The 115,343-nt window shown below is 43.3% G+C and carries 107 protein-coding genes and 4 pseudogenes (2 of these 111 running past the window's edge); 86 read left to right on the top strand and 25 right to left on the bottom strand.

Annotation, left to right across the window (positions count from 1 at the left end; translation table 11 throughout):
- The 3 genes in view from NYE35_RS20965 to NYE35_RS20955 are tightly spaced (each overlapping or abutting the next) and all read left to right on the top strand, a layout consistent with a single transcriptional unit that may run on beyond the window.
- Positions 1-871 carry the 3' end of a sensor histidine kinase gene (locus NYE35_RS20965; RefSeq protein WP_036685760.1) on the top strand. Its footprint begins 875 nt before the window's first position, so 871 of the gene's 1,746 nt are visible here — the last part of the coding sequence; its start codon lies off the left edge, out of view; the stop codon is at positions 869-871.
- Positions 864-2,270 (top strand): response regulator transcription factor, encoded by a 1,407-nt coding sequence (locus NYE35_RS20960; RefSeq protein WP_036685762.1) that lies wholly within the window; start codon positions 864-866, stop codon positions 2,268-2,270. The genes NYE35_RS20965 and NYE35_RS20960 overlap by 8 nt, the downstream gene beginning before the upstream one ends.
- Entirely contained in the window at positions 2,267-3,934 is a 1,668-nt protein-coding gene (locus tag NYE35_RS20955) for an extracellular solute-binding protein (RefSeq protein ID WP_341122009.1), read from the top strand. The genes NYE35_RS20960 and NYE35_RS20955 overlap by 4 nt, the downstream gene beginning before the upstream one ends.
- A gap of 58 nt (positions 3,935-3,992) precedes the next feature.
- On the opposite strand, the gene NYE35_RS20950 is transcribed toward NYE35_RS20955, so the two are convergent.
- A complete protein-coding gene (locus NYE35_RS20950; protein ID WP_036685765.1) occupies positions 3,993-4,412 on the bottom strand; it encodes a MarR family winged helix-turn-helix transcriptional regulator in 420 nt (139 codons plus the stop codon).
- Between the two features lie 164 nt (positions 4,413-4,576).
- On the opposite strand from NYE35_RS20950, the gene NYE35_RS20945 reads away from it, so the two are divergent.
- Complete coding sequence (locus NYE35_RS20945; protein WP_036685766.1) at positions 4,577-6,037, top strand: MFS transporter; 1,461 nt, start codon at positions 4,577-4,579, stop codon at positions 6,035-6,037.
- A 33-nt stretch (positions 6,038-6,070) separates the two neighbouring features.
- Here the strand turns inward: NYE35_RS20945 and NYE35_RS20940 are convergent, their stop codons facing one another.
- Positions 6,071-7,138 carry a glycosyltransferase WbsX family protein gene (locus NYE35_RS20940; RefSeq protein WP_036685768.1) on the bottom strand — a complete coding sequence of 356 codons (1,068 nt, stop codon included), beginning with the start codon at positions 7,136-7,138 and terminating at the stop codon, positions 6,071-6,073.
- Between the two features lie 13 nt (positions 7,139-7,151).
- Positions 7,152-8,189, bottom strand: a complete 1,038-nt coding sequence (locus NYE35_RS20935; RefSeq protein WP_052097164.1) for a glycosyltransferase family protein — start codon at positions 8,187-8,189, stop codon at positions 7,152-7,154.
- 207 nt (positions 8,190-8,396) lie between these two features.
- Here NYE35_RS20935 and NYE35_RS20930 point away from each other — a divergent pair, with 207 nt between their 5' ends.
- The gene (locus NYE35_RS20930; RefSeq protein ID WP_232061415.1) at positions 8,397-8,807 is read left to right on the top strand and encodes a hypothetical protein; all 411 of its coding nucleotides are present in this window, start codon (positions 8,397-8,399) and stop codon (positions 8,805-8,807) included.
- Positions 8,808-8,896: 89 nt separating this feature from the next.
- Here NYE35_RS20930 and NYE35_RS20925 read toward each other — a convergent pair whose 3' ends face one another.
- Positions 8,897-10,252, bottom strand: a complete 1,356-nt coding sequence (locus NYE35_RS20925; RefSeq protein ID WP_244886527.1) for a PFL family protein — start codon at positions 10,250-10,252, stop codon at positions 8,897-8,899.
- A gap of 17 nt (positions 10,253-10,269) precedes the next feature.
- Positions 10,270-10,539, bottom strand: coding sequence for an ACT domain-containing protein (locus NYE35_RS20920; protein ID WP_036685776.1), 270 nt, complete (start codon positions 10,537-10,539; stop codon positions 10,270-10,272).
- Between the two features lie 217 nt (positions 10,540-10,756).
- Here NYE35_RS20920 and NYE35_RS20915 point away from each other — a divergent pair, with 217 nt between their 5' ends.
- The 5 genes from NYE35_RS20915 to cysI all read left to right on the top strand — a co-directional run bounded on the left by NYE35_RS20915 (position 10,757) and on the right by cysI (position 19,930).
- The gene (locus NYE35_RS20915; RefSeq protein ID WP_076142304.1) at positions 10,757-12,388 is read left to right on the top strand and encodes a diguanylate cyclase; all 1,632 of its coding nucleotides are present in this window, start codon (positions 10,757-10,759) and stop codon (positions 12,386-12,388) included.
- Positions 12,389-12,449: 61 nt separating this feature from the next.
- Positions 12,450-12,830 carry a response regulator gene (locus NYE35_RS20910; RefSeq protein WP_036685780.1) on the top strand — a complete coding sequence of 127 codons (381 nt, stop codon included), beginning with the start codon at positions 12,450-12,452 and terminating at the stop codon, positions 12,828-12,830.
- Complete coding sequence (locus NYE35_RS20905) at positions 12,808-16,068, top strand: ATP-binding protein (RefSeq protein ID WP_076100126.1); 3,261 nt, start codon at positions 12,808-12,810, stop codon at positions 16,066-16,068. The genes NYE35_RS20910 and NYE35_RS20905 overlap by 23 nt, the downstream gene beginning before the upstream one ends.
- 234 nt (positions 16,069-16,302) lie before the next feature.
- Complete coding sequence (locus NYE35_RS20900) at positions 16,303-18,159, top strand: assimilatory sulfite reductase (NADPH) flavoprotein subunit (protein ID WP_076147891.1); 1,857 nt, start codon at positions 16,303-16,305, stop codon at positions 18,157-18,159.
- A 46-nt stretch (positions 18,160-18,205) separates the two neighbouring features.
- A complete protein-coding gene (cysI, locus tag NYE35_RS20895; protein WP_326047767.1) occupies positions 18,206-19,930 on the top strand; it encodes an assimilatory sulfite reductase (NADPH) hemoprotein subunit in 1,725 nt (574 codons plus the stop codon).
- An 874-nt stretch (positions 19,931-20,804) separates the two neighbouring features.
- Here cysI and NYE35_RS20890 read toward each other — a convergent pair.
- A complete protein-coding gene (locus NYE35_RS20890) occupies positions 20,805-22,484 on the bottom strand; it encodes a cellulase family glycosylhydrolase (protein WP_341122008.1) in 1,680 nt (559 codons plus the stop codon).
- A 399-nt stretch (positions 22,485-22,883) separates the two neighbouring features.
- Here NYE35_RS20890 and map point away from each other — a divergent pair, with 399 nt between their 5' ends.
- Positions 22,884-23,630, top strand: a complete 747-nt coding sequence (map, locus tag NYE35_RS20885) for a type I methionyl aminopeptidase (RefSeq protein WP_036685786.1) — start codon at positions 22,884-22,886, stop codon at positions 23,628-23,630.
- A gap of 54 nt (positions 23,631-23,684) precedes the next feature.
- On the opposite strand, the gene NYE35_RS20880 is transcribed toward map, so the two are convergent.
- Positions 23,685-24,089 (bottom strand): CBS domain-containing protein, encoded by a 405-nt coding sequence (locus NYE35_RS20880; RefSeq protein WP_038572361.1) that lies wholly within the window; start codon positions 24,087-24,089, stop codon positions 23,685-23,687.
- A 176-nt stretch (positions 24,090-24,265) separates the two neighbouring features.
- On the opposite strand from NYE35_RS20880, the gene NYE35_RS20875 reads away from it, so the two are divergent.
- From NYE35_RS20875 to NYE35_RS20850, 6 genes are all read left to right on the top strand, one after another.
- The gene (locus NYE35_RS20875; protein WP_052097158.1) at positions 24,266-26,374 is read left to right on the top strand and encodes a methyl-accepting chemotaxis protein; all 2,109 of its coding nucleotides are present in this window, start codon (positions 24,266-24,268) and stop codon (positions 26,372-26,374) included.
- 684 nt (positions 26,375-27,058) lie between these two features.
- Entirely contained in the window at positions 27,059-27,259 is a 201-nt protein-coding gene (locus NYE35_RS20870; RefSeq protein ID WP_036685790.1) for a cold-shock protein, read from the top strand.
- A gap of 64 nt (positions 27,260-27,323) precedes the next feature.
- Positions 27,324-27,551 (top strand): hypothetical protein, encoded by a 228-nt coding sequence (locus NYE35_RS20865; protein ID WP_036685795.1) that lies wholly within the window; start codon positions 27,324-27,326, stop codon positions 27,549-27,551.
- 207 nt (positions 27,552-27,758) lie between these two features.
- On the top strand, positions 27,759-28,568 hold the full coding sequence (locus NYE35_RS20860; RefSeq protein ID WP_036685798.1) for a GNAT family N-acetyltransferase: 810 nt from the start codon (positions 27,759-27,761) through the stop codon (positions 28,566-28,568).
- 8 nt (positions 28,569-28,576) lie between these two features.
- Positions 28,577-29,680 carry an LCP family protein gene (locus tag NYE35_RS20855; protein WP_051491411.1) on the top strand — a complete coding sequence of 368 codons (1,104 nt, stop codon included), beginning with the start codon at positions 28,577-28,579 and terminating at the stop codon, positions 29,678-29,680.
- Positions 29,681-29,717: 37 nt separating this feature from the next.
- Entirely contained in the window at positions 29,718-30,200 is a 483-nt protein-coding gene (locus NYE35_RS20850; protein ID WP_341122007.1) for a DinB family protein, read from the top strand.
- On the opposite strand, the gene NYE35_RS20845 is transcribed toward NYE35_RS20850, so the two are convergent.
- Entirely contained in the window at positions 30,197-30,406 is a 210-nt protein-coding gene (locus NYE35_RS20845; protein WP_036685800.1) for a hypothetical protein, read from the bottom strand. The genes NYE35_RS20850 and NYE35_RS20845 overlap by 4 nt on opposite strands.
- Positions 30,407-30,685: 279 nt before the next feature.
- Here NYE35_RS20845 and NYE35_RS20840 point away from each other — a divergent pair, with 279 nt between their 5' ends.
- A complete protein-coding gene (locus NYE35_RS20840; RefSeq protein ID WP_036685802.1) occupies positions 30,686-31,045 on the top strand; it encodes a hypothetical protein in 360 nt (119 codons plus the stop codon).
- Positions 31,046-31,085: 40 nt separating this feature from the next.
- On the opposite strand, the gene NYE35_RS20835 is transcribed toward NYE35_RS20840, so the two are convergent.
- The gene (locus NYE35_RS20835) at positions 31,086-32,357 is read right to left on the bottom strand and encodes a serine hydrolase domain-containing protein (RefSeq protein ID WP_076142308.1); all 1,272 of its coding nucleotides are present in this window, start codon (positions 32,355-32,357) and stop codon (positions 31,086-31,088) included.
- A gap of 66 nt (positions 32,358-32,423) precedes the next feature.
- Here NYE35_RS20835 and NYE35_RS20830 point away from each other — a divergent pair, with 66 nt between their 5' ends.
- The 4 genes from NYE35_RS20830 to NYE35_RS20815 all read left to right on the top strand — a co-directional run bounded on the left by NYE35_RS20830 (position 32,424) and on the right by NYE35_RS20815 (position 37,663).
- The gene (locus NYE35_RS20830; protein ID WP_038572354.1) at positions 32,424-33,107 is read left to right on the top strand and encodes a response regulator transcription factor; all 684 of its coding nucleotides are present in this window, start codon (positions 32,424-32,426) and stop codon (positions 33,105-33,107) included.
- Positions 33,108-33,109: 2 nt separating this feature from the next.
- Entirely contained in the window at positions 33,110-34,384 is a 1,275-nt protein-coding gene (locus NYE35_RS20825; protein WP_341122006.1) for a HAMP domain-containing sensor histidine kinase, read from the top strand.
- A gap of 160 nt (positions 34,385-34,544) precedes the next feature.
- A complete protein-coding gene (locus tag NYE35_RS20820; RefSeq protein ID WP_036685808.1) occupies positions 34,545-35,318 on the top strand; it encodes an ABC transporter ATP-binding protein in 774 nt (257 codons plus the stop codon).
- 2 nt (positions 35,319-35,320) lie between these two features.
- Positions 35,321-37,663, top strand: coding sequence for an ABC transporter permease (locus NYE35_RS20815; protein ID WP_341122005.1), 2,343 nt, complete (start codon positions 35,321-35,323; stop codon positions 37,661-37,663).
- Positions 37,664-37,720: 57 nt separating this feature from the next.
- On the opposite strand, the gene NYE35_RS20810 is transcribed toward NYE35_RS20815, so the two are convergent.
- Complete coding sequence (locus tag NYE35_RS20810) at positions 37,721-38,149, bottom strand: VOC family protein (protein WP_036685812.1); 429 nt, start codon at positions 38,147-38,149, stop codon at positions 37,721-37,723.
- Between the two features lie 410 nt (positions 38,150-38,559).
- Between NYE35_RS20810 and NYE35_RS20805 the strand changes: the two genes are divergently transcribed.
- Complete coding sequence (locus NYE35_RS20805) at positions 38,560-41,253, top strand: glycoside hydrolase family 6 protein (RefSeq protein ID WP_445321959.1); 2,694 nt, start codon at positions 38,560-38,562, stop codon at positions 41,251-41,253.
- A gap of 58 nt (positions 41,254-41,311) precedes the next feature.
- On the opposite strand, the gene NYE35_RS20800 is transcribed toward NYE35_RS20805, so the two are convergent.
- Positions 41,312-41,707: a DUF2871 domain-containing protein gene (locus NYE35_RS20800; protein ID WP_036689034.1), complete on the bottom strand. Its 396-nt coding sequence runs from the start codon at positions 41,705-41,707 to the stop codon at positions 41,312-41,314.
- A 185-nt stretch (positions 41,708-41,892) separates the two neighbouring features.
- On the opposite strand from NYE35_RS20800, the gene NYE35_RS20795 reads away from it, so the two are divergent.
- The 13 genes from NYE35_RS20795 (at position 41,893) to NYE35_RS20735 (ending at position 56,128) form a co-directional block, all read left to right on the top strand.
- On the top strand, positions 41,893-42,447 hold the full coding sequence (locus NYE35_RS20795; RefSeq protein WP_341122004.1) for a GNAT family N-acetyltransferase: 555 nt from the start codon (positions 41,893-41,895) through the stop codon (positions 42,445-42,447).
- A gap of 146 nt (positions 42,448-42,593) precedes the next feature.
- A complete protein-coding gene (locus NYE35_RS20790) occupies positions 42,594-43,256 on the top strand; it encodes an MgtC/SapB family protein (RefSeq protein WP_094903188.1) in 663 nt (220 codons plus the stop codon).
- 466 nt (positions 43,257-43,722) lie between these two features.
- Positions 43,723-44,880, top strand: coding sequence for an ROK family transcriptional regulator (locus NYE35_RS20785; protein WP_076225085.1), 1,158 nt, complete (start codon positions 43,723-43,725; stop codon positions 44,878-44,880).
- Between the two features lie 28 nt (positions 44,881-44,908).
- Entirely contained in the window at positions 44,909-45,913 is a 1,005-nt protein-coding gene (locus NYE35_RS20780; protein WP_076225084.1) for an asparaginase, read from the top strand.
- A gap of 89 nt (positions 45,914-46,002) precedes the next feature.
- Positions 46,003-47,607, top strand: a complete 1,605-nt coding sequence (locus NYE35_RS20775; RefSeq protein WP_036689025.1) for a glutathione ABC transporter substrate-binding protein — start codon at positions 46,003-46,005, stop codon at positions 47,605-47,607.
- Between the two features lie 112 nt (positions 47,608-47,719).
- Positions 47,720-48,643: an ABC transporter permease subunit gene (locus tag NYE35_RS20770; RefSeq protein WP_036689023.1), complete on the top strand. Its 924-nt coding sequence runs from the start codon at positions 47,720-47,722 to the stop codon at positions 48,641-48,643.
- A gap of 147 nt (positions 48,644-48,790) precedes the next feature.
- Positions 48,791-49,621 carry an ABC transporter permease gene (locus NYE35_RS20765; RefSeq protein ID WP_370510566.1) on the top strand — a complete coding sequence of 277 codons (831 nt, stop codon included), beginning with the start codon at positions 48,791-48,793 and terminating at the stop codon, positions 49,619-49,621.
- Between the two features lie 13 nt (positions 49,622-49,634).
- Positions 49,635-50,636, top strand: a complete 1,002-nt coding sequence (locus NYE35_RS20760; protein WP_038572340.1) for an ABC transporter ATP-binding protein — start codon at positions 49,635-49,637, stop codon at positions 50,634-50,636.
- Positions 50,633-51,625: an ABC transporter ATP-binding protein gene (locus NYE35_RS20755; protein ID WP_094903192.1), complete on the top strand. Its 993-nt coding sequence runs from the start codon at positions 50,633-50,635 to the stop codon at positions 51,623-51,625. Before NYE35_RS20760 ends, NYE35_RS20755 begins: the two co-directional genes overlap by 4 nt.
- A gap of 41 nt (positions 51,626-51,666) precedes the next feature.
- Positions 51,667-53,106, top strand: a complete 1,440-nt coding sequence (locus tag NYE35_RS20750) for a leucyl aminopeptidase family protein (protein WP_341122003.1) — start codon at positions 51,667-51,669, stop codon at positions 53,104-53,106.
- 24 nt (positions 53,107-53,130) lie between these two features.
- A complete protein-coding gene (locus NYE35_RS20745; protein ID WP_038572334.1) occupies positions 53,131-53,823 on the top strand; it encodes a copper homeostasis protein CutC in 693 nt (230 codons plus the stop codon).
- A gap of 28 nt (positions 53,824-53,851) precedes the next feature.
- Positions 53,852-54,802, top strand: coding sequence for an ROK family protein (locus tag NYE35_RS20740; RefSeq protein WP_036689009.1), 951 nt, complete (start codon positions 53,852-53,854; stop codon positions 54,800-54,802).
- Between the two features lie 48 nt (positions 54,803-54,850).
- A complete protein-coding gene (locus NYE35_RS20735) occupies positions 54,851-56,128 on the top strand; it encodes an alpha-L-fucosidase (protein WP_036689007.1) in 1,278 nt (425 codons plus the stop codon).
- A 401-nt stretch (positions 56,129-56,529) separates the two neighbouring features.
- On the opposite strand, the gene NYE35_RS20730 is transcribed toward NYE35_RS20735, so the two are convergent.
- Positions 56,530-57,525, bottom strand: coding sequence for an HAAS signaling domain-containing protein (locus tag NYE35_RS20730; RefSeq protein WP_038572325.1), 996 nt, complete (start codon positions 57,523-57,525; stop codon positions 56,530-56,532).
- The gene (locus tag NYE35_RS20725) at positions 57,512-57,859 is read right to left on the bottom strand and encodes a PadR family transcriptional regulator (RefSeq protein ID WP_036689003.1); all 348 of its coding nucleotides are present in this window, start codon (positions 57,857-57,859) and stop codon (positions 57,512-57,514) included. Before NYE35_RS20725 ends, NYE35_RS20730 begins: the two co-directional genes overlap by 14 nt.
- Positions 57,860-58,140: 281 nt before the next feature.
- On the opposite strand from NYE35_RS20725, the pseudogene NYE35_RS20720 reads away from it, so the two are divergent.
- The 7 genes and pseudogenes from NYE35_RS20720 to NYE35_RS20690 all read left to right on the top strand — a co-directional run.
- Positions 58,141-58,463, top strand: a pseudogene (locus NYE35_RS20720) (aminoglycoside phosphotransferase family protein); the annotation flags it as partial.
- 79 nt (positions 58,464-58,542) lie between these two features.
- Positions 58,543-59,238: a response regulator transcription factor gene (locus tag NYE35_RS20715; protein WP_038572324.1), complete on the top strand. Its 696-nt coding sequence runs from the start codon at positions 58,543-58,545 to the stop codon at positions 59,236-59,238.
- A gap of 1 nt (position 59,239) precedes the next feature.
- Positions 59,240-60,580 carry a sensor histidine kinase gene (locus NYE35_RS20710; RefSeq protein WP_341122002.1) on the top strand — a complete coding sequence of 447 codons (1,341 nt, stop codon included), beginning with the start codon at positions 59,240-59,242 and terminating at the stop codon, positions 60,578-60,580.
- Positions 60,581-60,678: 98 nt separating this feature from the next.
- Positions 60,679-61,392: a CPBP family intramembrane glutamic endopeptidase gene (locus tag NYE35_RS20705; protein WP_341122000.1), complete on the top strand. Its 714-nt coding sequence runs from the start codon at positions 60,679-60,681 to the stop codon at positions 61,390-61,392.
- Positions 61,393-61,472: 80 nt separating this feature from the next.
- Positions 61,473-61,940 (top strand): MarR family winged helix-turn-helix transcriptional regulator, encoded by a 468-nt coding sequence (locus NYE35_RS20700; RefSeq protein ID WP_339210327.1) that lies wholly within the window; start codon positions 61,473-61,475, stop codon positions 61,938-61,940.
- An 87-nt stretch (positions 61,941-62,027) separates the two neighbouring features.
- Complete coding sequence (locus NYE35_RS20695) at positions 62,028-62,999, top strand: ring-cleaving dioxygenase (protein ID WP_076225075.1); 972 nt, start codon at positions 62,028-62,030, stop codon at positions 62,997-62,999.
- A 106-nt stretch (positions 63,000-63,105) separates the two neighbouring features.
- Positions 63,106-64,200 (top strand): winged helix DNA-binding domain-containing protein, encoded by a 1,095-nt coding sequence (locus NYE35_RS20690; protein WP_341121999.1) that lies wholly within the window; start codon positions 63,106-63,108, stop codon positions 64,198-64,200.
- Between the two features lie 390 nt (positions 64,201-64,590).
- Here NYE35_RS20690 and baiCD read toward each other — a convergent pair whose 3' ends face one another.
- Positions 64,591-66,516: a bile acid Fe-S flavoenzyme BaiCD gene (gene baiCD, locus NYE35_RS20685; protein WP_052097144.1), complete on the bottom strand. Its 1,926-nt coding sequence runs from the start codon at positions 66,514-66,516 to the stop codon at positions 64,591-64,593.
- A gap of 181 nt (positions 66,517-66,697) precedes the next feature.
- On the opposite strand from baiCD, the gene NYE35_RS20680 reads away from it, so the two are divergent.
- Positions 66,698-67,219, top strand: coding sequence for a PadR family transcriptional regulator (locus NYE35_RS20680; RefSeq protein ID WP_036688994.1), 522 nt, complete (start codon positions 66,698-66,700; stop codon positions 67,217-67,219).
- Between the two features lie 68 nt (positions 67,220-67,287).
- Positions 67,288-67,488 carry a hypothetical protein gene (locus NYE35_RS20675; protein WP_076105246.1) on the top strand — a complete coding sequence of 67 codons (201 nt, stop codon included), beginning with the start codon at positions 67,288-67,290 and terminating at the stop codon, positions 67,486-67,488.
- A gap of 69 nt (positions 67,489-67,557) precedes the next feature.
- Here the strand turns inward: NYE35_RS20675 and NYE35_RS20670 are convergent, their stop codons facing one another.
- Both NYE35_RS20670 and NYE35_RS20665 read right to left on the bottom strand, forming a co-directional pair.
- Complete coding sequence (locus NYE35_RS20670) at positions 67,558-68,826, bottom strand: alkaline phosphatase (protein WP_076105247.1); 1,269 nt, start codon at positions 68,824-68,826, stop codon at positions 67,558-67,560.
- 128 nt (positions 68,827-68,954) lie between these two features.
- The gene (locus NYE35_RS20665) at positions 68,955-69,563 is read right to left on the bottom strand and encodes a methyltransferase family protein (RefSeq protein ID WP_076141080.1); all 609 of its coding nucleotides are present in this window, start codon (positions 69,561-69,563) and stop codon (positions 68,955-68,957) included.
- A 107-nt stretch (positions 69,564-69,670) separates the two neighbouring features.
- Here NYE35_RS20665 and NYE35_RS20660 point away from each other — a divergent pair, with 107 nt between their 5' ends.
- Positions 69,671-70,201: a hypothetical protein gene (locus NYE35_RS20660; protein WP_341121998.1), complete on the top strand. Its 531-nt coding sequence runs from the start codon at positions 69,671-69,673 to the stop codon at positions 70,199-70,201.
- Here NYE35_RS20660 and NYE35_RS20655 read toward each other — a convergent pair.
- Entirely contained in the window at positions 70,171-70,701 is a 531-nt protein-coding gene (locus NYE35_RS20655; RefSeq protein ID WP_341121997.1) for a MepB family protein, read from the bottom strand. The two genes, NYE35_RS20660 and NYE35_RS20655, sit on opposite strands and share 31 nt — an antisense overlap.
- Before the next feature lie 69 nt (positions 70,702-70,770).
- On the opposite strand from NYE35_RS20655, the gene NYE35_RS20650 reads away from it, so the two are divergent.
- From NYE35_RS20650 to NYE35_RS20635, 4 genes and pseudogenes are all read left to right on the top strand, one after another.
- A complete protein-coding gene (locus NYE35_RS20650) occupies positions 70,771-70,932 on the top strand; it encodes a hypothetical protein (protein WP_341121995.1) in 162 nt (53 codons plus the stop codon).
- A 12-nt stretch (positions 70,933-70,944) separates the two neighbouring features.
- Positions 70,945-71,433, top strand: coding sequence for a hypothetical protein (locus tag NYE35_RS20645; protein ID WP_141240335.1), 489 nt, complete (start codon positions 70,945-70,947; stop codon positions 71,431-71,433).
- A 66-nt stretch (positions 71,434-71,499) separates the two neighbouring features.
- Positions 71,500-71,631 carry a ParA family protein gene (locus NYE35_RS20640; RefSeq protein WP_080742533.1) on the top strand — a complete coding sequence of 44 codons (132 nt, stop codon included), beginning with the start codon at positions 71,500-71,502 and terminating at the stop codon, positions 71,629-71,631.
- Between the two features lie 23 nt (positions 71,632-71,654).
- Positions 71,655-72,414, top strand: a pseudogene (locus NYE35_RS20635) (IS5 family transposase).
- A 611-nt stretch (positions 72,415-73,025) separates the two neighbouring features.
- Here NYE35_RS20635 and NYE35_RS20630 read toward each other — a convergent pair.
- Positions 73,026-73,235, bottom strand: a complete 210-nt coding sequence (locus tag NYE35_RS20630) for a hypothetical protein (protein WP_076273775.1) — start codon at positions 73,233-73,235, stop codon at positions 73,026-73,028.
- A 223-nt stretch (positions 73,236-73,458) separates the two neighbouring features.
- Positions 73,459-73,746, bottom strand: coding sequence for a hypothetical protein (locus tag NYE35_RS20625; RefSeq protein WP_341121993.1), 288 nt, complete (start codon positions 73,744-73,746; stop codon positions 73,459-73,461).
- Positions 73,747-73,943: 197 nt separating this feature from the next.
- Here NYE35_RS20625 and NYE35_RS20620 point away from each other — a divergent pair, with 197 nt between their 5' ends.
- The 8 genes from NYE35_RS20620 (at position 73,944) to NYE35_RS20585 (ending at position 84,208) form a co-directional block, all read left to right on the top strand.
- Positions 73,944-75,752: a cache domain-containing sensor histidine kinase gene (locus NYE35_RS20620; protein ID WP_076105251.1), complete on the top strand. Its 1,809-nt coding sequence runs from the start codon at positions 73,944-73,946 to the stop codon at positions 75,750-75,752.
- 3 nt (positions 75,753-75,755) lie between these two features.
- Positions 75,756-77,387 carry a response regulator gene (locus tag NYE35_RS20615; RefSeq protein ID WP_038572292.1) on the top strand — a complete coding sequence of 544 codons (1,632 nt, stop codon included), beginning with the start codon at positions 75,756-75,758 and terminating at the stop codon, positions 77,385-77,387.
- Between the two features lie 172 nt (positions 77,388-77,559).
- Positions 77,560-78,942 carry an ABC transporter substrate-binding protein gene (locus tag NYE35_RS20610; protein ID WP_038572290.1) on the top strand — a complete coding sequence of 461 codons (1,383 nt, stop codon included), beginning with the start codon at positions 77,560-77,562 and terminating at the stop codon, positions 78,940-78,942.
- 104 nt (positions 78,943-79,046) lie between these two features.
- Positions 79,047-79,949, top strand: coding sequence for a carbohydrate ABC transporter permease (locus NYE35_RS20605; RefSeq protein WP_076105253.1), 903 nt, complete (start codon positions 79,047-79,049; stop codon positions 79,947-79,949).
- A gap of 14 nt (positions 79,950-79,963) precedes the next feature.
- Positions 79,964-80,800: a carbohydrate ABC transporter permease gene (locus tag NYE35_RS20600; protein WP_038572285.1), complete on the top strand. Its 837-nt coding sequence runs from the start codon at positions 79,964-79,966 to the stop codon at positions 80,798-80,800.
- A 56-nt stretch (positions 80,801-80,856) separates the two neighbouring features.
- A complete protein-coding gene (locus NYE35_RS20595; RefSeq protein ID WP_076100167.1) occupies positions 80,857-81,867 on the top strand; it encodes a glycoside hydrolase family 130 protein in 1,011 nt (336 codons plus the stop codon).
- Positions 81,868-82,007: 140 nt separating this feature from the next.
- Entirely contained in the window at positions 82,008-82,166 is a 159-nt protein-coding gene (locus NYE35_RS20590; protein WP_178420331.1) for a hypothetical protein, read from the top strand.
- Positions 82,167-82,249: 83 nt separating this feature from the next.
- On the top strand, positions 82,250-84,208 hold the full coding sequence (locus NYE35_RS20585) for a carbohydrate-binding protein (RefSeq protein WP_341121992.1): 1,959 nt from the start codon (positions 82,250-82,252) through the stop codon (positions 84,206-84,208).
- 166 nt (positions 84,209-84,374) lie between these two features.
- Here the strand turns inward: NYE35_RS20585 and NYE35_RS20580 are convergent.
- Both NYE35_RS20580 and NYE35_RS31475 read right to left on the bottom strand, forming a co-directional pair.
- Positions 84,375-84,651 (bottom strand): annotated as a pseudogene (locus NYE35_RS20580) (DUF711 family protein); the annotation flags it as partial.
- A 152-nt stretch (positions 84,652-84,803) separates the two neighbouring features.
- Complete coding sequence (locus NYE35_RS31475; RefSeq protein WP_162636765.1) at positions 84,804-84,962, bottom strand: transposase; 159 nt, start codon at positions 84,960-84,962, stop codon at positions 84,804-84,806.
- A 424-nt stretch (positions 84,963-85,386) separates the two neighbouring features.
- On the opposite strand from NYE35_RS31475, the gene NYE35_RS20575 reads away from it, so the two are divergent.
- The 16 genes and pseudogenes from NYE35_RS20575 to NYE35_RS20510 all read left to right on the top strand — a co-directional run bounded on the left by NYE35_RS20575 (position 85,387) and on the right by NYE35_RS20510 (position 98,826).
- Positions 85,387-85,701 carry a DEAD/DEAH box helicase gene (locus NYE35_RS20575; protein WP_341121990.1) on the top strand — a complete coding sequence of 105 codons (315 nt, stop codon included), beginning with the start codon at positions 85,387-85,389 and terminating at the stop codon, positions 85,699-85,701.
- A gap of 241 nt (positions 85,702-85,942) precedes the next feature.
- Positions 85,943-86,221, top strand: coding sequence for a hypothetical protein (locus NYE35_RS20570; RefSeq protein WP_339809791.1), 279 nt, complete (start codon positions 85,943-85,945; stop codon positions 86,219-86,221).
- 39 nt (positions 86,222-86,260) lie between these two features.
- Positions 86,261-86,419, top strand: a complete 159-nt coding sequence (locus NYE35_RS31470; RefSeq protein ID WP_370510952.1) for a helicase C-terminal domain-containing protein — start codon at positions 86,261-86,263, stop codon at positions 86,417-86,419.
- A 19-nt stretch (positions 86,420-86,438) separates the two neighbouring features.
- A complete protein-coding gene (locus NYE35_RS20565; RefSeq protein ID WP_341121989.1) occupies positions 86,439-86,657 on the top strand; it encodes a hypothetical protein in 219 nt (72 codons plus the stop codon).
- Positions 86,658-86,697: 40 nt separating this feature from the next.
- Positions 86,698-86,958 carry a hypothetical protein gene (locus tag NYE35_RS20560; RefSeq protein ID WP_141240325.1) on the top strand — a complete coding sequence of 87 codons (261 nt, stop codon included), beginning with the start codon at positions 86,698-86,700 and terminating at the stop codon, positions 86,956-86,958.
- A 12-nt stretch (positions 86,959-86,970) separates the two neighbouring features.
- A pseudogene (locus NYE35_RS31465) lies at positions 86,971-87,414 on the top strand (hypothetical protein); the annotation flags it as partial.
- Positions 87,415-87,750: a hypothetical protein gene (locus NYE35_RS20555; protein WP_254924619.1), complete on the top strand. Its 336-nt coding sequence runs from the start codon at positions 87,415-87,417 to the stop codon at positions 87,748-87,750.
- 535 nt (positions 87,751-88,285) lie between these two features.
- Positions 88,286-88,477, top strand: coding sequence for a cysteine-rich CWC family protein (locus tag NYE35_RS20550; protein ID WP_076141099.1), 192 nt, complete (start codon positions 88,286-88,288; stop codon positions 88,475-88,477).
- An 85-nt stretch (positions 88,478-88,562) separates the two neighbouring features.
- Positions 88,563-89,132 carry a 5' nucleotidase, NT5C type gene (locus NYE35_RS20545; protein ID WP_076201434.1) on the top strand — a complete coding sequence of 190 codons (570 nt, stop codon included), beginning with the start codon at positions 88,563-88,565 and terminating at the stop codon, positions 89,130-89,132.
- 218 nt (positions 89,133-89,350) lie between these two features.
- Positions 89,351-91,051 carry a molecular chaperone HscC gene (locus NYE35_RS20540; RefSeq protein ID WP_076272012.1) on the top strand — a complete coding sequence of 567 codons (1,701 nt, stop codon included), beginning with the start codon at positions 89,351-89,353 and terminating at the stop codon, positions 91,049-91,051.
- The gene (locus NYE35_RS20535) at positions 91,048-92,532 is read left to right on the top strand and encodes a J domain-containing protein (protein ID WP_341121988.1); all 1,485 of its coding nucleotides are present in this window, start codon (positions 91,048-91,050) and stop codon (positions 92,530-92,532) included. The genes NYE35_RS20540 and NYE35_RS20535 overlap by 4 nt, the downstream gene beginning before the upstream one ends.
- 16 nt (positions 92,533-92,548) lie before the next feature.
- Entirely contained in the window at positions 92,549-93,226 is a 678-nt protein-coding gene (locus NYE35_RS20530; RefSeq protein WP_341121987.1) for a DUF1266 domain-containing protein, read from the top strand.
- Between the two features lie 533 nt (positions 93,227-93,759).
- On the top strand, positions 93,760-94,383 hold the full coding sequence (locus NYE35_RS20525; protein ID WP_038572259.1) for a TetR/AcrR family transcriptional regulator: 624 nt from the start codon (positions 93,760-93,762) through the stop codon (positions 94,381-94,383).
- Between the two features lie 42 nt (positions 94,384-94,425).
- Positions 94,426-95,673 (top strand): MFS transporter, encoded by a 1,248-nt coding sequence (locus NYE35_RS20520; RefSeq protein ID WP_341121986.1) that lies wholly within the window; start codon positions 94,426-94,428, stop codon positions 95,671-95,673.
- 34 nt (positions 95,674-95,707) lie between these two features.
- Complete coding sequence (locus NYE35_RS20515) at positions 95,708-98,047, top strand: ABC transporter permease (RefSeq protein WP_341121985.1); 2,340 nt, start codon at positions 95,708-95,710, stop codon at positions 98,045-98,047.
- A gap of 14 nt (positions 98,048-98,061) precedes the next feature.
- Positions 98,062-98,826, top strand: a complete 765-nt coding sequence (locus NYE35_RS20510; protein ID WP_341121984.1) for an ABC transporter ATP-binding protein — start codon at positions 98,062-98,064, stop codon at positions 98,824-98,826.
- 237 nt (positions 98,827-99,063) lie between these two features.
- Here the strand turns inward: NYE35_RS20510 and NYE35_RS20505 are convergent, their stop codons facing one another.
- Positions 99,064-100,926 (bottom strand): rhamnogalacturonan lyase, encoded by a 1,863-nt coding sequence (locus NYE35_RS20505; RefSeq protein WP_176462642.1) that lies wholly within the window; start codon positions 100,924-100,926, stop codon positions 99,064-99,066.
- 156 nt (positions 100,927-101,082) lie between these two features.
- On the opposite strand from NYE35_RS20505, the gene NYE35_RS20500 reads away from it, so the two are divergent.
- Both NYE35_RS20500 and NYE35_RS20495 read left to right on the top strand, forming a co-directional pair.
- Positions 101,083-102,132, top strand: coding sequence for a phosphotransferase (locus NYE35_RS20500; protein ID WP_341121983.1), 1,050 nt, complete (start codon positions 101,083-101,085; stop codon positions 102,130-102,132).
- Between the two features lie 242 nt (positions 102,133-102,374).
- On the top strand, positions 102,375-102,902 hold the full coding sequence (locus NYE35_RS20495; RefSeq protein ID WP_341121982.1) for a hypothetical protein: 528 nt from the start codon (positions 102,375-102,377) through the stop codon (positions 102,900-102,902).
- A 23-nt stretch (positions 102,903-102,925) separates the two neighbouring features.
- On the opposite strand, the gene NYE35_RS20490 is transcribed toward NYE35_RS20495, so the two are convergent.
- Entirely contained in the window at positions 102,926-104,191 is a 1,266-nt protein-coding gene (locus NYE35_RS20490; RefSeq protein WP_036688957.1) for an MFS transporter, read from the bottom strand.
- A gap of 48 nt (positions 104,192-104,239) precedes the next feature.
- Positions 104,240-105,151: a LacI family DNA-binding transcriptional regulator gene (locus tag NYE35_RS20485; protein ID WP_341121981.1), complete on the bottom strand. Its 912-nt coding sequence runs from the start codon at positions 105,149-105,151 to the stop codon at positions 104,240-104,242.
- Positions 105,152-105,352: 201 nt separating this feature from the next.
- On the opposite strand from NYE35_RS20485, the gene NYE35_RS20480 reads away from it, so the two are divergent.
- The 3 genes from NYE35_RS20480 (at position 105,353) to NYE35_RS20470 (ending at position 108,600) form a co-directional block, all read left to right on the top strand.
- Positions 105,353-106,942: a peptide ABC transporter substrate-binding protein gene (locus tag NYE35_RS20480; RefSeq protein WP_051491588.1), complete on the top strand. Its 1,590-nt coding sequence runs from the start codon at positions 105,353-105,355 to the stop codon at positions 106,940-106,942.
- Between the two features lie 186 nt (positions 106,943-107,128).
- Complete coding sequence (locus NYE35_RS20475) at positions 107,129-107,680, top strand: polymer-forming cytoskeletal protein (RefSeq protein ID WP_076100192.1); 552 nt, start codon at positions 107,129-107,131, stop codon at positions 107,678-107,680.
- Between the two features lie 674 nt (positions 107,681-108,354).
- A complete protein-coding gene (locus tag NYE35_RS20470) occupies positions 108,355-108,600 on the top strand; it encodes a hypothetical protein (RefSeq protein WP_036688955.1) in 246 nt (81 codons plus the stop codon).
- 63 nt (positions 108,601-108,663) lie between these two features.
- Here NYE35_RS20470 and NYE35_RS20465 read toward each other — a convergent pair whose 3' ends face one another.
- Positions 108,664-109,281 (bottom strand): histidine phosphatase family protein, encoded by a 618-nt coding sequence (locus NYE35_RS20465; RefSeq protein WP_341121980.1) that lies wholly within the window; start codon positions 109,279-109,281, stop codon positions 108,664-108,666.
- A 158-nt stretch (positions 109,282-109,439) separates the two neighbouring features.
- Here NYE35_RS20465 and NYE35_RS20460 point away from each other — a divergent pair, with 158 nt between their 5' ends.
- From NYE35_RS20460 to NYE35_RS20430, 7 genes are all read left to right on the top strand, one after another.
- Positions 109,440-110,345, top strand: a complete 906-nt coding sequence (locus tag NYE35_RS20460) for a LysR family transcriptional regulator (RefSeq protein ID WP_081384084.1) — start codon at positions 109,440-109,442, stop codon at positions 110,343-110,345.
- A 60-nt stretch (positions 110,346-110,405) separates the two neighbouring features.
- Entirely contained in the window at positions 110,406-110,873 is a 468-nt protein-coding gene (locus NYE35_RS20455; RefSeq protein WP_076147540.1) for a DinB family protein, read from the top strand.
- 147 nt (positions 110,874-111,020) lie between these two features.
- On the top strand, positions 111,021-112,001 hold the full coding sequence (locus NYE35_RS20450; protein WP_341121979.1) for a LacI family DNA-binding transcriptional regulator: 981 nt from the start codon (positions 111,021-111,023) through the stop codon (positions 111,999-112,001).
- A 27-nt stretch (positions 112,002-112,028) separates the two neighbouring features.
- Entirely contained in the window at positions 112,029-112,907 is an 879-nt protein-coding gene (gene rbsK / locus NYE35_RS20445) for a ribokinase (RefSeq protein ID WP_036689135.1), read from the top strand.
- 2 nt (positions 112,908-112,909) lie between these two features.
- Complete coding sequence (rbsD, locus tag NYE35_RS20440) at positions 112,910-113,305, top strand: D-ribose pyranase (protein ID WP_036688943.1); 396 nt, start codon at positions 112,910-112,912, stop codon at positions 113,303-113,305.
- 21 nt (positions 113,306-113,326) lie between these two features.
- Positions 113,327-114,808: a sugar ABC transporter ATP-binding protein gene (locus NYE35_RS20435; RefSeq protein WP_036688940.1), complete on the top strand. Its 1,482-nt coding sequence runs from the start codon at positions 113,327-113,329 to the stop codon at positions 114,806-114,808.
- Positions 114,809-114,810: 2 nt separating this feature from the next.
- Positions 114,811-115,343, top strand: the 5' portion of a protein-coding gene (locus NYE35_RS20430) for an ABC transporter permease subunit (protein ID WP_036688938.1). 436 nt of this gene lie beyond the right edge of the window; only the first 533 of its 969 coding nucleotides appear in the window; the start codon lies at positions 114,811-114,813; the stop codon falls past the right edge of the window.

The following is a 115,343-nucleotide window of genomic DNA, read 5'->3' as shown; positions in this document are numbered from 1 at the left end:
GATCTTACTTGCCTTCTCCACCCTTCTTTTTGCCGGATTTCTGGCTTGGATCATCTGGAGGAAAATTTATGGTCCGTTGCGTAAGGTCAACCTTGAAATCAACCGAATGGCGGAAAATGTTACCGCTCCGGTAGCCTATACGAATGTGGAAGAATTTGATTTTGTGCTTACCAACTTTCAGCAGATGAAAAAACAGGTGAATGAGCTGATTGTTGCGGTTGCCCATAATGAGAAGCAGAAAAGCCAATTTGAGATTGAGAAGTTGCTCAGCCAGATCAATCCTCATTTTTTGCATAATACCTTAAATACGGTACAGTGGATGGCCCGGTTAAACGGCCAGAAGGAGATCGACAAGCTGGTCACTCTTCTTGTAAAGGTGCTGCATTATAATCTGGGCAAGCAAAGCATCATTGTTACCATTGGCGAGGAAATTGAAGCGATTCGAAATTATATGGAGCTGCAGCGTATTCGTTATGATTATGAATTTGAATTTAACGTTGAAGCTGATGAGGATGTATTGTCTGTGGCTGTCCCGAGATTTTTGCTTCAGCCTCTGGTGGAGAACTCGATTTATCATGGATTAAGCGATAATGGCAAGGTAGATGTTGAGATAATGAAACATGGTGAAGGAGAAGTTCAGTTATGTGTAAAAGATAACGGAGCTGGGATGGATGCAGATACATTAGATCAGCTGTTGTCTGATGATGGAGCGAAAAAACGGGGACTTGGAATTGGTTTTTCATATGTGAACCGGATGCTTAGAACCTATTATGGAGAACAAATGAAGCTAGAGATGTTCAGTAAGCCAGGAGAAGGTACGGTTGTATCCATTGTGATTCCGAGGAAAGGTAAGGAGGACTTCGATGATTAAGGCTGTAGTTGTCGATGACGAGAGACTCGTGCGAAAAGGCTTCATATCCCTGATTGATTGGTCATCCTTAGGGATTGTTATAGTTGGGGAGGCAGGTGATGGTAAATCTGCTTTGGAGCTGCTTCAACAGCAGGAAGTAGATTTATTATTTGTGGATTTGACCATGCCTGGCATTTCAGGCTTCGAGCTTATTAAAATGGTTAGACAACGGTTCGCAGGTATTCGCTGTGTTGTCCTTACTTGTCATCATGAATTTGACTATGTTCAGGAGGCTATGCGTTTAGGTGCCGTTGACTATATTGTAAAAACACTGCTTGAGATGGAAAATGCGGATGAAACTATCAGACGTCTTGTCGATCGTATTAAATGGGAGGACAATACGCGGGATGCTCTGGTTCGTGGGGAGAGTAAACGTATGGCTGCTGATAAGGCTCTGCTATATTTGCCATTAAATCATCAATGCAATGAAGAAGAATTATTTCAGCTGTCCAGTGTGAAAAATAATCCGCTTATTACTTTTCATGAGATGTGGATGTCGCCCTTATTGCATCGTTTCTCAATAGATGAGAGCAAGCGTGAACTAAAGATCCAGCTATCCGGACGATGGCAGACCGCACTGATCAGTGGATTGAGAGATCAACCGTTGCAGGAACTGGAGGAACAGCTCACTGCGAAATTACGCCGTATTCTATTTTATCATCCTGAACCTGAGGATTTGACCTCATTGAAATATGAAGACATAAAGAAGGAACCAGGGGCTCCCTATTCAAAACAAGAGGCGGATAATTTGCTGGAGCAAGCACAGAATTTGAAGTGGACAATTGATGGAAATGAGTGGGAGAAATTTGTAGCAAACATACTTCAGCAGAAACCCCGTTCTGATCAGTTTCTGGCGTTTGCACACTCTCTAATACAAAGTTGGAGTTCTTTACTTTTAAAGCCTGAAGATGCTGCTCAACTGGAAAAGGACATTTCCCATAATCTGAACTGGTGTCATTGGAAGAACTGGCTGCGGCGATTTTCTGATCATGTGGGACGAAGAATGCTGGAGCTTGGATTAACTAAAGAGGTTATGTCCTGTCTTATTCGCGCAGTTCGTTATATGCAGTGCCATGCAGGTGACAAAATCAATCAGAGCGACGTAGCAGCCGTCATTAATATGAGCCGTGGTTATTTCAGCCAGTGTTTCGCTCGTTTTGCCGGAGAGACATTTGGTGAATGTTTACGGGGAATGCGGCTGGAGCTTGCCAAATCACTGCTGCTGGAGACTACACTTCCCGTCTGTGAGATTGCTTCGCGGTCCGGTTTTGAGGATGATCGTTATTTCAGCAGATTGTTTAGAGAACGTATTGGTAAATTACCAAGTGAATTCCGTGCGGAGGGGAAAAACCAAATATGAAATTTTGGAAATCTATCCTCCTAGTGTTTATGGTCATTGGAATGACATCATGTCGTGACAATATCGGTACAGTAGATTCAGTTGCAAGCCCTCAGGCAGGGGATGAAGATACTTCTATCGCTTATAGTAAATATGAGGATCCGATTGTGATCCGGGTGGGATTTAAGGTTCCCGACTCGCGACTTAATACAGGTGACAGCAACGATAACAATCCAATCACCCGTTATTTAGAGAGCATTACGAATATCAAAGTGGTTCACTCCTGGGAAGCGAAGGGTGAGGATGCTTTTACGCAAAAGGTGCAGCTTGCCATTGATAGCAACGATTTGCCTGATGCCATGGTTGTGGATCGGGATCAATTGAAGAAATTAATTGATAATGACATGATTGAAGATTTGACAGAGACATATAAAATATATGGATCTGAACTTATCAAGGATATGTACAATTCTACAAAGGGAGAGGCATTAGAGGACGCTTCCCGCGACGGTAAATTATATGGATTGCCGAATGTAGCTATTGATGCAGACTCTCCCGTGCTGCTCTGGGTACGTCAGGATTGGCTGGAGAAGCTGGAGCTGCGACCTCCACAAACTTTTGAAGACATCGAGAAAATTGCCAAAGCTTTTATTGAAAAAGACCCTGACGGGAATGGAAAAAGAGATACCGTCGGTCTAAGCGGCTACAAAAATATCGTATATGGAACTAAACCATTAGTTAATGGTCTGGATGCTGTTTTTAGTGCATTTCATGCTTTCCCCACGAATTGGATTAAGGATAAAAACGGAAATATCGTGTATGGCTCCATTACACCAGAAACCAAACAAGCGCTTGCTAAACTTGCTGATTGGTATAAACACGGGTTGCTGGATCCGGACTTTGCACTATATAAGGAAACTCAGGAGCCTATTATTACAGGTAAATCAGGGATGTTTTTTGGTCCTTGGTGGATGCCTTATTATCCTTTGTCAGAGGCAGTGGCTTTGGATACGAAGGCAGAATGGAGAGCATATGCAGCTCCAGTTGATGATTCCGGTAAGTTTGTCGCTCATTTGGCTCCGGTAACAGATCGATATCTTGTTGTGCGTAAAGGGTTTGAACATCCAGAGGCTGTAATCAAGCAATTGAACGTGTTTACAAGACTCGAAAGAAGACAAGATCCTAATCAAGAGGAGGTAAAAAAGCTGGGTGATTTCTCTGCGCAGACAGGCATTCAGCTGCGTGCTTATTATCCGTTCGATCTTTTGATAGATTATAGGGATGCGATTGAGAAACATTATGCTGATATCCAGCAGGCTTTGCACGGAAAGATAGACCCGGATACATTAAATTCTGATACCCGGCTCATTTATGATCAATGGGTAGCGGAAACAGAGCAGCCCAAAAAAGATCTTGAAGGCTGGAAAGCAGCGAATGCGTATAAATATGGAGTAGCTGTGTTAACCTCAACTGCTATAGAGGGAGTGCGTGGGGTCTTTTATGGGAACACCCGACTTATGAAGACCAAGTGGCCGGAACTGCAGAATCTGGAGAATGAGACGTTCTTAAATATTATTGTGGGTGATTCACCGCTTAGTGATTTTGATGTGTTTGTAGCTAAATGGAAGAGTATGGGCGGGGAAGAGATTACGGAAGAAGTTGCTGAAATTGTAAAGCAAAAGTAAACGTAAAAGTGGGATGCCTCAACAGCCGAGTGGCTTTGGGACATCCTTTTCTTATGTTCTATTCTTCGTTTGTACTGATTTTTTGCAGCAGGAAATGTAGTTGCTCTACTTCTTCATCGGTTAAATGGCCCACAAGGCTTTTATTAAATTCATCTAAGATGGACTGTAAAACTGGGAAGAAATCGATGGCTTTCGGGGTAGGATATAGAAGGTGGGAGCGTCGATCATTAGGATCGTCTTTGCGCTCGATATACCCCGAATTCTCTAATTGCTTCACAGAACGTGCTGTAGTTGCTTTATCGAACTTCAATTCGGCAGTTAACTGATCCTGAGTAATGCCTGGCCGAGAAAGAATCAATTTAAGAAAGCTATGCTGTCCACCACTACCGATTCCATAAGGGACAAACTGCTTAACCAGTTTCTTTTGATTTTGACGGTGAAGATGGGAAATTAGCTTCCCGATAGGCTCTCTTGCCAATATAGACACCTCTTTGGGTTATAAGTTCGCTCATTTTTTGCCTTGAAATAAAGTGTACAATAAAGTCGTTGCGCACGCAACTAAATTGTTGTACACTGGGTATGGCGAGTTTGGTTGCGTGCGCAACTAAACGGTGATTATTAATATTTAATGAGGTGTTAGTTATGAGTTCTGTAAGTGCAACCTACCAGGAGGATAAAGAAATTCAGAAGAAGCGCTGGATGATTTTAATTGTTCTGAATATATTTACGTTTATGTCCACCCTTGATGGTAGTATTGTCAATATTGCTCTGCCTGAGCTATCCAAACAACTGAAGTTGCCCATGGCGCAAATCGAATGGGTAACTACAGGTTATTTAATGGCGATCTGTGCAGCGATACTTTTCTTCGGCAAGCTTGGAGATATCGTAGGAAAGATTCGAATCTTTAAGATTGGCACCATTATATTTGTTATTGGATCTATGCTGTGTGGGCTTAGTGTAAGTTTACCAGCCTTGATCGCTTCACGTGTTATTCAAGCCTTGGGTGCTTCGATGACCATGGCGAACAGTCAGGGAATTGTTACGGATATCTTTCCTGCCACGGAGCGTGGTAAAGCCCTTGGTTTCATTGGTACATTCGTGTCTCTGGGAAGTATAGCTGGTCCAAGTTTAGGCGGGATTATGGTTTCCACCTTAGGCTGGGAGTATATCTTTTGGGTTAACGTGCCTATTGGTCTGATCGCTATATTTTTTGGCTGGAAGGTATTGCCTAAGGATTTAACGAGAGTGAAATCTTCGATTGATGTGCCGGGCAGTTTACTGTTCGCTGTTTTTATTATTACTTTGTTCGCAGGATTATTACTAGGACAACAGCTAGGGTATGGTAACAGCTTAATTGTTACATCAATAATTGTTGCTGTCGTCAGCTTCATTGCTTTCATATGGACGGAGCTTCGTAGAAAAGAACCGTTGTTGCAGCTGTCATTATTTAAGAATCCGTTGTTTTCTTTAAGTATATTATGTGGTTTTCTCGTATTTACAGCGAATTTCTGCTTCAATATTATCGCGCCGTTTTATGCACAGAACATGCTTAATTTATCGCCATTCTATGCAGGCTTCTTGTTAATGCTGTTGCCGATATGTATGGTAGTCGTGGCTCCAATGAGTGGTGCGCTATCGGATAAAATAGGCTCTGAATTTTTGACTTTTGCGGGGCTGGTGGTCATGGTTATTGCACAGTTCGGATTAGCACAGCTTCATGTAGGAAGTTCTGTTGTGCTGGTAGGTGTGTGGATCGCTATGCTGGGTATAGGAAGTGGCCTGTTTCAATCGCCGAACAACTCGCTTGTTATGTCTAAGGTACCAAGAACACAGCTTGGTTCTGCGGGTAGTGTCAATTCGTTAGTTCGTAATGTCGGTATGGTTGTCGGCATTACAATTGCTACTACAATTCTTTTTCAAGTGATGAGCAGTGAAGCCGGCTATAGAGTGACAGGGTTAGTTCCCGGCCGGCCAGAGTTATTTATCGAGGGTATGCATGTAGTGTTTGTAACCTCGGCATCCATATGTCTAGTGGCTGCTTTATTAACTGGCTGGAGATTGGTGAGTGCAAGAAGCGCCAGAGTGCAGTCATCGGAAAGATAACATAAAATGAAAAAGATCCTTCTGGCGCTACGGCTAAGAAGGATCTTCTTTGTGATGAAATTGTAGGGCTTCCTTAACGGCTTGCAAGTATTGATATTGATAACGCTCATCCGGTTCCAGATAGGCGCCTTCAGCCCATTCATTCCAGGCGTTGATATAAATATATTCACTTTTGAACATTTTTTTGGCGCGCTCAATTTGTCGTGAAAGGTATTGGCCGAATTTTTGAGGATTAGCACCTAAGGTGCTTTGTCCGGCAGGGCCTTTCCGTGGTGTGTTATCCCAGTTGACAAAGGCTCCCGGATATATGATTTCTCCGTCCCTATGGGGTGTCCGCTCCAACATGGATTCCCATAACTCATCATAATCAATTACGATATGCCTCTGATCCTCCACCTGCTTTGAGCTCCATAAATGCTTAACCCCGCCATGTGCGAATGTGTAATGCGGCTCAAATTCCAGACTGGCATCGAATCCTTGCTCTTTCTGTAGGGGGAAACCGCCTAGTGTCCGGACCAGATGAAGTCCTTTAAGTCCGTTCTGCAGAGCCAATTCGCGCCAATATTGAAGCATTTCTTCACAGCGCGGGATACTAGCAGATCTATAAATGATAAAGACAGGCTTATCTTCTACCCGGATATAACGATCATCTTTGAAGGCTTCCAGCAACGCAAAAAAGTGCATTCGCCAATCCCGTTCTTCTCCGTATTCCTGTGGCATCAGTACATCCTCTTCGGTGCCATCCCAGCTACGTGTCCATGGTTCGTTAGCCCAAGAAAGGCAAAAGGGGAAGTCAGGCTCTTTGCTCGCAAGAATCTGCTGAACCGGTTGTTCCAGTAGTCGCCTGCCATTAAACCAATAGTGATAATAACAAAAACCGTAAATGCCATGAGCCCTTGCAGTCTCTGCCTGCCATTGTTTCACTTTAGGATCCGTTAAATCATAGTAGTTATTATTTAATGGCTTCTTGGGCTGATCATGTTCAGGATAAAGGGCTGCAGCCTTCCTGACATTTGTCCATTCTGTAAAACCCTCACCCCACCAGGAATCGTTCTCTGTGATCTGATGAAACTGAGGCAATACAAAAGCAATGCATCTCAAGTCATGCCACCCCCTATGGTTCCTTGAATATTTTTCTCAGCAGTAACTTTCCTTGCTGGATATAAGAATGGTTATATTTAAGTTCCTTTAGAGCACGAGAGGCAGAAATTCTCCTTTCTTCACTGTGTGAAAAATAGTGCTTAAAGCTTTCGGAGAGCTCTTTGAAGTTCTGGAAACGAATGAGATCTTCTTCTGCAATTCGGTAATTATGAAGATGGGGATGATCCTCCACTAACTGAAATACACCGCAAGCGGTGACCTCCATAATCTGCTGCATAGAACCAGTGCAATTGATGACGATTTTTGCTCCATTATAATAACTGGACATATCTTTACTATGGGTGATATCCAGGAAATTTCTGGGGGGGTCCCAACCACGCCCGGCGATCATTACCTTAAGGCCTTGAAGCAGGTCTGAATACGCCAACGTGTAAAGCACACTATCGATTTGAAAATCGCCGAGAATGAGTACGTCACTCTGATAACAGTCCTCCACACGTCTTGGATAATAGAGATCCGTATCCGCAGCATATGGGAGATAACTGGAATGTTTGCCCCATAAACCCTGATAATAGATCAGATTAGCTATGTTCTGTGTGAAAATATAATCGAATAACAATGCCAGATTACGTTCTGTTGGAGTAAGACAAGCTGCATCTGCCATCCATACCGCTTTGGGAACGTTGGAAGTTTTCAGAGCAGGGAGGTTCTCCTCCGGAAATAGGGTCTCCGATCCTAGAGCTAATATTAGATCAGGTTGAAAATGGGCTAAATATTCCTCCAGATTATGCTGGAATTTAATAGCAAGTACTTCTTTGACCAAATGCCTTAGTTGATCTTTAAAAAGTCGTACATTAGGCATTTTATCGCTGGCCTCTGTAGGAACCAGCAGCAATATTCTTAATTGCTTGAGTTCCCGTTGCAGCGGCTCTGCTCTATAAGAGTTCATCTCAAGGATGAGGTTATGGTGTTGCGATGGATTAACTTGGCTGATGGTGACTTCGTGACTTGAAGGCCTTTCAGGAGTGAGCCTATTAGCTGTCTTCTTCATAATTCCTCCTGTATTCTGTGGAGCCAGTCGTCCGCTCTAGCACCGAGTCTTGCTAATCATTATATGTGTAGGGGGTTATTTTGACTTTAGGTATAAGACCATTAATCAGAGCCCTGAAGATAAAAAGCGGATTTAGTGAAAGCTGTATATCTATCTATGACAGGGCTGGCTTGTTTAACATAAGATATGCTATAAAACCTGAAAGGGATGATCGCCTTGCCAACCTTCGATAACGTTCTAGTTACAGGAAGTCAGACCATTCAAAATGATCTGCACGTTAATGGAAATGAGACTATCGATTCGAATCTTCATTTGAATGGTAGTCAGACCATAATGGGAAGCCTAAATGTGAACGGCAGTGAATCCATACTTGGTCATCTGGGGGTAACCGGTGAAATTAGCGGGGCAGGCACCATTAGAGCTGCAACCCGGTTGATCGCTACGAACCAAGCAACATTGCCACCAGGCGCTCCTACCAGCCTGCAACAAGTTCGATACTTTTCTGTAGGTGCTGTAGGTCAGACTGGTCTCGTGCTGAAGGGCACAGATGGAAATGATTATGTATTATTTATCGATTTGACTGGCGGAACACCTAATATTGGCATCCAACGGGCTTAATCAAGGTAAACTAACATTCTCAGCATCAGATTAATAAAAAACAGCAAGTCTCCTAAGTACAAATAGGGACTTGCTGTTTGAGGTTTCTATTAATTCTTAAAGCTATGAATTGGAGCTGGGATTCGTCCGCCACGATTAATGAAGTTCGCGCAGTTGAAGCCGTTCACTGCCATGACTGGTGCATATCCGAGCAGGCCGCCAAATTCGACCATTTCACCTACGTCCTTGCCGATTACTGGAATCACGCGAACCGCAGTGGTTTTGTTATTCACCATGCCAATTGCAGCTTCATCCGCGATGATACCGGAAATGGTCTCCTTGGTGGTGCTTCCTGGGATAGCTATCATATCCAGTCCCACGGAACAAACACAGGTCATAGCTTCCAGTTTCTCTAGTGTAAGGGCACCCCGCTGAACGGCTTGAATCATGCCGTGATCTTCACTGACTGGAATAAAGGCTCCACTAAGGCCACCTACATAGGAGGAGGCCATCACGCCACCTTTTTTAACATTGTCATTTAGGATCGCCAGAGCAGCGGTTGTTCCCGGTGCGCCAGCTTCCTCCAGACCCATGACTTGAAAGATTTCGGCAATGGAATCTCCGATTTCTGGAGTAGGGGCTAAGGATAGATCGATAATCCCAAAAGGAACATTCATCCGTTTGGAAGCCTCTTGAGCAACTAGCTGACCGACACGTGTGACTTTGAAGGCTGTCCGTTTAATGGTTTCACATAAGGTTTCAAAATCCTGCCCTCGAACCTCTTCAAGCGCACGTTTGATTACACCAGGACCGCTGACGCCAACGTTGATGACACATTCCCGCTCCCCAACCCCGTGAAATGCTCCGGCCATAAAAGGGTTGTCCTCGACTGCATTACAGAAGACTACCAGCTTGGCGCAGCCGATGGAATCCCGATCCTTGGTGCGTTCTGCAGTTTGGATAATAATGTCGCCCATTAATTTCACAGCATCCATGTTGATTCCACTTCTGGAGGAACCGACATTGACCGAGGAGCAGACTCTTTCAGTGACTGCCAATGCTTCAGGAATACTGTCGATCAGAATACGATCGCCTTTGGTGCAACCTTTTTGTACAAGTGCAGAGAAGCCGCCAATAAAGTTAACGCCTACCTCTTTTGCAGCCTTGTCCAGGATTTCAGCAACAGGTACATAGGTATCTGTCTTCACCGCACCAGCGGCAATAGCGATGGGTGTGACAGAAATCCGTTTGTTAACGATAGGAACCCCAAATTGTCTTTCCAGATCTTCACCCGTCTTTACGAGCTTTTCAGCGGATCTGGTGATTTTGTCATATACATTTTGATTAAAGGTGCGCATATCCGTGTGGGCACAATCCATGAGGCTGATCCCCATTGTTATGGTACGCACATCCAGATTCATTTCACGAATCATCTTATTCGTTTCTTGTACTTCCACTAGTGATATCATGGTCAGCCATCCTCCTAGATTCGGTGCATAATATTAAAAATATCCTCATGCTGAAGCTTGATTTCCACGCCAATCGATTCGCCAAGCAAATGTAATTCCTCTACGATATTCTCAAAAGCTTTAGTTGAGCTAGAAATGTCTACAATCATCATCATGTTAAAATAATCCTGAACGATCGTCTGCGAAATATCCAGAATGTTCAAATTGTGTTCGGCTAGATATGTACATACTTTAGCAATAATCCCTACTTTATCTTTTCCCAATACAGTAATAATTCCCTTCATGAATACAGCCTCCCTTTGTATTTATTGATTTCACCGTGTATACGGAATGAACCATTCCAACTATTATTGCAAATGATGAAACAAGCTTCAACCAAAGGTTTTTTGTCAGTTTGATTAAATATTTATTTTGACAGCTGAAATTATAGAAAATTCATTTGACAGCCTATAAAAAATGTGATGAACTGAGAGTTTGATATGATAGTCTGAAGGAGTAAATATGACTACACAAAAATATAAAGACATGGTTGAGCAAAGAACGAAGATGACCCTCCAGGAATGGACGGAACAGGCGGAAGTGAAGGAAAAGGACATTTATCGTTTTTTGCATAATTTAAAAGGCACTGCTGGAACTGTCGGATTACCAGATGTCGAACAATTTGCCGAGGATACGCTGCCCTATTTCATGGAAAGCAGTCTTAAGAGTTGGTCGGTTGAGGAATGGGGGGATTATTTATATCCACTGATTCCATTGTTTAATGTCCATTCATTGGCAGCTTCAAGCTCTGTTAAAGCATTGGATAAAAAGGGACCTGCTGAGACGCTCACGCAGAATGATATTCTTCTTATCGACGACGATGTAGAGTTAGTTGCTTATCTGAAAGAGTCATTGGAGAAGCAGAATTACTATGTAAGCATAGCCTTATCTGCTGAACGGGGACTCAAAATCTTTTATGAAACGAAACCAGATCTCATTCTGCTGGATATTCTTTTACCGGATAAAAGTGGGATTGAGGTGTTGAACCAAATTATCGGCAAGGCTAAAAAAGAACGAATTCCCATTATCATTATAAGTGGGGAGTACTCCAAAGCGACGCAAATGCATGCGTATTCGCTGGGGGTGATGGATTTTTTACCGAAGCCTGTAGATATTGATTTATTTCTGGTATTGATCAAAAATCGCTTTCAGCTTAAGAGAGAATGGCAGGAGTCCATCATCGTGGATGATTTGACCGGCGCATTCAATCGCAAACACTTTAATCAAGTCATGAAGCAGTTGATTGGTGATTTTAAGCGGACTAACCGCGTATTTTCGTTAGCGCTGATTGATTTGGATTATTTTAAAAACGTTAATGATACATATGGTCACCTAATTGGAGACGAAGTTCTGCAGGGCTTTTCCGAGCTTGTGAAGAATTCCATCCGTCTGGAGGATACCTTTTGCCGTTATGGGGGAGAAGAGTTTGCAGTGTTCTTACCTCACACGGATGCGGAATCTGCAATGTTGGTTATACAGCGTATTCAAGAGCGGTTTGCGGCTACTGACTTTTTTGCGAAAAATGAAATCTTTCATGTGACCATCTCTAGCGGGATTTCTGAGGTAACAGATGCCGAGAATATAGCCGATAAATTGATTGAGGAAGCAGATCAGGCTCTTTATGCCAGTAAGCATGCTGGAAGGAATCAGACAACGCTTTATTCGGACCATTTATCCACTACTAAAAAGCATTCGGTTCTGAATGTGATTGTTGTAGATGATGATACGCTAATTCGTAGAATTGTGACCAGTCAGTTCGCCATTTGGGAGCCGGATAATATTGCTGAGGTGAAGGTTAGCAGCTATGCGAATGGGCTTGATTTTCTGCAATCGGATTGGTATGCCGTGGATGAGAAGTATATTATTTTGCTGGATGGTGTGATGCCTGATCTGGATGGAGTAGAAGTTCTGGAAAGAATCCGCAAAACGTATCCGGAAGTAAATATATTAGTGATCATGCTGACGGGAAGAAATAATCAGGCGGATATTGTACATGCCCTGCAGATGGGTGCCGATGATTATGTAGTGAAACCGGTCCATATGCCTGAGTTATTGTCGAGAATAGAGCGGTTGGCTCATAGATTTTTGTTCTAATTGGGTTCTGAAAATGTTGTGAGCAGCAGGAGAGATCTAAAGCGGAGGGAATTAGGCAGCTATGCAAAAGGTAATGGTAGTGGATGATGAAGAAGTATTACGGATGTTAATTGTAGACACCTTAGAAGATTTGGAAGACGTGGAGATCCATACTGCCGAGAACGGATTAGAGGCGCTTTCAAAATTGTCACAGGATCATTATGATTTGGTGATATTGGATTATATGATGCCTGAAATGACAGGGATTGAAGTCCTAGGCCAACTGGATGATGAGAAAAAGAAGGCTACAGCTATTTTAATGTTAACAGCCAAAGCCCAAGATGTAGATCGTCTTCGAGCGGTAGATGCAGGCGCACGTTATTTTATGCCGAAACCTTTTAGTCCGATGGAACTCTTGCAGATTGTGGAGGGGATCCTAAGTGACAAAGGGAAGCAGCTCTAATCACAGTATTAAAAATAGATATTTTCGTATCATTGCCTTGGTTTTTTCGTTAATCATTATTATGGGATCTGTATTTTTATTTTTCATAAATAATGAGCAGAACAAATTAAGTAGAGACCGTGAAGTTCTGCAGAATAAGGCGGACACGATTAACGAATTGGCGACTGCATTAAATGAGGTTTTTTTCCGAGCGAGGGGATTCAGCGCACTTAAGAGTGCCAATGAATTAGATCTCCTAAACTTAGGACTTGTTAACTTTGATAAGATTCTGGATACCTATTCTAATCTCAATTTATCTCCGGAAGAAGCCTTGTTTAGAGATGGTTTGAAAGCATTTTATGTTCAGTACAAAACTAAAGTTTTACCTGAAGCGATTCGGTTTGTCGAGGCAGATGATTATGTGTCTTTGAGAGCTCTATCCGCAGATGGGAACACGAAATCAGTGAATGATTTTTTAATGTATACAAAAGAGTACAAGCAACGATCCGATGCCGCATTAAATACTATGGCTATGGATTACATCAAACGTGCCAATGAATTTACCTTTATCGCATTCTTTTTCAGCACGATTATTCTGCTAATCTTCACCTTTATGATCTGGCGGATTCTGAAGAACCTTATAGATCCTATTCTGAAGCTGGAAGGGGCAACCCATTCCCTGGCTGCAGGAGAAGAAATTCTTCTGGGCAAGCTTAAGAATCAAGATGAAATTGGCCGACTTTATGATGCTTTTCTTAATATGGCTAGAAGTATTCAAGATAAAGAAGAAGAATTGATGATGCAGAATGAAGAGCTGCATGCGCAGCAGGATGAACTTCAGGATCAGCAATATAGGCTGCAACGCTCGCTTAGTGAAATTGAAAGTATGATGAAAGCTTTGGATCAATCGTCTGCGGTCGGGATCCTTACTGCTAAAGGTGTCTTTACCTACGCGAATGATAATTTAAGTGGATATACCCGCTATAAAAAGTCTGAGATTATCGGTTACACCTATAAGTTATTTGAACTTTATAATATCTCTGACGAGGGTTATCAGAAAATTTTTAACAAATTAAATACAGGCGGAGTGTGGAACAATGAGCTGCAGATTCTAGCCAAAGACGGATTGCCCATCTGGCTGCAACTAACGATTGTGCCGTACCTGAATGAAGAGGGTGTGATTTATCAATACATCCTTATTGCGAACGATATCACCTCAATGAAGAGCGTGCAGCAGGAGCTAGCCGAAACGTTAAAAAATACAGAACAGACCAAGATGATGCTTGAGCTTAATAATCAGCTGAATCATGATATTACTTATACCTTGGATAAGCATGAATTTGCCGATAAGTTTATTGAGTTTATGCATCGCCTGTATGCCTTTGATTCGAGTTTCTTCCTGCTTGTGAAAGATAATATCGCGGCTGTGAAAGGCATTCCGCAGGAGAATGTGGAGCGTTATCTTGATCATGAGAACAATGAGATGTTATATCGCTTGCAAGCGGAAAAAACGTACCTAATCAAGCGTTTGGCCACACAACCAGAGCAAGGTATTTCTGCGAGTGAGGTCTATGTTTACGACTTCTACACTACTGTTGTGAACGCAGAGGATGAGATTCTTGCAGTGTTCTGTGGCAGCCGGATTGGTCATTCCTTCAGCAAAGAAGAGATTAATGAGGTTCAGGGGATGATGAACCGCGTAGCGCTGGCGATTGAACGTTTATTCATGTATGAAGAGATTGAACATGGACGAAAGCTGAATCGGGACATCGTAAATAATGTGAACGAGGGCATACAATTTGTGAATACAGAAGGTATGCTCCTGCAGATGAATAAAGCGTTGAGCAACATTTTTAATTATGAGTGGACAGAAGGAACTTTGATTCCCCGACAGAAATGGATGGATTATTTCATCGAGCACTCGAATGAGAACCATGAACTTCGGATGTTTTTTGAAAAAGCGATTGCTGAGGATGCTCTGGAATCCAGCAGCATGCAATACTCCATTGGAACTGAATCGATGAAGCATATTGATGTGTATGCGATCCCTGTATTCCGTCGCGAGCTGCGTATTGGTACATTGTTTGTCTACAGAGATATCACTAGAGAATATGAGCTGGACCTTATGAAATCTGATCTTGTCAGTACGGTAAGTCATGAGCTAAGAACACCGCTATCGAGTGTGCTTGGTTTCACAGAACTGCTATTGTCTAAGACCATGAAGCCTGAGAAGCAGCTTAAATATCTGGAGACGATTCATAAAGAAGCTAAACGACTGACGGAGCTCATAAATGATTTTCTTGATTTGCAGAGAATGGAGTCAGGTAAGCAGCAATATATCACGGAGCATTTGAATCTCAGTGAAATTGTATTAGGCGTAATTGATCAATATAAACTGAGCAGTACCCATCATGTGCTCCTAGTGGATGAGGCTTTGAATGCGGATGTTGATGTGGACAAGGATAAGATTGTCCAAGTTCTGACGAATCTGTTAAGTAATGCGATTAAGTTCTCGCCTGATAACAATGAAGTTAAAGTACTGCTGCATAACGAGTCGGATAGGATTATTGTACGTATCCAGGATAATGGTCTTGGCATTCCTAAGGATCAAATAGGACAGCTATTCCAAAAATTCAGAAGAGTGGATAATAGCGCCTCTAAAAGAATTGGAGGAACAGGACTTGGACTTGCTATCTGTAAGGAGATCATTGAGAAGCAAAAGGGAAATATCGGTATAGATTCCGTAGAAGGAGAAGGCACTACCGTCTGGTTTAGCCTCCCTATCCTCCATGCGGAAGCGAGCCGGCAACAGGATGAGCTTAATAAATGGAGCACCGATAAAGAGCTCAAGCCTAATGTAATGATCGTTGAAGATGATTACAGTCTTTCGTTGCTTTTATCAGAAGAGCTTAAAGGGAAGGGCTTCCGTGTTACCCATCATTACCATCCACAGCAAGCTTTTGATCAGGCCTTGAAAACACCATTTGTGGCGATAGTGGTAGATTTGATGTTGGGTGAAGAGCTGGATGGCTGGGATTTGATCCGCATGCTTAAAGAAGATCCAAGAACTGAAAATATCCCTATCGTTATTTCTTCTGCTCTGGATCAATCGGATAAGAATCAATTAAACGATGTAATTCAAAAATATTTAACTAAACCTTATCCGCCCGGCGAGCTATCGAATACGCTTGAGGAGATAGTGAAGATTAAGACGGGGATCGGCGAGGTGTTATTTCCCGAAAGTAAGCAAAAATTATAGCTTTTATTTATCACAATATTTTATAAATAGTATCACTTTTTATAATGAAACCGATCAAAACAGGTTAAATCATACTGTTTTGATCGGTTTTTACGTACTATATAGATACTTTTTCAATAAATTACAATTATTAGGTTAAATCGACATCATTGATCGTTTACAATTATTGTGATAGCCTGATTTCATGAGGTACGGATCATCAGAAGATTTCATGTTTAGGAGAGGTGGATATTGTTGCAACTACAGGTAACGAACAGTCCTTTTAACGAGAGCCAAGTGGAGCTACTCAATCGTCTTCTACCATCCTTAACGGAGACACAGCAAATATGGCTTAGCGGTTATTTGTCGGCCATGGGCCTTACTACTGCACCATCGGCAGGTGCCGGGGTTCAAGCAGTGCAATCAAATGCGATAGGAAATGCGGAAGGTAGTGCAGTTAGTCAACCTGTAGCTTCACGTGAAGTGACCGTGTTGTTTGGGTCCCAGACAGGGAATTGCCAACGGCTGGCTGGGAGCTTGTCCCGCAAGCTGGAGGAGCAAGGGTTTCAGGTCACGCTCACTGCGATGAACAGCTTTAAGCCCAATGCACTTAAGAAGGTTGAGAACCTCCTATTGCTGGTCAGTACTCACGGTGAAGGCGAGCCGCCAGATAATGCACGGATGTTCCATGAATTTCTCTATAGCAAAAGAGCCCCTCAATTAGAGAATCTGAAGTTCTCAGTGTTGGCACTGGGGGATACCTCTTACGAATTCTTTTGTCAGACCGGCAAAGACTTCGATCAGCGGCTTGAGGAACTTGGTGGCAAGCGGTTAAGTCCGCGTGTGGATTGTGATCTTGATTATGATGATTCGGTTACCGAATGGTTTGAAGGCGTGATTGGTGCCTTAAATGCACATTTAAATGCTCCGGCCATTGCGGCAAAAGCGGTTCAAGCTGCGGAAGACACAGATTCTCAGGAGCCTTTGTATACCCGCAACAATCCTTTTAAAGCGGAAGTATTAGAAAATCTAAATCTGAACGGACGCGGTTCCGACCGGGAGACCCGCCATTTGGAGCTATCACTAGAAGGCTCTAACATACAATTTGAGCCAGGGGATGCGCTGGGTGTCTACCCGGAGAATCATCCTGAATTGGTAGACGCTATTATTCATACTATGGGCTGGAATCCTAATGATATTGTTCCATTTAATAAAAAAGGGGAAGAAGGTTCCTTACGTGAGGCACTTCTTCACCACTATGAAATCACTGTATTAACCAAACCGTTGCTTGAGCAAGCGGCGAAGTTATCTTCTTCTAACAAACTAAAGGATTTATTGGCGCCAGAACGTGCGCAACAGCTTAAGGAATATATTCAAGGCCGCGATCTGCTCGATTTGGTTCAGGATTTCTCTCCATGGGAAGGCTCAGCCAGTAACTTTGTGACTATTTTGCGCAAGCTTCCAGCACGACTCTATTCAATTGCTAGCAGCTATAAAGCTAATCCAGATGAGGTTCATTTAACGGTTAGAGCTGTACGTTATGAGGCACATGGCCGTGAGCGTTATGGGGTCTGCTCGGTACATTGTGCTGAAAGAGTCCAGCCGGGAGATACGTTGCCCATCTACATTCAACATAATCCTAACTTTAAGCTTCCAACAAATCCTGATGCGCCGATCATTATGATTGGACCGGGGACAGGCGTTGCACCCTTCCGCTCTTTCTTGGAGGAACGTGGCGAGCTTGGGGCGGAAGGTAAATCATGGCTGTTCTACGGAGATCGGCATTTCGTGACGGACTTCCTCTATCAGACAGACTGGCAGAGAATGCTAAAAGACGGCTTGTTAACTAAGCTGGATGTTGCTTTCTCCCGTGATACCGAAGAGAAAGTATATGTTCAGCATCGCATTCTGGAAAAGAGCCGCGAGGTCTACGAATGGCTGCAAGCGGGAGCTCATATTTACATTTGCGGTGACGAGAAGCATATGGCACATGATGTTCATTCTGCTCTGATTACTGTCATCCAGCATGAGGGTGGGCTGAGTCCTGAAGAAGCAGCAGCTTATTTGGATAATATGCAGCAGGCGCAGCGCTACCAACGTGATGTTTACTAATGGATAGAGGAAAGTTATCGAATGACTTCGGGGGGAGATAACAACAATGGCAAACAATGAAAAGGTTAAGCCGATCGGCGGGCCTCCAAGTGATGTTGAGCACATTAAGCAAGAGAGTAACTATCTGCGGGGCGCGCTTGTTGAGACATTAAGCAATCCGATTACCGGAGGTTTGCCGGAAGATGATAATCGGCTGCTGAAATTTCACGGAAGTTATATGCAGGACGATCGGGATTTACGCAATGAGCGTGAACGGCAAAAGCTGGAGCCTGCATTTCAGTTCATGCTTCGTGTAGTTGCCCCAGGCGGGGTAGCGACACCAGAGCAGTGGCTAGTGATGGATGATTTGGCACAAAAATACGGTAATGGGACCTTACGTCTGACTACCAGACAGGCGTTTCAAATGCATGGGGTACTCAAATGGAATCTTAAGAAAACCATTCGCAGCATTAATGATACGCTGATGACGACGCTGGCAGCTTGCGGCGATGTTAACCGTAACGTAATGAGTAATCCGAATCCTTACCAGTCAGAGGTGCATGCAGAGGTCTATGAATGGGCGCGCAAAGTGAGTGATCACTTATCCCCACGTACTCCCGCCTACCATGAGATTTGGCTAGACGGTGAAAAGGTAGTAGATAGCTTAGGCGAACGTGCGGAAGTAGAACCAATCTATGGTCCGGTATATTTACCGCGTAAATTCAAGATTGGCTTAGCGGTGCCACCTTCTAATGATGTGGATGTATTCTCGCAAGATCTGGGTTTTATCGCTATTCTGGAAAATGAGAAGCTAGTCGGCTTTAACGTTTCTGTAGGCGGCGGTATGGGGATGACTCATGGCGATACCAGTACTTATCCTCAGTTGGGACGTATTATTGGTTTTTGCCGTCCCGAACAGTTGATTGATGTGGCAGAAAAGACCGTAACGATCCAGCGGGATTATGGCAATCGCTCTGTCCGCAAAAATGCACGGTTCAAATATACGATTGACCGCCACGGTCTGGAATGGTTCGTTGACGAACTGCATGAAAGACTCGGATGGCAGCTTGAAGCGGCACATGATTATCATTTTGATCACAACGGAGACCGTTACGGCTGGGTGAAGGGTATCAATGGAAAATGGAATCTGACACTTTATATCCAAAGCGGACGGATTCATGACCAAGAAGGATACACCTTGATGACTGGCTTGCGGGAGATTGCTAAAATCCATACTGGAGATTTCCGGCTAACGCCGAATCAGAATCTAACGATTGCCAACGTCACTACTGCCAAAAAACGAAAAGTAGCTGAGCTGGCTAAACAGCATGGACTTACAGATGGAGCACATCTTTCTGCATTGCGGCGCAGCTCCATGTCCTGTGTAGCACTGCCAACCTGCGGACTTGCGATGGCTGAAGCGGAACGTTATCTGCCTTCGTTGATAGATAAGCTGGAGCTTGTTATAGATAAAGCTGGTTTGCGCGACGAGGAAATTGTAATCCGGATGACCGGCTGCCCTAATGGATGTGCTAGACCGGCGCTGGGTGAAATCTCGTTTATCGGCAAGGCTCCAGGCAGATATAATATGTATTTAGGAGCAGGCTTTACGGGTGATCGCCTGAATAAAATGTATAAAGAAAACATAGATGAGAAGGAGATCCTAGAGACGCTTGAACCTATTCTTCACCGATATGCCAAAGAACGTCAACAAGGCGAGCATTTTGGAGATTTTGTGATCCGTGCAGATTATGTTAAAGCCGTTACCTCTGGACTTAATTTCCATGACTAAATGAAAGTAGATTTAAAAATGTCCCGGGGCCAGTTGATGGCTGCCGGGGTATTTTTTGTGGTTTGGGCGTAGTTAGATGCGCGGGGTGTCGTGTCGTACACAAAATGCTCTAGAGGTAAAGACGGTAGACAAGAGTAAATGAGCAGCAGATAAGCAGCAGATAAGCGCATACGAGTAGTAGATGAGTAGCAGATAAGCGCATACGAGTAGTAGATGAGTAGCAGATAAGCAGTAGATGTTCGATAGTAGAGCGGCAGTAGACTAACAAGGTGACGGACTCAGGAGCCCTTATTTCCTGAAATCTTGCCTAATTGCAGAGTATTCGGACCCCAGCGCCGTTATGGGGATGAAAAGAGGCAGGAACAGGCCTTTTTCAGAAGAATAGCGTCTCTCCAGTCCGAAAGTTGCTCAAAACGGCTTAAATCGCACAAATAGCGTCATCTGAGTCCGAAAACCACAACCGAGTGTTCAAAAAGTAAAGAACGGCAGATGAGCAGCAGATGAACGGCAGATGAGCGATAGTAGATTAACGTCAGAGTAATGAAAGAGTCGAATTAGATAGTGTGAAAGAGTGAAATCAGATCAGTAGGAGCAACAGTAGAGTAGTACGCAGAATAGCCAAACAAAAGAGCAGCAATCGACTAGCGGAACAATAGACGAGCAATAGTAAACTAACATCAAAGTAGTAACAGTCCAGCAGCAGACTAATCCAGCAGTAGACTAACAGCAGTAAATCACTGTTGACTGACAAATCTAACAACAGTCATCTTTTGAGCTACTATAAGTAAGCATTATCCTAACATCTGCGCTACAACAGATCTAATTTTAAAAACCAGCAAGTCTCCAATCTTGGGAGGCTCGCTGGTTTATGTTTTTAAGGAGCGATGCCGGAGATCAGTACATCGTTTTGATACAAGGTTACTTTGTTCCAAGTGCTGAAGGAAACTTTGGTTGGGTCGAACGAATAGTCATTTGCTTCATTGAAGTTAGACCAGTCGCTTTTATGCACTCGTAATTGGATTTCTCCTGACTGTCCACCAGCAGGTATGGAGCCCGCGCTAGCGTTGAAAGTAAGCTCAACGTAAGAGTCGGCGTTCGTTCCACTAGTGGACCCAAGGGCAACCGATATATTAGAAGCACCGATCTGCGCCCAATCGATCACACCATTGAGGGAGGCGCTTCCATCTTTAGTAAAGTAATAACGAATTTTCAGTCCATTTAGATTGACTGCCGTTGTTCCGTTGTTATAAATGTTGAAGTAAGGTTTGATTGAGTTATCTGTAGCATTGGTATCTGCTGCACGGTAGTAAAGTGCCAGATTACTGGATGGCGAGCCGGTAGGAGTGGCTGTAGGTGTTACTGTTGCTGTTGGCGTAGCTGTTGGCGTTGGCGTTGGCGTTGGCGTAGCTGTTGGCGTTGGTGTTGGTGTTGGTGTAGGTGTAGGTGTAGGTGTAGGTGTAGGTGTAGGTGTAGGTGTAGGTGTAGGTGTAGGTGTAGGTGTAGGTGTAGGAGTTGTGCCACCATCCGGCACAGGTTGGTAACCAGGCGTTGTATAAATTTTATTAAGCACGGAGGTTGCTAAGGTTCCGTTTGCTCCATTAACGACTGTATTTCCCCAGTTGCTGAGTGTTCCTGCTGGACCGCTGGCTAGATCCAGATATTCGACGCCTCCGCCATTACCATACCAGGACCAGGCGAGCCATCCTACCTTTTTTTCCTTAGTGTAGCTCATAATGGTGGCTTCATCGACATCTCCACCCGTGTGCTTGTCACCGAATTCGCCGATAATCACGGGGGCTCCAATGGCCAAGGCACTGTCGATATTGCTCTTAACGGTAGCAGCATTACCTCCGGCATATTCGTACATATGAATCGAGAAAATAGTATTTTTTAAGGTATCTGAATTATATACAGCCTGACCACTAGTGAAAATGGATTGTGGGTATTGACCCCATCCCGCTGCATCTACAACTAAAGTGTTCTTAATACCCGCATTTCTTAACGCCGGAATTGCCGCTTGGTAACCACTGGCCCATGTTGCAGTGTTCCAAGAACCGTACCATTCATTAGCAATATTCACAATGACACGATCTTCTTTACCAATCAAAGCATCCTTGATGCTGATCCAATAGTTGACTGCAGCGTTAAGATCAGATGTGTTGTCTGAGCCAGTAGCATCATGCACTTCCAGCATGGCAATCAATTTATACTGATCACAAAGCTTAAGAATATTTTGGACATCCGCCAAGGTATCGAGAGACCACTTGCTGCCATTAGAAAGTACAATTCTGACGGTATTGGAGCCAGTGGCTGCAATGGCCGGTATTGCAGTAGCCAGATCGTTTTTGTACCAAGTGTGTGCATGATTAACCCCACGCATTACAAAAGGACTGCCGGTGGCATCATACAAAGTGGTACCGCTTACATAAAAGCCCTTAACAGAAGTGTTTGCTGCCGCTGCCTGCTGTTGAGGTAAAGAAATAGAAAGAGTAAGGATACTAATTAATACTAACAAACTGATTTTCCGGAACGAAAAATGCTTACTGAATTTCATCAACATTTCCTCCTTAATCAAATAGGGTTGCTTCTTAGATTATGCGTATCCTTCAGGTGGTTGCAGTAAATGCACTCAATTACAGGCATGTATCACCTCCTCAGTTATTTTGAATATAACATATAAAGGAATTTTTAGGAATAATAAATAATTTAACGATAACAATAATTTTATGTTTTATTAGAAAATAAGACGAAGTGCTGATCAGGCACTCGTCTTTCATCTAACATTATCATAAAAAAATGATGTTATTTTTAGATTCAGGAAGGAAAATATAATTTTTTTTGACTAATGATTTGGATTTCTCGCGATTTTCTTTCATAATATAAAGGGTAAACTAAATACAAAAGAAGAACCGTTGCCCGAGAGCGATGAGTTCTGTACAGAAGAGGCGATATTATGATTATCATGAAAACGATGGAAGAGATCGAAAAAATGCGTGCGGCGGGAAAAATTCTCGCTGAATGTCATCGTCAAATTGCGCAAATTTTGCAGCCTGGTATTACGACCTGGGAAATTGATGAATTTGCAGAAAAATTTATATTGTCTCAAGGAGCTACTCCTGAGCAAAAAGGATATAATGGGTACCCGTACGCAACCTGTGCATCTGTAAATGATGTAATATGCCACGGATTCCCGAAAAAAGAGCCGCTAAAAGACGGGGATATCGTAACCATTGACATGGTTGTTAACTTAAACGGCTGGTTGGCAGATTCGGCCTGGTCTTACGGCATTGGCAATATTAGTGAACAGGCGACCAAACTTCTAGACACTACTAAGGAATCGTTATTCCGTGGAATCGAGCAGGCGGTTGCAGGCAACCGTATCGGGGATGTTGCGCATGCCATCCAAGTTTATGCAGAGTCTAACGGATTTTCTGTAGTACGTGATTTTATTGGCCACGGGATCGGTTCAGAAATGCATGAAGCTCCGGAAGTGCCTCACTATGGTCCAGCAGGGAGAGGGCCTCGTCTTAAAGAGGGGATGGTATTTACCATTGAGCCCATGCTGAACACAGGCAGTTACAGAACAAAAATTGATGCGGATGGTTGGACTGCGCGTACCATTGACGGCGGATTGTCAGCACAATATGAGCATACTTTAGCGATTACCCCACAAGGAACGATTATCCTGACTGAACTGTAATTTTGATGAAAAATAAAATGACCAGTCTCCGTAATGGAGATTGGTCATTTTTTATTAATCCGTAATGTTGCGAGTGTAATATTCAATGATATCTTTTCTCCTAATAATTCCAACAAATACACCCTCATTATCAATCACAGGAACGAAATTCTGATCCGCAGCGAGCGTCAGCATATCTTCCATTTCTGCATTAATGAGAACACTTTCGTTATGAACATGCTTTTGGATGTCGCTTACTGGAACTTCCCCTATATTGTCAAAGGTTAAGTCTGCTGTGTTTTTCAGCTTCCACAATAGATCACCCTCCGAAAGTGTTCCTACATATTTTCCTTCATTATCAATAATAGGGATAGCCGTGTAATGGTGCTGTTCTAATTGTTCTAAGGCTTCCAGCATGGATAGTGAGTTAGTGATATAGGCAACTTGATCTTTTGGCAACAAAAAAGAGGATATTTCCATCGGCATGAACTCCTTTGTATTATGTTTTTTTGATTAGGCTACTTTTATTTAAACATACTTTTGGAATGGATAGAATTTTAAATTTTCATCCCTTGAATTATAGGTAATAAGTCCTATTGAATAGAGGTCGTATTTTGTCGATTAAAGATATATTATCCTAGAGTGGAGTTGTTCAGATGGCATTGTATCGAAGGCTTTCTTTAACGTTTAAGTTTGTTATGGTGGTAAGTTTAGTAATTATTGTGATCTTTTTCTTTAGTTTAGTCGCAAACCTGGCTAATCTGCGTAGTGTGAGCATATCCAACGGTGAACTTCAGGCAGAGATCGCAGGGAAAAGTTATGCGGAGACCATTCAGAATAGAATGATAGACATTCAGTCGACGGGTGAAGCGCTCGCTGAGGTACTGATTGAATCAAGAGAACGTCAAACCTTGGACCGTGAAGATGTTGTTTCTACAATGAAAACTATGCTTGAGCACAGACCAGAAATTTTTGGGATGAGCATATTATGGGAACCCAATGCTTTTGATCAGAACGATCAGGCTAATATAAATAAGATGCCATATGATGATGGTACGGGGCGTTTTATTCCTTATGTCTTTAGAAATCAAGGTGCAATTAAGGTTGAACCCTTAAAAAATTACGATGTAGAAGGTGCAGGTGATTATTACCTTTTACCTAAAAAAGAGAAAAAACCGGTCTATATTGAACCCTATTCCTATGAGACGACTGGTGGAGCAATAGAGATGATTTCGGTCATGCTGCCGATTTTGGATAAAACGGGTGCATTTCTTGGGACTGTAGGGTTCGATGTTTCGTTAACCCAATTGCAGGAAGAAGCTGTTAACTATAAACCTCTGGGAGGTTATGTTTCTTTAATCACTGGTAATGGCAAATATGCAGCCAATCCAAATGATCCTCAAAGTGTACTCAAAGAGTTCGGTGATACAGAAGATAAAACATTACTGTGGAAGCGTGTGAAGAATGGGGAGGCCACACTGGGATACACGATAAATTCCAAGGGAGAAGACGTGCTGCGGACTTTTGTTCCGATACCAATGCCTGGAAGTGACCAGGTCTGGTACACACAGACAGCGATTTCTAAGGATGTTATCATGGCTGATTATGAACAAGCCAAAACAGAATTTTTTATCATTATGATTATTGGTATTTTGATTTTAGCTGTTATTGTTGGTCTTCAGCTATGGTTGATGGTAGTTAAACCGCTTCGCTTGTTATCTGATAAATTGCAGCTGATGTCTCAGGGTGATTTGACTCAAACCCTGCAGGTTCGAAATGATGATGAATTCGGCAAGATGGCTACACATTTTAATCATATGACCCATAAGCTTCGAGAAATGTTTGGACTTGTCGCTGATTTATCAATGTCTGTGGGAGCTACCTCTGAAGAGCTGACAGCTAACGCTGAGCAGACTGGGAAAGCTGCTGAACAAATTGCTGTGGCAATTGGACGAGTAGCCGAAGGAGCGCAGCTGCAGAGTGATTATGCGGGTGATTCTTCAATGGCGATGAGCGAGCTGAATGTTGGAGTGCAACGGATCGCTGACTCTTCGTCATCGGTGTCTGCGTCTGCAGATGAAGTTACCGATCAGACGAAAAAGGGCAGTGCGCAGCTTCAAATGGCAGTGAACCAAATGTCAGAGTTAAAGCTGTCTGTGGATGAGACGAGTCTGGCAATCGAACGTTTAGGCGAACGATCTGCTCAGATCAGCGGGATTATAGGCCTGATTTCGAACATAAGTAAACAGACCAATCTGTTGGCACTAAATGCGGCTATTGAGGCGTCCAGAGTGGGTGAACATGGCCGAGGTTTTGCTGTAGTGGCCTCAGAAATTCGTATGCTGGCAGATCAGACTAAAAAAGCTGCCGAACAAGTTACTGCTTTGGTTGAAGATGTGGTGCAAGATACTAATCAAGCTTCACAAGCAATGGCTGTCGGCAATGAAAAAGTAATTCTTGGTGTGCAAAGTGTATCTGATAGTGATCTTTTATTTACTTCGATTCTGACAGAGATGACGCAGGTGACTGATCAAATCCAAGAGGTGTCAGCAGCTGCACAGCAGATGACCGCGGGTACGGAGCAAATTTCAGTTACAGTTAAACAATTAGCCGATCTTGCTTCGGAAGCTTCATCTGACTCCCAAAGTGTGGCAGCAGCCTCAGAGGAGCAGCTTGCTTCTATGGAAGAGATCTCAGCTTCGTCGGAGTCACTTAGCTCAATGGTGCAAGACCTGTTGGATAAATTGTCCTATTTTAAAATTTAAATTCCCTTTTCAAATTTTAGAAAAAGGGCTATCCCCTAAGCTATGAAAATGACTGCTGTGTCGAAAGCACATGCTTAGTCACTGGAAAATACGCTTAGTAACCTGCTAAGGGACACAGTGGTCCTTAAACGTAGGATTATCCGATATTTGGAATGTTATCGGACTCCAGTGTAGCTATTGGCCCAAAAAATGCTTAATATGAGCCTCTTTCCAAGGAATAACGTCGCTGGTGTCCGAATTCTAGCTGTAAAGGATAAAAACATGTAAATAACGTCAACTGAGTCCGAAAGCCCCGCAGGATAATGAAAGTGTAGTTGAAGCAGACCGCGAATGACCAAAAAACGCCGAACAGCGATTCTTCGAGAACAGAAGAATCGCTGTTTTGTTGATTTTAAGATTTTGAAAGTGAGGAGGTCAGTCTCCACTCGTAGAATCACTTATGACACAGCTCCTTCTTTCTTCCCATTTTGTTCATAATGCAGAAGAGTATCTATTTGGTGTTAGCTGTGCTATAATCAATCTATCGAAAGTATTTACCTGGCGAATTCACATAGCGTAGAGGGTTATTCTTTAGACGTTAATAACCTTGTACCATATGTGAATTTTTATTTTTTTAGAGATTTTGTAAGAGATTTTTTGAGGATAAGAATAACATGTAAATAAAAATAAGGTGGTAATTATATTATGCAAACAGGAACAGTGAAATGGTTTAACGCAGACAAAGGTTTTGGTTTTATCGAGGTTGAAGGTGGAGAAGATGTATTCGTACATTTCAGTGCAATTACTGGTGACGGATTTAAGTCCCTGGATGAAGGACAACGTGTAGAATTTAACGTAGTTCAAGGCAATCGTGGTCAACAAGCTGAGAATGTTGTAAAACTGTAAGTAGTAAAATGAATCCCCAAACGTATCGTTTGGGGATTTTTTTATAGAAAGGTGGCGGATGTAAATGCAGGTGTTTGAAGACTGGAATTTAAAAGTTAAGAAAACCTTTAACGCTACAAGTAACAAGGAAGTATTGACGGTATCTGAAGCGGGAAGCTTGCTTGGGCTGTCTAAAGATCAAATGAAAAGTTATGTAGATCAGCATAAGTTGACTAAAGTTCCGATCATGAGAAGTGTCGTCAGATATCTTTTACTGAAGAGCGAGATCGATATGATTGTGAAAAAAATCTAAGATCAGCATTAATAAATAGGGTAGACCAATCCTTGATAGGATATGGTCTTTTTTTGTCTCACAAATTTCTTATAAATAGAAACTTATCGACCCGAAGATCGTCTATAATAATGGGATATTTTAGGTAACAGTGTCATCCAGCAAAAAATATCCTCACATACTGGTGGTTATCTATCAAAACATTACGTGATATCTAAGGAGAAAATTATGAAACGACTAGAGAGTAAAGATTATTACAAAGCTATTGAGCCTTTAGGAAAAGTGAAAATAAATACGATGTTCGCTGAGTCAGTGGTGAAGCAAGTCATACCTGGCAGCTTATATGTTGACGATATCGTTAACCCGCGTGCTTTTTACATTGCACACCCTTGTGGAATGTCTTTATTAATTGGTGAGTCGGATAATGAAGAGTTTAAGCGCGACCTTTTTGATTACATAACCAATAAAAATATGATTCGGCATCATCAAGAGTTGCTGCAGGCTGATCCAGCGGGAGGTTGGCCGGAAGTTATCGCTCATTGGAGTGAACAGGAAATGCTCCATAGAAATACAAGGGTCAACTTCAGCTTTAACCGCGAGAGATATCTGAACCAGAAAGCTTCTTATCTTAACCAAGACCTTGAAGTGGTGCGAATGAACAAAGAACGGTTTATGGCGGCAACAGGAGGTGTCAATCCTAAGGATTTTTGGAGGAATGAAGAGCAATTTCTTGCTGAGGGGCTGGGCTTCAATATTCTTGATGCTGGGGAAATTGCCTCTACGGCATTTTCGGGTTTTGTTAATGAGTATCAACTGGAAATTGGCATAGAAACCTCAGAAGCACATCGGGGGAAGGGCTATGCCTACGCTGTCTGTTCAGCCTTAATCGAATACTGTCTAGAACATCAGCTTGAGCCGGTGTGGGCGTGTCGTCTGGATAACGAAGGTTCTTTCAACTTAGCGCATAGATTAGGCTTTGAGACAACCTACATGATTCCCTATTACCGGCTGGTAGAATCCGTCATCAGGAAGGGTTAAGGATCCGAATGAAAAATAAACAGATTACCCATTCAGCTTCTTCTTTTTCTTTAAGTAGAATTGAGAAAAAGAAGGTGAAGAAGAAAACTAAGACCAGCAGGAAAAAAAAGATCTGGCTATTTATGCTTGCTATCGTACTTATTGCTGGGCTAGGATCTTATGTTTTTCGTAAAGAACTGCTGATTTTCGGATTTAATAATGTTGTGGCTCCAACTATAGAACACACGCTTGATGGGTCATACGTTCCTTTAAAAAATAATGAAAATGCTGAAGCTCCTGGATTCCAACCCACGACGGATAATAAGGATCGTCCATTTTCTATCCTCCTATTGGGTACTGATCAGCGGGGAAAAGAGAACGGGCTTTCTGATTCGATTATATATACTGTGATTCGGCCAGTTGATCATAAAGTATTGTTCGTGTCGATCCCTCGTGATTCCTATGCAGAAATTATCGGAGCGGAAAATGTTAAAGGAGCTAGGAAAGAAACCAAGATTAATGCAGCACATTCCTATGGCGGTCCTCAGATGAGTGTAGACACCGTTAAAAATTTATTAAACGCGCCTATCGAATATTACGCTACTATTAATTTCAACGGTCTTGTGGGCGTTACAGATGCTCTAGGGGGTGTTGAACTTCCGATTACCAAGGTGATTGAGAACAAGAGCCCGGATCATGAGAAATTAAGAATTGAACCGAACAAACCGATTTATTCTGGCGCTGAAGCATTAATGTATGTAAGATACCGTGAGGATTCTGATTTTAAACGAACGGAGCGGCAGCGGATCTTTTTGAAATCTGCGCTTGAACGGATGAAGAGAGTAGATAATATCCTTAATATACAGAAAATCATCGAAATAGCAGGCAGTAATTTCCAAACCAATATGAAGTCAGACTTTATTCTTGATTTGGCGAAAAGAGTAATTCTCGAGGGGGGTACTCCTGAGATCACGAGCCATATGTTGCAGGGTGAAGGCAGACGGAAGGATCAATGGTATTATATGCTTGACGAAAATGATGTGAAGCGTACCCATGAGTTGATTGAGATTTGGCTGAATCCTGACTCTACCGATATGGATCTGGCCGCAGCTTCTGCGGATGACGCAGCATAGATGTTGTGACTGAATTATTTTATTTTTCATGTGGAGGTTGATCTCTCTGGCTGCAAAAACAAATGAGCAAATGTTACTCGAATTTAAGTCCCTCATCCCGTTCGTAGAATCTTTAGGGGAAGTATCAGACAAACATTGGAATCAGCCTATTGCAGCTGGTAAATGGACTGTAAAGGATATCATCTGTCATCTCATGTTATGGGATAAATATTTTTATGAAGGTGCGATTAAGAAAATAATTCTCCGGGAACCGATCACAACTAAGCATTTGGATTTTAACGAGTTTAATGCTAACGCTGTAGAATATGCTAAATTATTATCTGAACAAACATTAATTGAACAATTTGTACGTTATAGAACTAAAATCATAGATGCAGCTGCAGGGTTAAAGGAAGATGAATTCAATCAGGAATATAAGGACGGAGATCGCAAAAAATTCAGCGTTCGCAAGTATTTGAGAAGTTTTATCCCACATGATAAGCATCATAAAAAACAGATTGAGCAGTTCTTGAAACCTTAAACCTTGGCGCGATTTTGAACTAACTTCATGGATTGGCGTATGAGGATAGGACCAAACATGCTTCCGGCAGAGGCGGCAATTAAGGAATGGAAGGGAAATTTTATAGCAAAATAAAAGACCCATCCAGCAACAATATCAATAAGGATGAACTTCTTGATCTCGGATAATGGAATGGTCACGAAGACAATGGATTGTTTGTTTCTCACAGCAATGACCTCCTAATTTTAAGAAAACATCTTATAAATCCACTGTTCATTCTATTTTGGAACTAAGATGTCCCATTCCGTCTAAATCTACAATCGAATCGTAAAAAAAGGAAGTATGCCTTGCGGATCTTTTTCGCAAAGTGTACTTCCTTTTTTGTATGTGAGGATATTATCTGACTAATATTTGGCAGGGTATGGAAAGTCACAGAAGATATATTCAATCACTAGTACAATGTAAGCGTTGTCTTTTGTGAAAATATATCCTAAAGGAGCTAAGCTATGAGAGTGAAGAGACTATCTTTTAACCAGCTTGTGTTTATCTGTTTAGGTTTTCAATACTTGTTAATGCGTTTGTTCTCTGCCGGCGAGGCGATCGTTATCACATCGATAGAGCTAGTAATATATATTGTTTATACTGTCGCCACCCTTGCCGGATTGTTTCTCCGGAGCAGACGAATTGATAGTGAAGCTGTATCTGGGTTGTCGTCGTTATTTTTCAGCGTGTTATGGACGGTATCTTTGTTCTCACAGTTTCGGAAAGAAAGTTATCCAAATGCTTTAACAATCATTAATTCGCTGGGGGTGTCTTCAGCGGTAATCGTGATGCTCACACAATTTATTATTTTGGCCAAGGCTTAGGCTTTAGCTGAAAAAAAAGGCGGGTGCCCCAGCAGCCATTTCATGGCTTATGCGGCACTCGTTTGTTTTTTTTCATCCCCAGAAATGAAAGCTCACCCTGTTCATTCCGTTTGAATTCAAATTCACTGTCATGCTTGGTATGATGGAATCTTGTTTCTGAGATAGGATAGAACGGTGTAACCTCTTCATCATTCCAGACAAAATAATAGTCCTGGCCCCTACGCTCTACGCTCGCTTTGCAGCCAAATCCCTCATAGGTCCCCATATATTCAGCATACATGCTATCATCAAGTGGGAAGGCTTGCGGGAATATCGGCATCTCGACAGGCTCACCGAATACTAATCCAGATAGAGATTCCGTTAACTTGGTAATGGGGACACAATCATAATTGGTCAACATGATGACGGTCGTCTGCTCTTCTGGATATCTGTGCATTTCACTTCGGAAGCCACGATAAGCGCCGCCGTGATACATTCTTTTGCGATCATAACGTTCGTCCAAAAACCAACCAAAACGATATTTGAGATTACTTGAATGAAAAGCCATCTCCAAAGTATCGTGGGATACTAATTGATCGGAGTATAACGCTTGATCCCACAGGAAAAGATCAGCAGCCGTCGAATACATAGCACCCGCTGATAGGATAGAGCTCATATTTATGTATTCACCCTGAGTATACTCACCCCATGAGGAATGATAAGGTGAGGCTAATTTTGAAATGATTTGCTGATTGTTATAAACTCCTGTATTTACCATGCCAAGAGGCTGTAATATAAAAGTAGTGATATAATCTTCAAATGTCATGCCTGTAATCTTCTCAATAATCATTCCTAATAAATAATAACCTGAATTATTATAGGAAAACGATGTGCCAGGCATAAATGCAGGCGGTTGACTCACAAATAGCTGTAACATCTCCAGTGGAGTCAGCTTCAGCTTATTTAATTTTTGATTATATTCGGGTAGAGAAGTGTAGTTGGCTATACCCGAGGTATGTCCCAGCAGATGAAGGACGGTAATCCCCTCGAATGCATGCTGTTCAGGAAGATACTTAAGGATCGGATCTTCCAGTCGCAGACGTTTTTGTTCTTTTAGCATCAGAATTGCCATGCCAGTGAATGACTTGGTTAATGACCAGATCCGGAATTTGGTATCTATAGTGTTCGGAACCTGATGTTCAAGATTCGCATATCCGTATGCTTTTTGTAGCTTGATTTCTCCATGCTGAGCTATTAAGACTGTGCCGCTCAGTGGCCAGCTTTGTTCGTATTTTTCTAAATATTGCTCCAGACGCTGGGATTGTTTATCCACAGGTAACCCCTCCTTAAAGGCATATTCTAACATAATACTAAATTCTGTTGAAGCGGAGAGAAATCCATGAGATATGATTGTTTAATTATTGATGATGAAACTGAACTTGCGGAGAGCACCTGCGAATATTTTAATTTGTTTGATGTTCAAACCGCGTTTGTTACAAGCGCTGCTGCCTGTCGGAGCTTTTTGCGTGAGCATCAGGTCTCAATGTTACTGCTTGATATTAATTTAGGCGGTGAATCCGGCTTCCAGTTATGCAAAGAGCTGCGTCAGACGATGGGGATTCCTATCTTGTTTATTAGTGCCCGCTCCAGTGAAGATGATGTATTGATTGCTCTTGATATCGGAGGAGATGACTATATTCATAAGCCGTATACCCTGAGAGTGCTGCTCGCAAAAGTGAAGGCGGTGCTTAAACGCCACAATAACGAAGTTATAGCTGAGGCAGCGGTCCTTCAAGCCGGCTCTATCCAGATAGACCCTGAACTTAGGAGGGCAAGCCTTAATGGCGTAGCTCTCAAGCTGAAAACGATGGAATATAAACTGCTCAGCTATTTGATTCAGCATAAAAATAGGGTAATCCCCAAAGAGGAGTTATTTACAGAGGTATGGGGAGATGTTTTTGCGGGGGATGGCACCTTAAATGTACATATTCGCCATCTACGCGAGAAGATTGAGCAGAATCCTAATGATCCTCAGTACATCCGTACAGTATGGGGCATCGGTTATGCTTTTGAGGACAAATAGTTATGACTAAAAAACTGCTGTTGGCTCTTCTACTTACTATATTTGCCGCAAGTTTAACGCTCACATTCCTAATTCTTAATTTGCAGGAGGAGACAGGAACAGATAGAGTGGCTATCAATACCATTGTGAAGCTCACGGAACAGAACTGGGACAAGCTTGATCCGAACCTGTACAAGGAAGGTCCTTATGAATTTGCCATTATCGATACCGCGGGAGTACTTAAATATCAGACGGGAAATGCGATTTCCGTTACCGTTAACGAAGCCATCAACAATCGGGATACTCTAGTGGACGTTTTTGTTCAGGATAAGATGGTGGGTAAGGTGATTATTAATAATGATTACCGTGCGATTTTTATACATATGAAAAAACAATTTATACAAGTTTCTATTGTGATGCTGCTACTGCTTACGGTTTTAGGCATTCTCTATATTTGGTTCCTGAATCGATCGGTTCTCCGTCCGTTTCGCAAAATGCAGCTATTCGCGAAGCATATCGCGAGAGGTGATCTGGAAGTTCCGCTGGAGATGGATCGTAATCATCTGTTTGGTGCTTTTACCGAAAGCTTTGATATGATGCGGGAAGAGCTTGCAGCGGCTAGACACAGCGAATATTTGGCGAATAAAAGTAAAAAGGAACTGGTTGCTAGTCTCAGTCATGATATTAAAACACCAGTTGCTTCGTTAAAGGCGATTACGGAACTGATGTTATTAAGCGCAAGGGATGAGAAGACCAGCAGACAGCTTAACACTTTGTATTCCAAAGCGGATCAGATTGATCGTCTGGTGACCGATATGTTCCATTCGACCTTAGAGGAACTAAATGAACTTAAAGTCAGCTTAACGGAGGAGCAAAGCCACCTGCTGATCCAAATTATAAATAATGTAAATTTCTATGAACGGATTTCAGCAGCAGCAGTGCCTGACTGTATCATTACGGTGGACTCCTTGCGGCTGCAGCAGGTGATTGATAATGTTGTGAATAATTCCTACAAATATGCCTACATAGACACACCTATTGATATTAGGTTCGAGATTACGGATCATTATCTGGAGGTAGATATTCTGGATTATGGCCCCGGGGTTCCGGAGGAGGAGCTGCCTTTAGTATTTAATAAATTTTTTCGGGGCAGTCTGGCCGTGAGCCAGAATGGTGCGGGTCTAGGCCTGTACATTTCCCGTTATATGATGCAAAAAATGCAAGGCGACATTGTGTGCTCCAATCGGGAGGATGGATTTACAGTCAAACTGCTAATTCCTTTAGCAGGACAGAATTAAGAATTAGCTAAGGATTGCACAAAGACATGTTAAGAACATTTAACGTACGATAAGGTTGCAATTACGAATGAGCTTGTGATTGCAGCCATTATATTTCGCGTAGAGCAATGATTTTCTTTTAGCGCAATTAATGAGCATGAATGTAAATGGAGTGTTCAACATGAGCGAAGTGAATAATAAAGTGCTGATGCAGACTAATAAGCTTGGAAAAACCTTCTCCCATGGAGGAACTCAGCAGCATGTTTTGAAAAATCTGGATCTGACCTTATATCATGGTGATTTCACGATTATCATGGGCAGTTCTGGTTCTGGTAAATCAACACTGCTGTATGCCATTTCGGGTATGGATAAGCCAACGCTTGGAGAGGTTCTATTTGAAGGTCAGGATATCACAGCCATGAGTAATGATCAGCTTGCGATATTCCGGCGGAAGAATTGTGGGTTCGTGTTTCAGCAGATTCATCTGCTGGATACGATGAGTGTCCTCGACAATGTATTATCTAGTGCTTTTCTTGTACAAAAGGATAGAGCAGGGGCTGTGAAAAAAGCCAAAAAGCTACTCTCAGATGTAGGTCTGGATGACTCTGTCTGGGGCAAGTTTCCGGCGCAAATCTCAGGTGGCGAAGCTCAGCGGGCGGGTATTATCCGGGCATTGATCAACAGTCCAAAAGCGGTTTTCGCTGATGAGCCGACAGGTGCGTTAAACAGTTCAGCAGGAATAGGTGTATTGCGCGTCCTCACTGAGGTGAATAGGCAAGGGCAAAGCATAATTATGGTTACACATGATCTTAAAACCGCGTTGCGTGGTAATCGGATATTGTATCTGCGGGACGGAGTCATCGTTGGTGATTTGCGTCTTACCCCTTATAGCGAAGATAACGGACCTGAACGGCAGCAGCAAGTACAGTCCTTTCTAACCGAATTGGGGTGGTAGGGATGAGCAGCCTAATAGGAAAACTAGCTTGGTCAAATATTCGTAAAAGAAAAAGCGCCACGCTTACACTCTTCATTTTGATCATGATAGCTGTGCTGCTGCTGAACATTGGCCTTACGGTCAGTTTAAAGCTAAATTCTTTTCAGCAAGAAAAAATGACTGAATTAAGGACTCCAGAAATAAGTGCATTTTTCCCAAAAGATGATCATCTAGAAGAGTATGAGGAGCTTGTGGATAGTTATTCATATACAGAAACCTGGGAGAATGAAGCAGCAATTCTGTTAGCAGACGCTAAAATGAAGTACGGACAAACGGACACTACGGTAGCTTTTATAATTCTTAACATGGATACACCGCGGACCAAGGGACTATTCAAGACAACGACTCCGCTAGGATCTAAGGATGCGGATATGATCTATTTGCCTTATTTGTTCCATGTTGGATCGGGGTATAACCTTGGCGATACCTTTTCTTTTGTATACGATAATAAGCCATTCTCTTATACCATAGGTGGCTTTATTGAGGAGCCGTTGCTAGGGACGTTAACTAATGGAGCTTTAAAAGTATTTTTGAATGATGAAGGTTATAAGCAGTTGGAGAAACGTCTTGGAACAGAAGCTCAGTACAGCTTTCTATCAGCAGATTTAACCGATCCTTCAAAGGATGTAAAGCTGGAACAAATGCTAAGTGAGCGGATTTTTGCCTCAGGAAGTACGGATCAATTTCAAGTCATGCGGGCAGAGGTTGGTCTCCAAGGGAACCGTGTTTTTGTTAATCTTTTAGCGGCCATTCTGATCGTATTTGCCCTGATTATGGTTCTAATCTCGCTTATTGTCATCAGGTTTCAAATATTGGGACATATTGAAGACAATTTGACGAATATCGGTATTTTAAAAGCCAACGGTTATACTTCATGGCAGATTAAAAACGCGCTTCTGCTACAGTTCACCTCAGTGTCAATCATCGCAGCTATACCGGGAGGTGGGTTATCTGGGCTGGTTATGCCGTTGGTAGGGAATATGATTTCGTCTTCAATCGGACTTCTGTGGCCAATATCCTTTGAAGGGGTCAGTGCAGTACTTAGTTTGGTTATTGTCTCTGGACTAGTGCTACTTGTTACCTATCTGTCGAGCCGGCGAATTCGGAACATTACTCCGATTACAGCTCTGCAGAGCGGAATCCTCACTCACAATTTTAAGCGGAACCCAATTCCACTCGAAACATCCCGAATGAATCTGCAATTCAGCTTAAGCCTTAAAGCTTTAGTAAGGCAAATGAAGCAGAATATGATGATCGTATTGATCGTTGCCGGATTAACCTTTTCTAGTATTTTTTGCTCTATATTGAATTTCAACTTTAAGGGAGACACCTCAGCAGTTATAAAACTGGTAGGTATAGAACGCAGCGACTTTTTGTTGTTGCCGAAAAACGGTGACCTACAGCAGGGCAAGTTTACAGAATTAGAAGCCATGCCAGGGGTTGAAAAGTTGACTGTATTGGATAGCATGGTCGCTTCGATTAAAAATACCAGCTTTATGCTCCGGGTATCTGACGATTATAGCAAGCTGGAGACACAAACCATATACAAAGGGCGAGAGCCTATTTATGATAATGAAATTGTGATTTCCGGTGTTATTGCAAAGTTGAAAAATACAGAAATAGGGGACGAGGTACCTATCACTTTTAATGGTGTGACGGAGAATTATTTGGTCACTGGCTTAAGCCAGCAGATTAGCCAACTTGGAATGGTGGCGAGTATGACCGGTGATGGAATGAGAAGACTTCAACCGGAGTACACCCCTCTGTCCATCAATGTGTATCTGAAAGAGGGGGGAGATGCGCAAGCTTTTGTGAAGGATCTGGAAGCACGTTTCCCCGGAAAATGGAATATTACTAACATTCGAGAAACGGTTGATAGTACGCTCAGTACATTCACTGCCGCAGTATCTTCTATGACAGCAGTCATCACTGTGGTGACGATTATAGTAGTAAGCCTGATTTTATATTTAGTGATTAAGACTTTGATTCTGAAGCGGAAGCGTGAGTTCGGCATTCTTAAAGGAATGGGTTATACCACTTTTAATCTGATGACGCAGATTACCTTTAGTCTGTTTCCGGTGATTGTGGTGGGAGTAGCTTTGGGGAGTATAGGCGGTTATTTTTTCTCGGACTCTGCGTTTGTACTATTGCTCTCGAGTTTAGGGATTTATAACGTCCAACTGGCGGTTAGTTTGCCACAAGTATTGCTATTGTGTGCAGCCATTCTAGTAGTCGCTTATGCGGTGTCTATGCTTGTTGCCCGGCGAATTCGGAAGGTTAGTGTTTACGATTTGATTATGGACTAAGCAAAAGACAAAAAAACAACGAGCAGGAGGTTTGTTACTCCATACTCGTTGTTTTTTTTACATATTCATTCGTCCGTCATCATAATTGAATTGCCAATCAATGCCGAATTTATCTTTTAGACTACCATAACAAGAGCTCCAGAAGGTTTCTTGCAGTTCCATAACTACTTTACCGCCCTCTTGAAGTTTATTGAAATATTTCTTTATGTTATCTAAATCCTTACTAACTACGGAAAGACTAATATTGTTTCCTTCGATAAAAGGCATGCCTGGAAAAACATCAGAAAACATTACATTACTGCCTTCGATATTCAAGCGGGTATGCATAACCAAATCTTTAGCTTCCTCAGGAAGAGTGAAATTGGGATCGGGTGGTGTTTCACCAAAGGTCATGATTTGTGGACGTTCAGTGCCAAACACCTCTGCGTAAAACTCTGCTGCGTCACGACAATTCCCGTTGAAATTAAGATAAACATCGATAGACATTTTTTTCACTCCTTAAAGGTTTGTTAGCGGCACATCAAAAGTTCTTAAAATTCAAAATACCTTATCACATCCACATTGTATCATTTACCAGTTTATAAACAAATATACTTTTAGTCTCATTATTAAACTTTTATTTCATCTACTATCTTCTAATTAAAAATAGGATATGGTAGTATTCAAGAAAAGGGATAATTTTCTATAAATTAAATAAAATTATATTTATGTTAAATAGTTGGGGTTTATTTGGGCTCGTGTTTGATCTTTACCACTGAGAGGAGGTGATGGTGAGTGCGGGTAAGGCATAGAGGAGGTGACAATTCTTTAAAGGAGTGAATACTGCAATTGTAGCATCGCGTGGCTATTAATAAATTATTTGCGAATTTATTTAATTGTCGAAAGGAGAATAATAAATGACAAAAGCACTAAGGAAGCAAATGTTGTTATTGCTTACGATCATGGCTTTAGTTATCACCGGATATGCTCCTTCTACCACGTATGCCAGTGAGGCACATGTTGACAATCCGTTTGTAGGAGCTACAGCATATGTGAATCCTGATTATGCCGCACTGATTGATACCTCTATTGCTCAGGTTACCGATAGTACTTTAGTTTCCAAGATGGAGACCATAAAAAAATATCCGACAGCCGTATGGCTGGATCGAATTGCTGCAATTTATGGCGGAGAGGACAATGGAGGTAGAAAAAGTCTGGAACAGACTTTAGATGCCGTACTCGCGCAAAAGCAACCCAATACGCCGATTACAGCCACGTTCGTAATTTATGACATGCCTGGTCGGGATTGCCACGCTCTTGCCTCCAATGGCGAGCTGCCACTGACAGCTGCGGGTCTTACAACCTATAAGTCAGATTATGTTGACGTAATCGCCAGTATTTTTGCAAAGCCCAAATATAGTGACATTCGTATAGTGACTATCGTAGAGCCGGACTCGCTTCCGAATCTAGTCACCAATCTCAGCACACCACAGTGTGCTCAAGCTAACTCCACGAATATTTACCGTGATGCTACGCGTTACACTTTAAATGCTCTCCATGCCATTCCGAATGTATATACTTACATGGATATTGGCCACTCCGGCTGGCTCGGATGGGATACTAACCGTGGCCCCGCTATCGACCTCTTTACTTCGGTTGTGTCAGGCACTACAGCTGGACTTGCTAGTGTCGATGGATTTATTACGAATACAGCCAATACCACTCCACTAGTAGAACCTAATCTTCCAGATCCGAATCTTACGATAGGCAGCCAGCAGCTTCGCTCCGCAAGTTATTATGAATGGAATCCGTATTTTGATGAAGCCGATTTCACAGCAGCTTTGTATTCAGGTTTTGTAGCAAAAGGTTGGCCTTCCACGATCGGCTTCCTTATTGATACCTCCCGTAACGGGTGGGGTGGACCTAATCGTCCGACTAGTGCAAGCGGAACAACCGTTAACGCTTATGCAGATTCCGGTCGGATTGATAAACGTCTCCATCGCGGCAATTGGTGTAATGCCAGCGGCGCTGGAATTGGAGAAGTTCCACAAGCAGCCCCTGCAGGTTATGCAGCCTCACATTTGGACGCATTTGTCTGGGTGAAACCTCCGGGAGAATCTGATGGTTCCAGCAGTGCCATTCCAAATAATGAAGGCAAGGGCTTTGACAGAATGTGTGATCCGACTTATACCAGCTCAAGCGGCACACTGACCGGTGCATTACCTAATGCGCCTGTATCAGGTCACTGGTTCCATGATCAATTTGTTCAGCTGGTACAGAATGCTTACCCTGTAATTCCTCTAAGTAACGGAGGGGGCACTGTAGTTCCAGCGGCACCCACTAACTTGGTAGCGACAGGGGAAGATGCAAAGGTAAGCCTGAGCTGGAGCGCATCCAGTGGTGCGACTAGTTACACAGTAAAACGAGCGACCACAAGCGGAGGGCCGTATACCACAGTAGCGACAGGATTAACAGCTACGAGCTACTCCGACACCGCCTTAACGAACGGAACAACTTATTACTATGTTGTAAGCGCAACCAATAGTGTGGGAGAGAGTGCGGATTCTACACAAGCGAGTGCGACTCCAGCAGCAGTGGCGACTTTTCCCGCGGCACCAACCAATTTGGTAGCGACAGCAGGTGAGGCGAAAGTAAGCCTGAGCTGGAGCGCATCCAGTGGAGCGACTAGTTACACTGTGAAAAGTGCAACCACAAGCGGAGGACCGTACACTACTGTAGCGACAGGGCTAACGGCAACGAGCTACACCAACACGGGCCTAACGAACGGAACAACCTATTACTATGTTGTAAGCGCAATCAATAGTGTAGGAGAGAGTGTGAATTCGGGACAAGCAAGTGCGATCCCAGCAGCGGTGGCAACTGTTCCAGTGGCACCAACTAACTTGGTAGCGACAGCAGGAGATGCGAAAGTGAGCCTGAGCTGGAGCGCATCCAGTGGTGCGACGAGTTACACTGTGAAAAGTGCAACCACAAGCGGAGGACCGTACACCACTGTAGCAACAGGGCTAACGGCAACGAGCTACATCAACACGGGCTTAACGAACGGAACAACCTATTACTACGTTGTAAGCGCAACCAATAGTGCGGGAGAGAGTGTGAATTCGGCACAAGCGAGTGCTGTTCCACAAGTTCCGGCAGCAACTAGTCTGACGTTGCAGTATCGGGCGGGAGATACTAATGCGACAGACAATCAGATCAAACCTTATTTTAATATTAAAAATAACGGCACAGCCGCAGTGAACTTAAGCGATCTTAAAATCCGTTATTATTTCACTAAAGATAGTAATCAGACGTTAAACAGCGCAATTGACTGGGCACAAGTTGGCAACAATAATATTCAAGTCGCCTTTGCAGATTACACAGGCACGAATGCAGACACTTACGTTGAGCTTTCGTTTACTTCTGCAGCTGGTTCCATTCCAGCTGGAGGCCAGTCCGGAGATATTCAGCTCAGAATATATAAATCCGATTGGACTAATTTTAACGAAGCCAATGACTACTCCTTTGATGCTACAAAAACTGCTTATACTAACTGGGATAAAGTGACGCTTTATCAAAGTGATGCTCTCGTATGGGGGATTGCTCCGTAACGGAAAGCAGGGGATATTTAAAAGAGCCGCTGGAGTGATCCTGGCGGCTCTTTCTGTATTATTTAATTCGTTTACCGAGTAGCACAAGCAGCCAGATGATTCCAGCCCCAACAATGGCGTGACCAAGCCCCGCAATATGGGGCAGGAAGCTAATATCACTGCCGTTAATTTGCAGCATTCCACGTGTAGCCATTGCACCAATCGTGATTAGAAGACCAATGTTATAGACAATGTACCATGCACCAAAAGATTTAGCCTCATGGATATTAAATAACTTATCTAAGATCATAGCAATAATAAAGAAAAAGAATCCTAAGATTAGAATGTGGGTGTGAAGCGCAACTAATATAGTATCTCCTGTGAAATCATTCATTTTAGTAATTTCGCGATAGGCCACTCCGGCTATCAAACCAAGAATTGCATAGAAAAAAGACGTGTAATACAATTTTTTCATAAGAATATCTCCTTTGTAGTTATCGTTATGATTGAAGTGTATCAAGCAATTAAGAACGCAATATGAACAAATGATTACAAGGTGAAAAAAATCACTAGTTTATAAATACATTATATCCTAAAGGAAGTTTCACTTTCCACGACGAACTGTACTACTAGAGAAATGAGAGGAGACTTAAGGAAAATATGAATGATAACATTGAAGTATTTCCGGTGCTCGAAACTGACCGCTTTATTTTGAGAAGAATTACACTGGATGATGCTAAAGAAATATATGATTATTTTTCAAAAGATGAAGTGACCCAGTATTATGATCTGGATAGCTTCACCGATATACAGCAAGCGATCAACCTTATCGAAAGATGGGATGAACGTTTCAAAGGCAAACAAAGCATTCGCTGGGGAATAGCCAGGCGTGAGGATAATATAATGATTGGTTCATGCGGATATCATAACTGGGCGCACAGAAATTTCAAAGCAGAGATTGGCTATGAATTATCTCCACTTTATTGGCGGCAGGGTGTGATGACGGAAGTTCTGACAGCTATTATTGCGTATGGCTTTGAGCATATGAAGCTCCATCGAATTGAGGCGTTTTATGATCCGGCTAATATTGCCTCCAAGAAGTCGCTTTTGAAAGCGGGCTTTAAGTATGAGGGGTTGTTACGCGAATCTTTTTTTGAAAAAGGTAGATTTGTAGATGCGGAGATTTGCACTTTATTAGCTTCCGATACGAACTAAGAAGTGTAAAATTAATAAAAGCAAGTTAACCATAATGCGAGAGGACGTATTATGGTTTTTTGTTTGTGATACAATAAATAGATTATCGAATTTATCCTACGTGGTACTAATCCAACATACATATCATGATGAAAGAAGGTGAAGGTATGGAGTTTGAGTATTTGCTTCGTGTAATTGGCGCGGGAATTTGTGGCGTATTAGTTGGATATGAACGCAAAAGCCGGATGAAAGAAGCTGGAGTTAGAACACATTTTGTTGTAGCCTTAGGTGCTGCACTCATGATGGTCATCTCCAAATATGGGTTTCAGGACCAAGCGGATTGGCCTAATCTTTCTCTTGATCCCGCTCGGATAGCTGCTCAGGTAGTAAGCGGAGTAGGTTTTTTGGGAGCAGGGATGATTTTTATGCAAAGACACACAGTCAAAGGGCTCACTACTGCTGCAGGGATTTGGGCAACAGCCGGAGTGGGCATGGCTATAGGGTCTGGTCTTTATATTCTTGGCGTAGGAGCAACGATAATCATTTTACTTGGGCAAAAGATCTTACACAGTCGTAACAGCTGGCTGGCCGCACCAAAAACCCAACAGCTCGTTATAAGTCTAGCTAACACAGAAGGCGCTATGGGCCGAATTCAAGAGTTACTTAAAGAACACAAAATTGCTGTTCTAAGTTTTCATGCTGAAAATAACAGTGTAGAATCCGAATTAAACGTAGAAATCGTTGTAAGATTGCCTGAATCATTTAATCCAGTGCAATTGTTATCGATGATCCAAGAGGACGCAGCCGTTAAGACCGTTGAGTTTCAATGATTTTTTAGCACCCTCGATGTAACTAACTCACTTCGCATCAAAGGTTACCTCCCTTTAGAGAGCTTCCTTTTGATGCGAGTGTTACCTCCATTGTATTTTCGATTCACACACCTCACATTAATCCAAACAAAATACTTCTTTCAGTCTTTCTATCCCAATTAATAGGATCAAGATTCAAATTAAATGCTAATTCATGGGTATGTGTGTTATGTCTGTGTTATATATTTAGTGGTTTTTGTGTCGGTTATCTTTCGTTAACCGCTTACATTTATTTTTAAATAAAAAATATGTCATTTATATTGACACATAAACCATGACCCTTTATTATTAATCCCATCACTGGAGAAACTAAATTAAAATTTAAATCAAACAATACATTATCAGCGCTTTATTTGCAAATATTTTCTTGTTTTTGTGGTTTATTAATCCAATTAATGCACTGGAGAAAATAATTAGGAGAATGCCCGTGAAAAAGCACGATCAGGATTTTATGAAGCGACAAAATCGTTTAACGGTTTTCGAAATTATAAAAAATCAACAACCGATTTCTCGCGCTTCTATTGCTAAGCAGACTGGTATGAGTCCTACGACTGTAAGTCGAATTGTCGGAGAGTTGACGGAGGAAGGATATTTACTCGATTCAGAGCAGGTATCATCAGGATTAGGTAGGAAATCAACGTTAATAGGTATGATGGACGCTTCTGTATTATCGGTTGGCGTTGAACTGGATCGCAGTCTTATGTCTATTGGAATTGTGGATTTACAAGGACAGCTTATCTGCAGTAGTCAATTTCCCCGTACACCAGACGAAAGTCCAGATCGAACGCTGGAGCGAATTAAGGATGCCATCGAACAATTGTTCCAGCTGCATGTGATTGACAGAACACGTATCGTGGGTATTGGCGTTGGACTTCCCGGCATTGTGAATAACGAAGAAGGAATTGTTGTCTTCTCTGTTCAGCTAGGATGGAAAAATGTGCCGTTAGCCAAACGCTTGAAGGAACTGACAGGTTTTGAAATCGCTGTGGACAATGAGCTGAAAGTAAGGGCTCTTGCAGAACATCTTAAAGGAGCCGCAGTCGGCTCCAGCCGTACGGCATTATTGGGGTTCGGTCAAGGCGTGGGTTCTGCGATGATTCTCGAGGGAGAGATTTACCGAGGGGTGATGAACAGTGCGGGTGAAATTGGGCATACGACAGTGGATCCTAACGGAATGATGTGTGAGTGCGGCAAAGCGGGCTGTTTACAGACTTATATAAATATCAGTTCTTTATTATCTGAAGCTAATCGGATTCGCCCGATCCGTACGATTGAGGAGTTATTCGCAGCAAAACATGCAGGAGAACAATGGGCGATTCACTTGATCGACCGTGCACTCATGTATATGGCGATCACCATTAATAATGTCGTATGCATGTATAACCCCGACAGCGTGATTTTGAGTGGAGAACTCGTGGACAAATTCCCGGATATATACGAAGAAGTTGAGCAGCTGTACCTCTCGCGCTTTACATGGGAGCCGCTTCGGGGTTCCTTTACGATTCATCGTTCGTTGCTGAATGAGAAGGGTGTAATTATCGGATCGGGACTTTTATCGCAGAACCGATTTTTTGCCTTAGATTAAATTAAATACTGCTGGGGAGGTTGTACAGATGGGATTTACAACATTGGTAGAAGAATATCGTGGTGACCTGCTGGAGAATGTGCATTATGGTGCAGTTAGTGTAGTTGATGAGAAGGGCAGCATTTTGTACAAAGCAGGTGATCCGGAGCATATGACTTATCTTCGCTCTGCTGCTAAGCCATTCCAAGCTTTGCCGGTAATGAAACGCCGGATCGATGAAGTATATGGTTTGACAAGTAAAGAAGCATCGCTGTTTACCGCTTCACACCGGGGAGAAGCCTTCCATATTGAAGCGCTTGAAGCTCTTTTTCAGAAAATGGGATTAAAAGAAGAGTCACTTCATTGCTGCTCTACATACCCGCTGAATGAAGAAGCCAAAGCAGAACGTCACCGGGCAAATGAGCCAACTCGTAAAATCTTTCATAACTGCTCAGGCAAACATGCAGGTTTAATGGGCCTTAGCAAATATATGGGTTGGGATATAGACACTTATTACGATCCTAACCATCCTGTACAACAGGAGATTCTTGAGATGATGGCTTATATCGCTGAAGTTCCCAAAGCGTCCATCCCGCAAGGTATTGATGGCTGTGGACTTCCTATCTTCGCACTTCCGCTTCATAAAATCGCTTATTCCTATCTAAAGCTAGCGTGTCCCGATTTGATAGAGGATACGGATATACGTAAGGCAGCCGCTGCCATTGCAAAACTTATGAACGATAACCCGGTTATGATTGCTGACACGAAATTTGTATGCTCAGAGCTCCTGAAGGATGACAATCTGACAGCTAAAGGTGGAGCAAAAGGGGTATACGGTATCGGACTCCGTAAGGAACGAATGGGTATATCACTGAAAGTATCCGACGGATCAGAACAAGTCTGGCCATGTATTATCGCATCGATTCTAGAACGTATTGGTTACAGCAATCAAGACACAATTGATCGCTTATATGCACTTGTGCCTAACACGATTGTTAATGATGGCGGTACTGTGGTCGGCGAACGCCGTGCTGTATTTCAATGGGAGATCTAGAGCATAAGGTCAAGAATAATCTTCAAGTTTGGTGATTAATCGGACTAGAAGCTTTTCTAATACATCGTTTGAATAGGGGAGTGTAAAAAATGAAAGCAAAAGGAAAAGTATGGTCAATGTTCATGCTGCTGCTTATTACAGTAGTAGTGACTGCAGGGTGCGGCAACAAAGCGAGCAACGAGGGACAAAAAGGCAATACTGCTGGTGGAACTGAAACTAGCACCCCAACTACAAAGAATGATAAAGACATTGTAATTGCCATCAATTCTAACTTTATTACGCTGGACCCTCATAACGCAAGCGATACGCATTCAATCAGCGCTGCCAGAACGATGTACGAAGGTCTGATGGGTTTTGATGAGAATATGAACGTAGTTCCTGTTCTTGCCGCAAGCCATTCCATAAGTGAAGACGGGTTGGTCTACACGTTCACGCTGCAAGAGAATGTTAAATTCCAAGACGGTACTGACTTTAATGCTGAAGCGGTTAAAGTTAACATTGCCCGTATTCAAGATGAGAAGAACAATCTAAGACTGCGCAAAAGCTTCGCAAAGGTAGCGAAAGTGGAGACTCCTGATGCTAAAACCGTGGTTATTACACTCAGCGAGCCGTACAACGCATTTTTAAATAAAGTAGCTATGGCACCTATTATTAGTCCGAAAGCTTTAGAAGAAAATGGCGCCGATATTTCGAAAAATCCTGTAGGAACGGGACCATTTAAGTTCAAAGAATGGGTGCAAGGCGACCGCTTGGTTGTCGTTAAGAACCCTGACTACTGGCAAGCTGGGTTGCCAAAAGTGGATAGTGTGACCTTTAGACCTGTTCCAGAGAATGGATCACGGATAGCCATGCTAAAAACCGGCGAGGCAGATTTCATTTATCCAATGCCAACGGAGCAAGTATCTGAGGTTGAAGGTCTTGAAGGAATTACTGTAGATACCATCGATTCGACAATTGTTCGTTATGTAACGTTAAATACGATGAAAAAACCTTTTGATGATGTGAAGGTTCGTCAAGCCATTAACTATGCTATCAATAAAGAAGCTTATATCAAAGTTGTGAAATCGGGTCTTGGCGCTAAGCTTGATTCCACGATGTCTTCCAAAACACAATACTATTCCCCACAAACAGGTTATGACTATGACATTGAGAAAGCTAAACAATTGCTTGCTGAGGCAGGATATCCTGATGGATTCGAAACCGAAATTTGGGGTGAAAATGAATCCGAAACTATGAAGGGTATGCAATTTATTCAGCAACAGCTAGCACTTGTAGGGATTAAGGTAGACGTGAAATCCATGGAAGGCGGCACATTGTCCGACCAAATTAACTCTGCTAAGACGCCAGAAGAAGCAAAAATTCAAATGTGGTATGTCAGCTGGTCTCCGTCTTCAGGTGATGCAGATGGTGCAACCAGAGGGTTGTTCAGTAGTGAAATGTTCCCGCCTGCTGGCTCAAATACAGCCTATTACAAAAATGAAAATGTAGACAAATGGATCGCTGAGGCGAATAAATCAGTTGATCCAGAAGCGGCTAAATCCATCTATGGCAATATTCAAAAAACAATTTGGGAAGATGCTCCATGGGCATTCATGGGCGTCGACCAAATCATCTCAGGCAAAAGATCGTATCTGGAAGGAGTTAAGGTCTTCCCGGACGGTTCCATTAACGTCCTGAATGCAGAAGTGAAATAATGCCAAATAAACGTTAGACTTAATATCCCAAGAAATGAACGAGGCCGCTTCTGTAGTATGGTGGGAAGCGGCCTCACTAAATCATTTGTCGATACTGAAGGGGGCTTATGAGTTGGGTAGATATGCTTTACAAAGACTCCTCGGGGTTATTCCGCTGTTGTTCATTGTATCGGTGCTTGTCTTTTTGTTTATTCACTTAATCCCAGGCGATCCAGCCCGACTTATTGCCGGTAAAGATGCCACACTTGAAGAGATTCGTGGAATTCAGGAGCAGCTGGGTCTCAATCTGCCTTTGTGGAAGCAATACATAAACTACATGGGTGATCTGCTAAGTGGGAATCTGGGCAATTCGATCCGTTCAGGGATCCCGGTTACCGACATGCTAGAAAGCAGAGTAATGCCAACGTTGTGGCTGACTTTTCTCAGTATGGCCTGGGCTCTAATTATTGGTCTTCTAATTGGCGTGGTTTCAGCCGTTTATCGCAATCGGTGGCCAGATCATTTAGGGACGTTGACAGCTATTTCAGGGATGTCTATTCCTGGATTTTGGTTAGGCTTGGTACTCATTCAAATTTTCTCGGTAGAGCTTGGTTGGTTTCCAACAGGTGGTGTTGATTCCTGGAAGTCCTATATTCTTCCTTCCATTACACTTGGGATGGGAATTATGTCTATGTTGGCCCGTTATTCTAGGTCATCTATGCTGGAGACCCTTCGGGAGGATTATATCCGTACAGGACGTGCTAAAGGCTTACGCGAGTATGTTGTTATCGGCAGGCATGCGCTGCGCAACTCTTTGATTCAGGTGGTTACCGTAGCTGGACTTCAGTTTGGGTTCCTGCTCGGCGGCTCTGTAATGGTTGAGACGGTATTCAGTATTCCGGGTCTTGGCAGGCTGCTAGTAGACTCCATTTTGTTCCGGGATTATACAGTCATTCAAGCCTTACTGCTTCTGTTTGCTACACAATTTATTCTTATCAATCTATTAGTAGATTTATTGTATGGCGTACTTAATCCGAAAATAAGGTTTTCTCAGTAGCTAATGCGACTAAGAAGCAGAATTTCAATAGATTTATAGGGTGAATTTAGGATCAGGAGGGATATCATGAGTGACAATTCGGCGGTGATGGGAGCAAAATCTCCATTACCCGGAGAGGTACTGGCCCCGGAGAAAACAAAAGGCCGTATGGGTGTTTTTTTACGTAAGTTCAGTAAACAAAAGATGCCCCTTGTGGCCGCATTTTTTATTATATTGCTATTCCTAATTGCAATTTTCGGGCCATTTCTGACCCCGTATAATCCTGATGAACCAAACTACGATGCCCTTATGGCGGGTCCTTCTGCTGCACATTGGGCCGGGACAGACGAATATGGCCGTGATATTCTAAGCCGTTTGATTGATGGTACTCGCTTAACCTTAGCTGTCAGTCTCAGTTCCGTCTTCATCGCAGGCGTACTTGGAACCATCCTAGGTCTGTTAAGTGGATATTATGGCGGTTGGCTAGATCGGATTATTATGCGTGGCAGTGATGTACTATTTTCATTTCCAGACTTGCTGCTTGCCATTGGGATCGTCGCCATCCTCGGTCCGGGTCTATCCAATGTTGTTATCGCAGTTGCAGTCTTTGGTACTCCATCGTTCGCCCGAATTATTCGGAGCGTAACGCTGTCTGCGAAAGAAACATTGTTTGTGGAAGCTGCTCGTTCCATGGGAGCGAAGCATCGCCGGATTATTTGGCGTCATATTTTTCCTGAGACCGTGCCCAGCATTATCGTTAATCTATCCATGAAGATTGGCGGAGCGATCTTGGCCGCTGCATCACTAAGCTTTCTCGGAATGGGTGCAAAAACAACGGAGCCTGATTGGGGCGCAATGTTAAGTATGGGACGTGATTATTTAAGTATTGCTCCACATATTGTTTATTTTCCGGGGATAGCCATCTTTTTAACAGTACTTGCATTTAACCTGGTCGGGGACGGACTGCGTGATGCTCTTGATCCCAAAATGAAAAACTAAGGAGGGACAAGACATGACTCAACATTTGCTGGATGTACAAGGGCTGAAAACGGAGTTCAAACGCGGCGATGGAAGTATTACTGCGGTTGCGGGGGTAGACTTTGCCATTAAGAAAGGTGAAGTGCTAGGCCTGGTTGGTGAATCTGGTTGTGGCAAAAGTGTAACCTCATTATCGATCATGCGGTTGCTTAAAGATACGCCGGGTAGAATTTCTGAAGGTTCTGTGCGTTTTGAAGGAAAGGATTTGACGAAGATTTCTGAGAAGGAGATGCGCCAAATCCGGGGAAATGATCTGGCAATGATTTTTCAGGAGCCGATGACCTCTCTTAATCCAGTGCTGCGGATTGGGCTGCAATTAACAGAGCCGATTAGACTGCATTTGGGTTATGGACGCAAGAAGGCTCGTGAGCATGCGATTCATATGTTGCGGCTTGTAGGTATCCCTCGCGCAGAGGAATTAATCGATGAATATCCGCATCAACTATCCGGCGGGATGAGACAGCGGGTCATGATTGCAATGGCCATGTCTTGTCATCCTAAGCTGTTGATTGCCGATGAACCCACGACTGCACTCGATGTAACGATTCAAGCGCAAATTCTTGATCTGATGAAGCAGTTGAAAGATGAACAGGATATGGGAATGCTGCTCATTACCCATGATCTTGGAGTAGTTGCCGAATTATGTGACCGGGTGGTTGTAATGTATGCAGGTCGTGTGGTGGAGGAAGCCTCTGTTCAGGAGCTGTTTGCCAGACCGCAGCATCCGTATACCAAGGGATTAATTCAATCGGTACCTAAGCTGCGCCAGAATGTACATCGCTTGGAGTCAATAAAAGGGAATGTGCCAGACCTTTCACAAATGCCTGCCGGCTGTAAGTTTGCGCCTCGCTGCGACTTTGCCATGGAGCGTTGTCTGTCGCACGAACCTGAGCTACTTCCGATTGAGGGACTAGAGCGCAAAAGCCGTTGTTGGCTTACACAGCAGGAGGACACGGAAGGAGCGGGATGTTTATGAAAGAGACTCCACTAATTGAAGTTAAGGGTTTGAAGAAGTTGTTTTCTGTGAAGAAGGGCTTCTTCGGAACGACTAAATATTTGCACGCCGTTGATGGGATTTCATTCGCCATTCGTAAAGGAGAAACGTTCAGCCTTGTAGGTGAAAGTGGCTGTGGGAAATCGACTACGGGCAGACTAGTGACTCGCTTACTGGAACCCAATCATGGAGAAGTGTGGTTTAAGGGGCAAAATATTAGCCATATCTCAGATAACCAAATGCGGCCTCTGCGCAAAGATATGCAGATGGTGTTTCAAGACCCTTACGCTTCACTTAATCCACGCATGAAGGTGAAGGATCTTGTCGCCGAACCCCTGCTTATTCATACAAAGCTGTCCTCCAAAGAGCGGGATAAGCTAGCTTGCGAACTGCTGGAGACCGTTGGATTGAACAGTTTGCACGCTGAGCGATTTGCGTTTGAGTTCAGCGGTGGACAGCGGCAACGGATTGGGATTGCCCGGGCTTTGTCAGTGCGCCCTAGTCTAATCGTGGCGGATGAACCCGTGTCAGCACTGGATGTATCGATTCAGTCCCAAGTGTTGAATCTGTTACAGGACTTGCAGGAGGAATATGGCCTGACCTATTTATTCATCTCTCATGATCTTAGTGTGGTCGAGCATATTAGTGATCGAATTGGGGTCATGTATCTGGGTTCCCTTGTGGAGACGGCTGATAAGGATACATTGTATGACCGTCCCTTGCATCCTTACACCCAAGCGCTGCTATCTTCAGTTCCCGTGCCCGATCCAAGCTTGAAAAAGGAACGCATTATTCTAAAAGGTGACCTTCCAAGTCCCGTTGATCCGCCGACGGGCTGTCGCTTTCATACAAGATGCCCTTCCTGTATGGAGATCTGTAAGCAACATGTGCCTGTATTCCGGGAAGTTGAACCAGGTCATGAGCTCGCTTGTCATCTGTTTGATGAAGAAATGTTGAAACTAGAACGATAATTTTAAATGTGAGTACACTTTACGGAAAAGAAGGGACAGCTATGAATATCTTGTTCGATTCTGCTAATGGGGCGGATATGCTTATCTACTTAGCCTATGAAGAGGAGCCTTTTCCTCTTCGGCTGGGTGAAGCTCACAAACAGAGTGGTAGTGTGACATGGTTATATGCTCGTTCTGAGGAAGAGTCCGATGTGTTAGCTGTTGGAATGGGAAAACGCAAGGCTCTTACGCTTGAGAAAATTCGTCGAGCAGCGGGATCTGCCGCCCGCTTAGCTCTAAGAGAAGGGCTGAATTTCGCTTCATTTGTTCGTAGGACAGCAGAAAGTGATATTTCCGCTGCGGATGAGCTGCAAGCATGGATTGAAGGCTGGCTTCTCGGATTATATCGTTTCCAAACCTATCGTGGCGTTACTAAAATAGACAATTCAGTTGATTTGCTGCTCCAGACAGCCGATTGGCCTGAGCTGACTAAGCTTGAACTGGAAGTTGTACTAAGTACTGGCCGCATACGCGCTGAAGGAGCAGTGGTTGCTCGCGATCTGGTGAATGAGGTGCCCGGGACTCTAAATCCGGATCGGTTCGCAGAATGGATGGTCGAATATTTCGAGCGTGATAACGCAGCAGTGAAAGTTCATGTTTACCGGGGGCAGGAGCTGGTTGACCTACAGATGAATGGGTTGCTGGCGGTTGGAGCAGGCAGTAAACACTCCCCGGCCCTCGTTGAAATTCGCTATGAGAGTAACCCTGAATTGCCAATGCTGGCATTGGTGGGTAAAGGTGTTACCTTCGATTTGGGTGGGATGAATGTTAAGACCGCAAGTGATATCAGCGATGCACGTATGGATATGGGTGGCGCAGCAGCTGTTATTGGGGCGCTGGATATTTTATTACGGAATCAAGCTCATGTAAATGTGACCGTATTGATCCCAGTTGTTGATAACGTACCAGATGCTGAAGCGATGCTGCCATCGTCTGTTATACGCTATCCTAATGGGCTGACGGTTCAGGTTGCAAATACGGATGGCGAGGGGCGGCTTATTATCGCGGATGCGCTTATTCATGCAGCAAATATCGGGGCAACTAAGGTCATCGATATTGCAACACTTACTGGAAATGTTGGCGCAGCGCTAGGATTAGGTATCGCCGGCATATGGGGTGATGGAGAGATGACGCAGAACCTCGTCGAAATCGGTGAGCGCAATGGTGAGCGACTGTGGCCCATGCCGCTTATGGATGAATATGAAGTCGATCTTCGAAGCAATTACGCTGATCTACGTAATGTTAGTACTTCACCTTTTGCAGGTGCGATTACAGCAGCGCTTTTTATACGGCGTTTTGTAGCGGAATCGCTGAGCTGGGTTCATATTGATATGGCTGGGACGGTTCAGTACAAGCAGGATGTGGGGTATTCAGAAGCTGGAGCAACGGGCTATGGTGCTCGACTGCTCGCTGATTATGTCATGAAACAGGCACAACAATAACAACCGGAAGAGTGGGGGAAAGTTATGAGATTGGAAGTCATCGCTACCTGTATGGACGATGCTCTTACAGCCGAAGCGAACGGGGCTGACCGCCTGGAGCTCATTACTGCGATTACGGAAGGCGGTCTAACACCAGGGATAGGATTGGTGCAACAAGTTGCTAAATCGGTTAGCATTCCTGCGTTTGTTATGGTTCGCCCGCACAGCCGTTCTTTTTGCTATTCAAAGTATGACATTTTGACCATGGCAGCAGAGATAAAGCAAATTGCAGCCAGCGGAGCGGCGGGGATTGTGATTGGTGCGTTAACACCGGAAGGGACTATCGACGAGCGAGCGCTTGAAACATTATTGCCGTTGACCGATGGATTGCAAGTAACCTTCCACCGTGCTTTTGATGAGTTGAAGGATCAAATAGAAGGTTATCGAACGCTTTGTAAGTATCCGCAAATTACGCGTGTACTCACTTCTGCTGGGCCAGGTCCGGCACCAGAAGCTATTCCTGCTATGCGGAAGCTAGTCGAGGAATCAAGAGGTAAAACGGTAAGTATACTGGCTGGAAGCGGTTTGAAGCCGGAAGGTATTACTTCATTTATACATCAGACTGGAGTAACAGAAGTGCATTTTGGGTCGGCTGTTCGTTATGATAAAGACGCTTTGTCGCCAATCGATCCAGCAGCCTTACGGGCGTTAGCAGAGAGTATTCATTCTAACGGCTAATAATAGATAGTGAAAAGGTGAATGGGTTATGCAGAAGGTTGAGAGCTACGTAGTTGGAATCGATTTAGGAGGCACAAAAATTGCCGCAGCATTGTTCGATTCAAAGGGGACCGTGTTGAAACGGGAACTGATGGAAACGGCTGGGGCACGTACCGCTAAAGAAGTGGTGCAGCGAATGATCGATATGATCCGCTCCGTATCCGAAGGACGACCACTCACTGGAGTGGGGCTGGCTTCTCCCGGAGCTGTAAATAGCCAGGACGGGATCGTTATTCACGGCACCAATCTTCCGGAATGGGATAATGTTCCGCTGAAGCACTGGATGGAGTCGGAGCTAGGCGTTGAAGTAAAGGTAGTGAATGATGCGAACGCTGCGGCTTGGGGTGAGTATGTCCGAGGAGCTGGCAAAGGTGCAGACAACATGGTTTATGTTACCTTTAGCACAGGGATTGGAGCAGGTATCGTCATTGACGGCAAGCTGCTTCTTGGCAAAAATTCATTTGCTGGTGAACTAGGTCATAATATTATTGACCCGAACGGAACGGAATGTAGCTGTGGAAGATTCGGCTGCTGGGAAGTTTTCGCTTCGGGCACAGCGATTCGGGATATGGCGCTGCGAAGTATGGAGAGCAGACCGTCGATGATTACGGAACTGGCTAATATAAATGGAGAAAAAATTACTTCGCGGCACGTATTTGAAGCCATGGCACTTAACGATGCCGTGGCCGTCGAGGTTATTGACCGCAGTATTCATTATATGGCACTAGGTCTAGCCAATGCAGTTCATACGTTCAATCCTGATCGGATCGTGATCGGTGGAGGCGTGAGTAAGGCTGGAGATTTGTTATTCCCTGCACTGGTGGAGAAGACGGAGCAATTTGTCATGGATCCATATAAGGGTACTTTTACAATTGAACCTGCCGCTCTCAAAGACGATGTAGGTTTAATTGGAGCCGCAGCATTATTTCATACCGCTTAGGTGGAGTGAAAGATTGATTATAGCTTTCATTAACGAGGAGTTGGAGAGATGGGTGCAAGAGAAGAAAGAACGAAATGGTTCTTACAGGATAGGTTCGGGATGTTTATCCATTGGGGATTATATTCAATTCCTGCTAGAGGGGAATGGATACGCGGTAACGAGCGGATGAGTAGAGAGCATTACATGACGTATTTCGATGAATTTGACGCCTCTCGATATGATCCGAAGAAATGGGCAAGTGCAGCAAAAGCTGCGGGTCAGAAATACGCTGTTCTTACGACCAAACATCATGACGGGTTCTGTCTGTTCGATAGTAAGCTGACTGATTTCAAAGCCACTAATACGCCCGCTGGGCGTGATCTAGTGCGGGAATATGTAGACGCTTTCCGGGCTGAAGGGATTGCAGTAGGTCTATATTACTCTATCATAGACTGGCACCATGAGGATTATCCCGGATATGGAGATAAGGCACATCCTGATCGGGATAACGAAGCGGCTAAAGATAAGCCGATTGATTTCGATAGATACTTGGAGTATATGCATGGGCAAGTAAAGGAACTGCTCACCAATTACGGTAAAATCGACATTATGTGGTTTGACTTCTCCTACGATAATATGACAGGGGAGAAGTGGAAGGCGACGGAGCTTATCCGGATGATTCGTTCCATACAACCTGATATTATTATCGACAATCGATTAGGTGGCAATATTCGTGCGGCAGAACCTGAGGAATATGCTGGAGATTTCTTCTCCCCCGAGCAGATCATTCCACCTGGCGGCATTGTTGACGTAAACGGCCAATCCATCCCTTGGGAAGCCTGCATTACCCTTAATGACAACTGGGGTTATCATTCCGAGGATAAGAATTATAAATCAACCAAGCAAGTCATCCGTACGATGGTCGAATGTATCAGTAAGAATGGTAACCTGCTCCTCAATGTTGGACCAGATGCTAAAGGTGAAATGACACGGGAATCACTGGTTATCCTTGACGAAGTTGGGGAGTGGATGCGCCTTAATGGAGACAGTATTTATGGATGCGGGAAGTCTTTGTTACCTAAGCCAGAGTGGGGACGTTATACGCAAAAGGGCAATAAGTTATATGCGCACGTTTACGACCGTGGAATTGGCCCGATCTATTTCCAAGGCTTGAAAGGGAAGATTAAAAAGGCCAGATTACTACGTGATGGTACCGAGCTAAAGGTGGAGGCGCCGTGGATGGCTGAGGAATATTCGGATGTTGACGGTGGAGCATTTATTACATTAAAAGGCGCGATGTTACCTGATGAGATGGATACGGTTATCGAGCTTGAACTATTTAATTAAATCAGAAGGAGTTGTCCTAGCAGCCATTCATGGCTTATGGGACAACTCCTTTTTTTCGTATTCTTCGCTAACATTTGCACATACGAAACACCTATCGGACACAGATGACACTAAACCCAGAAATATCGCACGTTTGGGATGCCAACGGACCGCATAGCCGCTATTGCCTTGAAACACCCCCGATATGGAGCTGATTCTAGGGAATAACGTCATTGGAGTCCGAAGCCCTGTTCCAAAGGCAGAAAATGTGCAAATTACGTCATCTGGGTCCGTAACTCTTAGAGGGTGACAAAACTGTTGAAGCTGTTGAATTTGTTGAAGCATTTGAAGCAGGCATTCAACGAGTCAGAAAACAAAGCGGCAATTCTCCAAATAACAGGAGAATCACCGCTCTGCGAATACTAGAGGCGAGCCTTGCGGAAGCCTTCATATATATTGAGGACCGCAACTAAAATCAAGACTGCGATACCTCCACCTACTAGCCCCGTTTCAAATTGGTTAGCTGTAGTAGTTAATAAATTAGACATGTAGTTAATGAATTCTTGGTTAAATACATTCGGATTTATAAGGATAACAGCGAATACAATAAGTACAATGAGCTCGAGGACCGTATTACATAATGCTAATTCTCTAGTCCATTGTCTCTTGATTAATTTATATATAGTTAATGCGACTTCTAATCCGATCACAATAAGAATAATAGGCCAATAATCAAGTAACACATGCTGATTAAAAGCTGGGGCTACGAAGTTAAGTGCGCCTTCACCGCCTCTATAGACTCTGATCAGGTGTTCAGCATTAAAATAAACAGTAGCCCAAATGGCAGTCCACAGTAAACTTCCGAACACTTCGAAGCTTGTAATTGCTTTTTTCTTATGGACAAGCGCGATATCCTTCAAATCATCAGGAGTCCATTTCCTTAATTTTGTAGTAAGCGGATGCCCTTCCTTTCCTTTATCCGCCCGTTCGATAATAGCGAACACAACAGTTATCCAAAAAAAGACTTGGATTCCTACTTCAAGGAAGGTTCCAATTCCTGTACTTATAACTGCAGTAACAATATCCGCAACTGTTTTATCGCCGCTGTAGCCAATCAAGTAATCAGCAACCAGAGCGATTAAAGAAACAACTACAGCGATTGGTATAATCATTTTTAATAACGTAACATATAAATCGAAATAGCGTGGGCCGATGAGATACATGGGCTGATCGCGGTACTCACTAGCTAAAATAGCTGGATTGCCCAATTTTTCAAGGACGGCCTTTACCTCTTTTTCGTCATAATCATCCGGTAACATATCCTCGATGGTTGATCGTAATTCTAATGCGATGTCTTCCCGATTTTGTTCCGGTAACCTCCGAGTAACTTCATGAATGTAAATCTCAATTAGCTTCATGGTCATCCTCCCCTTGTAATAGGCCGTAGAGTTCTTTCGAATTCTTAAGCCATTCTTCCTTTAGCTGTAAAAAAATCTCTACGCCATAGTCACTTAGAACATAATACTTACGGGGTCTGCTCTCGGATGTGTCCCAGCTGCTCGTCACTAATTCCTGTTTCTCTAATCGGCGAAGTAATGGATATAAGGTGCTTTGATCGATGATGATGCTGGATTCCTCCAACAATTGAACGAGCGAATATCCATACTGGGGTGTTCGTAATTGACTTAAAACGGCTAGCGTTAACGTACCTCTTCTAAGCTCTGTGATTAAAGAATTTAATAAAGTACTCATTCACCCACCTCATTATTTAAAATATAAGGATTTATAATCTCTTATAAATTGTTCTTATATTTTTGGTTTAAACGCTTGTTGTCCTTGAGAGGACGTCGAAGCCGCTTATACTTACTATGTGTCATACAGTATTCGATCTATACTATGCATCATACACTATTGTTGTTCCAACATCAATTGAATAAAATAATCTTCTAAGAAATAAATAAGAAAATTTTTCTATTTTGTGAAGCAGTTTGATTAAAAGGAGGTTGTGAAATGACCTCTTCAGTTTGGGGTGGAAGATCGATAAGTACTCACGAAATATCAAACATTCGGCATTGTTCTAAAGGGAGCAGAGCAGGTCATTGAGTTTGTGGAGGCGAATCGTTACTTATTGGAGGGGCGGCCGCAGACTTTTCAACACGGCGACTATCATGTAGGGAATATGATCATTACGAAGTCGAGGGAACTTGGAATTATTGATCTTAATAGATTTGATTATGGTGATCCTTGGGAGGAATTTAATCGCATTTCTTGGTGTGCACTAACGAGTCCAGAGTTCGCATCGGGCCGAATCCATGGGTATTTTAATCATGATGTTCCAGATCTATTCTTTAGGCTTTATATACCGAAGTGGTATTTGGCAAGTTATACTGAGTGAAAAGACTCAGCTATTTGAGATTAGTTAGGGGAATTGAGCGATGAATATACTGATTGCTGAAGATGAAACTGATATAAGAAAACTAGTGAAAATACATTTAGAAGATCGATCCTATCGAGTATTCGAAGCCAAGGATGGCATTGAGGCTTTAGAGGTTGTTAATCAACATGAAATAAATCTTGCCATTCTGGATATTGTAATGCCCAAGCTTGATGGGCTTAATCTGTTGCGACAGATAAGAGAGAAAAGCCATATTCCGGTTATCTTGTTAACTGCCCGCGGTGAAGAAATTGATAAGGTTGTTGGTTTAGGTCTTGGAGCGGACGATTATATGGTGAAGCCATTTAGTGCTTCAGAGCTTGTGGCTAGGGTTGAAGCGCAGCTGAGACGAAGAAATGTATACGATCTTAGCCAATCGATAACTGAAGAAACAATCCAACATAGAGAATTGAAGCTGAATTTAAAGGAATGTATGTTGTACATAAATGAAAGTCCGGTTCTTTTAAATGCCAAGGAATATAAGGTATTACAATGTCTGATGCAGAGTCCTAATCAAATTTTTACGCCCAAAAAGTTATATGCAGCAGCGTGGGAAGAAGATTTCTATAGTGATAATAATACGATAATGGTTACCATCAGCCGTCTAAGGAATAAGATCGAACGGGACCCACACCATCCCGAATTTATCGTCACAGTGCGTGGACTAGGTTACAAATTCTACAATCCAGGTAAATAAGATGAGAAAATATAATATATCCTATCAATTGTTAAAAAACTATATCGCGATCTTTCTTATAACAACGGTTATCACGATATTGGTGATTGTTGCTTTGTTTAGCATGAACAGGCTGGGATCTAAGGACATTATTTATAATCAGTTAACGGCTGCTAAGCTTATGCAAAATGACTATCAAAGAATTGACACTAGTGTTATTAATGATGTCGGGGGCAGTTTACAGGTTGTGAATTCCAATTACGAAGTCATACACTACATTGGCAACAATCCATTTACGTCCAAGCAGATTAGTGTCAAAGAATTTACGGATTTTCTAATGAATACTGGGGCTAACAAAGATATGATCACTGTTGAATATAATGAGCAGGAACAATTTTGGCTGATCGTCTCTTTACCTATACAAGTGAAAATGACAGGCAGTTTCCATTGGAATTCAGATTCACCTATGCAGGATCATACCCTTCAAATGCTTGGGTTTATTGGGTTAGGTTATTTGTTGATTTTGATTCTAAGCACGATGATTTATGCGAGAATTACAGCGGTTAGTTTCATTAAACCCTTAGACCAGTTGTCCGCTGCTGTTGAAAAGGTTAAGAATGGGGAATATTCAGCAAGAGTACAGGTAGGCGGGAATCGGGAGTTTAGTCAACTGGAGCAGGCTTTTAATCATATGGCAGAAGTGATTCAGATCCAGACCTCGTTAAAAGAACAGAGTGAAATCAATCGAAAAAATCTAATATTGGATATATCCCATGATTTAAAAAATCCATTAACAAGTATTATGGGTTACGCAGAGCTTGAACTAAAAGAACAGGTGAGCGGTCGGATAGAACATTTGGAATTTGCCAAAATAATATACGAAAATAGTATCCGTGCCAATGTATTGATTCAGGATTTGTTTGAATTATCGAGAATGGAAAGTCCCGAATTTCGTTTGGATGTTACAACAGATGATTTCTCAGAATACTTGAGAGAAGAAATGATACATATGTTGCCCGAGCTTGAGGCTGCGGGTCTGATCCCTGATTTTGTAATCGAGCCTGAAGAAATAATTCTACAGTTTGATAAAAAAAGAATGAATCGAGTATTCTCAAACCTGCTTTATAATGCCATCGCTTATCAGGAGCAAGGTTCTACGTTTCAAGTTGTGCTGGAAAAGGTGAGTGATGGAGCCAAGCTTACTTTTATTAATTACGGCCAATCATCAGCCTTGAACCCGGCAGGTTCTGGATTAGGGCTACTCATTGTTCAGAAAATAATAACTGCTCATGGAGGGACTGTTCAGCTGAATACGCAGGATAACCAGTTTGAAATTATAATTGGGCTGAACTGGAAAATTTAAGGTCTATGTAAGATTACATTAAGTCATATGAAATTTCCCAATGCTAAAATGGTTGATATTCAGTCTATTAACAATTTTACATGGGGGATTAGATTATAATGATTGATGAGAAATTAAGTAAAAGGCAATTGATCTTGGGCGTTATATTAGCAGTAATGTACTTTTTAGGATTGTTCTCTATTCTCTTGATCCGGCCGATTATGGAGATTCTTAACCATGTTTTTATTTGGCAGCCAGAACAACAAAATCGAATGGCCTTAATGTTGAATGGTCTGATCTACATAGGAGTGATTATAGGTATTAGAGGGTTCTATAAACAAGCTGTTCATGATTTCAGACAACACTGGGTGCGTAATATGGTATGGATCGTTTGGGGACTTTGTTTGATTATTATCATCGGAAGTATGTTGATTCCCACACTAATTTCTATCTTTCATCCCATTACAAAGTCTGTTAATGAGGTGGATTTACGGGCAATGTTGTCTTCGTATCCATTTATTTTTACAGTGAATGTGGTATGGATTGGTCCCGTGATTGAAGAATTAGTGTATCGGGCGACCATTTACAGAACGATCCGCAGGAAAAGTCGTCTTCTGGCTTATCTGATATCTTCCTTTTTATTTGGCTTCCAGCATGTCTATAGAGCCGTGGTTTTTCAGGGTAACTATAACGAAATGTGGAATATCTTCTCCTATATGACTGCTGGATTAATCTTTGCCTACCTATATGAGAAAAGAAAAAATATATTAGTGCCAATAAGTGCACACATGTTTAGTAATGGTTTATCTGTGCTTCTCTATTTCTTAAGTTAATACGAAACTTGACTCCACATCAGATTACTAGTAAACTGATAATCAAATAGATCCAATTCCAAAGCAATGGATGTGGCATAATGCGAAACAATGGATTCACTGAAGACAACAAACTAAGCTTGTTGATCTGGCTGCGGCTGGTAAGAGTTTATGACAATAGTAACGATCTTTCCAATGAGTTCTTGAAGCAGTTTGATTTAACGGTTAGCCAGTTTGATGCGTTAGTACAAATACTATTACATCAGCCTGTGACACAGATGGAAATTGCCGAGCATTTAACCATTACTAAAGGTGGAGTATCACATATGCTTGGCAGATTAGAAAAAGAAGGATGGATTGAACGCAAGCAGGATTGGAAGGTGAAGTATATTTCTTTAACTGAAAAGGGCCAGGCGCTTATCGAGAAAGTTCTTCCTTTGCAATCGGATTTCCAAGCTTCGTTATTCGATCCACTGACGGACGAGGAGAAAAAGGTATTTTACAGCATGCTTAAGAAGATTCACCGCCATAGCCAAAATGAGAATCGAATTCCACGAGGAGCTCAGTAGTTGCGCTAAAGCTTTATTCTGAATAAAGCTTCCTTTTTTCAGCATCAGTTTACTAGTAAACCATAATCATATTAGGAGGAAATTAAAATGAGCCAACAACAAATAACCGGACAACATCATGTATCAATGATTACTAAAGACGCTAAACAAAACCTATGGTTTTATACAAAAGTTCTGGGACTAAGACTTGTCAAAAAAACCGTAAATCAGGACGATCCAACCATGTACCATTTATTCTATGGCAACCCTAATGGCGCTCCAGGCACCGAGGTATCCTTTTTTGAAATGCCAAATGCAGGCCAGACCCGGAAAGGAACGAACAGCATTTCTGCAATCTCTCTTCTCGTTCCTAGCGATGAGGCCTTAGTATATTGGGCTAACAGATTAGATACATTCGAAATCGCTCATGAAGCTATCGTAAGTATAGAGGAGCGTAATTCGCTTACTTTTCAGGATAGTGATGAATTAACGGTTCATCTGGTGTCCGCAGAAAAAGATAATGTGACTCAGCTGGTAGAACCTTGGATTACTGATGATATTCCACCACAATATGCCATTGTTGGTTTGGGTCCCGTTGAATTGACTGTCCGTGAGGCTAGCCGTACAAAGGCTGTTTTGGAGGATATTTTAGGCTATACACAAGTTCGTAGAGTGCCATCCATGGGTGACCCGAAGGTAATGGTGGATATTTATGAAACAGCTAAAGGCGGCTTGTACACTGAACTTCAGCTCAAAGAAGTTAATGATCAAGACCGGGAAAGACCGGGAAAAGGCAGTATTCATCATGTGGCTATAAGAGTGAAGGATCTGGAAGAGTTAACCGCATGGGCTGCTAAAATCACAGCTGCAGGGTTCAAGAACACAGGGGTCATTGATCGTTATTACTTCCATTCCTTGTATTTCCGTGATCCGAACCATATTCTTTTTGAGCTTGCTACAGATGGTCCAGGGTTTGAGATTGATGAATCTTTTGATGCGCTGGGCGAGAATTTGACCTTACCTTCTTTTCTGGAAGAACGCCGGGAAGAGATTGAATCGAAACTTCATCCTATCCAATAATATAGCTAAGAAATAAGAAAAACTATGAGATTGGAAAAAATTATATTAAAATCATTCCTATAAGGTTAGACGATGGTTTGATAAGGTTCACTTAAGGAGGTAAAGTGTGACGAATAAAATGATAGCTGCTCAGCGTTTATATAACCAGAAGATCGTTGATTCCAAGCTAATCAAGCCTGAACAGGTCGTTAAAGAATTAGGGGCAATACAGGCGCAGGATTACATGCAGGCGATGTGGGCGATCGGATTACGTACTCCATCTTCGAATTTAGCTGATATAGAGTGTGCTATCGTTGATCGCAAGATGATTCTGAATTGGACGCTGCGTGGTACGCTTCATTTTGTCCCACCGGAAGATGTAAAGTGGATGCATCAGCTATCTGTGCCGCGTTTAGCGGGACAAACAAAGCGACGAAATGCAGAGCTTGGGCTAGATGATCAGACACTAGAACGTTGTAGACATATTATAGTTAATGCTTTACAAGGTGGAAAGCAGCTAGATCGTGCTCTTTTACTTCAGCTAATAGAAGAAGAAGGTATTCACACAGGGAACCAGCGTGGTTATCATATGTTGTGGAATGTTGCGTACCAAGGGCTGATTTGTTTCGGGCCGATGAATGGTAAGCAGCAAACGATTGTTTTGCTAGAGGAATGGGTGCCTCATTTTCGCGATCTTACTTACGAAGAGTCATTGTATGAACTCGCTCGGAGATATTTCACTGGACATGGTTTAGCAACTGTTCAAGATTTTGCTTGGTGGGCAGGCATAACCCTTACAGATGCCAGACGAGGACTGGAAGCGGCCAAAAGTCAACTGCAATCAGAGGTTATTGATGGCAGTGAGTATTGGATGTCTGCTCATCGGCTAGAGCCAACTGCTGAGGACTCGGGCGTTCATCTGCTTCCGGGTTTTGATGAGTACATTCTTGGTTATAAAGACCGAAGTGCCGTTCTAGAGCCCGACGTTGCTCCTTTGATAGTTCCGGGGAATAATGGTGTTTTTCTTCCAACGATTGTTGTGGAGGGTCAGGTTGTGGGTACATGGAAAAGAACCCTAAAGACCAAGGGGATTGAGATTATGATCCATCCTTTTGCCGATCTGGGCGATACGGAAAAGTTGGTACTTAAAGAAGCTGAGCGATATGCGGCATTTATTGGGCTGCCGATACTCAAAATGAATGTGAGTGGTTCATTGATATGAGTATTTCACTATTCTCATCATTCTCACCGTTTTCATCTTTCTTACCATACTTTTGTGCGCACCTTTAACGCTAACGGACACCAGTGCACTTATTAGCTCCTAAATGCTGATTTGCTGAGCTTTTCGGACTCCAATGCAGTTATTCCCGTCGCAGCACCACTTTTGCCCCCTGTTTTTGCGGAATAGCGGCATCTGGGTCCGATAGATTCGTAAAAAGACTACTTTTAGCTCAATAGCGCCTCCTGAGTCCGAACGACAGAACGGCATAATGGGTGAATGGTTGAATGGATACCGATTACCGGATAACCGCTCACGAATGCACTCTGAGTAAAAAATAACCCGGCAGGGCGACCTGCCGGGTTTGTTTCATAAATCTTATAGCTAGCTTAATTAGATTCGTCTAGCTAATTCAGCGCCTTCCCAAATCGCATTAAGCGCTCTACGCGCTTGCACCGCATCGCCAATTACATGATAAGGGATGGAGCTTTCCTCCAAGAAATCCTGAAGAGGTTGTTTGTTGAGGGCGCGTGAACCTACGGCGATTACTACATAATCAGCAGGTAGGCTGTGAGATTCGCCGTCTTTTTCAACAATTACGCTATCCCCTTGAATCGCCATACATTTGCTGTTGGTTATTAATTCAACGCCATGTCCATATAGACTTTCCATGACACAGATTTTACGCAAAAGTCCTAGATCATTAGCAACATCGGCTTGCATTTCAACTACAGTGATTTGATGTCCGCGTTCTACAAGCAGCTCTGCGACCTCAAGCCCCACTAAACCGCCACCGATAATAACGACTCTTCCTTCTGGATGAACCGTTCCCCACAACACATCATGTGAATTGACCACATGTGAACTGTCGACGCCTTCCACAGGCGGAATAATAGGAGAAGATCCGATTGCAAGAATGACCTCATCTGGACCAATTTCTTGGATTAATTCAGGTGTAACCTCTGTATTCAATCGAATGTCTACACCTTCACGTTTAGCGGTTTCTCCCATATTCAGAGCGGCTGCAGCCATTTCCTCTTTACGTGGTGCGGCGCCGGCAATATAAAGCTGTCCGCCTAGAATGTCATTTTTTTCGCATAATATTGGATGATGCCCACGTCGTTTCAGTGTGACAGCTGCTTCTAATCCACCAGGGCCACCACCAGCAATAAGTATTTTCTTGGGGATATTCGTTTGCTGCAATTCATATTCACTTTCACGGCCGGTTGCAGGATTAAACACACAGCTGATAAATGGCACATTAGGATTCACGAATCCATCGAAGCAGCCTTGGTCGCAACCCACACATTTAACGATGGTGTCTGCACGTCCGGCTAAAGCTTTATTGCAGAATTCCGGATCAGCCAGCTGCGCACGCCCAATGGCTACAAAATCAGCCAAACCCTCCGCGATTATCCGGTCTGCAATTGCTGGATCATTAATACGGCCTACGGCAATAACAGGGATGTTAACCACAGATTTAATTTGTGCTGCGTTATCTACATTGAAGCCCACAGGTAAATCGATTGGCGGAACTTCATATTTAATTGCAGCGCCAGCAGGGACCCCACGAGATACATTAATAGCATCAATTCCAGCTTCTTCAGCGAGCTTCGAGAAGAGCTTCATATCTTCCAGCGTAAGTCCGCCCGGTAGATCCTCAATTGCAGAAATTCTCATCAAGATAGGGAACCCAGGTCCAACCGCTTCCCGGATAGCGCGGATACAAGCCAACGGGAAGCGGCAACGATTCTCCCAAGAACCGCCGTATTCATCCTGACGAAAATTCATTGCAGGACTTAGAAATTGTTGGGGCAAATAACCATGGCCGGCATGGAATTCCACGCTGTCAAATCCGGCTTTCTTCGCACGTGAGGCTGTATCTGCGTAAGCTTGAACCATCTCGCCGACTTCATGATGCGCAAGTTCACGTGGTATATGACTTACGCCTTCAAATGGAACAGGTGAAGAGGAGACCTGAATTAGGTTGGGAGTTACTTTACCTCCATGCCATAACTGTAGACAGCTTTTGCCTCCTGCCTCTCGAATAGCTAATGCTAATTGAGCCATACCTGGAATAAATTTATCATCATAAAGGGCAGGAGCATCATCGGAGGCCGCCGTTGGGTGAATAGTTGTTACTTCTACAGTATTTAAGCCGTTGCCGCCTTTAGCTCGTGCTACATGGTAATCAATCAGACGATCACTGACGTATCCACCCGGCGCATTCATTTTCGTGCCCATCGCTGGTAAAATGACCCGGTTCTTAAGCTCCATATTTCCGATTGTGCCCTTGCTAAATAAATGTGTGAATTCCATATGATAACTTCCTCTCTACATATAGGTTAAAAATAAATAGGTTATTTTAACCTATATTAGCGAAAGGGAGGGCTGAAAGTATGTGCAAAAAATCACGAGTGATTTGGCAGGATTGTAGTAATTGAGGTAATATAAGAAAATGATGAACCGGATACGTATTCCGGAAGCCCGGAGGATGATTATGGATATTGAAGTTTTGATTCTGGCCCAATTAATGAAAGGGGCCAAACATGGTTATGAAATTAAAAAAAACATTATTTTTGTAATGGGCAATGATAAAATCGTAAACAATAACTCGCTTTATCCAAAGCTGAAATTATTTGAAAAGCGAAAATGGGTAATCAAAAAAACGGAAATTCAGGAACGCCGGCCTAAACGTTATGTATATTCTATAACTACTGAGGGTGAGGAGCGGTTTAACACCTGCTTAACAGAATTTACGCTGGAGACTATTCGAATTGATAATGAATGGTCTATTCGTCTTGCTTATTATGAGCTTTTGGATCAGGAGACACGTAGAAGATTGCTTGATTACAGAGAGACTTATATGAACGAAAAGCTGGACCATTTACAGCAGTTATCCAAAGTAGTAGGCAATAGTGAGGATATGGATTACTCTGAGGAGCTCTATTTTTACACCCGAAGTATGGTTTTACGAGAGATCGAGTTAATTAAGGAGCTGTCACGTAAATTAGAAGCATAAGGAAACAGTTTAGCACCCTATGAACCAATCATTTTTTAAAATATGAGGAGGTACAATAGAATATAAGATTGGAGAGTCAAGCTTATGACTGTGAAGAAATACTTAAGTATGATACAAAAGTAGCAAACGATAATGAGTATAATTTGATGATTACTAATAACAGTCCGTTATTTTTGAAAAGCGTAGTTGTAACAGAAGAAGAAGAAGAAGATAACAAGCACAAAAATGCTTTAATTGATGCTAATATCAACCGAGGTAATCAGAAGTGAGGATGCCCCCTGCTCAATAGAGAGCAGGGGGCATCCTCCTTAATTTGGCTAGTCTTTTATTGTTCGCCTTTATTTTTTGGCTTTAAAACCTGATGCTTGCATAAGCTTGGTGAATACTTCGGTGTTTTCGTAGATTCCAGTAAATAATTGTGCATTTTTGCCCATAGCTGTGATTGGAATATCAACCGCAGTATGGCCTGAGGTCGTCCAGTCCACTACAAAATTGTGTTTGGAATTGGCGATGGCGAATGGACCGTCTTCTTTGGATATGCCGTCACCGGACTCATCATCTGCGTCAACTGCTTCAATAGAAAATCCGCCGGTCTCATGATCGGCAAGAACTAGAACCAGTGTATCTGGATTCTTTTTGGCGAAGTCTTTGGCTACTTGCACGGATTTGTCCAGTTCTTGACCTGATCTAATCGTCATTTTAGCGTTGTTTTGGTGTGCAAATTCGTCAGTGCCTTCTTCTTCCACCATAAGGAAAAATCCCTTTTTATTTGTTGCTAGCGTATCTATAGCTTTCTTAGTCATCTCGGGCAGCGATACCACCGGATTATAAATATCCCCTTCACCCTCAGGATTTTGCTGGAACATTTCCTCGTTTGCGAATATTCCCAGTAGCTTGCCGTCTTTTGCTTTTTGCATATCCGCTTTGTTCGTTACATAGGTGTAGCCCAATTGTTTAGCTTTATCAACAAGGTTACCTTGTGTTCCTTTGCTTTTCTCTGAAGGATCTTCAGCGGGTTCATCTGGGAATTTCCCGGGATTGCCTGCAGGGTACCAGAAATCCTCACCCCCACCAAGCAGAACATCAACCTTGCTCTTAGTCAGAAGCTGGAGGGCGATATCACTTTGCTTTGAGCGGTCTTCGACGTGAGCACCAAATGCGGCGCCAGTCGCGTCTGTAATCTGACTAGTAGTAACGACACCTGTTGATTTTCCGGCATCTTTAGCATATTCCATAATGGTTTTAACACTTTTTTTATCGGCATCCATTCCGATAGCTCCATTATAAGTTTTCACACCGCTGGCATAGGCTGAAGCAGAAGCAGCCGAATCTGTAACAGGGACAGTGGAGCTTGTATGAATTAATCCAACGTATGGCATCGAATCCATTGCTAGATTTCCTTTTTCACCTACGGTGGCAAGCCGGATGGCATCACGCTGAGCAGCACCCATTCCGTCTCCAATAAACAGAATTACATTTCTTGTGTTCGAAGATGCTGCGTCTGCTTGATTAGGTGCATGAGTAGTGACTATGCTGGATACAAAAAGAGCCGTTGCCGCTGTCGCTACAATTGCTGTTTTGACGCCATGCTTTTTCGGTGATTTCATAATTTCCCTCCTAATGTATGTTTACAGTCTCATATTATAGTAGTTACATTAAGAGAATGTTTTCTTGTCTTGTAAAAAATGTAAAATGATAAAGCGAATATAAATTATCCGAGCTGTGATAAAAGATTTTAAAATAGAAAATATCTAGGTGTATTATTGGAATATTGGATATATTCATCTCTGAATACGGACTTTAAATGTTGCTCTTCTTGAAGAATTAGTAAATGAATCGCGGCAATGTTAAGAATGAATATTAGGAGTGTTAACAGATTGGGGTACATCAGATACAATCCCAGAAACATGAGATCAAACCCGACAAATGCAGCGTTTCTACTATATTTATAAATACCGTGTGTGATGAGTTTGGTTACAGTAGTCTTATCAATCCCAACTCTCCATGAAGTGCGCATAGCAATCATAGCTTGAATGAAAATAAAACATCCGAGGGCAGCTACACCAACACCGCTAAAGTGAATTACAGGAATATCAAACGGTTTGCCTACAAGTGTAACCATAAAGGACTCTGCTACGGAAAAAACAAACCATGCTGCGCCCCATAAAAAAGTAGAGGTTTTTACCAATAGCTCGATATAATGGATCTTAGATAGTTTAGAGCCTTTAGCCAGAACGTTTCCTTTAATGTGGTTTTTCTTGTAAAGTATAAGGAGCTTTAATAGATAAGAAATTAGGAAGATGCAGAAAAGAAGTAGAGATAGGATATTTTTAAGATCGCTCATTATGATTTCCTCCTTACCAATACATATGAATGATTGCTCATATGTTTGTTTATATCTTATTTCCTAATATTGTACATGTCAACTAATTATTGATTTAGGGGGATATCGTGAAAACAAATGTATACAAAAAACGGTGGCTTTGGGTGTTGGTTATCGTGGTTATTGCACTTGCAGGTACTGTAATCGGTATGCTGCTTACGCAAACTGGGCTTGCAACCTTTACTTCCGATGCTTATGGAGTCTCTTTGAAGTATCCAATGGAATGGGTCGTAGATTCAGCAGATGATGAGAAGGTTCAGGGGGAGGATGGTTATTTTCAATTATCCGCTATGTCTGGAGAGGGACAATCAATAGATGAAGTAGCTGAAATTATTGCCTCCCATCAGCTGAAGCCTTATGGCTCCCATCCGCAAATCACTGAACTGACATTAGAGAGGTTAAAAGAGGAAGAGAAGGCAAAGTTGATTATGCCTTCTGCTGACCAAGGGGAGGAATGGAATCATCAAGCGGCGCTTATAATTAAATATCCCGAAGCGGTGAAAATAGGAGATGATGTATACTATTATTTTATTTTGCAGGGCGATAAGGAACATGTGGAGGAGATAGGTCAGACCGTAAGATTTACAGGTAAACCGTAAAGTGCTTGTGCACGAAGGTAGTCTACGGGTTTATTTACAGGGATATCCAAGAAATATTCCGACTGCCATGTTTGCGTTTTTTGAGCTTGGCGACTCGTGGGATTGTCCCAAGGCGGGTAGACTCGAAAAGCTCTTTTTCCACCTTCACCTTTAGCAGATAGAATATCTTGTTCTCCTAGGACAGCTTTTGGGAAAATAAATTGGCCAAAGTGATTCCCATTTCGTGTACTTATAACGAAGAGATCAGCAGGATCTGAGATGTCATAGGGTTGGATGGGATGATCTCCAATTCGCTCCCATAGTGTCACAAATTGCCCGACTTTAGTGGGTGTGATTTTAGCCACCCGGAATCTAATGGCCAGCGCATTTAAGGTAAAGATATATGCTCCGTATTCCGCATTTTGCGGTTCAAGAATTGGTTCGGAGTAATCAAACCTGCAAGGATTATATACTTCTTCCATGGTAGCAAGTAAGTCACTATGTAGGATAGAAGTAAACATGGCCATCCAGGTTTATGAACGATTTTCTAAAATCATGAAAAAATATGACTAATAGAAAGGTATGAGAGGATGGATAACTATCAGGAGATCATAGCTTCGCTGAAGCAGCGCTTTCCGGAAGGGACAGTAACACAACGAAAAGATAAGAAGGGAGTTTATATCCCCAATCAGGTCTATACAGATCGAATTGAGACTGCAACAGGCAGTGAGTGGGATAAGGAGATTAAGTAGCTGGATATTAGTGTGCCACATCGCTATGTAAAGGCGATCGTACAGATCCGTATTGGACCCTATACTCGTGATGGATACGGAGTATCGATTATGAATGGAGATCCTGCTGCCGAGCCCAAGTTAATACGTACAGCGGTCGATCAGGCAGTCAATGAAGCTTTCATCGACGCGATTGATACTTATGAGATGGGATGGAAGGATCTCGCCCCCTACAAGCTTGAGGACTGGGCAGGGAACCCAGCGCTTGCACATTTACAACAGAGTGGACCACCTGCAGGAGTGGAGGATGGAGCCGCTCCAATACAATCATTTGCGGTTTCAAACCATAAATGCCTGAAGTGTAAAGAGAATCTGACTAATGCCGAGTGGGAGTTGCTAGGACGGATACCGAACTTAAACCGCGAATCATTGGTATATTGCTTTGAGCATATACTGGCACATTTGAAACGCAAACTTCCCGAGCCAGTTTTGACTGACTTTGAAGAGAAGCGAAACAGTTAAAGGAGAACGATATAAAATCTTTTTTACTCATTTTAATAGCCTACTGTTTTCAGGGAGGGAATTGAAATGTCCAAAACGACGGTTATTACCATTGCCAATCAGAAAGGCGGTACAGGCAAAACGACCACTGCATACAATCTTGCTTACGCTTTATCTAGGTCTTGTCTGAAAACTAAAGAATCCTATGGTATGATATGAGAAAAACGAATGGAGAAACAAGCATGATTCCAAGACGGTACGAAATAACCGATGAACAGTGGGAACAAATAAAGGACATGTTCCCCCTATCAAACAGGAAGACCGTCGAAATTAAGCAATCGTACGATGTTTAACGCCATTCCTTGATTGCCCGAAGTGGTGCGGCATGGCGAGACTTGCCGGAAGAACGTTATGGTTCATGGAAAACGGCCTACAGTCGTTTCTGCAAATGGAGAGACTCCGGACTCCTTATCGCCATCTTCCAAGCCCTTCACATCGAACCCGATTTTAAAAACTTGAGCATCGATTCTACATCGGTCAAAGCCCACCGACACAGTGCCGGTGCAAAAAAAACGCAGATGGACACGAAGTAAACCAACACATCGGCGTCAGTCGTGGCGGCAAGACGACCAAACTTCATGCCATGGTCGATGGATTAGGCAACCCTCTAGCTTTTCTACTGACGGGTGGTCAAGTTATTCTTTTCCAGCGATTGAATTGCTTCAGGAGTTAGATATTATTGGAAGTCACATTCTTGGCGACAAAGCCTATGGCTCAGAAGCGATTCGGAACTGGATTACGACTAAACAGGCCACTTACACCATTCCGCCTAAAACGAATAGTCAACATCCATGGAAGGTCGATTGGTATCGGTAGAAAGAACTCCACTTGGTTCAATGCTTTTTCAATAAAATCAAACACTTTCGCCGTGTGGCCACTCGTTACGATAAGTTGACTAAGTCATTCCTCGCGTTTATATACATAGTTCCATTTTTAAATTGACTCAATGATAGTTTTCAGATACGCCCTACGCAGATGCTTCATTATTTTGTCAATGGTAGGGAGCGGGCCGTTCTGTTGTTGTTCTTTCTGAGTTCTTCCCGAGTTCTCTCCAACGTCCCAAAAAGCTTCATTTTGCCCAGATGCCGGGAACCCTTACGGGCTTGGAAAAGACCAGAAAGACCGCTAAAAACCTTGATTCTACAAGGATTTTTAGCGGTCTTTAAACTCCTCTTCTTGGACTTAATTTCTGCTATCTTCTCAATAGCAGTCGCGACTCAAAATCGAGTGGGAAACCGTGGAGGTTCGAGTCCTCTCGCCCTTTACTAAGAGCAGTTCAATAGATTAAAAATCTGGTGGACTATTTTTATTACTTCATTCATTCGGTTTGCGGAAGTGACCTTAAAACTGAATTCCAAGTGAGCATAGATGTTGGCTGTGGTGGAATAGACACTGTGACCTAGCCATTCTTGTACTTCTTTCATGCTAACGCCAATTGCTATGGCACGAACCCTACTGGTCATAGCCTATAGCATGCTGAAAAACAAAGAAGCTTACTTAGAAGGCCGACTCCAAAAACTAAAATTCGTCCATTCGTCTAGTTCCCCTTATTTTCACAGAAAAACTGTCTGTAGGTCGCGAATAAGTTGTCCCGAGGCAACTCCGACAAAACCGGTCTGCTCCAGTGAAATATTAAGGTTCGGTACTAATAGCGCTTCCATTGCTAATTCATCTTCAATGGAATGAAAAACAGGATGGCTGTCTACCAGCACCAAGTCTACAACCTCCAGTCCCTGCCTCCAACAAACGACCAGCTGTTTCAACCGCGATCAGTCCTCCCAAACATTAGCCGATTAGCTGAAATTGACGATGTCCGGTATCCAGAAGACGGGCCGCATAGTCGTCAGCCAGTCGTTCGATCAATCCGTCAATGTTCCTGGTCTCAATAGCGCTCTACATCCGCAATCGTAATGCCAACAACTGGTCCCAGCCCTTATTCATCCAGGTGTCGAAGCAGCAAATGGAAGCAGTTTATTGTTCCCAGACCTATACATGGAATACCACATGAAGCGGACCAGATTGCTTGCCGCCATAATAAGTGAACACTGCGTTGCCGCCAGTATTCAGTTGGGGCAGGACTTCGCTCAACGTTCCCCCCATCTCTGTTTCATGCTTCATAGAATCGCCCTTGAAACTGTCAGTTTGGCTAATTGTATTATTTTTTACGTATGAGGCAACAAAATCAGTGAGCTCTGCTACTGTTGGATCGTTCAACATTTGCCGCAGAAAGGCATCAAACGGAATGGACTGACCGTCACAAGCATAATTACTCAATCGCGTAGCTTCCCGTCAACCTGAGCCATGATTAATGAATCCGCACCATGTTAAGCGGAGGCCCCCTGCCTATTGATAATAAGGGACAGAATCAGCTAAATAGTCATGCCCTGTCTTGACGCCGGGCTGGAGCAGCCGTATGGTACAAGTGACAAGAACATACAAACATACAAACACATGCTCAAGAAGGGGGAACTATGAATAAATTCACAGCCTATGGCCGACAGATCCGGCGGCAGATCGTCAGCAGGTATTACCGGATATCCATCAAGCAGAGAATTCTGTTCTCGTTCATCGTGCTGATCACGCTGTCCATCAGTGCAATGGGCAGCTTCTCGTATTGGATTGCCGCGCAGGAGATCGAGGACAATGCCTACGCGGGCAGCCAGGAGACCGTAAGCAAGACGGCACAGCTGCTGGATTCCCGCCTGAATGATGTGGCGCTGTCCGTGCAGTCCCTGATGCTGAGCGATGCGTACCGCAAGATGATGCTCGATGTGTTCAGCCATGATGTGTCGAATTACTATGTGCATCTGTCGGATCTGCAATATGTGCTCTCCCAGGCAACGTTCAATCAGCCGATCATTGAGAATGTACTGATCGTTACCCCGATAGGCGATTTCTATTCCACCACGCAGACCCGGGCGCAGGACCATTCATTCTACGACTCGGAATTATATGGTCTGAGCAAGGGGAAGCCGGGCGGCTACTGGGCCAAAGGACATTATGACCGGTTATTCACGGGCAGCCAGCGGGTGGTCTCCTTCGTGGTCCGGGGAATTTATGAATACCCTTACACACCGATCAGCAATGTATTTATTGTGGTCAATATCAGGGAGAGCCGGATAAATGAGCTGCTGAATAAAGGGGGACAACAAGCGGGATGGGATTATTACCTGGTGAGCGGGGAAGGCGAGGCGGTGGTGGAGTCCCACTGGCCCTTCCAAGGCAGGTTCCCCTGGAAGCCGATGCTTGCCGGAGCCGGGACAGCAGCCGGTCCCAAGGATTACAACTACAGCTATGGCGGGAAGGAGTATCTGGTTAATTATACAGGCTCAGCGGCATCGCCGGACTGGATCATCTCCGGCATGCAGTCGAGGGACCAGCTGCTGGGCAAGCTGCAGCGGGTGCAGCGCATCACCCTCTATGTCATCGCATTCTTCCTGCTGGCCACCTGGCTGATCTCCAATCAGCTGACGTCTGTGCTGCTTAAGCCGCTGTTCAAGCTGCGGCGGCTGATGCGCAGAGTCGAGGAGAACCAGCTAAGCGTAGTTTATGAGAGCCGTTATGAGGATGAGGTTGCCCAGGTCGGCTATCAGTTCAACCGGATGATGTCGGAGATTAAGGTGCTGATTGCAGATGTGAAGGCCAAGGAGGAGGACAAGCGTCATGCAGAGATCCGCGCACTTACGGCGCAGATGGAGCCGCACTTTCTGTACAATACTCTGAATACCATTTATTGCAAATCGGTCATGGGCGAGAATGATGATGTGAATGAGATGATCCTGTCGTTGTCGCAGATGTTTCAGATCGGGCTCAGCGGCGGCAAGGATCTGATTCCCCTTGAGGATGAGCTGTCCCACATGCAGCAGTATTTCGCCCTTCAGCAGAAATGCTATGAAGGGTTGTTTGAATACACGGTGACTGTTGAGGACGAGGCCCTGCTGTCCTGCCTGCTGCCCAAGATTATCCTGCAGCCGGTGGTGGAGAACAGCATTCAGCACGGGTTCAGCGACCGGACCGCCGGTGGCCGGATCGACATCACGGTCAGCCGGGAGCAGGAACTGCTGCATATTTGCATTACCGACAACGGGCGGGGTCTTGATGCTGCACGGGTCAAGCAGGGGATGGTCAGGGCTCCGCAGTCGAGGAAAGGTTATGCCCTGTTCAACATCAGGCATCGGCTGGCGCTGTATTACGGGGCCGAAGCACGTATGGACGTTGGCGGCGAACCATGTAAGGGATCACGGACAGATCTGTGGATTCCGTTAGGGGAGGAGAGATGAAGGATGGACTGGGAGCTGGAGCAGGAAAGGTTCAAGTTATGTGTAATCGACGATATTAAAAGTGTGGTGGAGATGGTCTCGCGCAAGCCGCCGTGGCAGGAGCACGGTATTGAGGTCGTCGGTACGGCGCTTGACGGTGATGCGGGGCTGCAGATTATCCGCGAGACCCGGCCGGACATTGTGCTGACGGATATCCGAATGCCAAGAATGGACGGCCTGCAGATGACCCGGGCGATTCTGGAGGTGCTTCCGGACTGCAAGATTATTATCCTCAGCGCCTACTCGGAGTTCTCTTATGCCCAGGAAGCCATCCGACTAGGGGCGCTTGATTTCGTCAAGAAGCCCTTTTCGCTGGACGAGATTATGCAGGCTGTGCTGAAGGCCAGGGAGTTGTGCAGGGAGGAGCGTCAGGAGACCACCAGACTTGCTGTGATGGAGGCCAAAATCAGAGAAAGTCTGCCTATTCTCCGCCAGGAATATCTCATCTTCCTGCTGCACCACCAGACGACAGAATCGGATGCACGTTCCCGCTGGGCCTATCTCGATATCCCTCTGGACCAGCATGATTTCTTCGTGTTTGTCGCCGAAATCGATCATTTCACGGAGAAACTGAGCGGCCAGCCTGTGCAGGAGGTCGAGCTGCTGCGGTTCAGCCTGCACAATATTCTCGAAGAGACGATTTCCGCCTGGACCCGCGGCGTCATCATCCGGGAGGCGACAGACCGGTATGTCTGCATCATGAACGGCTCGGACCCGGATACGGCCGCGCTGGTTACGGAGGCCTGCTGCACGAATGTAAGCCGGTTCTCCCGGCATACGCTTTCCATTGGCGTGGGGCTGGGCGCAGCGGCGATTCAGGAGCTGAGCGCAGCGTACAGGCAGGCGATTAGCGCGCTGGGTTATCATTTCTACACCGGAGGCAACGGGGTCTATATTTACAGCAATATCGAGAATAAACCGCTCGCACTTCACAGCTACTCCGCCGCCGCCGAGCAGGAGCTGCTGTTCGCCCTGCGTTCTGGCAATTCTGCCAAAAGCCTGCAGATGCTCGATCAGCTATTCGCGGAGCTGCTGGACAGCGGGCTTTTGCCTGAGCCGCGTTATGTGGAAAGCGTCGGCTATGAGCTGGGCTACAGGATCTGCCGGGTCCTGCTGGAGCAGTTCCCCTACGGGCAGGTGGAGCCGCTGGAGCGCAGGATTGCCGTCATGAAGAACCAGGTGCATCCTTCCCTGCAGGATATCCGGGACCTGCTGTCCGGGCTGTGCCGGGAGGCCTGTGCGCTGGTTACAGAGACCCGTTCCCTGGAGTCCACGCGGATTATCCGCCAGGCCGCCGCTTATATCGATAGCCATCTGGATACGGGACTGTCGCTGGAGCAGGTAGCGAAGCAGATTAACCTCAGCCAGGGGTATTTCTCCAACCTGTTCAAGAAGGTGCAGGGGATTTCGTTTCAGCAGTATGTGATGCACGAGAAGATGGAGAAGGCCAAGGCGATGCTGATCAGCGGACGGCAGGTTCAGGAGATCGCCCAGGATCTTGGGTATGAGCACAGGCGCTATTTCAGCGAGGTGTTTAAGAAATATACCGGAATGACCCCGTCCGAGTTCAAACTGCATTATCTTGGAAAAGAATAAAAATGCGCAGGGGAGGCATGTCCGCAGGGCGGAGGTGGCCTCCCTTCACTGTATAAAGCTTCTGCAGAAATCTGCCCTTAAAGTGGGCTTACCCGCCTTATCCGGATGCGCCAATCCGTCTATAATCAGGTTGTAAGCGAATACAGCAGGGATATATAAGGGGGAACTACCAATGATGAAGCGTATGCTAATAACATCTCTGAGCCTGGTCCTGGCACTTGGCCTGACAGCCTGCGGCAACGGTAACGGCGGCAATGCTGCAGAAGGTAAGGGAGACGGGAAGACAGGCGGCTCGGGGGACAAGACCAAAATCAGCTACTGGACCGGCGACCGTCATGATGCGGATTTCGTGAAGGACAAGGTAGCCGAGTTCAACGCAACCAATACCGACGGGATTGAGGTGGAACTGGTCGTCAAGGGCGACGACTTCGATACCGCACTCGATCTGTCCTTCCAGACCTCCGATGCGCCGGATGTAATCCGGGTGAAGGAGAATACCATCCAGACCTTCTACAAAAAAGGCTTTCTCGCTCCCATTGACGAGTTCCTCACCGATGAGCTGAAGACGAAATTCCCGGCCATGCCGGATCTGAATGAATTCGACGGCAAGCGTTACAGTCTGCCGAATTATGGAACAACCATGCGTCTTGTATACAACAAGGATCTGTTCGCCAAAGCAGGCGTTGAGCATCCGCCGGCTACCCTGCAGGAGCTGGTGGAAACCGCCAAAAAATTGACAGAAGCCGGTAAAGCGGATGGCGCTTACGGCTTCGCCCAGAACTTCAAAAGCCCCGGAAGCGCGTTCGGGCGTTCGGCGCGGGTGATTGCGGAGATGAGCGGCTACGGCGGCTTCGGGTATGATTTCAAGACGGCCCGCTACGATTTCAGCGGCTTCGAGCCGATCATCAATGCCTTTAAGCAGATCCGGGACAACGGCAGCATGCTGCCGGGTGTGGAATCACTGGATATTGATCCGCTGCGGTCGCAGTTTGCAGAGGGCAAAATCGGAATGTATATGTCCTACTCCTCGGAGCCGGGCGTCTACAAGAATCAGTTCCCGGCCAAGATTGACTGGGCAGCCGCTCCGGTTCCGACCATCGACGGCACCGTGAAGGGGGCTTCGGGCTTCCTCGGGGGCCAGTGGCTGGCGCTGAGCTCGAAGTCGGAGCACAAAGGAGCAGCCTGGAAGTTCATGGAGTTCATGTACGGCGATCAGGTGCTGACGGATTATCAGGAAAAAGGCTTTGGCATCTCCATGGTTCCATCCGTCAGCGCAGTAGCCAAGACACCGGATGTGAACGGCATTGAAGGCTTCCTGCCGAACAAGCACGATGGAGTGTGGCCGGTCTATCCGTCTGTAGCACCGGAAGGGATGAAATCGGATGACGCCTTCTTCAAGTATATGCTGAACGGCGGCGATCTGAAGGCGATTATCGCCGATCTGAACAAACGCTATAACACTGCACTGGACAGCGTGATTGCGAATGATGGCGTGAAGGCCGAGCCGGATGCCGGCTTTGACCCCGCCGCACTGGGCGGCAAGTTCGCCAAGTAGACAGAAGGTTAGGGATAGAGATATAGGCCAAAGCAGAGGGATGGGGAAGCAGCTTTCCTCTCCCTCTGCTCTGGCCGCAAGGGAGAGGAGCCGGAAGAAACCAGATGAACAAAACAAAACAAGCCTTATTTTCATACAGCTTTATCTTTCCAAGTGCCTTGCTCACGTTGGTCCTCGGGATTTATCCGATTGCCTGGGCGTTCCGCTATATGTTCTATGATTACAAAGGGTTCGGAACGGCCCGGTTTACCGGGCTGGCCAATTTCAGACGCATCCTGAAGGATACCCAGTTCTGGGAGTCGGTGGTGAACACGTTTGTCTATGCAGGCGGCAAGTTGCTGATCACCATTCCGCTGGCTCTGCTGCTGGCCGCCATATTGAATCGAGGGCTGCGGGGCAGACAGCTGCTGCGGGGGATTTTCTTCATGCCGACCGTCATCAGTACTGCCGTAATGGCCGTAGTCTTCTTCACGATCTTTAACTCGTATAACGGGATTCTCAACCAGTTTCTGATCCGTTCGGGCCTTTCCGATTCCGGTGTGGACTGGCTGGGGCCGAAATATGCCATGCTCACCGTCATTCTGGTTGCAGCCTGGGGGGCGGTCGGCAATTACATGCTGCTCTTCCTCGCCGGTCTGCAGAATATCCCGGAGGATGTTTATGAGGCCTCTTCCCTGGACGGAGCAGGCAGAATCCAGCAGTTCCGCTATGTCACCCTGCCAATGCTCGGGCCTGTCATGCAGATGGTCATTATGCTGGCGATCATTACAGCTTTGAAGGGCTACGAGAGCATTATGGTGCTGACCGAAGGCGGCCCCGTAGGCAAGACAGAGGTGATGTTCCTGTATTTGTACAAATTATTTTTCCCTGTCGGCGGAGGCAGCGCGGCGGTCCAGGTCCAAGAGTTCGGATACGGCAGTGCGGTCGCCTTCGTGTCTGCGGTCATCGTCGGGATCATATCGCTCATTTATTTCTACGCATCCAGACGTATGAATCAGACCGATTGAGGAGAGAGGATATTATGAGACTAAGAACCATACTGGGCAATATCATCCTGTGGATTTTTTTGCTGGCATTTGCTTTTATCACCTTGATTCCGGTCGTTATCACCATTCTCGGCTCCTTCAAGACAAATGCCGAACTGACTGCGGGAGCCACCTTCCTGCCGGATAGCTGGCACTTCTCGAACTATGCCGAAGCCTGGGCGCAGGCGAATTTCTCCAGATATACGCTGAACAGCCTGATTGTCTCTCTGGCGGCGGTGGTTGGCACGCTGCTGGTATCATCCATGGCGGCTTATGTGGTGGACCGGATGGATTTTGCAGGCAAGAAATTGTATATCGGCCTGCAATCCTTCACTATGTTCGTGGCAGTAGGGGCGGTCGTGCTGCGTCCGCAGTTTGATCTGATGGTCAAGCTTCATCTGCACAGCAGCCTGTGGGGGGTCATATTGATTCTGATCTCCGCCCATGCTTCGATCTTCTTCATTCTGTCCAGCTTCATGAAGGGGATTCCCCGTGAGCTGGATGAGGCGGCGCTGATGGACGGCAGCTCCCCTGGCCGCACCTTCTGGCGAATTATTCTGCCACTGCTCGGACCCGGACTCGGCGTAGGTGCGCTGTTCACCTTCCGCGGCGCGTGGAATGAATATTTGCTGCCGCTCGTGTTCACGATGACGAAGCCGGAGCTGCAGACGCTGACTGTCGGGCTGGCGAACCTGAAATACGGGATTTCAGCCGCTTCCCAGACCCACTATATGATGGCGGGCGCCTGCTTGTCCATTCTGCCGATTCTCGTGGCCTATCTGTTCGCCAACAAATCCTTCATGCAGATGACGGCCGGTTCCCTCAAAGGGTAGCGGTCCGGCCCTGCGCAACCCATAATCCATCTTTAACATTCAAGGAGGTACACCCCATGACTCAACACGTTCCGGCGATTCTGCAATCTGCCCCGTTCATCCGGCGGTATCCGGGCAATCCGGTGCTGGCTGCAGCGAAGATTCCTTACCCCACCGCACTGGTATTCAATGCCGGTGTAACGAAATTTAACGGCAAATATGTGATGATCTTCCGCAATGATTACGGCTCACTGGCCGATCAGACGCTTGAGCCGCACCACACCACGGATCTCGGCATTGCTTACAGTAACGACGGGCTGAGCTGGACCGCAGGCCCGAAGCCAGTGTTCAAAATGCATGACGAGGAAATTATCCGCGCCTACGACCCGCGCCTGACCGTGATCGGCGGCCGTTGTTATATGTGTTTTGCCGTGGATACGCACCATGGCATCCGCGGCGGAATTGCCGTTACCGATGATCTGGAACACTTCGAGGTGCTCAGCCTGTCTACACCGGACCTGCGCAATATGGTACTGTTTCCCGAGTTGATCGGCGGCAAGTATGTCCGGCTGGAGCGTCCCTTCACGGTATACAGCCGCGGCGGCAGGGACCGCTTCGATGCCTGGATCTCCGAGTCGCCGGACCTGAAGCATTGGGGCAACTCCAGCCTACTGCTCGCCGTCGAGCAGGTGCCGTTTGCCAATGACAAGGTCGGTCCGGCCGCACCTCCGGTCCGGACGGATAAGGGCTGGCTGACCACCTTCCATGCGGTGGATGTGGACCCGGCCAGAGGCAAGCATGGTTGGGAGGACACCTGGAAGAAGCGCTATACCGCCGGAATTATGCTGCTGGATCTGGAGGACCCCCGCAAGGTGATCGGCATGAGCAGGCAGCCGCTGCTGGCACCGGAGACAGACTATGAGATTGGCGGGGGCTTCCGCAATCATGTGATTTTTCCGGGAGGGATGATTCTGGAGGATAACGGCGAGGTCAAGATCTATTATGGCTCTGCGGATACGGTAGAATGTCTGGCAACGGCCCATGTGGACGATCTGCTCCGACTCTGTCTGGAGCCGGAGCATAGATAAGATTGGAAGCAGGCTGAGGGCGGAAATGCGGAGTAACAGTGGGGCCATGTGCCATGATTGGAGCGGCTTGCGCGGAGTTTGTGCATGAAGTGCAACAATGCTAAATCAACAACAGCGACCGTGGGGAGATTATCCATAAAATGCAACAATACAGCTCAGTAGTAGCGACCAACGCAGGAAATCCTGCACAAGTGCAACAAAACCGGGACCGTATTTTAAAAGGAAACTTTGCTGATGCAGAAAAGGTTAGTATTACTCTGCCACTTCCGAAGCTGAACAGGAATATGTCGATTTTATGAAAAGAGTAATAGAGCATCACTGGTGAAATCATTATTCACTGATGACAGAGTATTTCCTAAAAATATGAAAGAGGTGTTTATTTATGCTGAAAAAGTTAAAATTATTAAGCTTAATTGTTTGTATGCTCGCCAGTCTTTTAGCTGTCGTTCCTTTGACAGCAAGAGCGGCGGATACAATTGTAAGCTATCCATTACCGTCGATCTATACCACGACCAGTCAATACACGGTAACAGCAGACTCTACAAATATACCGGTAATCGACACTTCGGCGATATTTGTAAACTATAATTATTGTAATTTCTCTTTTTCAGGTACTACTACAATCACAATAACAGCAAGCGAGACAATCAATACCTATAATATTTCTCCCAAAGCTTTGGGAATTACTGCAACAAAGAGCGGAAATACACTTACATTTACACTTTCATCACCAACATATCTTATAGTTAAAATCAATAATCTGAAAGATCTGGTTATTGCGGCAGATGCTCTTGAAACCAATGTTCCGGCTTCATCCGGTACAGGTATATACAATGTTAAAACTCAATACGGTGCCGACAGTACCGGTGCCGCTATGGCTACAACTGCAATACAAAACGCCATAAATGCGGCTAACGCAGCAGGTGGCGGTATAGTATACGTTCCAGCCGGTGTTTATAAGTGCGGAAACCTTGTTTTAAAAAGCAATGTTTCGGTTTATCTGGAGGGTGGTTCTGTTATAAGGGGTTCAGGAAATCCGAGCGATTACACTACCCATTTTCATAAGAATTCTCTGGGTAAGGATGGAACATGGTTTATTTACACCGAAACAAATGCAAACAATATTAAGATATACGGCAGGGGGACTATTGACGGCAATGGCCATTATATGAGAAATACAAAGAATTATTTGAACAATATTCTTGTACCCTTGCAGTGCAGCAACTTCACGGTTGACGGCATAACAATAAGAGACAGCGGGGGCTGGGCTACCATAGTTACAAGATCCAATAACGTCACATTCCAGAATACAAAGCACTTCAACAACAATGAACTTGATTATGAAAATGATGCAATAGACATTCAAGAGAGCCAGAATGTACTAATAAAGCACACGGTAGCAGTATCGGAGGATGACACATACTCATTTAAGACATGGGATGTAGCAACTACGGATATAGCTGCAAACTGGCCGGGAAGTCCTGAAAACCAGTCAAATGTAGTTGTGGATGATGCTTTGGCTTGGAGCAGATGTGGAGCATTTAAGGTTGGAGATGGAGTTAAACAGCTTCAGGATGGCATTGTTGTTAAAAACTCTTATGTATACAGGTGCTGGCGCGCTTTAGCGGTAGGTCATCTTTATGGGACTACACCAGCACAAAACATCATATTTGACAATATAGATGTAGAAGGCTTCTGGCCAAGATCCGGTGTTCACTCCAGATGGTTTGATCTTTCTGCAAAAAGCGGACCGATAAAAAATGTGGTCTATAATAATATCAATTTACGCGCTTTAGGTGAAATTTCAGTAATGAAGGGTTGGAGTGATACATTTACTGTCTCCGGAGTTACATTAAACAATGTTCGCGTCGGTGGAGTTGCGGCAACTACATTGACAGAATTGAAAATAACAGATACTAACAGCTATGCTGAAGCTCCAAAATTCAACACATTGAAATTTGAAGCGGAAGGCTATAACCTTAGTTCAGGTGTTATATCCTATGAGGCAAGCACTGATGGTGGGCTGGATGTTGGTGGAGGGAGTAATGGCGACTATATAGCATTTAAAAATGTAGATTTTGGTAGTACAGCTAAAACAAGTATTGATTTGAAGGTTGCATCCGCTAATTCCGGCGGAAGAATAGAATTCCACTTGGACAGCCCTACAGGCACTATGCTGGGTTATTGGACGGCAGAAACCACAGGCGGATGGCAGACATGGTCAGTCAAGAATATCTCGCTTAATGCCGGGACAGCTGTAGGAACCCATACGGTATATGTTACTTTTGTTAAGTCAGATTCAACCACAGTTGCAAATTTAACTTGGTTCCAGTTCAAATAGAATGGAAACGGTTTGATTTAATTGCAATAAGATGGATAAAGGGGTATATCAAATGATATGCCTCTTCATTCAGCTAAAGTTTTTTTCTGCGACTGACTAACTAACACAAAAAAACAGCAAGTCTCCTAAGTGAAGTGAAATAGGGACTTGCTGTTTGAGGTTTCAATTAATTCTTAAAGCTATGAATTGGAGCTGGGATTCGTCCGCCACGATTAACGAAGTTCGCGCAGTTGAAGCCGTTTACTGCTATAACTGGTGCATATCCGAGCAGGCCGCCAAATTCGACCAAAGGTCATAGATTCCAGCTTCTCTAGTGTAAGGGTACCCCGCTGAGCCGCTTTAATCATGCCGTGATCTTCATGGAACGGAATAAAGGCTCTACTATTAAGCCCACCTACATAGGAGGAGGCCATTACGCCACTTTTTTTAATATTGTCATTTAGGGCGTGTCTGAAAACTATCATTGAGTCAATTTAAAAATGGAAGCTATGTATATAAACGCGAGGATTGACTTAGCCAACTTATCGTAACGAGTGGCCACACGGCGAAAGTGTTTGATTTTATTGAAAAAGCATTCAACCAAGTGGAGTTCTTTCTACCGATACCAATCGACCTTCCATGGATGTTGACTATTCGTTTTAGGTGGAATGGTGTAAGTGGCCTGTTTAGTCGTAATCCAGTTCCGAATCGCTTCTGAGCCATAGGCTTTGTCGCCAAGAATGTGACTTCCAATAATATCTAACTCCTGAAGCAATTCAATCGCTGGAAAAGAATAACTTGACCACCCGTCAGTAGAAAAGCTAGAGGGTTGCCTAATCCATCGTGGAAGATATTAGTGATCGGGATTTTGATCCTATTAGCAAACCCGAGAGTTATCTCGAATTTTATTTTGGGAAACCTGGAAGTAGAGGGAACAAGAGGACATTACATTCGTATGCAAAATATTGGGGGAAGGAAATTCCGCAGGAGTATAAAGATCGACAAAATGAATACTTTTACGAATCAGATGCTTCCAAAATTTTAGATGAATAAATAAGTATGAGAGTGATAGCATAGATTTTATTTATCAAGCTTCCTACAAAGGCATTTACAATATATTATTTATTGAACGGGCTTTCGGGGCTCAAGGGCATTTGTCTAAGTTAGTAAATGGATATATCCCACGAGCCCCCCAAATAATGATTACGAAAAAGGTTGGCGAATCTTTAGAAAATTCACAGCATTTAATCTGCGAAGCCGGCACCGGGACTGGTAAATCACTTGGATATTTAACTCCTGCAGCTCGATGGGCTGTCGTTAATAAGAAAACAGTTATTGTCTGTACGCATACGATCCCTTTAATGAATCAAATCGTTAATGTGGAGCTGCCAAGAGTAGTTAACATTCTTAAGATGGAGAAGTTATCACTTAAGTTCCAACATGTCAAAGAAAAAGATCATTATATTTGTAATACAAAATTAGAAGCTCTCTGGCAAGAAAAAGTTACGCAGTAATGATTCTAAAGCTAAACTTGTACGTGAAATTTCAAAGATGGTGAAACAAGAACGGGTTGGGGATCGTGCGGCTCTAGGATTCGATGTTGAAGACAATGTGTGAAAAAAGATTAGTGCTTCCAATTGTCCAGCCAATACTAAACCAAGCAACTGCATGTTAGAAGACCTGAAAGGAAAGATGTATACCTCCCATATAATTGTCACAAATTTCGCTTACTTCTTTAATGATCTAAAAATGAGAATGAAGACGGGGAATGGTACTCTTCCAGCATATGATGCCGTCATTTTTGACGAAGCAATCTTCAAACGAAGTGCATTTTCGGAACTCGATCATGGAAATCAAATCGAGCTTGCTCAGCTTCGTCAAACTTTTCACCAGCAAATTGATGAAGTGTACGCTCAAGTAGGAAAGAAGATGAGAGATGATCAAGGAGGATTACTTGCCTTCAAGCTTATGACAACCAAGATTGAAATTTCGGAGGTTTGTGCTACTCTAAGCCAAGCGCAGCAGTTTCTTTGATTATATGTTCCCTAAAATGATGGTAAAGCTTCAGCAAGGATTGGGCGTTTAAATCGATCCATGAAGTGCCAAGGCGCTTTTATCATTCTAGATAACAGAATCTTAACCAAGAGATATGGGGGAAGAGTCATTCGTAGTCTCCCAAAGTGTCAATATTCAAGAAAATTAGAGGATATCATTCACATACTACCTTGCTAAAGAAAGGTTATTGATTCTTATGATGGGAAGAGCTCACTTAGCCATAAGTACCGGAGTTACTATTTCGATCTTAGGGTTAGCCGATTATAAAATAACAGTACCCGTAGTCGCTGTAATTGTGGTTAGTTCTCTTCATCCAGATATCGATGAACCTAATTCACTTTTAGTATCAAGAGAACTCCCAACATCCTTGCTTCGTCTTCTGCAGGGCGTACTTATCACACTTGCTGCATTCTAAACAGTATTTTCTTTGTCCTGACTGTAGTTGTGAATACGGTTTGAATTCAAGCAAAGAATTAATAGAGAGAACTTATTTCATTAGGGCTTTTGAGATTCTTTCAAATAGAAATATGGATAATTTAACCTGGCCAGAAAAAGAAAAAATATTTGGATTAAAGCGAAATAGTATTCTGAGAATTATTGCTAATGAATTTATTACTGTGATGTTAACAGCGATCTCTTCAATTCAAACAGAAAATGACTTCGCTGACATGGTCTTTGAGTGTGCTCGTGAAATGGTAGAACAAAATATTATTTAGGCTTTTGCTGTTGCAAAAGAAAATGGATTCTTTATTACGGGTCATGTTGGTGTAGAAGTTGGTCCAGAAGGTATTTGGGATGCCATCCAATCGATACCATTTGATAGAATAGATCATGGTGTTCGTGCTGTAGAGGACGAAAAGTTATTAGAATGGTTGACAGATAAAAAAATATTACTTACTCTATGTCCAGCTTCTAATATAAGCTTAGAAGTATATCCGTCGTGGGATAAATATCCAATCAAAAAATTAATAGACAACGAAGTGACAGTATGCATTAATTCTGACGACCCACCTTGTTTTCACTATGATCTAACAGGAAATATTATTAAAATTGCAGAAACCTTTGATTTTTCTAAGGCACAAATTATTGAATTAATACGTAATTCATTCATTTTTAACTATTATTGCGGTTTGTTTGTCTTACGGTCGATACAACAAGTCGAGACCAAGTAATTGTACCCATTACCGTTCTGGGTGACAACCGAGACTTTTGTTTATGATCCCAATATGTCTACAATGGATAACCTGCAACGTTTGATTGGGTATGGTGGATTTATTCCTATCCTTGGGGCGGGTCCTGATGGACTCAACTCCATTTTATATCTTGTTCGTGGACAGAAACTTATTCTTGTAGCACGGATATTCAGGCAAATCTATAAATTCAACCCGTGTAATTGCTTCTCACCTGGCACACTGGTGAATAACCAAGAAGGTGCCAAGCCGATTGAACAGGTTCAAGTTGGTGATATGGTCTGGTCCAATAATCCAGATACTGGAATATCCATATAGGTGAAGAGATACTAACGACCACTGATTTGCATCCCTTCTGGATGATAGGCAAAGGATGGGTGTTGGATTAAACTATAATCAGGTCGCACTTACGAATGAAGGAGTTAAAGCTTTGCATGAAATAAGAAAAGATTTAATAGAAGGAAAGATAGCACTTGGAAGAGTGAAATAATACTGTTGGAGGTACACATGAAAATATGGCAGTGGAGGTTTGAAGCGGATAAATACGAGACTGTTTCTTTCCCGAACCCACTCTAAAAAGCTCATCTTCTTATCATTCATCTGTTATTCTCCCATTTGAGTTCGTAATGTTCACTATCTTAATGCAAGTGAACCGAGTTCACAAGTGTAGGAATAATAGAGAAACTGGGCTTATGCTAAACTAGGGATCTTCAGAAGTGGTTATGGCGGAAACCTATTCGGGGAGTTGTTTGTTTTACTTACTGACGTTTTGTCATTTGTTGGATTTATTTTATTGATATGGTTTTCCAAAGAAAAATAGTTTGTGATTTTTGGGGGAGTAGAAATTTTGGATATGATGAACATACTGGTTGAAGAACGCCATTGTCCTTTATGTAAAGAATTGAATCGTTGTGGCGCTGAAAGCGGTGACTGTTGGTGTTTCCATACAGAAATTCCACTCGAATTGCAGGAACAGATCCCGGAAGAACTGAGAGGGAAAGCTTGTATCTGCCAAAAATGCGTAGAAGCATTTAATAAACATTAACCGGGATTTTAATTAACTCTCGACGAATACCGTAATTTCATTGTATATAATTAAAGTGTAATCTAAAAAAATAATGGAGGCGCAGATGAGGAAGCCAATAATTGCAGTAGATATGGATGATACAATTTGCCATCTAGTGAAGCGAGCCATATACCATAATAATAATGATTTTCCCACGCATCTGCTGCGGTATGAGGAAATGCTTGATTGGAATACGGATCATTTACGTCATCCGGATTGTACACAAGAGATTTTCTATGGGCGGCCCGGTCTGTATGAAGAGCTTGAACTGTTTGACGAACATGTCGTAGGAGAAATGGAGAAACTGCATTACGCTTATGATGTAATTATTGTTACGGCAGCCCAACCCCAGTCGGTGGTGGAAAAATGGAACTGGCTGCAGAAGCATATGCCGTTTATTCCGATTGAAAATTTCTTTACCTGTAAGCGAAAAAATCTTATTAACTACGATCTATTGATCGATGACGGGGTGCATAACCTGGTTCCGGCATTGCAGGAGGGAAGAAAAGTGCTTTGTATTCCGCATCCATGGAATTTGCGGGCCCGTGAACAATATGCTTTTCCATTATTGACCTCATGGGAAGGTGCAAAAGAGAAGATAGATCAGATGTTAGGACGTCCAAAGAGCGAATGAGACTGTTTTTTATAGATGATGTACAGAAAAATATCCTCCACCAAAAAATGAAGGTATCCCATTAGCCAGTGTGGCTTTTGAGATACCTTTTTTATATCTATTGCAGAAGCGCAATTTCATTATTATGCTCTGGATGTAAATATGTTGAATTAGTGACATTTCGATTCTTGGACTCTTTTCTTTGTATATTATTGTATATAAAAGGAGTGGAGATAGTAGTGAGAACAATCGGAATTGATTTAGGAACGACCTATAGTCTTGCTGCTTATTGGGACGGCAGTCAGGCTGTAATTATTCCCAATGTACTCGGGGAGCATGTAACACCCTCGATTGTTAGTGTAGATGCAGGGGGAGAAGTATTAGTTGGAAGAATCGCACAGGAACGACTGATTACACATCCACAGTTAACCGCCTCGACTTTTAAGCGCTTTATGGGATCAGCAAAGAAATATACGCTAGGTTCGATGACTTTTACTCCTGAAGAGTTATCTTCTTTCGTTCTGCGGTCCCTGAAAGAGGATGCGGAAAATCATCTAGGTGAGTCCGTAACGAAAGCTATAATCAGTGTTCCGGCTTATTTCAATGATGTTCAGCGGAAAGCAACTAAGAAAGCGGCTGAGCTGGCTGGTTTACAAGTAGAGCGGCTTATTAGTGAACCTACGGCGGCAGCACTCGCTTATGGCCTGCATCAGAATCAGGAGACTTCATTTCTTGTTTTTGATCTGGGTGGAGGAACCTTTGATGTGTCAATTCTGGAGCTTTTCGAAGGGGTAATGGATGTTAAGTCGATTGCCGGAGATAACTATCTAGGCGGGGAAGATTTCACGGAGATACTAGTGGCCTATTTTATCCAAAAGAATAAGCTGGACGCGGAATCGTTAACACCAATAACGAGGTCGATGTTGTATAAGCAGGCAGAGCAGAGTAAACGAATTCTTGGTACAGAGTCTGCTGCGACTATGCGGATAGTTATTAAAGAGGAAGAATACGTTCTGACTATAGATCGCTCAGAGCTTGAGCAATTGGTACAACCATTATTAATACGTCTAAGGCAGCCGATAGAAAGAGCATTGCGGGATGCTTCTCTGCAGCCTTCCGATCTGGATGGGATTGTGATGATTGGGGGGGCGACTAAAATGCCTCTGATTAAGCAAATTATCAGCCGTATGTTCGGGAAAATGCCTTATGCGAATATCAGCCCAGATGAGACAGTCGCACTGGGAGCTGCGGTTCAGGTGGCCCTGAAGCAGCGTGATCAAGCGCTGGACGAAATGATTTTGACGGACGTTTGCCCCTATACATTAGGGACCAGTGTTCTGCGTAGAGGTTCAAGTGGACAAACGTCATCTGGACATTACTTTCCGATCATTGAACGTAATACTCCGATTCCTGTTAGCCGGGTAGAACGTCTATATACAGCTGCAGATAATCAAAAGATCATAAGTGTGGATGTGTATCAGGGGGAGAGTCCTCGCGTTGAAAATAATCTTTTCCTGGGAGAAATGGAGTTTCAGATTCCGCAAGCACCTCGGGGAGAAGAAAGTATTGATGTCAGATATACATATGATGTGAATGGGATTCTTGAGGTGGAGGTTACAACAGTTTCAACAGGTCAGAAGCATCAGATGATCATCGAGCAAAATGCTGGTGCAATGACGAAAAAGCAAATTGAAGCTCGTTTACTGGAACTGCGGAGTATCAAAATTCATCCGCGTGAGCGTACCGAGAACCGGCTTCTGCTTGCTAGAGGTGAGCGTTTATATGAAGAGGTGCTTGGGGACCAACGGAAATTTATCGCACAATGTCTGAAAGTATTCGAAGATGCTTTATATACTCAGAACGAGAAAGTGATTGAAAAAGCGGCACAAGCTTTCAATGAGCAATTGGCGGAAATTGAAGGGTGGTCATACTTCACATGACAATCTGGAGTATGTTGGAGATTGAACCCACAGATGAACTAGCTATCATCAAAAAGGCCTATGCCAAGAAACTGAAATCGCATCACCCCGAAGATGACCCTGAAGGATACCAGCAGCTTAGAGAAGCTTATGATACAGCTGTGAAATGGGCCCGCTCCGGGCAGCGTATAGCAAGCACTGTCCCTTCATTGGTAGGTGAGGATAAGAAAGAAATAGCAGAAGCAATATCAAAAGAAATAGAAAAAATGGTGATACAAGCAGAAAAAGTAATACGAGTAGATGAAGCTGAGGAGGAAGAAAGCGAGGAGGAAGAACAAGAAGTTGAGGAGGTAGACACCGAGGAAGAAGTAGAAGGGGCAACTTCTATACCGCATGAAAACGAGTGGGCGCTGTTTCGCCCTCTTCCCATCCAACTTGATGCTGATCTTCAAGAACAGCCAGCAGATATTTTTGACAGACAAATTAGGGAACTGTATGCGGATTTCTCGCGCCGGATTAAACAAGCTTCGTGGCATTCACTTTTGAATGAAGATTTCATGTGGAGTATAGAGCATCGTGATCGGCTAAGGGATAAGCTTATGTTGTTCCTTGATCAGCATCGGAATTTGCCTCATGCCGTATGGGAGGCTTTGGATTCATTTTTTCATTTTCGTGAGGACAAGGAAATATTTCTTCAACGTTATGATAATAAGTTAGTCGAGTACATACTAGGGCAGGTCGACGGAAGTTTGGAGATGCGTTATGAGTGTTTCCTTTTGCAGGCGTCTCTTGAGTTTGACATAGAACGCTATCTAAATTTGAGGCGATCCGCTCAATTCATGCTGATGGAGGATAAACATACTGAAGCTGGTCAACTGCTCGACGAAGCAAATAAGCTGTTTCAGAATGATCCGGATCTGCAATTAATGCGAGCTAAGTATTGTCTGGATACTGCTGATTATATGGAAGCGCTGGTGTGTTTAAACCAAGTAACCACTATGTGGCCTAACGAAAGAGACGGTTACTTATTAAGAGGGCGGCTTCTCTACTATTTGCAGCGTTATGAGGAAGCGATGAAGGATTGTGAATATCTGTTGCAGGAGGATGCTGGAAATAGAGATGTGCAATGTTTAATTCTGGAATGTAAGATTGCACGTTCTCAAATTGAGGAAGCTCTTACACAAACGGAGACAAATGAGCCTAAAAAAGACGAGTTCGTTCATTTTCGTTATCTTGCGAATAAGTACATGTTGAAGAACAAAAAACTGTATCCACAACGTCTTCGTATCTCTTCGCTAGTAACCATTGGAAAGAACATTATAGGGCCTATATTATTCTATCTATTGGTTTTCCTGAAATTAAGCTGGTTCTATATTTTGGTATATACCATATGTTATTTTTCAGTTTCTGAGCTTCCCCCGCTTGTCAATGCGGTGTTCATTCTTATTATTCTATGGAAAATCAGGAACATTTGCAAAACAGCATACTTATTCTCGAACTAATATCAGGAGGCTCTACATGCTGAAGGAATACAATGTTAAGCAAAGAAAACGATTGGAAATGTATTTCCGCTGTCTTTCCTCTACCTGCATACGTGGTCTCTTAGGGAGATACTATGTGGTTTATGAGTTTGATTTCAGTAATGTCTTCTTCAAAAGAGGATTAATCAAAAATGCTTGTGAAAGATGGAATATCGAGGATGCTAACTCCTTTCATCGCCAAATTCGCTGGCTTTTAGAAGATGGCAACCGTGCAGAATATAGATCTTTACATGCTCGTTTAGCCACACTTTCGGAAACCTCACGCAGTAAATATCTTGAGGCACATAAGGATCATGAGGATTTTGTTAATCTGAAGGTTGTTGCACCAGGAATACATCAGTTGCCTTCTGGTGACATTTCTGCTTTTGGGTTAGCTTGGGTAATTTATCTGAGCCGGATTGGTTATGTTGAGGATTATTTGAAGAAGGAAGAAGCCTGGGAATACAAAATAGAAGCAGCAAGGCAGCTACAAGAACGTTATAGCAGTTGGGCGGATTATTATATAGCCTATTCCTTGGGCAGCAAATTTTCATTAGTACAATCCGGCGGATTAGATAATCTTTTTGAGACGGGATTGCAGAAGCTCATGCGAAATAGCAGCATTCTATACAGGGAAGCCGTTTGGGGGCAAAATCTGCAGCCGGAAGCCACTTAGTCCGTACTTAGGTAATTAATACCTATTGAATACCTATAGAATACCTATCCCGTGTTGCTTAAGGACCCAGAGGACGCTATTTGCAGATTTATAGCCCTTTGAGCCGGTTTTCGGACTCCAGTGCAGCTATTCCTTGAGGAAGGGGTCTTTTGTGGTGTTTTTCATGTCAATAGTGGCTATGCGGTCCGTTAGGATTCCAAATGGGGGATAATGCAGCATATAAGGTCAGCTGTGTCCGATAGGCTATGTCGTAAGTGTAAATGTGATATAAGCAAACGAAGTTTAGTGTTACAACACGAGCAAAGGTTTCGCTCAACGGATCAGATCAAAGAGCAAGCTAAAAGTAAAACGCAGCAGTAAGACCAAACAGTAAAACCAAACAGTATATCCAAAAAAGAGGGAGTTCCAGCTGCTATAACATAGCTTTTGGAATTCTCTCTTTTTGTGATGCCGGATTAATCTTGACAGGATCTGATATTTGTATATAATTGGAATAGACCGACGGTCGGTCAATAGAATGGAGGACGTTTCAGATGAGAATTTCCAAAGAAGCGGAAGAACGTAGAAATGAAATATTGGATACAGCAGAAATGCTGTTTTTTACGAAAGGGTATACCAAAACGACAGTGAATGATGTCTTGCAGGCTATAGGTATTGCGAAGGGGACCTTCTACTATTATTTTAAATCGAAGGAAGAGGTCATGGATGCTGTAGTGCTGCGATTTATTGATGTTGGTGTAGCAACCGCTAAGCAAATTGCTGCAGATCCTAAGCTGACCGTTCATGAAAAGCTGCTGCAAATCATTATGGCGCAAAAGCCGGATACGGACAGAAAAAGCCAAATGATTGAGCAGTTCCATCAGGCTGATAATGCACAGCTGCACCAGAAAAGCTTGGTGGAAACCATTTTACGGCTAACTCCTGTTTTGACGGAGGTCATTGAGCAGGGCATAGAGGAGGGACTGTTTCACAATCCGTATCCCCGGGAGACGATGGAATTTCTATTGATCACCTCTCAATTTCTTTTTGATGAAGGTATATTCAAGTGGCAGCCTGAGGAAATCATCCAGAAGATAAGAGCTTTTATCTATACGATGGAAATTACGCTGGGGGCGGAGAAGGGCAGCTTCGACTATGTGTTTCAAATGTTTGAGTAGGGGAGAGGGAATATTCTGAACAACAAATCCTTCGGAAATTTTATGATCATTTGGATGGGGGAGTGGATATCCAGTATTGGCAGCGGGTTGACGGCTTTCACCTTAGGGGTTTATGTGTTCCAGATGACGCAGACTGCCTCTAGCGTGGCACTTTTAACCTTATGTGCTTTTCTCCCTTCCATTGTGCTCAGTCCTTTTGGCGGCGTGTTAGCGGATCGGTTTGATCGTCGATTGATGATGATAGCAGGGGATTTGTTATCTGCTTTTGGACTAGTATATGTTCTCATCATCATGCTGCTGGGTGAACCTCATTTATGGCAGATTTGTCTAGGCGTGACGTTTAGTTCGATTTTTGTATCCTTGCTTGAACCTGCCTACAAGGCTACCATTACAGATTTATTAACAGAGGAGCAATTTGCCAAGGCTAGTGGTTTAGTTCAGCTTGCTGCGTCCTCAAAATATCTTCTTTCCCCTATCCTTGCCGGGATTTTGCTTAGCTTTATGGATATAACAACTATCCTGCTTATAGATATCTCAACCTTTCTAGTTACAGTTCTTGCAGTGATGGCTGTTCGCAGGAATCTACAGACTGAACACAGAGTCCCAACGAATCAGTCGTTTGTAAAAGATTTGAAGGAGGGCTGGGATGCTCTTATTTACACGAAAGGTGTACTGCAGCTTACGATCATTTTGTCTGTCGTTACTATTTATGTGGGTTTTCTCCAAACCTTATATACGCCTATGCTTCTACCCTTTACGGATACGAAAACTCTAGGCACGGTAGTGTCTGTAAGTGCTATAGGGATGTTGCTCGGCAGTCTGATTATTGGAGTTTTTAGCATCGATCGTAAATATATTAAAGTATTAGCGCTCGGCCTAGGATTCGCCGGACTGTTTTATTCATTGGTGGGTCTGACCACGAATGTTGCTTTTATTACAGCTGCTGGCTTTTTATTTTTTGCAACGTTGCCTTTTGTTAATACCAGTGCTGACGTTATGATTCGCAACCATATCCCAAATGACACACAGGGGCGGGCATGGGGGATCATTGGCATTTTATCACAACTCGGTTATGTGGCTGCGTATGCTTTTGCTGGCATATTGGCTGATCAAGTGTTTAATCCTCTTTTGCGAGAGGGAGGTCTGCTTACTTCATCAGTAGGTAAGGTGATAGGCACAGGGGAAGGACGGGGAATCGGCTTATTATTTATCATCTCTGGTTTGCTCATCATTATTATGGCATTTGTGATCCCCCGAATGAAATCAATCCGTAACCTTGAACGTGGATAATTGAATTCTGTATTAGAGAGGAGAAGGCCCGTCAATGCTGCTACGAATTGTAAAAAGAGACCTTCAACGCAATAAAATCATTACCTTCGGATTATTTGTGTTTATCATGTTATCGGCTTTGCTTGTTGCTTCTGCGTCGCAAGTGATTATGGAGTTGTCGGGGTCCTTGAATCAGCTATTGATTAAATCCAAAGCCCCTCATTTCGTGCAGATGCACGCAGGACAAATCGACAGCTCAGCAATCGAGAGCTTTACAGCTACTAATCCACTGGTGAAAGATCAACAAACCGTAGAGATGCTTAACTTGGATGGATCTAACGTTTATCTAGGCAGTAACCAAGGCTCGGAAGCAAACAGCGTGATGGATATCGGCTTTGTAGAGCAGAATCCTTCGTTTGATTTGCTGCTGAATTTAGAGAACAAGGTGATTGAGGTATCGGCAGGAGAAATCGCTGTCCCCATTTATTATATGAAGCAAAAGAATCTGAAAATCGGCGACGTAGTTAGCGTTTTAGGTGAACAGTTCGATAAAAAGTTTGTGATTACTGATTTTGTAAGGGATGTCCAAATGAATCCAGCCATGGTCAGCTCCAAACGTTTTGTCGTAAACGCTGCTGACTTTACAGCGCTTAAACAAAAGCTCGGCGAACCTGAATACCTGATTGAATTTCAGCTTACGGATCTATCCAAGCTCAATGATTTCCGCAATGAGTATCAATCCTCAAATCTGCCCAATAAAGGCCCCTCTATTGACTATCCTTTATTTAAAACGCTGAATGCACTGACGGATGGGATTATCGCAGTTGTTATTATTTTGGTAAGTGTTCTGCTGATGCTGATTGCTATTTTATGTCTCAGATTTACGATGATCGCTACCTTGGAAGAGGATTACAGAGAGATAGGTGTCATGAAAGCGATTGGGATCACGCAGCAAGATATTCGCAGCATTTATTTAGCAAAATATATCGTGATGGCAGCCGTCGCCTCTGTATGTGGATATTTACTATCTTTAGGTGTGGTGCGTTTGTTTACAGCCAATATTACTTTGTATTTGGGCGTTGCTCCTGCCAGTATACTTCAATATTTTGTTCCTGTCCTGGCGGTAGGTTTGATCTTTGGAGTTGTTGTATTCTTTTGCCGGATGATTCTTAGACGCTTTAATCGCATCACGGTTGTAGAAGCTTTACGGTCAGGTACGAGGGGTGAAGCAAGGATTAACACAAGCAGATTTTCACTTAGTAAGCGTAAATTTGTTAACGTGAATGCTTTTCTCGGGGTAAAAGATGTTTACGGGCGCTTCACCATGTACGGATTATTGTTCTTCGTATTTGTGATCAGTTTGTTTATCGTTCTAGTGCCAGTGAATATATTGAATACCCTTCAGTCTCCCCGGTTTGTTTCTTATATGGGCGTCGGTCAGAGCGATATTCGTATAGATTTGCAGCAATCGAACCAAATAGAGAAGCGTTTTAATGAGATGATAACCAAGCTTGAAAATGACCCGGACATCTCTAAATTATCTCCACTGATTACTTCTAGATTTAAGGTATTAGGTAGTGATGGTGTATGGGAATCGCTAAATGTTGAAACCGGTGACTTTACTATTTTTCCGCTCTCGTATGTTAATGGAGGAACTCCTAGCAGTGCAAGTGAGATCGCTCTTTCTGACCTGAACGCCAAGGAACTGAATAAAAAGGTGGGGGATACCGTTCTTTTAGAGGTTGCTGGGGTGGCAAAAAAATTGACTGTTAGCGGGATCTATCAGGATATAACTAATGGTGGCCGAACCGCAAAAGCGCAATTGCCATATGATCCGAAGACGGTTCTCTGGTATGTAGTAGCTTTGGATGTGAACCCGGGAATTTCCGTCCAGGCAAAAATGGATCAGTACACCAATTTATTTTATCCAGCAAAAATCACTCATCTGCAAAGCTATTTAGCTCAAACATTAGGAAATACAATTCGCCAATTGAAGCTAGTTACAGGCTTATCCATCGTTATCGCATTTTCGATTTCGGTATTGATTACCTCTTTATTTCTGAAAATGCTGCTTGCCAAGGATTCTTCGCAAACCGCTATTTTGAGAAGTGTTGGCTTTACGTTAGGAGATATTCGTAGGCAGTATCTGGTAAGGATGCTGATAATATCAGGGCTGGGCGTCATTCTTGGTACTTTTGCGGCTAACACTCTCGGGCAAAAAATTGCTCAAATGCTAGGCTCTTTTATGGGTGCTTCTAAGATACAGTTTGTAATCAATCCGGCGGTAGCCTATCTTATTCTTCCGCTACTTTTCATGCTGATTGTAGCGCTCACCACCGTAACAAGCACGATCTCAATGAGAAAATCCAGTATAGCCAAACTAATTGTCGAATGATAGGAGGTGGCAGAATGTTCATATTAGAGACGAAGGGGTTAAAAAAAAGTTATTCAACAGGGCAAGGAACTCCGCAGTCGATATTAAAGGATGTTCAGCTTCAGGTGTCACAGGGGGAATTCATAGCTGTCATGGGACCTTCTGGTTCAGGAAAATCAACATTGCTGTATACGATCAGCGGGATGGATAAGTTGACAGCGGGAAGTGTTATTTTTAAAGGGCAGGAGATCAGCGGAGTTTCAGAGAACGAATTAGCCGGACTGCGCTTAAAGCATATGGGCTTTATTTTTCAGCAAATGCATCTGTTAAAAAACTTGAATATCCGCGACAATATCATCCTGTCTGCTTATCGGGCGAGAACCAGCAGCCGTAGAACTATCAATAAAAGAGCAGCCGAGTTAATGAACAAAACAGGAATTGCTACGCTGGCTGAACGTGATATTACACAGGTGTCAGGAGGACAATTGCAAAGAGCAGCAATCTGCAGAGCACTCATTAATCAGCCAGATATATTGTTTGGCGATGAGCCAACCGGGGCGCTTAACTCAAAAGCAGCTAGTGAAATCATGGACATATTAGCAGATATTAATCAATCAGGAACAACGCTTATAATCGCCACACATGATGCCAAAGTCGCTGCTCAAGCTGAGCGTGTCTTATATATACTAGATGGCAGCATTGCAGCTGAGCAACGGCTTGGAAAATATAATCGCGTAGATGGTGAATTGAAAAGGCGGGAGGAGAAGCTTGCGGCCTGGCTATTAAAGCTGGGATTCTGATTGGGGATCTAGCGCTGTACGAATGTCAAACAACGTTTTACAGTTTAATATCTGCCCAGCACTAAAACCTATTTTATATGCAATAATAACCACTCAATGCGAAGGCATTAAACAATTAAAAAAACTATTAACGCACCTCGATCATTGCTGATATAAACCGAACAAAAAAGCAATTGCCCCGGCACATCCGGATAACTGCAATTGCTTTTTTATTCACTTACTAATTCTTTAGAAAGCTTACGGCACTACGTAGATATTGGGTTTAGACACAGTGGGCATACCGTTGCCTAGGAAAAATCCTGTGTGCGGAGGTTGATTGTAAGCTGTATTCTGCCAGGCAATGCTCAACCGATATACTGGATCATGCATTAAGGTATATATTTTATTAGTGGTGATGTTCGTAGTTGTATAGATTCGTAGAGCCGAGTTATCGGACTTTCTCCAGATAGCCTCTTCGCGCCAGTCTCCAAGCAGGTCGGCCTGTAGGCTTGGCGTTGCTTTGGTACTATTGTTGGATGCTACGCTCGCTCCGGTTAATAAATTGGTAACGGAGTTGCTTGCAGGGTTCCATTTATCAATCTTGACACCATCCAGCAGTTCGCGGGACAAGTCGCCATCCCACCAGATTCCAAAATTCACAGAAGGCATTGTGCTGCTTATTTTGGTGCCTGTAATGGAGTATAGGCCAACGCCGTGAGCCCATACCTCTTCCCCGGGATAATTGGGATCAATATCGGCAGCCATCCCCCGGCCGGTATCTTTTCCCGTGTATACACCCCATAAGACCGTCCCGTTTGCAGCATCCCATACCGCAGCGCCATAGGGAGAACTAGTATTTTCCATGACTTTAAAAACTTCGAGACCGGGGCGGTTCGGATTTAAATCGCCTACATGCAGCGCGTCTCCATGACCCAGCCCTGTATTGTATAAGGTCGCACCGTTATTATCAATGGTTAAGGCACCATAAATGATCTCATCCTTACCATCGTTATCCACATCGGCTACACTTAAGCTATGATTACCTTGACCGGCGGTTCCAGCATTGGTGGAGCTATTGCTATCAAAGGTCCATTTACGAGTCAAAGCACTGCCATTCCAGTCAAAAGCTACAACGACTGTGCGTGTATAATAACCACGTGCCATAATGATGCTTGGATGTACTCCATCCAGATAGGCTACTCCTGCTAAAAAGCGGTCTACTCGATTGCCGTAATTGTCACCCCAACTGGATACCGTTCCTCTGGCAGGAACATAATCAATTGTGCTTAAGGCTTTCCCCGTTTGTCCGGAAAATACACTCAGATATTCAGGTCCGGTCAGGATATATCCACTGGAATTGCGATAATCTGCACTTGCGTTTCCAATGGTTACGCCAACTCCGTCAACCGTACCGTCTGCTGTTTTGCAGACTACTTCGGCTTTACCATCACCATTGAAATCATAGACTAGAAATTGAGTATAATGTGCGCCAGCCCGAATATTTTTACCCAGATCAATTCGCCATAGCCGAGTTCCATTCAGCTTATAGGCATCCAGATAGACGTTGCCTGTATAGCCACTTTGCGAGTTGTCTTTGGAATTGGAAGGATCCCACTTCAACACGATTTCATATTCCCCGTCACCGTCTAAGTCGCCTACGCTGGCATCATTGGCACTATAGGTATAACTTACGCCATCTGGCGTAGTGCCGCCAGCCGGAATCTGAATTGGAACGTCCAAATAATTGTTGGCCCATACATTTGCTGCTGGGGAATCAGATTGCTCAATACCGTCAACGATTGCTCGAACTGTATAGCTAGACGAAGCTGTGCCGGCGTTATCCTGATAATTTGTGCTGTCCGTGATTGGGGTAACGTTTACTTTTGTGCCATTGCGGTATAAATTAAAAGAAACCGACAGTTCTTCTGTTCCGAGTAGCCGCCAGCTCACAAATACACCGCTGGATACCTTTACTGCTACTAGTCCCCGATTTAGCTTTTCCGCTTGCCGGGCAGCTGCTGCCGACACAGAGGAAAGAGAGCCAAAAGCTGCCGTCCCTAACGTAAAGACTAAAAACCAAATGATTACAAGATATCCTGACTGATGTAACCGCTTACTCATTAACGAAGCCTCCTTTTCATATTTGGTTCACGAGGGTTACACAGGATGTCATAGTGAACAGTACATAATATTTCATAAAGATAAAAATATGTTTTAAATTTACTTGAACCATTTTATATGAGTACGGCTTCACTCACACGGAAAGGAATACATAACATGGAAAATATGAGCTATAATTTAAAATTCGCAACACTTTGTGCCAAATATAATCTGGGTCTGTTGATGAATGAACCTGAACCGATAACAGGTGGACTCTTGCACAGAATGTATCGCCTGCAAACGGATAAAGCGCAATACGCAGTAAAGGCCTTAAATCCTCAAATTATGCAACGAGATACAGCTATGTCCAATTATATTTTTTCTGAAATGGTTGCGAATCTGGCTTATCAAAAGGGGATCCATGCTGTTCCGGCAATCGTATCTAATGGCAGTAGTATGCACGAGGTTGAGGGGCAATTTTATTTATTGTTTCCATGGGTTCAGGGGAAGGCATTACCTTTAGATGAAATAGATTTAGATTGTTGTAAAAAGATTGGGGCAATTCTCGCGCAGCTCCACATCATCGATTTCTCACAGGGAACGGATGATCATCACTTTGAAACGCTTATAGCGTCTAATGCTCCAGTTGCCAATTGGAAAGAGCTTGCTCTCAAAGGAGAGCAGCAGCGTGCAGAATGGTCAAGCTTGCTGGCAGATCACCTGCATAAGATAGAGAATTGGGAGGCATTGATTTATTCTTCAGCGAGTCTATTGACGAATCATTATGTTATCAGCCATCGGGATTTAGACCCCAAAAATGTCTTGTGGGATGAGCAGAAAGTTCCGATAATAATCGATTGGGAAGCAGCAGGACCTATTCATCCGACAGTAGAGCTGATAGATGTAGCTTTATATTGGTCAGGTTCTGAATCGGGAGATTTAAGCAAAAAGGCATTCTCAAATTTGATTAACAGCTATCTGGAGCATGGCGGAGAGATTTATGCGGATTGGCAGGTTGTGCTCAACTATGGCTTTTTGGGAAAATTAGAATGGTTAGCTTACAATATCAGACGTTCGCTAGGACTGGAGAGCTCGGATGACGCAGAACGGGAGCTGGGTACTCGTGAGGTAATCCGTACGATTAATGCAGTACACGACTACGCTGATTTTATTCCACAATGTTTATTATGGTTGGGAGATTTAGATAACCGTCACTACCTTTGGTGAGGATCATTTAGCAGGCCAACCTGCCAGGGAGTTTTATCGGAAATTTGGATTTAGTCCTTTGCAGGAATATGTTCCCGATGGACCGGAAGGGGGTTCACGCCAAAAGTTTAAACTGACTGTAAGTTAAAAAGGAGGACTTATGAAGAAGTTTATAGTTATATCTGGCGTCTCGCTATTTTTGCTGGCGATTTCTTTTAACCCATTGTTCAACTATATACGTGAAAACAGGCAGGAAAGCAGATATGACTCCATGGGATGAAGAGGAGAAGGCCCCGCCTGGTGATATTGTCAAAGTTCAGTTCTTATTAAATGATCAAAAAATCTCCACCCCTGATGAAATATGGCTATCCAATCGGGACAGAGGCAGCAGATATTTTTCGTGGATAGATATTCTCACAGTAAAGGACCGAAAGACTGGTGAGGAACAAGTAAGTATAGTCCAAAGACTGACCGATGATAGTCAACCCATGGAAACAAGAAAATGGAAAATCATCACGATTGCACAAAACGGAGAAGTAGACGAAGAGGTTCTCAGCTATGCGCAAAGAAGCATCAATCATTTAGGTGTCAAGCTAATCGAGTTCTCCGGTACCTCCCTTATGGGTATGGGATATTATTCAGATGTTACTAAGGCCTATCCTAGTATTTTCTTCCCACTCCTATTTCCGTTTTCAACTGGAATAGCGGGTCTCCTGTTATTGATTTTTCTGGTTGTTCTATTACTGTTTGAGCTTTATCTTAGACGCGTTATTAGAAAAAGAAGGCGATAAAGAACACAGGATACATTCTGAAATTACTTGTAGTTTCGAATTACCTTTAATTTAGTGATAGTTGATAAGGCAAACAGCAGCAGTAAGACTCCGATTGAACCCATGACAGGACCAGGGCTGAAGAGATCAGACAAGAACGAGACAGCAGTAAGACCAATGGATGGGGCTACACTCATGATAGAACCTAATACACCGAACACCCTACCCTGGATGTCTTCTGAAACTTCCAGCCTAAGGATTGTATTAATCAGCAACGTGGAGAATGAGAACATGAAGCCAATCACAAGAATGATAGGAATGGCAATCGCAGCGGAAGTGACGAATGATAACAGGAGGTACAGGGGACCGAGACATAGCAGTCCAGTCATAATAAGGAAACCTCTGTTTTTCAATTTGGAGCCAAGCAGCAAGATCAGTCCGGACCCGATCATATAACCAAGTGGAATACAGGCTTCAATAAGTCCAAACTGAAAGGGAGTGGAATCCCACACTTTGACGGCCATAACCTGCGTCAACATCAGGGAGGGGACAAAAAATAAGGTTAAGGTAGGAAGCATAATCATAACGGCGCGTGCGAAAGGATACCTCCAAATATAGCGAATTCCATCAACCAGATCCTGTGTGAATTTCCGTTCTTTCTTGGGTGCGTTATTTAATTGAGTTGGCAAAGGAAGGGAGCGAACTGCTAAAACGAGCAGAAAGGAGAGGAAAAATGTAGCTCCATCAAATAAAATAGCGTCGGCTGCTCCAAAACTCGCTACGAAAATACCACCGGCTGAATAACCAATAGTACGGCAGATGTTTTCAGACAAGTTCAACAATCCTACCGCTTTTTGTAGATGTTCTTTACCAACAACAGTAGTGATAGAAGCTTGGTATGCCGGGGACTGGAATAAAGCTGAAACGGTCGTAAGACCCGTCAGTATAGCGACTATAATGAACGATGTAGAGGGCAGGGAAATGGCTAAAGCAAGTGTCACTACGAGTCCGCAACTTATCAGATCGGTGATCAGCATGAGGGTTCGACGATTGACCCTATCCGCAAAAGTTCCCCCTATCGATCCAAGTAAAGAACTGAGCACTAAATTGATTATCGTGATGATGGCAATCATTTTGGCGCTGCCGGTCGTTTGCAGTACCCATAAACTTAAAGCAATACTATGAAAAGTGTTACCGAATAAGGAAATGGAGTACGAACTGAGTAGCAGCAGGAATCTCCGATTTCCCCAAAGAGAGGGATGAGCTTGAACAGCAGGGGGAACTTGTTTCACTAATACAGGATCAGGCATAAGTTATGCTCCCTTCAACTTAAACGCTTAAGTGAATAGACAAAAAAATTATTCTACAAAATAACAATTATTTTCTTGTGCGGAGTAGTCAGAATGATGCAATAATTTGTCCATGAGTTCAAATGCAGTAGCCGCTTTATCCCCTGTGAAAATGAATTTATGAACGTCATCGCCTAATATTTCCGGACAATTGCAGGTGCAAAGAACAGAGAGTTGTTCGAACCTCCCGTTTTTTTCAACGTAACTTCCAATAAACTCATTAATGACAATGGCCTCTTTATAGCCCCCCTCTTGTAAGAATGTATTTAATTCCTCCAAATTGACAACGGTAAATATCGCTTCTTCAGGTAATGGAATACTGTCCTGAATAAAGCGGGTGAGGAAAGAGTTATTGAAGCTCTCCATAATTAAACATCCCTGTGAAAGGTCCTGTGGTTTTACCTTTTGTAGAGCTGCTCGATAGTTGAAAAGGACCTGCTTAAAGAGTTTATCTTCAATCATGCTGTCGATCAGAATCAAAGGAATTCCTTCTACAAAATGCTTGGAGATCGAATAAAAGGCTTCCTCGCGCACATCGATCAGAAATACAGCCTCCAGCTTTCTTTCTACGATAATATCCAAAGAAGGCTGGTCAACATCAAGTGAATATAGCAGCGTATGGTAACCAGCATTTGTTAACCGTTGTTCCAAGGCATGTATAAATGAGAACTGGGCATGGAGCTTCCAGTGTGGGGTATGGGCTGAGGTGTTAACGAGCACACCTACCAATCCTGTTTTCTGATTCGCAAGTGAACGTGCCGCCAGATTGGGTATGTAGTGTAGTTCCTCGGCAAGCTGAAGAATCTGCTGGCGCGTTTTCTCAGGAATGGTTTGGTTGCCGACACGATTCAGAACATAGCTCACTGTTGCGACGGAGACATTGGCACGAAGTGCGATGTCCTTCATGGTTGTCTTTTTCACCAGTAAATAGCTCCCTTATCCTTGTGATATTTTCTAAAGATTAACATTCTGATCCCAAAGCGTCAATGGGAAGTGAGTGTGCAGTTAGATGACCCTGCTAGGTTCTAGAAATGGAAGAATTGCGGTGAAATTAATCTATCGGAATCAATAGATTCCATGTTATTCTAGTTAATAAAAATAATAGAAATAGGGGAAGTGTCGATGAAAAAATTGCTCCATGTTCTCTTTGTTTTAGTATTACTAATAGGTTTAAATGTAAGTGAAGGGAACACTGCATCTGCTGTACAGGCTAAACAGGTGTTGCGTATTGGTTTTGATTATATTCCTGTAGATCTAGATCCTGCCTCTTCCACAGATAGTAGTACGACTACGGTCATTAAAGGGATATTTGAGGGATTGGTGCGTTTGAATGATGCGGGAGAGGCGGTTCCCGGGATAGCCAAGTCGTGGACAGTCTCCAAGGATGGGAAAACATACACGTTCTCCTTGCGGCCGAGCGCAAAATGGAGTAATCAGCAGCAGGTTAAGGCTTCAGATTTTGAGTATGCATGGAAACAAGCGCTTGCACCTCAGTCTATGAATAGCTATGCATTCAAAATGTTCATAATTGCTAACGCAGAGAATTATCATAAAGGGAAGCTAAAGGAGTCTTCGAAAGTGGGTGTGAAAGCGTTAAATAACGATACACTCCAAGTGACTTTGAATGAAAAAACTTCACATTTCCCGCAGCTTCTCGCGGAAAGTATTTACATGCCAATTAATGCGCAAGTCGCGAAAGCAGATAAGAATTGGGCGTACAATATTAAAACTATGGTTACTAATGGCCCTTTTAAACTGCAACAGTGGGATGAAAATTCGATTCATCTAATTAAAAATCCAAACTATTATGCGGCGCAAGAAATTCGTTTCTCAGAGGTGCATCTACTTCGGCCTAAAGCTGGAACACCTTCGCCAACTATGGCCTACTTAAACAATGAAGTTGACTGGGTAGGGGCAAAAGATGAGCTGATAGATAAGGCTTCTTTAAATTCTGTATTCCCTCAGGAGTTATATGCATTGCCGTATGCTTCTACATATTATTATCAGTTCAATCTAAGCAAAGCACCTTTCAAAAATCTGAAGATACGTAAAGCATTAGCCATGGCAGCTAACCGAGAATCTATCGGCTATGGTACACCTGCTTACGGTTTTATTCCTCGGAGTATTCGTGGTTCCAAGTTGAATTTTAGATCAGAGATTATTGATACACGGTATTTCAAAGAGGATGTAATACAGGCTAAGAAATTACTTCAGGAAGGTTTGAAGGAAGAGGGCTTAACTCAGCTTCCTAGTTTTTCGATTATTATAAATGAAGGGCATGAAGAAATTGCAGAAGCCGTTATTAACAGCTGGAACAAAAATCTGGGCATTACAGTAGGCTTTGAGGTTCAACCCTGGGAAGATCTGCTTGATAATCGTCTTAAGCTGAATTATACAATGGCAAAAGCGGCTTGGGCAGCCGACTATAACGATCCATCGACTTTTTTAGATTATTTCACATCTTGGAGCAGCGATAATGATTCGGGCTGGAGCAGTGCACTTTATGATAGTTATATTAAACAAGCTAGGCTTACATTAGACACTAGCGAACGAAACAAGCTTTATGCAAAAGCTGAAAAAATGCTCATTGACCAAATGGTCATCCTTCCGCTGTATTATTTTTATGCTGATGTTTTGCATAAACCTAACATTAAAAAAGTAAGTGTAGAGTATGATGGTTCCATATCTTTTTCAAGAGGGTATTTAATCTAAAAAATTATAGTAATAAAGACTATGAGGATACTTCCGCAGTTATTGGGAGTGTCCTTTTTGTATGGAATTAATCACCTTTGTGAAACCGCTTCAGATAACGACACAATATTGTGAAATTTTTCACCTGTTTATTAAAAAAATTTTAATATATAATTAATTTATAATCAAAAACAAGGGGGATTTAAAATGAAGTTATTTAAAATGATGTTAGTAGCAGGCGTCTCGGTTGCAGTCTTGTCTGGTTGTGGTGCGAATAATAATAATGCAACTAATTCAGCGGCTACTACGGCTCCAGCTACAGAGCAAACGGATGCAGTTACTACAGCTTCAATCGTAAATCAAGCAGATGCGTTTACCAAGGCTGTAAGTAAAGATGGAAACTGGATTATTGCCATTCTAAATGATGTGACCATTGCCCAAGATGTTGTTGTTGAAGGCGAATTCCATGATAAAGGGGCCGCAGACGGCGACATCTACCGTAAGATTGCTCTTTATGCCCAAGACGCTGATCACAAAGTTACTGCCAATTACACACTCACTGTACCTAAGTTAACTGTACAAAGTGAAAATTTACGAGTTCAAGGCGGAACCATTAAAGGTGATGTTTATGTAGAAGCGAACGGATTTAATCTGCATGAAACTTCGACTATTGATGGAAATCTTTACTTCGCAAACGAAGATGTGAAAGCAACTGCAGGGATTGAAGGTAAAGTGACTGGGGCAACTGAAGTTAAATAAGTTAGTGATGATTTCGATTAGGTAGAAGTAGAAGGACTAACTATATAGATAGAATTATCCGGATAGGTTCAGGAAAAAGGAATCAGTATGAATGGTCTGACTCATAATGGACTACACCCCATCTAGTTACCATTTGAGAGCCGACGGAAGCCTTGAAGTAACAAGTAATGGAGTATTGAAGCAGTGAATTATTGGAGTATGAAGTAATGGAGTATGAAACATTGAAGTGTACAGTAGATGGTTTTAACTGTATTTTGTACAACTAAAATGCTCAAAACGCCCGGCCAATGAAAATAGCTGTATTTTGTACATCTATTTTCCAGATTTAATACTCTATAGGCTATTTCTCTAGTTTTTAATTGTATAGAATACACTACACTTAAAGTTAGAATTAGCCCTTGTGGATATCGAATAAGTGTATAGAATGCAGTTATCTTACAGATATATCAAGATAGTGCGCTACAACGGAGTGGTTATCCGAAAGCTACGAATGATTAAGCTTAGCTCATAACCTATCAAGCAAATCACAACAGACCCAAAACACCAGTCAGCGAACCTCCAATAACGGAGAATTGCTGCCTGGTTGTTTTTTTGTGGATGATGAATATATGAACTATTGTTGATTTTCTTCCTATTGACTTATAATATTACTACCACTACTAGGAGGAACACATATGTCTAAGGAGTATTCGCGCACATATATTGAGAGCGTAAAGCTTGAAATGTTAAATAGGTTGGGATTAAAGCAAGTGTTCTTCAAGGAGCAAATAGGGGACAGCCTAATTTTTGAAGCTGTGGGCTTTGATAAAGGGGCAAAACACCGTTTTTGCGTTAGACCAAAGACGAAAACGATTGATGAATTCATTTCAGGCAAATGGATGAAGGTACGCAGTTTTATAATCAAAAGTGTGGATATTTAAAGTTGAACGCTAAAAAGGTAGCCCCGTTAATCGGAGTTACCTTTTTATTTTTTTAATACATAGTCATTGATAATGTGAAGTATCTCCATACAGATCGATGGTTGTATTGTTATCAGTTAGGGTTACTTTACATAATGCAGTAGAGAGAATATCCGGTAACTCCCCTATTTCCTGCAATGATTTATTAAGAAAATAAGCCATAATGACTTTTAAAGTCATCCGATGGGTGACGATGAGCACCTTTAGCCCTACGTTATCGTTTATGATGCGCTCCATTGTCGGCACTACTCTTTCTTCAAGCTGCTTATAAGTCTCACCTGAGGTTAGAGGAATATATAGATCGGGTCTGGTGAAAAAATGGGAATATTGTAAAGGGGATTCTAGTTGTATCTGATCCGTATTCATTCCTTCCCAGCTCCCCATGTTTATTTCCATTAAAGAAACTTGCTGTTGAATAGGTAAACTCCGCTTTCCCCGTAAAATCTGCGCAGTATGCAATGCTCTTGGACTAGTACTAGAATAAATTACGCCTAAGTTTTCTACTTGCAAACGATCCCTTAACCATTCGGCCTGCTGTTCGCCCAAGGCTGTAAGCGCAGAATTTTGATGCCCTTGCATTCGTTTTTGTAAATTCCATTCTGTTTGCCCGTGGCGGGTTAAGTATAATACTGTCTTTGTCATTAACAAAACCTCCCTTATGAATAGTTGTAAGTATAAGAGAAAAAAATATAAATAAACAATATATAATAGTTAACATCCATAATGTATAGTTATAGTAAATTGCTGAGGATAGATAAGCGGCGATTAGAGATATTATTTTATTAGGTGAGGAAGAAATCATGATGAACTATCATGTATTAAAATTGTTTTATTACGTTGCGATCACAGGTAGTGTGACCAAAGCCTCTGAACGTTTGCATATCAGTCAACCCGCTATATCAGCGCAAATCCGTAAGTTTGAACGGGAGAATCATATTTTGTTATTTGAAATTAAAGGAAAGAGGATGGTGCTCACCCCTTTAGGAAAAAGGTTAATCGAACCTCTTGAGAAGTTTTTTGCCATGGGTGATCAAGTCCAGCAAATCATTGAAGACTATCACAAATTTCCTGAGGGGAATCTGCGGATTGCAGGTAATTATTTGGCGACAAGCATCCTCATTCCCCGGTGGGCGTCATTATTCAAACAATCTTTTCCGGAAGTTAACATTCAGATCACTACTACTAATTCTCATGGAGTCATGGAAAAATTGAATAATTTTGAAGCAGACGTAGCGATTTACAGTGATATGGAGTTTCCTACGCATAATACAGGAGTGTTCGAACATCGGGAGTTATATAGGGACGAGTATGTATTCGTGGTTTCTTCCCATCACCCTTTTGCCAATCAGCAGGTTAGCTTTGAAGAAGTGATGTCTGAAGCATTTATTATGAGAGAAGAGGGCAGTGCAGCCAGAGAGCGGCTTGTCCGGTTGTGTGAAGAAAGAAGTGTACAGCAGCCAACGATTGGGCTTCAATTTAATGGAGTGAATGAAGTTATTCAAGCTGTGATTGCCGGTTATGGAATTAGTTATGTATCCGCTTTGTTGGCGAAACCTTATCTTGATCAGGGAACATTAGCTAATGTAGCAGTAGAAAATGTAGTCTCCAAGCATTCGATATGGATGGGTTACAGAAAGAAGGAACTTCAAGAAAGCTATATGCAGTCGTTTATTACGCTCGTTATGAAACAATTAAGTTTAAAATAATATTAGGAAATTAAAGATAAGCTTATGGTAAACTATGGATAAAAGTTAGGAGGGGTCATAATGGATCAAATCATATTCAAACAACTTAAGTTTGTGCGTAGTGTTACTGTGCGTGCTGTCGAGGGACTATCTGAGGAAATTTTAGATAGTATTCCAGAAGGTTTTAATAACAATATCCGCTGGAACTTGGGACATATTTATTTGGTGCAAGAGAAGTTTGCCTTTCATTCTGCTAGGGAGCTTATGCAATTGCCGGCAAGCTTTGAACGCTTATTTGCGAAAGGGACTAAACCAGCCGAGTGGAATGAGGAACCGCCAACGCTTGAAGTTTTACTTGAGATGCTTACGGAGCAACCCAAACGGATCCAGGAAGCTTTTCACAATCGCTTAAGTGAGCAAGTAACCCCTCTTACAACAGGAAGTGGATTAACCTTAAATTCAATCGGTGAATTCATAAATTTCACACTTTACCATGAAGGTATGCACTTCAATACAATAAAATTATTAAATCGCTTTGCAGATAAATAAATTCAAATAACAAAAGATATCGATATATAATTGGTATCTTTTGTTAGCTTTATGATCAAAAAAAAGATTTGTAAATGAAAAGGTTATGTGATAATCTAATTTATGTAATACATGTAACCGGTTACACATTGGGGGATGAATTAAAGAATGATGACGATCAAAGATGTCGCAAAAATAGCTGGAGTTTCGGTAGCAACAGTCTCACGGGTTATAAATGAATCTGGATATGTGAATATCGATACTCGCAAAAAGGTTGAGGCAGCGATCAAAGAAATGAATTATACCCCTAATGAGGTTGCAAGATCATTGTACAAGCGGAAATCTAAATTAATCGGGCTGCTCTTGCCTGATATTACCAACCCCTTCTTCCCGCAGTTAGCGCGGGGGATAGAGGATCGGATGCAGGAGCAAGGTTATCGGATCATCTTTGGCAATAGTGATGAGAACGAGGACAAAGAGATGGATTATATTCAAACCTTTATCCAAAATAATGTCATTGGCATGATATCGTCAACCAACTTCCCTGAGAGCGACGTTTATTCTAACTTGAAAATTCCGGTCGTATTTCTGGACCGTACTTCTAACGATAGCCCTTCCGTATACGCAGATGGCAAAAAGGGCGGACGTCTTGCAGCACAAGAGATTATCGCACGGGGAAGCAAAAAAATCACAGTAATACAAGGACCGGCGCATATCAAACCTGCACAAGATCGATTTCTTGGGGCGATTGAAGTACTTAATGAAATGGGAATCAGCTATAATGTGATCCAAACTTCATCCTTCTCCCATACAGTAGCAGAACAATGGGCTGTGGAGTTATTTGATAAATATATAGATACAGATGGCGTAATTGCCAGTAATGATATTGTCGCGACGGCAGTCATTCATGAAGCACATCGTTTAGGTAAAAGAGTGCCGCAGGATCTGCAAATCATCGGATTCGATGATATCCCGCTTAGCAGCTTGTTGTCACCTGCTTTATCCACCATTCGCCAGCCGGCACATGATATGGGTAGAGAAGCGGCGGGTTTACTTATTAAGCTAATTGAGCAAGATAAGGTGGAAGAGAAGATTATTCAACTACCCGTTAGCTTTGTGGAGCGGGAAACTACAAGAAGTAAAGAATAGATGACAACATGAGAAAGGTTGATGAAAATGGCTAAGATTTGTGTAATTGGCAGCTGTTCAATGGATTTAGTAGTGACTTCGAATAAGCGACCTCACGCGGGTGAGACTGTGCTCGGAGAACAATTCTCCACCGTTCCGGGCGGTAAGGGCGCGAACCAAGCAGTCGCTGCTGCCCGTCTTGGAGCAGAAGTTACGATGGTTGGTTGTGTAGGTGATGATTTCTATGGTACCGCTATCATGGATAATCTGAAAAAGAATCGCGTTTTTACCGCCAATGTGGAACCGGTTACACATGCCGAAAGTGGCACAGCCCACATCATTTTAGCGGAAGGTGATAATAGCATTATCGTTGTAAAAGGAGCCAATGATTTAGTTACTCCTGCTTTGGTTGAACGGGCACTTGAGAATATTAAAGGCTCTGACATGGTATTAATCCAACAAGAAATTCCGGAAGAAACGGTGTCTTTTGTAAGTGAGATTTGCCACAAATTCAATGTGCCTATGTTGCTTAACCCAGCACCTGCTCGTCCTATCAGTGAAACGATTATAAACAATGCCACCTATTTAACACCCAATGAACATGAATGTGCAATATTATTTCCTGAGATGAGTACTGCTGAAGCTTTACGCAAATATCCCAATAAGTTATTTATTACCGAGGGCAGCAATGGTGTGCGTTATTACGATGGTAAACAGGAAGTTTTAGTTCCCACCTATAAAGTGAATGCTATAGATACCACTGGAGCAGGAGATACTTTTAATGCGGCATTTGCTGTTGCTCTAGCTGAAGGCAAGTCTATTCGAACTAGTGTAAAGTTTGCCAATCGCGCGGCTTCTTTATCCGTCACAAAATTTGGTGCCCAAGGTGGCATGCCAACAAGAGTAGAGGTGGAGGTGAGTCTTTAATTATGAAAAAACAAGGAATCTTAAACAGTCATATTTCCAAAGTGCTTACTGATTTAGGCCACACCGATACGATTGTCATTGCTGATATTGGATTACCCGTTCCACCTGGTGTTCCAAAGATTGATTTAGCACTTAAATTGGGAGTTCCCAGCTTCCAAGAGCTTGTCGAAATCATTTCAGAGGATATGGTCATTGAGAAAGTTATCGTAGCAGAGGAATTAGCTGCAAAAAATAAAGATACCTCTGAATACTTGAATGACAAATTTAAGGAAATACCTATAGAGGCGATTTCACATGAACAATTTAAATGGTTAACCCAGCATGCGAAGGTCATCATTCGTACGGGGGAAGCTAAGCCTTATGCAAATTGTATTTTACAAGCCGGGGTCTATTTTTGATAAAAAGGGGGTTCAAAGCGTATGCACATTACGATGAAAGATATTTATAAATCTTTTGGGGCTAACCGTGTGTTGACGGGTGTGGATTTTGAACTGAAGGATGGCGAAGTTCATGCCCTAATGGGAGAAAATGGCGCAGGCAAGTCTACTCTGATGAACATTCTGATTGGACTGCATCAGCGTGATCAAGGGACCATTACTATAGATGGTCAGGAAACATACTTTAATAATCCCAAAGAGGCTGAACGTTATGGGATCGCTTTTATCCATCAGGAGCTGAACGTGTGGCCGGATATGACGGTTCTAGATAATCTGTTTATTGGTAAGGAACGAACCTCCAAACTAGGGATCTTAAATATGAAAGAGATGAAAGCGTTAGCAAATGAACAATTTCGTAAGCTCTCCGTAACGATTCCCTTAAATCAAGAGGCGGGGGAATGTTCGGTAGGTGAGAAACAGATGATTGAGATTGCAAAAGCGCTTATGACTCATGCAAAAGTTATCGTCATGGACGAACCGACAGCGGCATTAACCGAACGGGAAATCCAAAAATTGTTCGAAGTCATAACTTCCCTTAAAAAGGAAGGCGTCTCCATCGTGTATATTTCGCACCGGATGGAAGAGATCTTTACGATATGTGACCGAATAACGGTCATGCGAGATGGGAAAACAGTAGACACGAAGCCCATTCCAGAGACTAACTTCGATGATGTAGTTCGGAAGATGGTAGGGCGTGAATTAACTGACCGGTTTCCTGAGCGTACCTCCAAACCCGGAGAGGTTGTTCTTGAAGTCAAAAATGCCACGAAAAAAGGGCAATTTAAAGATGTTAATTTCTCCGTTCGTTCTGGTGAGATCTTAGGCTTCTCAGGATTAATGGGATCTGGACGAACAGAAATGATGAGAACCTTATTCGGATTGGAATCGTTAGACCGTGGTGAGATTATGGTACGGGGAGAAAAGGTCACGATTCGAAATCCCAATGATGCGATGAAGGCGGGGATAGGATTCGTTACGGAGGATCGGAAAGATGAAGGGTTAGTGCTTGATTTCTCTATTCGAGACAATATGGTCCTTACAAATTTATATAGCTTCGCTCCTAAGGGTGTAATCATTGATAAAAAAGAACAAGAATTTGTAGACATACTTATCAAACGGCTGCACATCAAGACACAGTCTTCCTCCACTTTAGTCCGGAATTTATCCGGGGGGAATCAACAAAAAGTGGTCATCGCTAAATGGATTGGGATTGGCTTAAGTGTGCTTATCCTCGATGAACCTACCCGTGGAGTGGACGTAGGAGCTAAACGGGAGATCTACCAGCTCATGAACGAATTAACGGAACGTGGAGTCGCCATTATCATGGTATCGTCAGAGCTTCCTGAAGTTTTAGGAATGAGCGACCGGATCGTAGTGGTTCATGAAGGGGAAATTAGTGGAGAGCTATCACAACTAGAAGCTACGCAAGAAAAAATCATGACGTTAGCTACAGGGGGGCAATAGTAATGACAACTATCAAAGGTGAGAGAGAAAATAAAGGTTTTCAAATCGGGCAAATTACACAGAAGCTAGGTCCATTACTAGGGCTGATTATTCTAATTGTTATCGTTACGGTGTTGAACCCAAGCTTTATGGAGCCCCTTAATATCCTGAACTTGCTTAGACAAGTTGCCATAAATGCGCTTATCGCTTTTGGGATGACCTTTGTTATTCTAACGGGTGGTATCGATTTATCGGTGGGTTCTATTCTAGCCCTATCCAGTGCCTTCACAGCTAACCTGATGTTGTCAGGTTGGGATCCTGTCTTAGCTATTATTGTAGGTTGTTTAGCGGGTGGTGTGATGGGGATGGTCAACGGACTGATGATTACCAAAGGTAAAATGGCGCCATTTATCGCTACGTTGGCGACCATGACGATTTTCCGGGGATTAACACTTGTATACACAGACGGAAATCCGATCACAGGTCTCGGAGACAGCATGACCTTCCAATTGTTTGGTCGTGGATATTTACTGGGAATACCTGTACCTGCTATAAC

Origin of the sequence: Paenibacillus sp. FSL L8-0494 (assembly GCF_038003695.1) — a bacterium.
Taxonomy (GTDB): Bacteria; Bacillota; Bacilli; order Paenibacillales; family Paenibacillaceae; genus Paenibacillus_AQ; species Paenibacillus_AQ odorifer.
The sequence above is the reverse complement of the archived record's forward strand: the minus strand, read 5'-3'. Positions and strand labels throughout refer to the sequence as shown.

Bases quoted from the DNA above. Each gene is read 5' to 3' on its own strand.
- NYE35_RS20960 (WP_036685762.1), top strand. From the start codon at position 864: ATGATTAAGGCTGTAGTTGTCGATGACGAGAGACTCGTGCGAAAAGGC.
- NYE35_RS20955 (WP_341122009.1), top strand. From the start codon at position 2,267: ATGAAATTTTGGAAATCTATCCTCCTAGTGTTTATGGTCATTGGAATG.
- NYE35_RS20945 (WP_036685766.1), top strand. From the start codon at position 4,577: ATGAGTTCTGTAAGTGCAACCTACCAGGAGGATAAAGAAATTCAGAAG.
- NYE35_RS20935 (WP_052097164.1), bottom strand. From the start codon at position 8,189: ATGAAGAAGACAGCTAATAGGCTCACTCCTGAAAGGCCTTCAAGTCAC.
- NYE35_RS20930 (WP_232061415.1), top strand. From the start codon at position 8,397: ATGATCGCCTTGCCAACCTTCGATAACGTTCTAGTTACAGGAAGTCAG.
- NYE35_RS20920 (WP_036685776.1), bottom strand. From the start codon at position 10,539: ATGAAGGGAATTATTACTGTATTGGGAAAAGATAAAGTAGGGATTATT.
- NYE35_RS20915 (WP_076142304.1), top strand. From the start codon at position 10,757: ATGACTACACAAAAATATAAAGACATGGTTGAGCAAAGAACGAAGATG.
- NYE35_RS20910 (WP_036685780.1), top strand. From the start codon at position 12,450: ATGCAAAAGGTAATGGTAGTGGATGATGAAGAAGTATTACGGATGTTA.
- cysI (WP_326047767.1), top strand. From the start codon at position 18,206: ATGGCAAACAATGAAAAGGTTAAGCCGATCGGCGGGCCTCCAAGTGAT.
- NYE35_RS20890 (WP_341122008.1), bottom strand. From the start codon at position 22,484: ATGAAATTCAGTAAGCATTTTTCGTTCCGGAAAATCAGTTTGTTAGTA.
- map (WP_036685786.1), top strand. From the start codon at position 22,884: ATGATTATCATGAAAACGATGGAAGAGATCGAAAAAATGCGTGCGGCG.
- NYE35_RS20880 (WP_038572361.1), bottom strand. From the start codon at position 24,089: ATGGAAATATCCTCTTTTTTGTTGCCAAAAGATCAAGTTGCCTATATC.
- NYE35_RS20875 (WP_052097158.1), top strand. From the start codon at position 24,266: ATGGCATTGTATCGAAGGCTTTCTTTAACGTTTAAGTTTGTTATGGTG.
- NYE35_RS20870 (WP_036685790.1), top strand. From the start codon at position 27,059: ATGCAAACAGGAACAGTGAAATGGTTTAACGCAGACAAAGGTTTTGGT.
- NYE35_RS20865 (WP_036685795.1), top strand. From the start codon at position 27,324: ATGCAGGTGTTTGAAGACTGGAATTTAAAAGTTAAGAAAACCTTTAAC.
- NYE35_RS20860 (WP_036685798.1), top strand. From the start codon at position 27,759: ATGAAACGACTAGAGAGTAAAGATTATTACAAAGCTATTGAGCCTTTA.
- NYE35_RS20855 (WP_051491411.1), top strand. From the start codon at position 28,577: ATGAAAAATAAACAGATTACCCATTCAGCTTCTTCTTTTTCTTTAAGT.
- NYE35_RS20840 (WP_036685802.1), top strand. From the start codon at position 30,686: ATGAGAGTGAAGAGACTATCTTTTAACCAGCTTGTGTTTATCTGTTTA.
- NYE35_RS20830 (WP_038572354.1), top strand. From the start codon at position 32,424: ATGAGATATGATTGTTTAATTATTGATGATGAAACTGAACTTGCGGAG.
- NYE35_RS20825 (WP_341122006.1), top strand. From the start codon at position 33,110: ATGACTAAAAAACTGCTGTTGGCTCTTCTACTTACTATATTTGCCGCA.
- NYE35_RS20820 (WP_036685808.1), top strand. From the start codon at position 34,545: ATGAGCGAAGTGAATAATAAAGTGCTGATGCAGACTAATAAGCTTGGA.
- NYE35_RS20815 (WP_341122005.1), top strand. From the start codon at position 35,321: ATGAGCAGCCTAATAGGAAAACTAGCTTGGTCAAATATTCGTAAAAGA.
- NYE35_RS20810 (WP_036685812.1), bottom strand. From the start codon at position 38,149: ATGTCTATCGATGTTTATCTTAATTTCAACGGGAATTGTCGTGACGCA.
- NYE35_RS20805 (WP_445321959.1), top strand. From the start codon at position 38,560: ATGACAAAAGCACTAAGGAAGCAAATGTTGTTATTGCTTACGATCATG.
- NYE35_RS20800 (WP_036689034.1), bottom strand. From the start codon at position 41,707: ATGAAAAAATTGTATTACACGTCTTTTTTCTATGCAATTCTTGGTTTG.
- NYE35_RS20795 (WP_341122004.1), top strand. From the start codon at position 41,893: ATGAATGATAACATTGAAGTATTTCCGGTGCTCGAAACTGACCGCTTT.
- NYE35_RS20790 (WP_094903188.1), top strand. From the start codon at position 42,594: ATGGAGTTTGAGTATTTGCTTCGTGTAATTGGCGCGGGAATTTGTGGC.
- NYE35_RS20780 (WP_076225084.1), top strand. From the start codon at position 44,909: ATGGGATTTACAACATTGGTAGAAGAATATCGTGGTGACCTGCTGGAG.
- NYE35_RS20775 (WP_036689025.1), top strand. From the start codon at position 46,003: ATGAAAGCAAAAGGAAAAGTATGGTCAATGTTCATGCTGCTGCTTATT.
- NYE35_RS20765 (WP_370510566.1), top strand. From the start codon at position 48,791: ATGGGTGTTTTTTTACGTAAGTTCAGTAAACAAAAGATGCCCCTTGTG.
- NYE35_RS20760 (WP_038572340.1), top strand. From the start codon at position 49,635: ATGACTCAACATTTGCTGGATGTACAAGGGCTGAAAACGGAGTTCAAA.
- NYE35_RS20755 (WP_094903192.1), top strand. From the start codon at position 50,633: ATGAAAGAGACTCCACTAATTGAAGTTAAGGGTTTGAAGAAGTTGTTT.
- NYE35_RS20750 (WP_341122003.1), top strand. From the start codon at position 51,667: ATGAATATCTTGTTCGATTCTGCTAATGGGGCGGATATGCTTATCTAC.
- NYE35_RS20745 (WP_038572334.1), top strand. From the start codon at position 53,131: ATGAGATTGGAAGTCATCGCTACCTGTATGGACGATGCTCTTACAGCC.
- NYE35_RS20740 (WP_036689009.1), top strand. From the start codon at position 53,852: ATGCAGAAGGTTGAGAGCTACGTAGTTGGAATCGATTTAGGAGGCACA.
- NYE35_RS20735 (WP_036689007.1), top strand. From the start codon at position 54,851: ATGGGTGCAAGAGAAGAAAGAACGAAATGGTTCTTACAGGATAGGTTC.
- NYE35_RS20730 (WP_038572325.1), bottom strand. From the start codon at position 57,525: ATGAAGCTAATTGAGATTTACATTCATGAAGTTACTCGGAGGTTACCG.
- NYE35_RS20725 (WP_036689003.1), bottom strand. From the start codon at position 57,859: ATGAGTACTTTATTAAATTCTTTAATCACAGAGCTTAGAAGAGGTACG.
- NYE35_RS20715 (WP_038572324.1), top strand. From the start codon at position 58,543: ATGAATATACTGATTGCTGAAGATGAAACTGATATAAGAAAACTAGTG.
- NYE35_RS20710 (WP_341122002.1), top strand. From the start codon at position 59,240: ATGAGAAAATATAATATATCCTATCAATTGTTAAAAAACTATATCGCG.
- NYE35_RS20705 (WP_341122000.1), top strand. From the start codon at position 60,679: ATGATTGATGAGAAATTAAGTAAAAGGCAATTGATCTTGGGCGTTATA.
- NYE35_RS20700 (WP_339210327.1), top strand. From the start codon at position 61,473: ATGCGAAACAATGGATTCACTGAAGACAACAAACTAAGCTTGTTGATC.
- NYE35_RS20695 (WP_076225075.1), top strand. From the start codon at position 62,028: ATGAGCCAACAACAAATAACCGGACAACATCATGTATCAATGATTACT.
- baiCD (WP_052097144.1), bottom strand. From the start codon at position 66,516: ATGGAATTCACACATTTATTTAGCAAGGGCACAATCGGAAATATGGAG.
- NYE35_RS20680 (WP_036688994.1), top strand. From the start codon at position 66,698: ATGGATATTGAAGTTTTGATTCTGGCCCAATTAATGAAAGGGGCCAAA.
- NYE35_RS20670 (WP_076105247.1), bottom strand. From the start codon at position 68,826: ATGAAATCACCGAAAAAGCATGGCGTCAAAACAGCAATTGTAGCGACA.
- NYE35_RS20665 (WP_076141080.1), bottom strand. From the start codon at position 69,563: ATGAGCGATCTTAAAAATATCCTATCTCTACTTCTTTTCTGCATCTTC.
- NYE35_RS20655 (WP_341121997.1), bottom strand. From the start codon at position 70,701: ATGTTTACTTCTATCCTACATAGTGACTTACTTGCTACCATGGAAGAA.
- NYE35_RS20650 (WP_341121995.1), top strand. From the start codon at position 70,771: ATGGATAACTATCAGGAGATCATAGCTTCGCTGAAGCAGCGCTTTCCG.
- NYE35_RS20640 (WP_080742533.1), top strand. From the start codon at position 71,500: ATGTCCAAAACGACGGTTATTACCATTGCCAATCAGAAAGGCGGTACA.
- NYE35_RS20620 (WP_076105251.1), top strand. From the start codon at position 73,944: ATGAATAAATTCACAGCCTATGGCCGACAGATCCGGCGGCAGATCGTC.
- NYE35_RS20615 (WP_038572292.1), top strand. From the start codon at position 75,756: ATGGACTGGGAGCTGGAGCAGGAAAGGTTCAAGTTATGTGTAATCGAC.
- NYE35_RS20610 (WP_038572290.1), top strand. From the start codon at position 77,560: ATGATGAAGCGTATGCTAATAACATCTCTGAGCCTGGTCCTGGCACTT.
- NYE35_RS20605 (WP_076105253.1), top strand. From the start codon at position 79,047: ATGAACAAAACAAAACAAGCCTTATTTTCATACAGCTTTATCTTTCCA.
- NYE35_RS20600 (WP_038572285.1), top strand. From the start codon at position 79,964: ATGAGACTAAGAACCATACTGGGCAATATCATCCTGTGGATTTTTTTG.
- NYE35_RS20595 (WP_076100167.1), top strand. From the start codon at position 80,857: ATGACTCAACACGTTCCGGCGATTCTGCAATCTGCCCCGTTCATCCGG.
- NYE35_RS20590 (WP_178420331.1), top strand. From the start codon at position 82,008: ATGCAACAATACAGCTCAGTAGTAGCGACCAACGCAGGAAATCCTGCA.
- NYE35_RS20585 (WP_341121992.1), top strand. From the start codon at position 82,250: ATGCTGAAAAAGTTAAAATTATTAAGCTTAATTGTTTGTATGCTCGCC.
- NYE35_RS20575 (WP_341121990.1), top strand. From the start codon at position 85,387: ATGATTACGAAAAAGGTTGGCGAATCTTTAGAAAATTCACAGCATTTA.
- NYE35_RS20570 (WP_339809791.1), top strand. From the start codon at position 85,943: ATGAAGACGGGGAATGGTACTCTTCCAGCATATGATGCCGTCATTTTT.
- NYE35_RS20565 (WP_341121989.1), top strand. From the start codon at position 86,439: ATGATGGGAAGAGCTCACTTAGCCATAAGTACCGGAGTTACTATTTCG.
- NYE35_RS20550 (WP_076141099.1), top strand. From the start codon at position 88,286: ATGATGAACATACTGGTTGAAGAACGCCATTGTCCTTTATGTAAAGAA.
- NYE35_RS20545 (WP_076201434.1), top strand. From the start codon at position 88,563: ATGAGGAAGCCAATAATTGCAGTAGATATGGATGATACAATTTGCCAT.
- NYE35_RS20535 (WP_341121988.1), top strand. From the start codon at position 91,048: ATGACAATCTGGAGTATGTTGGAGATTGAACCCACAGATGAACTAGCT.
- NYE35_RS20530 (WP_341121987.1), top strand. From the start codon at position 92,549: ATGCTGAAGGAATACAATGTTAAGCAAAGAAAACGATTGGAAATGTAT.
- NYE35_RS20525 (WP_038572259.1), top strand. From the start codon at position 93,760: ATGAGAATTTCCAAAGAAGCGGAAGAACGTAGAAATGAAATATTGGAT.
- NYE35_RS20520 (WP_341121986.1), top strand. From the start codon at position 94,426: ATGATCATTTGGATGGGGGAGTGGATATCCAGTATTGGCAGCGGGTTG.
- NYE35_RS20515 (WP_341121985.1), top strand. From the start codon at position 95,708: ATGCTGCTACGAATTGTAAAAAGAGACCTTCAACGCAATAAAATCATT.
- NYE35_RS20510 (WP_341121984.1), top strand. From the start codon at position 98,062: ATGTTCATATTAGAGACGAAGGGGTTAAAAAAAAGTTATTCAACAGGG.
- NYE35_RS20505 (WP_176462642.1), bottom strand. From the start codon at position 100,926: ATGAGTAAGCGGTTACATCAGTCAGGATATCTTGTAATCATTTGGTTT.
- NYE35_RS20500 (WP_341121983.1), top strand. From the start codon at position 101,083: ATGGAAAATATGAGCTATAATTTAAAATTCGCAACACTTTGTGCCAAA.
- NYE35_RS20495 (WP_341121982.1), top strand. From the start codon at position 102,375: ATGACTCCATGGGATGAAGAGGAGAAGGCCCCGCCTGGTGATATTGTC.
- NYE35_RS20490 (WP_036688957.1), bottom strand. From the start codon at position 104,191: ATGCCTGATCCTGTATTAGTGAAACAAGTTCCCCCTGCTGTTCAAGCT.
- NYE35_RS20480 (WP_051491588.1), top strand. From the start codon at position 105,353: ATGAAAAAATTGCTCCATGTTCTCTTTGTTTTAGTATTACTAATAGGT.
- NYE35_RS20475 (WP_076100192.1), top strand. From the start codon at position 107,129: ATGAAGTTATTTAAAATGATGTTAGTAGCAGGCGTCTCGGTTGCAGTC.
- NYE35_RS20470 (WP_036688955.1), top strand. From the start codon at position 108,355: ATGTCTAAGGAGTATTCGCGCACATATATTGAGAGCGTAAAGCTTGAA.
- NYE35_RS20465 (WP_341121980.1), bottom strand. From the start codon at position 109,281: ATGACAAAGACAGTATTATACTTAACCCGCCACGGGCAAACAGAATGG.
- NYE35_RS20460 (WP_081384084.1), top strand. From the start codon at position 109,440: ATGATGAACTATCATGTATTAAAATTGTTTTATTACGTTGCGATCACA.
- NYE35_RS20455 (WP_076147540.1), top strand. From the start codon at position 110,406: ATGGATCAAATCATATTCAAACAACTTAAGTTTGTGCGTAGTGTTACT.
- NYE35_RS20450 (WP_341121979.1), top strand. From the start codon at position 111,021: ATGATGACGATCAAAGATGTCGCAAAAATAGCTGGAGTTTCGGTAGCA.
- rbsK (WP_036689135.1), top strand. From the start codon at position 112,029: ATGGCTAAGATTTGTGTAATTGGCAGCTGTTCAATGGATTTAGTAGTG.
- rbsD (WP_036688943.1), top strand. From the start codon at position 112,910: ATGAAAAAACAAGGAATCTTAAACAGTCATATTTCCAAAGTGCTTACT.
- NYE35_RS20435 (WP_036688940.1), top strand. From the start codon at position 113,327: ATGCACATTACGATGAAAGATATTTATAAATCTTTTGGGGCTAACCGT.